The 108,297-nt window shown below is 70.7% G+C and carries 103 protein-coding genes and 1 other RNA gene; 41 read left to right on the forward strand and 63 right to left on the reverse strand.

Features of this window, described 5'->3' with window-relative positions:
* Window positions 1-32 precede the first annotated feature (32 nt).
* Entirely contained in the window at window positions 33-326 is a 294-nt protein-coding gene (locus VG296_RS22330) for a DUF4193 domain-containing protein (RefSeq protein WP_325568690.1), read from the reverse strand.
* A gap of 201 nt (window positions 327-527) precedes the next feature.
* Between VG296_RS22330 and VG296_RS22335 the strand changes: the two genes are divergently transcribed.
* Window positions 528-1,046: a gamma carbonic anhydrase family protein gene (locus tag VG296_RS22335; RefSeq protein ID WP_325568692.1), complete on the forward strand. Its 519-nt coding sequence runs from the start codon at window positions 528-530 to the stop codon at window positions 1,044-1,046.
* Here VG296_RS22335 and VG296_RS22340 read toward each other — a convergent pair.
* Both VG296_RS22340 and VG296_RS22345 read right to left on the reverse strand, forming a co-directional pair.
* Window positions 1,043-2,332, reverse strand: coding sequence for a HAMP domain-containing sensor histidine kinase (locus VG296_RS22340; RefSeq protein ID WP_325568694.1), 1,290 nt, complete (start codon window positions 2,330-2,332; stop codon window positions 1,043-1,045). The two genes, VG296_RS22335 and VG296_RS22340, sit on opposite strands and share 4 nt — an antisense overlap.
* A 5-nt stretch (window positions 2,333-2,337) precedes the next feature.
* The gene (locus VG296_RS22345; RefSeq protein WP_325568696.1) at window positions 2,338-2,994 is read right to left on the reverse strand and encodes a response regulator transcription factor; all 657 of its coding nucleotides are present in this window, start codon (window positions 2,992-2,994) and stop codon (window positions 2,338-2,340) included.
* 326 nt (window positions 2,995-3,320) lie between these two features.
* Here VG296_RS22345 and VG296_RS22350 point away from each other — a divergent pair, with 326 nt between their 5' ends.
* On the forward strand, window positions 3,321-3,500 hold the full coding sequence (locus VG296_RS22350; protein WP_325568698.1) for a hypothetical protein: 180 nt from the start codon (window positions 3,321-3,323) through the stop codon (window positions 3,498-3,500).
* 52 nt (window positions 3,501-3,552) lie between these two features.
* Here VG296_RS22350 and VG296_RS22355 read toward each other — a convergent pair whose 3' ends face one another.
* Complete coding sequence (locus tag VG296_RS22355; RefSeq protein ID WP_325568700.1) at window positions 3,553-4,356, reverse strand: inositol monophosphatase family protein; 804 nt, start codon at window positions 4,354-4,356, stop codon at window positions 3,553-3,555.
* 11 nt (window positions 4,357-4,367) lie between these two features.
* Window positions 4,368-5,447: a ferrochelatase gene (locus VG296_RS22360; protein ID WP_325568702.1), complete on the reverse strand. Its 1,080-nt coding sequence runs from the start codon at window positions 5,445-5,447 to the stop codon at window positions 4,368-4,370.
* A gap of 131 nt (window positions 5,448-5,578) precedes the next feature.
* Here VG296_RS22360 and VG296_RS22365 point away from each other — a divergent pair, with 131 nt between their 5' ends.
* Complete coding sequence (locus VG296_RS22365) at window positions 5,579-6,901, forward strand: D-arabinono-1,4-lactone oxidase (RefSeq protein ID WP_325568703.1); 1,323 nt, start codon at window positions 5,579-5,581, stop codon at window positions 6,899-6,901.
* A 51-nt stretch (window positions 6,902-6,952) separates the two neighbouring features.
* Here VG296_RS22365 and dapF read toward each other — a convergent pair whose 3' ends face one another.
* Genes dapF through miaB form a run of 3 tightly spaced genes read right to left on the reverse strand, consistent with a single transcriptional unit; the run spans window position 6,953 to window position 10,234 of the window.
* Complete coding sequence (gene dapF, locus VG296_RS22370) at window positions 6,953-7,801, reverse strand: diaminopimelate epimerase (protein WP_349259662.1); 849 nt, start codon at window positions 7,799-7,801, stop codon at window positions 6,953-6,955.
* Window position 7,802: 1 nt separating this feature from the next.
* A complete protein-coding gene (gene miaA, locus VG296_RS22375) occupies window positions 7,803-8,729 on the reverse strand; it encodes a tRNA (adenosine(37)-N6)-dimethylallyltransferase MiaA (RefSeq protein WP_414641124.1) in 927 nt (308 codons plus the stop codon).
* Window positions 8,720-10,234, reverse strand: a complete 1,515-nt coding sequence (gene miaB / locus VG296_RS22380) for a tRNA (N6-isopentenyl adenosine(37)-C2)-methylthiotransferase MiaB (RefSeq protein ID WP_325568710.1) — start codon at window positions 10,232-10,234, stop codon at window positions 8,720-8,722. The genes miaA and miaB overlap by 10 nt, the downstream gene beginning before the upstream one ends.
* Window positions 10,235-10,391: 157 nt before the next feature.
* Here miaB and VG296_RS22385 point away from each other — a divergent pair, with 157 nt between their 5' ends.
* Window positions 10,392-11,291, forward strand: coding sequence for a transporter substrate-binding domain-containing protein (locus tag VG296_RS22385; RefSeq protein ID WP_325568713.1), 900 nt, complete (start codon window positions 10,392-10,394; stop codon window positions 11,289-11,291).
* A gap of 537 nt (window positions 11,292-11,828) precedes the next feature.
* On the opposite strand, the gene VG296_RS22390 is transcribed toward VG296_RS22385, so the two are convergent.
* A complete protein-coding gene (locus VG296_RS22390; RefSeq protein WP_325568715.1) occupies window positions 11,829-12,419 on the reverse strand; it encodes a regulatory protein RecX in 591 nt (196 codons plus the stop codon).
* Window positions 12,416-13,570, reverse strand: coding sequence for a recombinase RecA (gene recA / locus VG296_RS22395; protein ID WP_325568717.1), 1,155 nt, complete (start codon window positions 13,568-13,570; stop codon window positions 12,416-12,418). Before recA ends, VG296_RS22390 begins: the two co-directional genes overlap by 4 nt.
* 423 nt (window positions 13,571-13,993) lie before the next feature.
* Between recA and VG296_RS22400 the strand changes: the two genes are divergently transcribed.
* Window positions 13,994-14,545 carry a hypothetical protein gene (locus VG296_RS22400; protein WP_325568719.1) on the forward strand — a complete coding sequence of 184 codons (552 nt, stop codon included), beginning with the start codon at window positions 13,994-13,996 and terminating at the stop codon, window positions 14,543-14,545.
* Window positions 14,546-14,906: 361 nt separating this feature from the next.
* Here VG296_RS22400 and VG296_RS22405 read toward each other — a convergent pair whose 3' ends face one another.
* Both VG296_RS22405 and VG296_RS22410 read right to left on the reverse strand, forming a co-directional pair.
* Window positions 14,907-16,343, reverse strand: coding sequence for a GuaB1 family IMP dehydrogenase-related protein (locus VG296_RS22405; RefSeq protein ID WP_325568721.1), 1,437 nt, complete (start codon window positions 16,341-16,343; stop codon window positions 14,907-14,909).
* A 421-nt stretch (window positions 16,344-16,764) separates the two neighbouring features.
* Window positions 16,765-17,466: an acyltransferase gene (locus tag VG296_RS22410; RefSeq protein WP_325568723.1), complete on the reverse strand. Its 702-nt coding sequence runs from the start codon at window positions 17,464-17,466 to the stop codon at window positions 16,765-16,767.
* Window positions 17,467-17,722: 256 nt separating this feature from the next.
* Here VG296_RS22410 and VG296_RS22415 point away from each other — a divergent pair, with 256 nt between their 5' ends.
* The 3 genes from VG296_RS22415 (at window position 17,723) to VG296_RS22425 (ending at window position 20,072) form a co-directional block, all read left to right on the forward strand.
* Entirely contained in the window at window positions 17,723-18,463 is a 741-nt protein-coding gene (locus VG296_RS22415) for an MgtC/SapB family protein (protein ID WP_325568725.1), read from the forward strand.
* Window positions 18,464-18,941: 478 nt separating this feature from the next.
* On the forward strand, window positions 18,942-19,685 hold the full coding sequence (locus VG296_RS22420) for an HAD-IIA family hydrolase (RefSeq protein ID WP_414641125.1): 744 nt from the start codon (window positions 18,942-18,944) through the stop codon (window positions 19,683-19,685).
* A 183-nt stretch (window positions 19,686-19,868) separates the two neighbouring features.
* Window positions 19,869-20,072 carry a hypothetical protein gene (locus VG296_RS22425; protein WP_325568729.1) on the forward strand — a complete coding sequence of 68 codons (204 nt, stop codon included), beginning with the start codon at window positions 19,869-19,871 and terminating at the stop codon, window positions 20,070-20,072.
* A 606-nt stretch (window positions 20,073-20,678) separates the two neighbouring features.
* Here the strand turns inward: VG296_RS22425 and VG296_RS22430 are convergent.
* Window positions 20,679-21,434 carry an SIS domain-containing protein gene (locus tag VG296_RS22430; RefSeq protein WP_325568731.1) on the reverse strand — a complete coding sequence of 252 codons (756 nt, stop codon included), beginning with the start codon at window positions 21,432-21,434 and terminating at the stop codon, window positions 20,679-20,681.
* Window positions 21,435-21,579: 145 nt separating this feature from the next.
* Here VG296_RS22430 and VG296_RS22435 point away from each other — a divergent pair, with 145 nt between their 5' ends.
* The 3 genes from VG296_RS22435 to VG296_RS22445 all read left to right on the forward strand — a co-directional run bounded on the left by VG296_RS22435 (window position 21,580) and on the right by VG296_RS22445 (window position 24,152).
* Window positions 21,580-22,443: a site-2 protease family protein gene (locus VG296_RS22435; protein ID WP_325568733.1), complete on the forward strand. Its 864-nt coding sequence runs from the start codon at window positions 21,580-21,582 to the stop codon at window positions 22,441-22,443.
* Between the two features lie 146 nt (window positions 22,444-22,589).
* Complete coding sequence (panB, locus tag VG296_RS22440) at window positions 22,590-23,471, forward strand: 3-methyl-2-oxobutanoate hydroxymethyltransferase (protein WP_325568735.1); 882 nt, start codon at window positions 22,590-22,592, stop codon at window positions 23,469-23,471.
* Window positions 23,472-23,555: 84 nt separating this feature from the next.
* Window positions 23,556-24,152: a hypothetical protein gene (locus VG296_RS22445; protein WP_325568737.1), complete on the forward strand. Its 597-nt coding sequence runs from the start codon at window positions 23,556-23,558 to the stop codon at window positions 24,150-24,152.
* Between the two features lie 3 nt (window positions 24,153-24,155).
* Here the strand turns inward: VG296_RS22445 and VG296_RS22450 are convergent, their stop codons facing one another.
* Window positions 24,156-24,332, reverse strand: a complete 177-nt coding sequence (locus VG296_RS22450) for a hypothetical protein (RefSeq protein WP_325568739.1) — start codon at window positions 24,330-24,332, stop codon at window positions 24,156-24,158.
* Between the two features lie 71 nt (window positions 24,333-24,403).
* Between VG296_RS22450 and map the strand changes: the two genes are divergently transcribed.
* A complete protein-coding gene (map, locus tag VG296_RS22455) occupies window positions 24,404-25,252 on the forward strand; it encodes a type I methionyl aminopeptidase (RefSeq protein ID WP_325568741.1) in 849 nt (282 codons plus the stop codon).
* Between the two features lie 123 nt (window positions 25,253-25,375).
* Here map and VG296_RS22460 read toward each other — a convergent pair whose 3' ends face one another.
* Both VG296_RS22460 and fahA read right to left on the reverse strand, forming a co-directional pair.
* Window positions 25,376-26,029, reverse strand: a complete 654-nt coding sequence (locus VG296_RS22460; RefSeq protein ID WP_325568743.1) for a bifunctional DNA primase/polymerase — start codon at window positions 26,027-26,029, stop codon at window positions 25,376-25,378.
* Window positions 26,030-26,182: 153 nt separating this feature from the next.
* A complete protein-coding gene (gene fahA, locus VG296_RS22465; RefSeq protein ID WP_325568745.1) occupies window positions 26,183-27,400 on the reverse strand; it encodes a fumarylacetoacetase in 1,218 nt (405 codons plus the stop codon).
* A 333-nt stretch (window positions 27,401-27,733) separates the two neighbouring features.
* Between fahA and VG296_RS22470 the strand changes: the two genes are divergently transcribed.
* Entirely contained in the window at window positions 27,734-29,302 is a 1,569-nt protein-coding gene (locus VG296_RS22470) for a DEAD/DEAH box helicase (RefSeq protein ID WP_325568747.1), read from the forward strand.
* Between the two features lie 146 nt (window positions 29,303-29,448).
* The gene (locus tag VG296_RS22475) at window positions 29,449-29,910 is read left to right on the forward strand and encodes a hypothetical protein (protein ID WP_325568749.1); all 462 of its coding nucleotides are present in this window, start codon (window positions 29,449-29,451) and stop codon (window positions 29,908-29,910) included.
* A gap of 78 nt (window positions 29,911-29,988) precedes the next feature.
* On the opposite strand, the gene VG296_RS22480 is transcribed toward VG296_RS22475, so the two are convergent.
* The 5 genes from VG296_RS22480 to VG296_RS22500 all read right to left on the reverse strand — a co-directional run bounded on the left by VG296_RS22480 (window position 29,989) and on the right by VG296_RS22500 (window position 35,363).
* Window positions 29,989-30,897: an acetamidase/formamidase family protein gene (locus VG296_RS22480; RefSeq protein ID WP_325568751.1), complete on the reverse strand. Its 909-nt coding sequence runs from the start codon at window positions 30,895-30,897 to the stop codon at window positions 29,989-29,991.
* 86 nt (window positions 30,898-30,983) lie between these two features.
* Window positions 30,984-32,594: an amino acid permease gene (locus VG296_RS22485; protein ID WP_325568753.1), complete on the reverse strand. Its 1,611-nt coding sequence runs from the start codon at window positions 32,592-32,594 to the stop codon at window positions 30,984-30,986.
* A gap of 7 nt (window positions 32,595-32,601) precedes the next feature.
* A complete protein-coding gene (locus VG296_RS22490; protein ID WP_325568755.1) occupies window positions 32,602-33,756 on the reverse strand; it encodes a hypothetical protein in 1,155 nt (384 codons plus the stop codon).
* A 145-nt stretch (window positions 33,757-33,901) separates the two neighbouring features.
* Window positions 33,902-34,456, reverse strand: a complete 555-nt coding sequence (locus VG296_RS22495; RefSeq protein WP_325568757.1) for a TetR/AcrR family transcriptional regulator — start codon at window positions 34,454-34,456, stop codon at window positions 33,902-33,904.
* A gap of 46 nt (window positions 34,457-34,502) precedes the next feature.
* The gene (locus tag VG296_RS22500) at window positions 34,503-35,363 is read right to left on the reverse strand and encodes an alpha/beta hydrolase (RefSeq protein ID WP_325568759.1); all 861 of its coding nucleotides are present in this window, start codon (window positions 35,361-35,363) and stop codon (window positions 34,503-34,505) included.
* 241 nt (window positions 35,364-35,604) lie between these two features.
* On the opposite strand from VG296_RS22500, the gene VG296_RS22505 reads away from it, so the two are divergent.
* Both VG296_RS22505 and VG296_RS22510 read left to right on the forward strand, forming a co-directional pair.
* Window positions 35,605-36,846, forward strand: a complete 1,242-nt coding sequence (locus tag VG296_RS22505; RefSeq protein WP_325568761.1) for an MGDG synthase family glycosyltransferase — start codon at window positions 35,605-35,607, stop codon at window positions 36,844-36,846.
* A gap of 60 nt (window positions 36,847-36,906) precedes the next feature.
* Entirely contained in the window at window positions 36,907-37,644 is a 738-nt protein-coding gene (locus VG296_RS22510; RefSeq protein WP_325568763.1) for a polysaccharide deacetylase family protein, read from the forward strand.
* Between the two features lie 67 nt (window positions 37,645-37,711).
* Here VG296_RS22510 and VG296_RS22515 read toward each other — a convergent pair whose 3' ends face one another.
* On the reverse strand, window positions 37,712-38,086 hold the full coding sequence (locus VG296_RS22515; protein ID WP_325568765.1) for a thioredoxin family protein: 375 nt from the start codon (window positions 38,084-38,086) through the stop codon (window positions 37,712-37,714).
* A 232-nt stretch (window positions 38,087-38,318) separates the two neighbouring features.
* Here VG296_RS22515 and VG296_RS22520 point away from each other — a divergent pair, with 232 nt between their 5' ends.
* Window positions 38,319-39,122: a YhjD/YihY/BrkB family envelope integrity protein gene (locus VG296_RS22520; RefSeq protein ID WP_325568767.1), complete on the forward strand. Its 804-nt coding sequence runs from the start codon at window positions 38,319-38,321 to the stop codon at window positions 39,120-39,122.
* Between the two features lie 237 nt (window positions 39,123-39,359).
* The gene (locus VG296_RS22525; RefSeq protein ID WP_325568769.1) at window positions 39,360-41,423 is read left to right on the forward strand and encodes an ArnT family glycosyltransferase; all 2,064 of its coding nucleotides are present in this window, start codon (window positions 39,360-39,362) and stop codon (window positions 41,421-41,423) included.
* Between the two features lie 52 nt (window positions 41,424-41,475).
* Here VG296_RS22525 and VG296_RS22530 read toward each other — a convergent pair whose 3' ends face one another.
* The 7 genes from VG296_RS22530 to VG296_RS22560 all read right to left on the reverse strand — a co-directional run bounded on the left by VG296_RS22530 (window position 41,476) and on the right by VG296_RS22560 (window position 50,660).
* Window positions 41,476-42,450: a pirin family protein gene (locus VG296_RS22530; protein WP_325568771.1), complete on the reverse strand. Its 975-nt coding sequence runs from the start codon at window positions 42,448-42,450 to the stop codon at window positions 41,476-41,478.
* Window positions 42,451-42,749: 299 nt separating this feature from the next.
* Window positions 42,750-46,121 carry a BTAD domain-containing putative transcriptional regulator gene (locus tag VG296_RS22535; RefSeq protein WP_325568773.1) on the reverse strand — a complete coding sequence of 1,124 codons (3,372 nt, stop codon included), beginning with the start codon at window positions 46,119-46,121 and terminating at the stop codon, window positions 42,750-42,752.
* Window positions 46,122-46,128: 7 nt separating this feature from the next.
* Window positions 46,129-46,986, reverse strand: coding sequence for a sulfurtransferase (locus VG296_RS22540; protein WP_325568775.1), 858 nt, complete (start codon window positions 46,984-46,986; stop codon window positions 46,129-46,131).
* Between the two features lie 78 nt (window positions 46,987-47,064).
* Window positions 47,065-47,703, reverse strand: a complete 639-nt coding sequence (locus tag VG296_RS22545) for a response regulator transcription factor (protein WP_325568777.1) — start codon at window positions 47,701-47,703, stop codon at window positions 47,065-47,067.
* Window positions 47,700-48,962 carry a sensor histidine kinase gene (locus VG296_RS22550; protein ID WP_325568779.1) on the reverse strand — a complete coding sequence of 421 codons (1,263 nt, stop codon included), beginning with the start codon at window positions 48,960-48,962 and terminating at the stop codon, window positions 47,700-47,702. The genes VG296_RS22545 and VG296_RS22550 overlap by 4 nt, the downstream gene beginning before the upstream one ends.
* 7 nt (window positions 48,963-48,969) lie before the next feature.
* Window positions 48,970-49,743, reverse strand: coding sequence for an ABC transporter permease (locus VG296_RS22555; protein WP_325568885.1), 774 nt, complete (start codon window positions 49,741-49,743; stop codon window positions 48,970-48,972).
* Window positions 49,744-49,754: 11 nt separating this feature from the next.
* Window positions 49,755-50,660, reverse strand: coding sequence for an ABC transporter ATP-binding protein (locus VG296_RS22560; protein WP_325568780.1), 906 nt, complete (start codon window positions 50,658-50,660; stop codon window positions 49,755-49,757).
* A gap of 193 nt (window positions 50,661-50,853) precedes the next feature.
* Between VG296_RS22560 and VG296_RS22565 the strand changes: the two genes are divergently transcribed.
* Window positions 50,854-51,189: an Ig-like domain-containing protein gene (locus VG296_RS22565; protein WP_325568782.1), complete on the forward strand. Its 336-nt coding sequence runs from the start codon at window positions 50,854-50,856 to the stop codon at window positions 51,187-51,189.
* Window positions 51,190-51,207: 18 nt separating this feature from the next.
* On the opposite strand, the gene VG296_RS22570 is transcribed toward VG296_RS22565, so the two are convergent.
* The 7 genes from VG296_RS22570 to VG296_RS22600 form a co-directional block, all read right to left on the reverse strand.
* Window positions 51,208-51,993 carry a tyrosine-protein phosphatase gene (locus VG296_RS22570; protein ID WP_325568783.1) on the reverse strand — a complete coding sequence of 262 codons (786 nt, stop codon included), beginning with the start codon at window positions 51,991-51,993 and terminating at the stop codon, window positions 51,208-51,210.
* 24 nt (window positions 51,994-52,017) lie between these two features.
* Window positions 52,018-53,760 (reverse strand): arginine--tRNA ligase, encoded by a 1,743-nt coding sequence (argS, locus tag VG296_RS22575; protein WP_325568785.1) that lies wholly within the window; start codon window positions 53,758-53,760, stop codon window positions 52,018-52,020.
* 134 nt (window positions 53,761-53,894) lie between these two features.
* Window positions 53,895-54,899 (reverse strand): zinc-binding dehydrogenase, encoded by a 1,005-nt coding sequence (locus VG296_RS22580; RefSeq protein ID WP_325568787.1) that lies wholly within the window; start codon window positions 54,897-54,899, stop codon window positions 53,895-53,897.
* Window positions 54,900-55,049: 150 nt separating this feature from the next.
* Window positions 55,050-55,565, reverse strand: coding sequence for a DinB family protein (locus tag VG296_RS22585; RefSeq protein WP_325568789.1), 516 nt, complete (start codon window positions 55,563-55,565; stop codon window positions 55,050-55,052).
* 19 nt (window positions 55,566-55,584) lie between these two features.
* The gene (locus VG296_RS22590; RefSeq protein WP_325568790.1) at window positions 55,585-56,016 is read right to left on the reverse strand and encodes a GNAT family N-acetyltransferase; all 432 of its coding nucleotides are present in this window, start codon (window positions 56,014-56,016) and stop codon (window positions 55,585-55,587) included.
* A 68-nt stretch (window positions 56,017-56,084) separates the two neighbouring features.
* A complete protein-coding gene (locus tag VG296_RS22595) occupies window positions 56,085-57,092 on the reverse strand; it encodes a LacI family DNA-binding transcriptional regulator (protein WP_349259663.1) in 1,008 nt (335 codons plus the stop codon).
* A gap of 129 nt (window positions 57,093-57,221) precedes the next feature.
* Complete coding sequence (locus VG296_RS22600) at window positions 57,222-60,503, reverse strand: lectin (protein WP_325568794.1); 3,282 nt, start codon at window positions 60,501-60,503, stop codon at window positions 57,222-57,224.
* Between the two features lie 169 nt (window positions 60,504-60,672).
* On the opposite strand from VG296_RS22600, the gene VG296_RS22605 reads away from it, so the two are divergent.
* On the forward strand, window positions 60,673-61,386 hold the full coding sequence (locus VG296_RS22605) for a histidine phosphatase family protein (RefSeq protein ID WP_325568796.1): 714 nt from the start codon (window positions 60,673-60,675) through the stop codon (window positions 61,384-61,386).
* A gap of 78 nt (window positions 61,387-61,464) precedes the next feature.
* Window positions 61,465-62,085, forward strand: coding sequence for a DUF998 domain-containing protein (locus VG296_RS22610; protein WP_325568798.1), 621 nt, complete (start codon window positions 61,465-61,467; stop codon window positions 62,083-62,085).
* An 8-nt stretch (window positions 62,086-62,093) separates the two neighbouring features.
* On the opposite strand, the gene VG296_RS22615 is transcribed toward VG296_RS22610, so the two are convergent.
* Complete coding sequence (locus tag VG296_RS22615) at window positions 62,094-62,507, reverse strand: DUF3052 family protein (RefSeq protein WP_325568800.1); 414 nt, start codon at window positions 62,505-62,507, stop codon at window positions 62,094-62,096.
* Window positions 62,508-62,657: 150 nt separating this feature from the next.
* Here VG296_RS22615 and VG296_RS22620 point away from each other — a divergent pair, with 150 nt between their 5' ends.
* The 3 genes from VG296_RS22620 (at window position 62,658) to VG296_RS22630 (ending at window position 64,962) form a co-directional block, all read left to right on the forward strand.
* The gene (locus tag VG296_RS22620; protein ID WP_325568802.1) at window positions 62,658-62,870 is read left to right on the forward strand and encodes a hypothetical protein; all 213 of its coding nucleotides are present in this window, start codon (window positions 62,658-62,660) and stop codon (window positions 62,868-62,870) included.
* A 496-nt stretch (window positions 62,871-63,366) separates the two neighbouring features.
* Complete coding sequence (locus VG296_RS22625; RefSeq protein ID WP_325568804.1) at window positions 63,367-64,509, forward strand: glycosyltransferase; 1,143 nt, start codon at window positions 63,367-63,369, stop codon at window positions 64,507-64,509.
* 237 nt (window positions 64,510-64,746) lie between these two features.
* On the forward strand, window positions 64,747-64,962 hold the full coding sequence (locus tag VG296_RS22630) for a cold shock domain-containing protein (protein WP_325568806.1): 216 nt from the start codon (window positions 64,747-64,749) through the stop codon (window positions 64,960-64,962).
* A gap of 46 nt (window positions 64,963-65,008) precedes the next feature.
* Here the strand turns inward: VG296_RS22630 and rnpB are convergent.
* The 3 genes from rnpB to VG296_RS22645 all read right to left on the reverse strand — a co-directional run bounded on the left by rnpB (window position 65,009) and on the right by VG296_RS22645 (window position 67,367).
* An RNA gene (gene rnpB, locus VG296_RS22635) (RNase P RNA component class A) lies at window positions 65,009-65,414 on the reverse strand.
* 41 nt (window positions 65,415-65,455) lie between these two features.
* Window positions 65,456-66,661 (reverse strand): M20 family metallopeptidase, encoded by a 1,206-nt coding sequence (locus VG296_RS22640; protein ID WP_325568808.1) that lies wholly within the window; start codon window positions 66,659-66,661, stop codon window positions 65,456-65,458.
* A gap of 28 nt (window positions 66,662-66,689) precedes the next feature.
* The gene (locus tag VG296_RS22645) at window positions 66,690-67,367 is read right to left on the reverse strand and encodes an HdeD family acid-resistance protein (RefSeq protein WP_325568810.1); all 678 of its coding nucleotides are present in this window, start codon (window positions 67,365-67,367) and stop codon (window positions 66,690-66,692) included.
* Between the two features lie 67 nt (window positions 67,368-67,434).
* On the opposite strand from VG296_RS22645, the gene VG296_RS22650 reads away from it, so the two are divergent.
* A complete protein-coding gene (locus tag VG296_RS22650) occupies window positions 67,435-68,238 on the forward strand; it encodes a mechanosensitive ion channel family protein (RefSeq protein WP_325568812.1) in 804 nt (267 codons plus the stop codon).
* On the opposite strand, the gene cobC is transcribed toward VG296_RS22650, so the two are convergent.
* Window positions 68,206-69,240 carry an Rv2231c family pyridoxal phosphate-dependent protein CobC gene (cobC, locus tag VG296_RS22655; protein ID WP_325568814.1) on the reverse strand — a complete coding sequence of 345 codons (1,035 nt, stop codon included), beginning with the start codon at window positions 69,238-69,240 and terminating at the stop codon, window positions 68,206-68,208. The two genes, VG296_RS22650 and cobC, sit on opposite strands and share 33 nt — an antisense overlap.
* Before the next feature lie 88 nt (window positions 69,241-69,328).
* On the opposite strand from cobC, the gene VG296_RS22660 reads away from it, so the two are divergent.
* From VG296_RS22660 to VG296_RS22675, 4 genes are all read left to right on the forward strand, one after another.
* Window positions 69,329-70,285 carry a cobalamin biosynthesis protein gene (locus VG296_RS22660; RefSeq protein WP_349259664.1) on the forward strand — a complete coding sequence of 319 codons (957 nt, stop codon included), beginning with the start codon at window positions 69,329-69,331 and terminating at the stop codon, window positions 70,283-70,285.
* Complete coding sequence (locus VG296_RS22665; RefSeq protein ID WP_325568818.1) at window positions 70,278-71,852, forward strand: cobyric acid synthase; 1,575 nt, start codon at window positions 70,278-70,280, stop codon at window positions 71,850-71,852. The genes VG296_RS22660 and VG296_RS22665 overlap by 8 nt, the downstream gene beginning before the upstream one ends.
* A 119-nt stretch (window positions 71,853-71,971) precedes the next feature.
* Window positions 71,972-73,237 (forward strand): hypothetical protein, encoded by a 1,266-nt coding sequence (locus VG296_RS22670; protein WP_325568819.1) that lies wholly within the window; start codon window positions 71,972-71,974, stop codon window positions 73,235-73,237.
* 163 nt (window positions 73,238-73,400) lie between these two features.
* The gene (locus VG296_RS22675) at window positions 73,401-74,774 is read left to right on the forward strand and encodes a glycosyltransferase 87 family protein (protein WP_325568887.1); all 1,374 of its coding nucleotides are present in this window, start codon (window positions 73,401-73,403) and stop codon (window positions 74,772-74,774) included.
* Between the two features lie 101 nt (window positions 74,775-74,875).
* Here the strand turns inward: VG296_RS22675 and VG296_RS22680 are convergent, their stop codons facing one another.
* The gene (locus VG296_RS22680) at window positions 74,876-76,324 is read right to left on the reverse strand and encodes a glycosyltransferase family 87 protein (protein WP_325568821.1); all 1,449 of its coding nucleotides are present in this window, start codon (window positions 76,322-76,324) and stop codon (window positions 74,876-74,878) included.
* Between the two features lie 148 nt (window positions 76,325-76,472).
* On the opposite strand from VG296_RS22680, the gene VG296_RS22685 reads away from it, so the two are divergent.
* A complete protein-coding gene (locus tag VG296_RS22685) occupies window positions 76,473-77,255 on the forward strand; it encodes a peroxide stress protein YaaA (RefSeq protein WP_325568823.1) in 783 nt (260 codons plus the stop codon).
* 8 nt (window positions 77,256-77,263) lie between these two features.
* Here VG296_RS22685 and VG296_RS22690 read toward each other — a convergent pair whose 3' ends face one another.
* The 3 genes from VG296_RS22690 to VG296_RS22700 form a co-directional block, all read right to left on the reverse strand.
* Window positions 77,264-78,445 (reverse strand): bifunctional RNase H/acid phosphatase, encoded by a 1,182-nt coding sequence (locus VG296_RS22690; protein ID WP_325568825.1) that lies wholly within the window; start codon window positions 78,443-78,445, stop codon window positions 77,264-77,266.
* Between the two features lie 51 nt (window positions 78,446-78,496).
* Complete coding sequence (locus tag VG296_RS22695; RefSeq protein WP_325568826.1) at window positions 78,497-79,237, reverse strand: zinc ribbon domain-containing protein; 741 nt, start codon at window positions 79,235-79,237, stop codon at window positions 78,497-78,499.
* Window positions 79,238-79,321: 84 nt separating this feature from the next.
* Window positions 79,322-80,143 (reverse strand): Nif3-like dinuclear metal center hexameric protein, encoded by an 822-nt coding sequence (locus tag VG296_RS22700; protein WP_325568828.1) that lies wholly within the window; start codon window positions 80,141-80,143, stop codon window positions 79,322-79,324.
* A 215-nt stretch (window positions 80,144-80,358) separates the two neighbouring features.
* Between VG296_RS22700 and VG296_RS22705 the strand changes: the two genes are divergently transcribed.
* Window positions 80,359-81,999, forward strand: a complete 1,641-nt coding sequence (locus VG296_RS22705) for a S53 family peptidase (RefSeq protein WP_325568830.1) — start codon at window positions 80,359-80,361, stop codon at window positions 81,997-81,999.
* Window positions 82,000-82,071: 72 nt separating this feature from the next.
* Here VG296_RS22705 and VG296_RS22710 read toward each other — a convergent pair whose 3' ends face one another.
* The gene (locus VG296_RS22710) at window positions 82,072-82,728 is read right to left on the reverse strand and encodes a hypothetical protein (RefSeq protein ID WP_325568832.1); all 657 of its coding nucleotides are present in this window, start codon (window positions 82,726-82,728) and stop codon (window positions 82,072-82,074) included.
* Between the two features lie 93 nt (window positions 82,729-82,821).
* A complete protein-coding gene (locus VG296_RS22715) occupies window positions 82,822-84,288 on the reverse strand; it encodes an MFS transporter (protein WP_325568834.1) in 1,467 nt (488 codons plus the stop codon).
* A 129-nt stretch (window positions 84,289-84,417) separates the two neighbouring features.
* On the opposite strand from VG296_RS22715, the gene VG296_RS22720 reads away from it, so the two are divergent.
* The 5 genes from VG296_RS22720 to VG296_RS22740 all read left to right on the forward strand — a co-directional run bounded on the left by VG296_RS22720 (window position 84,418) and on the right by VG296_RS22740 (window position 88,650).
* Window positions 84,418-84,846, forward strand: coding sequence for a MarR family winged helix-turn-helix transcriptional regulator (locus VG296_RS22720; protein WP_325568836.1), 429 nt, complete (start codon window positions 84,418-84,420; stop codon window positions 84,844-84,846).
* Window positions 84,847-84,978: 132 nt separating this feature from the next.
* Entirely contained in the window at window positions 84,979-85,218 is a 240-nt protein-coding gene (locus VG296_RS22725; protein WP_325568838.1) for a hypothetical protein, read from the forward strand.
* Between the two features lie 326 nt (window positions 85,219-85,544).
* On the forward strand, window positions 85,545-86,819 hold the full coding sequence (locus tag VG296_RS22730; RefSeq protein ID WP_325568840.1) for a glycosyltransferase family 4 protein: 1,275 nt from the start codon (window positions 85,545-85,547) through the stop codon (window positions 86,817-86,819).
* A complete protein-coding gene (locus VG296_RS22735) occupies window positions 86,813-87,526 on the forward strand; it encodes a class I SAM-dependent methyltransferase (protein ID WP_325568842.1) in 714 nt (237 codons plus the stop codon). Before VG296_RS22730 ends, VG296_RS22735 begins: the two co-directional genes overlap by 7 nt.
* Entirely contained in the window at window positions 87,523-88,650 is a 1,128-nt protein-coding gene (locus VG296_RS22740) for a prenyltransferase (protein WP_325568844.1), read from the forward strand. Before VG296_RS22735 ends, VG296_RS22740 begins: the two co-directional genes overlap by 4 nt.
* Window positions 88,651-88,782: 132 nt before the next feature.
* Here the strand turns inward: VG296_RS22740 and VG296_RS22745 are convergent, their stop codons facing one another.
* Entirely contained in the window at window positions 88,783-89,655 is an 873-nt protein-coding gene (locus VG296_RS22745) for a helix-turn-helix transcriptional regulator (protein ID WP_325568846.1), read from the reverse strand.
* A gap of 330 nt (window positions 89,656-89,985) precedes the next feature.
* On the opposite strand from VG296_RS22745, the gene VG296_RS22750 reads away from it, so the two are divergent.
* From VG296_RS22750 to VG296_RS22760, 3 genes are all read left to right on the forward strand, one after another.
* The gene (locus tag VG296_RS22750; protein ID WP_325568848.1) at window positions 89,986-90,426 is read left to right on the forward strand and encodes an ATP-binding protein; all 441 of its coding nucleotides are present in this window, start codon (window positions 89,986-89,988) and stop codon (window positions 90,424-90,426) included.
* 295 nt (window positions 90,427-90,721) lie between these two features.
* The gene (locus VG296_RS22755) at window positions 90,722-90,958 is read left to right on the forward strand and encodes a DUF397 domain-containing protein (protein WP_325568850.1); all 237 of its coding nucleotides are present in this window, start codon (window positions 90,722-90,724) and stop codon (window positions 90,956-90,958) included.
* A gap of 225 nt (window positions 90,959-91,183) precedes the next feature.
* Window positions 91,184-92,101, forward strand: a complete 918-nt coding sequence (locus VG296_RS22760; RefSeq protein ID WP_325568852.1) for an SAM-dependent methyltransferase — start codon at window positions 91,184-91,186, stop codon at window positions 92,099-92,101.
* Between the two features lie 43 nt (window positions 92,102-92,144).
* Here the strand turns inward: VG296_RS22760 and VG296_RS22765 are convergent, their stop codons facing one another.
* Complete coding sequence (locus VG296_RS22765; protein ID WP_414641126.1) at window positions 92,145-92,792, reverse strand: class I SAM-dependent methyltransferase; 648 nt, start codon at window positions 92,790-92,792, stop codon at window positions 92,145-92,147.
* An 82-nt stretch (window positions 92,793-92,874) separates the two neighbouring features.
* On the opposite strand from VG296_RS22765, the gene VG296_RS22770 reads away from it, so the two are divergent.
* Window positions 92,875-93,489 carry a histidine phosphatase family protein gene (locus tag VG296_RS22770; protein ID WP_325568856.1) on the forward strand — a complete coding sequence of 205 codons (615 nt, stop codon included), beginning with the start codon at window positions 92,875-92,877 and terminating at the stop codon, window positions 93,487-93,489.
* 483 nt (window positions 93,490-93,972) lie between these two features.
* On the opposite strand, the gene VG296_RS22775 is transcribed toward VG296_RS22770, so the two are convergent.
* The 11 genes from VG296_RS22775 to VG296_RS22825 all read right to left on the reverse strand — a co-directional run bounded on the left by VG296_RS22775 (window position 93,973) and on the right by VG296_RS22825 (window position 105,225).
* A complete protein-coding gene (locus tag VG296_RS22775) occupies window positions 93,973-94,320 on the reverse strand; it encodes a hypothetical protein (protein WP_325568858.1) in 348 nt (115 codons plus the stop codon).
* Between the two features lie 117 nt (window positions 94,321-94,437).
* The gene (locus VG296_RS22780) at window positions 94,438-94,902 is read right to left on the reverse strand and encodes an AAA family ATPase (protein WP_325568860.1); all 465 of its coding nucleotides are present in this window, start codon (window positions 94,900-94,902) and stop codon (window positions 94,438-94,440) included.
* Window positions 94,903-94,947: 45 nt separating this feature from the next.
* On the reverse strand, window positions 94,948-95,928 hold the full coding sequence (gene lepB / locus VG296_RS22785) for a signal peptidase I (protein WP_325568862.1): 981 nt from the start codon (window positions 95,926-95,928) through the stop codon (window positions 94,948-94,950).
* Window positions 95,929-96,032: 104 nt separating this feature from the next.
* Complete coding sequence (locus tag VG296_RS22790; protein ID WP_325568864.1) at window positions 96,033-97,529, reverse strand: hypothetical protein; 1,497 nt, start codon at window positions 97,527-97,529, stop codon at window positions 96,033-96,035.
* Between the two features lie 318 nt (window positions 97,530-97,847).
* Window positions 97,848-99,290, reverse strand: a complete 1,443-nt coding sequence (locus VG296_RS22795) for a carboxyl transferase domain-containing protein (RefSeq protein ID WP_325568866.1) — start codon at window positions 99,288-99,290, stop codon at window positions 97,848-97,850.
* A gap of 32 nt (window positions 99,291-99,322) precedes the next feature.
* Window positions 99,323-100,573 (reverse strand): beta-ketoacyl-ACP synthase II, encoded by a 1,251-nt coding sequence (fabF, locus tag VG296_RS22800; RefSeq protein ID WP_325568868.1) that lies wholly within the window; start codon window positions 100,571-100,573, stop codon window positions 99,323-99,325.
* 136 nt (window positions 100,574-100,709) lie between these two features.
* On the reverse strand, window positions 100,710-100,955 hold the full coding sequence (locus VG296_RS22805) for an acyl carrier protein (RefSeq protein WP_212520727.1): 246 nt from the start codon (window positions 100,953-100,955) through the stop codon (window positions 100,710-100,712).
* A 110-nt stretch (window positions 100,956-101,065) separates the two neighbouring features.
* On the reverse strand, window positions 101,066-102,070 hold the full coding sequence (locus tag VG296_RS22810) for a beta-ketoacyl-ACP synthase III (RefSeq protein WP_325568872.1): 1,005 nt from the start codon (window positions 102,068-102,070) through the stop codon (window positions 101,066-101,068).
* Window positions 102,070-103,263 carry an acyltransferase domain-containing protein gene (locus tag VG296_RS22815; protein WP_325568874.1) on the reverse strand — a complete coding sequence of 398 codons (1,194 nt, stop codon included), beginning with the start codon at window positions 103,261-103,263 and terminating at the stop codon, window positions 102,070-102,072. Before VG296_RS22815 ends, VG296_RS22810 begins: the two co-directional genes overlap by 1 nt.
* Before the next feature lie 78 nt (window positions 103,264-103,341).
* Complete coding sequence (locus VG296_RS22820; protein WP_325568875.1) at window positions 103,342-104,559, reverse strand: helix-turn-helix domain-containing protein; 1,218 nt, start codon at window positions 104,557-104,559, stop codon at window positions 103,342-103,344.
* A 105-nt stretch (window positions 104,560-104,664) separates the two neighbouring features.
* Window positions 104,665-105,225, reverse strand: a complete 561-nt coding sequence (locus tag VG296_RS22825) for a hypothetical protein (RefSeq protein WP_325568877.1) — start codon at window positions 105,223-105,225, stop codon at window positions 104,665-104,667.
* Between the two features lie 54 nt (window positions 105,226-105,279).
* On the opposite strand from VG296_RS22825, the gene VG296_RS22830 reads away from it, so the two are divergent.
* Entirely contained in the window at window positions 105,280-105,765 is a 486-nt protein-coding gene (locus VG296_RS22830; protein ID WP_325568879.1) for a GNAT family N-acetyltransferase, read from the forward strand.
* Here the strand turns inward: VG296_RS22830 and VG296_RS22835 are convergent.
* From VG296_RS22835 to VG296_RS22845, 3 genes are all read right to left on the reverse strand, one after another.
* Window positions 105,762-106,184: a hypothetical protein gene (locus tag VG296_RS22835; RefSeq protein WP_325568881.1), complete on the reverse strand. Its 423-nt coding sequence runs from the start codon at window positions 106,182-106,184 to the stop codon at window positions 105,762-105,764. The genes VG296_RS22830 and VG296_RS22835 overlap by 4 nt on opposite strands.
* 25 nt (window positions 106,185-106,209) lie before the next feature.
* Window positions 106,210-106,950, reverse strand: coding sequence for a hypothetical protein (locus VG296_RS22840; RefSeq protein WP_325568883.1), 741 nt, complete (start codon window positions 106,948-106,950; stop codon window positions 106,210-106,212).
* 125 nt (window positions 106,951-107,075) lie between these two features.
* Window positions 107,076-108,297, reverse strand: a 1,222-nt coding sequence (locus VG296_RS22845; protein ID WP_414641123.1) for a transketolase-like TK C-terminal-containing protein, incomplete at its 5' end; no start/stop codon positions are given.

The following is a 108,297-nucleotide window of genomic DNA, read 5'->3' on the forward strand; positions in this document are numbered from 1 at the left end:
CCCCCCCCCCGCGACCGGCTGAGCCCTCCGGCTCACGCACAGTCCCGGCACACCGGTTGTCCGTCGCGCTCGAAGGCGAGCTGCGACTGGTGATGCACCAGGAAGCAACGCGAGCAGGTGAATTCGTCGGCCTGCCGAGGCAGGACCCGCACGCTCAGCTCCTCATTGGACAGGTCGGCGCCTGGCAGTTCGAGCGACTCGTTGTCGCCCTCCTCCAGGTCGACCACGGCAGCGGTCTTGTCGACACGCCGGGCCTTCAGCTCCTCCAGGGAGTCCTCGTTCAGTTCATCGTCAGTCTTGCGCGGCGTGTCGTAGTCGGTAGCCATCTTCCCTCTCCCCCTTCAGGCGGTTCACAGGTCGTTCAGGGCACGTAACGCATCGAGCGCCGAAGTTGTGCCCGATACGAAGCGCAGATTTTGCCTTACTTCAAGCGCCGTTACGCAACCGACACCCACTCGAATCAACCGAACGGGTGGTCTGGCAGGATGGTTCCCGACTGACCACGCCGAGTTTGGAAAGGTCTCGCGATGCCCGTCTACGCCCTCGGCGACCATGTTCCCGAGATCCACCCCGAGGCCTACGTCCACCCGGAGGCCACCGTGATCGGCCAGGTCAGCGTGGGCGCGGGCAGCACCGTCTGGCCCGGCGCCGTGCTCCGCGGCGACTACGGGCGGATCACCGTCGGCGAGCGGACCTCGATCCAGGACGGCACTGTGGTGCACGCCACAGAGGAGCTGGAGACCAAGATCGGCAGCGATTGTGTTGTTGGTCACATTGCCCATTTGGAGGGCTGCGAGGTCGAAAACGGCTGCCTCATCGGTTCCGGAAGCGTCGTGCTGCACCGGGTCGTGGTCCGCTCCGGGGCCCTCGTGGGGGCCGGAGCGGTCGTCTCCCCGGGCACGGAGGTCCCGGCGGGTGCGATGGCCCTCGGAGTGCCCGCCAAGATCCGTGCGGACGCCGTGCAGCCCGGCAGCTTCGAGGACGCCGTGCGGCGCTACGTGGCCAACGGGCGGCGTTACGCGCGCGAGCTGCGCCGGATCGACTAGCTCCCGGCAGTGTCCGTCGGCACCCAGACCCGGACGATCAACCCGCCTCCGGGCCGCGCCTGCACCCCGATCCGTCCGCCGTGCGCCCGGACGATCGAGCGCACGATGGACAGGCCGAGGCCCGCGCCGCGGTCCCCCGGCTTCGGCGGCGCGCCTTCGGTCCGCAGCCGCCGGAACGGCTCGAACAGCGATTCGACGATCTCCGGCGGCACCGGCGGTCCGCTGTTGGCGACGACGAGCAGCCCGTACTCGCCCTGGTCGTAGGTGACCACGTCGACCCAGCCGCCCGTACCGTCGTGGACGTTGTGCCGCATCGCGTTGTGCACGAGGTTCGTCGCGACCTGCTCGAGCAGCGGGCCGTCGCCGCGCACGACCACCGGATTGAGCTGGGTACGCAGCTGGAGCCCGCGTTGCGCGGCCTCGGCGCCGCCGAGCGCCACGACGCCGCCCACGACGTCGTTCCAACGAACCGGGCCCGGCGCGAGCACCGCCTGGTCGGCCTTCGACAGCGCCAGCAGGCCCTCGATCATCTGCTCGGAGCGCTGGTTGTTCGCCAGCAGGCCCTGCGCGAGCACGACGGTGTCCGGCGGCGTGTCCGGGTCCGCGAGGGTGACCTCCAGGAGGGTTCTGCCGACGGCGAGCGGCGTGCGCAGCTCGTGCGAGGCGTTGCCGGTGAACCGCCGCTGGCTCTCGAAGGCGGCGTCGAGCCGGTCGAGCATCTCGTCGAAGGTCGCGGCCAGCTCGTACAGCTCGTCACGCGGACCCTGCGGGGCCAATCGGGCCCGGGCGTCGAGGAGTCCGTCCCCGCGCCGCGCGATCCGCCGCGCCGTCGCCGTGACGTTGCTCAGCGGCCGCAGCACCCGCCCGGCCAGCCAGTAGCCGAACCCGAAGACCAGCAGCGCGATGGCGACGATCCCGAGCCCCGCCGCGATGAGGATCTGCTGCAGGGTGTCCGAGCGCACGACGACCGCGCACTGGATCTGCTGGGCCGCCGTGAGGTGCTGCCCGGCGAGCTTCTGCGCCTCCGAGAGCCGGCACCGGCTCGGTAGATCAGCACGCGGATGATAGAGCCGCCAGCGCACCAGAAAGTAAGTCACGGCGGTGAGCAGGGTGCCGAAGACGAAGAAGAGCGCGACGAAGACCAGTGACAGCTTCGCGCGGACGGTCAGGCCGCGGCGGACGCGCGTGGGCCCCGGCATCGCGGTCGCCTGCGTGTACTGACCCGTGGCGGTGAGCGGGACGATCGTGCGGCCCAGGGGGTCCGAGTCGGGGCCTTCGTGCTCCATGCCGGTCAGCCGATCCGGTATCCGGAGCCCGGAATCGTCTTGACCACCTGAGGTTCACCGAGCCGCCGCCGCAAGGTCATCACCGTGACCCGGACGACATTCGTGAACGGATCCGCGTTCTCGTCCCAGGCCTTTTCCAGCAGCTGCTCCGCGCTCACGACGGTTCCGTTGGCACGCATCAGCACCTCGAGCACGGCGAACTCCTTGGGGGCCAGCGAGACCGGCTCTCCGTTCCGGGTGACCTCGCGGCGCGACGGATCCAGCCGCACGCCCGCCACCTCCAGCACTGGCGGCACCGGCGGCATCGCGCGGCGCCCGAGCGCCCGCACCCGCGCGACGAGTTCGCTGAAGGCGAACGGCTTGCCGAGGTAGTCGTCCGCGCCGAGGCTGAGCCCGGCCACCCGGTCGGAGACCTCGGAGGCCGCCGTCAGCATCAGGATCCGGCTCGACCCGCCCGCCTCGATGACGCGGCGACACAATTCGTCGCCGTGCATTCCGGGCAGATCCCGGTCCAGCAGGACCACGTCGTAGTCGTTGACCCCGATGCGCTCCCAGGCCTGCCCGCCGTCGTAGACGACGTCCACGGCCATCGATTCCCGGCGCAGGCCGCGCGCGATCGCGTCCGCGAGCAGCTGCTCGTCCTCGACCACCAGAACCCGCACCGCTCCGCCTCTCCGCCAACACCCGAAGCAGGGCCGCCACCGGCCCCTTCGGCCATCATCCACCCGACGACCTAAGGAGTGCGTGAACAGTTCGGCTCGGCCGTTTGAAGCTGTGAGGCCGGGGAAACCTGACTCGTACGGCCCAACACAGCCGCCCCGAACCAGCGAACCGCCGGGGTGTGGGCACGCAGCGCATCCGTCCTCGTCCCGGCGCGAGGCCCGCGACCCCCACCGCGGCGCGTCGGGCGACAAGGCTCGGCCCGGCCTCCCCATGCCGTTCCGAGCGGAGCCCGTCGAACAGAGCACCGTAAGCACTAAGGAGCACCATGGGAGAGTTCGCCGCCCGTCTGCGCCAGAGGATCGAGGACACCGAAGCCGCACTGCGCAGCGCCGTATCCGCGCGCGACGTCTACGCGGTCCAGGTCGAGCAGGGTGAGCTCGATTCGCTGCTTCGCATCGCGGCCGACCACGGCGTCGACACCACGATCCACGCGATCGCCGCCTGAGCCGCGCGGCGCGTCCACCCCTCCACCCCCACGAGAGTCCAGCGAGCAGCAATCAGTAATCCCGGTCGTCCGCTCCCAGGGCGGCCAGGGCGCCGTGCAGGGCCGGGAACAGTGCGGAACCGGCAGCCAGCACCATCGCCTCCGAGGCGGGAGCCCCGTGGAAACCCTCCACCCGGGCACCCGCCTCTTCCGCGATCAATCCGCCCGCCGACCGGTCCCAGGCGTGCGTGCCCCGCTCGAAGTAGGCGTCCACGCGGCCGGTCGCCACCGAGCACAGGTCCAGCGCCGCGCTGCCGCCGCGCCGGATGTCCCGCACCTGTCCGATGAGCCCGGCCACGATCCGGCCCTGCACCTCGCGCCGTTCCGCGCGGTAGCCGAAGCCGGTGGCGACCAGCGACTGGGCCAGGCCGTCCGGCTCGTTCGCCCGCAGCCGCCGCCCGCCGAGCCAGGAACCCTCGCCGCGCACGGCCGTGTACTCCTCGCCCAGCTGCGGTGCCAGCACGACGCCCGCCAGGGCCACGCCGTCCGCCTCGGCGCCGATCGACACCGCCCAGGCGGGCAGGCCGTAGAGGTAGTTCACGGTCCCGTCGATCGGGTCGACCACCCAGCGCACGCCGCTGGTGCCGGACTCGGAGCCGCCCTCCTCGCCGAGGAACCCGTCCTCCGGCCGGTGCCGCCGGATCGCCGCACGGATGATCCGCTCCGCGGCGGTGTCCATCTCGGTGACCACGTCGGTCGGGCTGGATTTCGTCTGCGCCACACCGAGATCCGCGGGGCGCCCCTCCACGAGCAGCTTGCCCGCCTCGGCGGCCGCGGCGCGGGCGACCTCCAGCAGTTCACGTGCGTCCACAGTCACGTTCGTCCCCTTCAGTCCCTGCCGCACAGGGCGGGCTTGCCCTGCACGCGCGGATTCGGGCAGCAGCCGGCGGCGCAGATGTCCGGCATCGGCCCGCGCGCACTCAGTCCGGCACGCTCGACCTGCTCGCCGCGCTCCACCGCGGCGCGCTCCGTCAGCAGATCGCGGACGAGCGAGACGAAGGCGGGCGCGGTGCCGGGGGTCGCGGCGCGGGCCATCGCCAGGCCGAGCTTCGCGGCGACCTCGGCGGCCTGCGTGTCCAGGTCGTAGATGACTTCCATGTGGTCGGAGACGAACCCGATCGGCACCAGCACAACGGCCTCGGCGCCGGCCGCCGCGCGCTCGCGCAGATGGTCGCACACGTCCGGCTCCAGCCAGGGCTGCGTCGGCGGGCCGCTGCGGCTGCAGTAGACGAGTTTCCACGGCTGCTCGGCGCGTCCGAAGTGCCCGGCCACCCGGTCGGCGACGAGCTGCGCGACGGCCTCGTGCTGCGGCATGTAGTCGCTGGTTTCGCTGTAGGACAAGGGAACCGAGTGCGTCACGAACACCAACTCGGCTCGCTCGCGCACGCCTTCGCCGAGATCTTCGAACGCTGCGACGGTCGCGTCGGCGAAGGGCCCGACGAAGCCCGGGTGGTCGAAATAAGCCCGGATCTTGTCCAGGCTCAGCACCCCCGCGACGCCCGCCTGCTCCACCGCCTCCGCGAGGTTTTCCCGATACTGGCGGCAGCCGGAGTACGACGAATAGGCCGAAGTGACGAAAACGAGCGCTCGTTTCACGCCGTCCCCGGCCATCTGCTTCAACGTGTCGGCGAGATACGGCCGCCAGTTCCGGTTCCCCCAGTAGACCGGGATCTCCAGGCCGTGCGCCGCGAATTCGCGTTCGATCCCGGCGATCAGGGCCCGGCACTGCGCGTTGATCGGGCTGACCCCGCCGAACAGGAAGTAGTGCTCACCGACCGCGGCGAGCCGCTCCTTCGGGATTCCGCGACCGCGCGTGACGTTCTCCAGGAACGGGACCACCTCCTCCGGCCCCTCCGGACCGCCGAAGGAGAGCAGCAGCAGAGCGTCGTAAGGCAGCGTTTCCGGCATGAACAAATCCTCGCACGATGATCCGGCACCTCTTGACGCCAGGTCTACGGTCAAGTTGGCTGTCCGCTTGTCGAGCGACCGCTGAGTGCGCACTTCGACCACCGTCGCCCCCAGCTAGATTGGCCCCCAGGATGAGCACTTCGACCACCGCACCGGCGACCCGGACCTGGAGCAACTGGGCCGGGAACCAGCACTCCCGGATGCAGCGTGTGGCGACCCCGTCGAGCCCGCAGGAGGTCGCCGAGACGGTGCGGGACGCCGCGGCACGCGGCCTGACGGTCAAGCCGGTGGGCAGCGGCCACTCCTTCACGGCGGCCGCGGTCACCGACGGCGTGCAGATCCGCCTCGGCAACCTGGCCCGGCTGCGCGGCGCGGACCACGCGACCGGCCTGGTGACCGCCGAGGCCGGGATGCCGCTGTGGCGGCTGAACGAGCTGCTTGCCGAGCAGGGCCTCGCGCTGACGAACATGGGCGACATCCAGGCGCAGACCGTCTCCGGCGCGATCGGCACCGGCACGCACGGCACCGGCCGGGCCAGCGCGTCGATCGCGGCGCAGGTCGCGGGCCTGGAGGTGGTGCTCGCCGACGGCAGCATCGTGGCCTGCTCCGCGCAGTCGCACCCGGACCTGTTCGAGGCGGCCCGGATCTCCGTCGGCACCATCGGCGTGATCACCGCCGTCACCTTCCGCACCGAGCCCGGGTTCCTGCTGGAGGCGCACGAGGAGCCGCTGCGGCTGGACGAGGTGCTCGAGCGCTTCGACGAGCTGCGCACGCAGAACGACCACTTCGAGTTCTTCTGGTTCCCGCACACCCCGATGACCGCGACGAAGCGCAACAACCGGACCGAGGGCCCGGCGCGGCCGCTCTCCCGCCGGCGCGAGTGGCTTGAGGACGAACTCCTGTCGAACAAGCTGTTCACCGGCGTCTGCCGGGTCGGCCGCGCCGCGCCGCGCGCGATCCCGGCGATCAACAAGATCTCCTCGCGGGCCCTGTCGGCGCGCACCTACGTCGACCGCTCGGACCGGGTGTTCACCACGACCCGCACCTTCAAGTTCCTGGAGATGGAGTACGCGCTGCCGGTCGAGGCCGCGGTCCCGGCGCTACGCGAGGTCGAGCGGATGATCGTGCGGGAGAACCTGCGGATCAGCATCCCGATCGAGGTGCGCTGCGCCCCTTCCGACGACCTGTGGCTGTCCACCGCGCACGGTCGGGACACCGCGTACGTGGCGTTCCACATGTTCCAGGGGATGGACCAGACGCGCTACTTCGACCAGGCCGAGGAGATCATGCTGGCGCACGGCGGCCGCCCGCACTGGGGCAAGCTGCACACCCGCGAGCACGACTATCTGGCCGAGGCCTATCCGCGCTTCGCGGACTTCCTGGCCGTGCGGGAGAAGACCGACCCGGACCGCGTCTTCGCCAACAACTACACGCGCCGGATCTTCGGGGCCTGAGTCACTTGAGTCGGCCGGATTCGCCGACGCCGCAGGGCGGCTGACCGCGCGTCAGCTCCGCAGGCCGTCCGGAAGGATCTGCCCCGTCGCGACGAGCACCGCGGGCCCGGTCATCTCGATCCGCCCGTCTTCGTGCTCGACGATGTGCAGCACACCGCCCGGCACGCGTACCTGATACGGCGTCCCCGGCTCGGCGCCGTCCCTGCGCGCCGCGGCCACCATCGCAGCACACGCACCCGTACCGCAGGACCGTGTCTCGCCGGATCCGCGCTCGAATACCCGCATCTCGACCCGATGACGTCCGACCGGCGCGACGAACTCGACGTTCACGCCGTGCGGATACGCGCTTTCCGGCCGCAGTTCGGGCCGTTGCGTGAGCCGCCCGGCCTCGGCGACGTCGTCCACGAACACGACCGCGTGCGGATTGCCCATGTCCACGTTCACCGCGGGCAGCCAGCGATCCCCGACCAGCACCTCGGCGGACTCGGCGGGCCAGGTCGAGCGGCCCATGTCGACGGTGATGTCGCCGCCGTCCTCCGGCACGACCATGTGCTTGACCCCGCCGCGCGTCGCGATGCCGAACCGGCCCGGCTTGGCCAGGTCGTGCGCGACGAGGTAGCGGGCGAAGACCCGCGTGCCGTTGCCGCACATCTCGGCGATCGAGCCATCGGCATTGCGGTAGTCCATGAACCAGGGCGCCTCGGCCGCATCCTGCTCGTAGCCCGGCATCGCCGCCGTCGGCACCACGCGCAGCAGTCCGTCCGCCCCGATACCGGCGCGGCGATCGCAGACGGCCGCGACCCAGGTGGGCGCCGGATCGAAGGTGGCATCGACGTCCTCGATGATGACGAAGTCGTTCTCGGTGCCGTGGCCCTTGGTGAACGGGATCATGTGGTCAATGCTACGCGGCGGCGGCGACAGCCTTGGTCGCCGCCGAGATCAGGTCGCCGCGGTTCCGTTCGAGCCACACGGTGTCCTGCGCGCGCCGGAACCACTTCTCCTGACGGCGGGCGAACTGCCGCGTCTTGAGAGCGGTCAGGTCGCGGGCCTCCTGCTCGGTGCAGTGGCCGTCGAGGAAGTCGAGAACCTGCTGGTACCCGAGTGCGCGGCTGGCCGTCTCGCCCTCGCGCAGACCCCGCGGGATCAACCCGACGACCTCGTCGACCAGGCCCTTGTCCCACATGGCGTCGACGCGCCTGGTGATCCGCTCGTCCAGCTCCGCCTTCTCGATGCCGAGCCCGATGCGGACGGTACCCGGATAGTGGTCACCCGCCTCGGGCAGCGAGGACTGGAATGGAGCCCCCGTCAGTAGCACGACCTCGAGCGCGCGGACGATGCGTCGCCCGTTGGACGGCAGGATCGCCACGGCGGATCGCGGGTCGAGCGCGGCCAGTTCGGCGTGCAGCGCGGCGGACCCCTCGTCCGCCAACCGCGCTTCGAGTCGCGCGCGGATCGCGGGATCGGTGCCCGGGAAGTCGAAGCCGCCGAGCACGGCGTCCACGTACAGCCCCGAACCGCCGACCAGCACGGGAACGCGGTCCGCGGCCAGCAGCGCGTCCACCGCCGCCCGCGCCAGCCTCTGGTATTCGGCGACGGCCGCCCGCTCCGTCACGTCCCAGATGTCGAGCAGGTGATGCGGCACACCCTCGCGCTCGGCCTCGGTGAGCTTCGCCGTGCCGATGTCCAGGCCGCGGTAGAGCTGCATGGAATCGGCGTTGACCACCTCGCCGCCGAACTCGCGGGCGAGCGCGATGCCGAGATCCGACTTGCCCGCGGCCGTCGGCCCGACCACGGCGATGACCCGGTTGCCCGCCATCGTCAGCCGCAGGACGGAGCGGCGGGCAGCGGCGCCGGAATCCCGATCGACGGCATGCCCAGCGTGACGGTCGGCTTGGCCTGCTCGGCGGGCGCGTCCTGCCTGGCCTGCCACGCGTCCCCCGACCGGAGCCGGCGCAGCGTGCGGATGGCCGAGCCGCCGCTCGCACCGTCCGCGATCAGGTGGTGCGGCGCGGCCTGCGTCAGCACGACCGTCACCGCGTCGCCGGGCCGCGGCAGGTCGGCGGCCGCGGTGTCGGCGACGCTGAAGTGCACCAGCCTGTTGTCCCGCGCACGCCCGGAGAGCCGGTGCGTCGCGCCGTCCTTGCGGCCCTCGCCCTCCGCTACCAGCAGCTCGACCTCGGTGCCGATCAGCGCGCGGTTCTCGGCCCAGGAGATCTCCTCCTGGAGCGGGGTGAGGCGGTCGTAGCGCTCCCGCACGACTTCCTTCGGCACCTGGTCCGCCATCTCGGCGGCCGGGGTGCCTGGCCGCTTGGAGTACTGGAAGGTGAACGCCGAGGCGAAGCGGGCCTCGTGCACGACCTCGAGGGTCTGCTCGAAGTCGGCGTCGGTCTCGCCCGGGAAGCCGACGATGATGTCCGTGGTGATCGCCGCGTGCGGAATGGCCTCGCGCACCCGCTCGATGATGCCCAGGTAGCGCTCGCGCCGGTAGGAACGGCGCATCGCCCGCAGCACCGCGTCCGATCCGCTTTGCAGCGGCATGTGCAGCGAGGGCATGACGTTGGGTGTCTCGGCCATCGCCTCGATCACGTCGTCGGTGAAGTCGCGCGGGTGCGGGGAGGTGAAGCGGACCCGCTCGAGCCCGTCGATCCCGCCGCAGGCGCGCAGCAGCTTGGAGAAGGCCGCGCGGTCGCCGAACTCGGCGCCGTAGGAGTTCACGTTCTGCCCGAGCAGGGTGATCTCGACCACGCCCTCGGCCACCAGCGCCTCGATCTCGCGCAGGATCTCCCCGGGGCGCCGGTCCCGCTCCGTACCCCGCAGCGCGGGCACGATGCAGAACGTGCACTTGTTGTTGCAGCCGACGGAGATCGACACCCACGCCGCGTACGCGGACTCGCGGCGGGTCGGGAGCGTGGACGGGAAGGCCTCCAGAGACTCCTTGATCTCCAGCTGCGCCTCCTCCTGCACCCGGGCGCGCTCGAGCAGGACGGGCAGCGAGCCGATGTTGTGCGTGCCGAAGACGACGTCCACCCAGGGCGCGCGCCGCTGCACCTCGCCGCGGTCCTTCTGGGCCAGGCAGCCGCCGACGGCGATCTGCATGCCGGGCTTGCGGGCCTTGACCGAGGCCAGGTGCCCGAGGTTGCCGTAGAGCCGGTTGTCCGCGTTCTCGCGCACCGCGCAGGTGTTGAAGACGACGACGTCCGCCTCCTCGCCCGCGGGCGAGCGCACGTAGCCCGCCTGCTCCAGCAGTCCGGCCAGGCGCTCGGAGTCGTGCACGTTCATCTGGCACCCGTAGGTGCGGATGTCGTAACTCTTCACGTCGTCTCGCTGCGCCATGGTTCCAGGATATGTCCCCTGGCAGACAGCCTCTGCCGTTATCCGACCGTTATCATCCGGGGTGACGAGCGGGACTGATTCACGCTACCTTTCAACGTCGAGACCGCGAGGCTTCGGGTACGACGGGGAGGGTGGGTACGACACGGTGGGGACGAACATGCATCGACGGGGGTTCCTCGGCTTGGCGGTGGCGGCCATCGGCGCCGCGGCGCTGACGGAGGGCTGCGTCACCATCTCCCCGCTCGCGACGACCGGGGACTTCCCGGTGAACTCCGCGCTGAATCTGGCGCAGTCGCAGACCTGGATACGGATGAAGCAGCGGAACAACGACGCCGGCCAGATCGTCATCGGCGTCAAGGCCGACCAGCCCGGCCTCGGCTTCTTCGATCCGAGCAAGAACTCGTACAGCGGCTTCGACATCCTGATCGCGCAACTGGTGGCCGCGGGCCTGGGCTTCTCCAGCTCGCAGATCCAGTTCACCCCGGTCGCGTCGCAGAACCGTGAGACGGAGCTGGAGAACGGCACCGTCGACCTGGTCATCGCCTCGTACTCGTACAACTCGGCGCGCGCGAAGCTGGTCGACTTCGCGGGCCCGTACTTCACCACGCCCGAGGCGCTGCTCGTCGCGCGCGGCAACACCTCGATCACCGCCCTGGACTCGATCACCAGCAACACCAGGGTGTGCGAGGTGAGCAACTCGACCCAGATCGGCGACGTGACGCTGCAGAGCCCGGTCACGAAGAACACCTACGGCGAATGCGTGTCGGCACTGAAGAGCGACCAGGCGGACGTGATCTACACCGACTACGCCCTGCTGCTCGGCTACGCGTACCAGAACTCGAGCAGCCTGAAGCTGATCGACACGCACGCCGACACGCAGTACTACGGCATCGGCCTCCCGCTTGGCGACTCGGTGCTCCAGACGACGATCGACAACCTGCTCAGCCAGGCCATCGCGAACGGGACCTGGCGCGCCATCTTCAACTCGACCCTGGCGCCCGAGGGCCTGAAGGCCAATCCCCCGAAGGTCGGCGACTGGCCGTCGTCCTCCTCCTGACCGCCCATCAGGACCACCCCGCCGCAAAGCCTGCCGGACCCTGACCGAGCCTGACGGAGCGCTCACGGACCCTGACGAAGCATTCGACGTCGTTCCGACCATCGCCGCCAATCCGACGGAACCTCCGGCTCCGGCGCGCGTCCTTCGTCGTTCTGGCCGTCGTCCTCGCCCCGAGCGCTCGTCAACGCCAATCCGACGGAGCCTCCAGCGCGCGTCGTTCTCACCTTCGCCCGCCTGAGCGCCCGTCGACAGCGCTTCGACGGAGCCCTCAATTTCTGTCGCTCTGGCCGTCGTCCTCGCCCCGAGCGCCCGTCAACGCCAATCCGACGGAGCCCTCAGCGTCTGTCGCTCTAACCGTCGTCCGCCCGAGCGCCCGTCAGCGCCAACCTGCTGGACCCGTCGGAGCGCCCACGCACCTGTCCCTGTCCCACCGCTGTCTCAGCCCTCGAAGCACACGCACGCCCACCGCTACTACCGACGGTCCCCCGCAGCGCTCCGTCCGTCCACAAGCCCGCTGTCAACTTCCGCTGCCCGTCGTCATTCCGCGGGAAACGCGAGGTCCTCCGGGTCGGACCCGTCCTCCTCGGCCTCGGCCCGCGCATTCGCCAAGGCCTCGCGGACCGCTCGCCCCACCACTTCGCCGCCGTAGCCCTTGCGGGCCAGGAATCCCGCCAGCCGCCGCGTCTGAACCTCGCGCGGGAGCCCGCTCATCCTGGCCAACCGCTCCCTGGCCAGCCGCGAGGCCGTCAGCTGCTCCTGCTCGGTGTCCAGCACGGACACCGCCTCCTGCACAAGCTCATCCGGCACGGATCGGCGCCGCAACTCGAAGGCGATGGCCCGGCTGCCCAGGCCCTTGTGCTCGTGCCGCGACCGGGTGAACGCCTCCGCGTACGCCGCGTCGTCGATCAGCCCTAGCTCGGTGAAGCGGTCCAAGACCGCCTCCGCGACCTCCTCGGCCACTTCCTTGCGCTTGAGCAGCTCCGCCAGCTGCCCCCTGGTCCGCGCCGAGCGCGTCAAGGAGTCCAGCACCAGTCCCCGCGCGTACGCCTCGGGGTCCTGCTGCGAGGCGGCCGACGGTCCCGACGACTCGCGCCGGGCGCCGAAAGACCGCCTCGCCTGGCCGGTCACTGATCGGCGGCGGTGTCCGCGACGGCAGCTGCCGCCTTGGCCCGCGACGCACGCGGGGTCTTGGCCGCGGCGGTCGCGGCGGCAGCCGCGGGCTCGGCGCCGGCCTGCCGCGGCACCACTTCGCCCGGCTTGTCCTCGGCGGGCGCGTCGAGGCGCGGCCCGACGCCCAGCTTCTCCTTGATCTTCTTCTCGATCTCGTTGGCGATGTCCGGGTTGTCCTTCAGGTACGTACGGGCGTTCTCCTTGCCCTGCCCGAGCTGGCCGCTCTCGTACGTGTACCAGGCACCCGACTTGCGCACGAAGCCGTGCTCCACGCCCATGTCGATCAGGCCGCCCTCGCGGCTGATCCCCTCGCCGTAGACGATGTCGAACTCGGCCTGCCGGAACGGCGGCGCCACCTTGTTCTTGACCACCTTGACGCGGGTGCGGTTGGCCACCGCCTCCTGGCCGTCCTTGAGCGTCTCGATCCGGCGCACGTCGAGGCGCACCGAAGCGTAGAACTTCAGCGCCCGGCCACCGGTGGTGGTCTCCGGCGAGCCGAACATGACGCCGACCTTCTCGCGCAGCTGGTTGATGAAGACCGCGGTGGTCCGCGAGTGGCTGAGCGCGCCGGTGATCTTGCGCAGCGCCTGGCTCATCAGCCGCGCCTGCAGGCCCACGTGCGAGTCGCCCATCTCGCCCTCGATCTCGGCGCGCGGCACCAGCGCGGCCACCGAGTCGATGACGATGATGTCGAGGGCGCCGGAGCGGATCAGCGTGTCCGCGATCTCCAGCGCCTGCTCGCCGTTGTCCGGCTGGGAGATGTAGAGATTGTCCGTGTCCACGCCGAGGGCCTTGGCGTAGTCCGGGTCGAGCGCGTGCTCGGCGTCGATGAACCCGGCGAGGCCGCCGGCCTTCTGGGCGTTGGCCACCGCGTGCAGCGCGACCGTCGTCTTTCCGCTGGACTCCGGACCGTAGATCTCGACGACCCGGCCGCGCGGCAGGCCGCCGACGCCGAGCGCGACGTCCAGCGCGATCGCACCGGTGGGGATGACCTCGATCGGCGTACGGGTCTTATCTCCCATGCGCATCAGGGAGCCCTTGCCGAACTGACGCTCAATCTGCGCGAGGGCCGCGTCGATCGCCTTCTCGCGGTCTGTTCCTGCCGCCATGATTTCTCTCTGCCTCCGTGTATCCAAAACCGCCTGGTCCGGCTCGTCTCACACGACGCTACCGGGCGCCACCGACAAGACCGCCCGTCCCCGGCCGCGCGCCCTTCGGGCGTTCGTCGAGGCAACTGTGCCACAGCGCGGCGCGCGGTGCGGCGAATCCGGAGATGTCCGGGCAGATCGTGCCCATCTCACCGGTCCAAGCGTCTCTACTAGAACTATAGTTCGAAACCCCTCCACTGCGCGCTACCGCCTTCGGGTGAACCCGCCTGGCGTGTCCCCCGTCCGGAGCCGTCCCTTTTCCGTACGCGATATACGCCGATTGCCAGATGTGACGGGCCGTCACCCGCTGCGATCGTGATCATGTCGCCCCGTTCCTCGCGGAATCCCCGCGACGGCGGCGACCAGGATCCAGGAGGTTCAAGCATGTCCCGCATGTTCCATCGCGTACTCGCCACGTCCGTCATCGGCGCCGCGGCCCTGGCCGCGCCCGTGACGGCCATGGCCGCCGATACCGGCGGCGGGGGCGGCGGCGCCGAACCCGCGCCGACGGCGGTCGTGGTGCACCTGCCCAAGCACGTCGCGGCGGGCGAGCCGATCACCGTGACCGCCCGGGTCACCACGCAGCAGGTCGCCGCCAAGGACCCGGGCGGCAAGGGCGCGGACCAGCCCGGCCAGGGCGAGGACCAGCCGGGCAAGGCCGGCAAGGGGAAGGGGCACGGCACCGGCCGCCACCACAAGGGCGCCGGGCACGGCACGAAGGGCAAGAAGCACCACAAGGGCAAGAGCCGGCACCACGCGGTGACCGGCAAGATCGAGTTCTTCCTGGACGGCAAGCCCGAGCCGCCGGTCGGGATCAGCCATGGCCGGCCAGCGAGCGGATCGAGATCCCGCTCGGCCGGCACACCATCGTCGCCCAGTACTCGGGTGACGACGAGCACCTCGCCGCCAAGTCCAACCCCGTCAGCTTCGAACTGACGGCGGGTCAGGACGGCCAGGACCAGCAGAGCACCGGCAACGCGGGTGGGAACGGCAACGGGAACGGCCACGGCGCCTCGGTCGGCACGAGCGCGCAGGCCGGCGACTGGGACCGGGACCCGGACTACCCGACGCTCGGCCAGGACACCCAGGACCCGTCCTTCGACCAGGACCAGGGCGACCGGGATGACTGGGGCGACCAGGACGGGCAGGACCAGGACGAGCAGGGGTCGAGCCAGGACACCCCGAACCAGAGCGGAGACGAGGACCAGATCTGAGCGCTAGGCCGTAGCAGGCCGACCGACATCCGCTGACATGCGTGTCGGTCCCCGGCCATGGACGGGGACCGACACAGGCGGCACTACCAGCTGCTGTGCAGCGGCTTGCCCTCGGTGTAGCCCGCGGCGCTCTGGATTCCGACGACCGCGCGCTCGTGGAACTCCTCGATGGAGCGGGCGCCCGCGTAGGTGCAGGAGGAGCGCACGCCGGCGATGATCGAGTCGATCAGGTCCTCCACTCCCGGGCGGCCGGGGTCGAGGTACATCCGCGAGGAGGAGATGCCCTCCTCGAAGATCGCCTTGCGGGCCTGCTCGAAAGCCGAGTCCTCGGCGGTGCGCAGCTTGACCGCGCGGGCCGAGGCCATCCCGAAGTTCTCCTTGTACTGCCGCCCGTCGCCGTCCCGCTGGATGTCGCCGGGGGACTCGTACGTGCCCGCGAACCAGGAGCCGACCATGACGTTCGAGGCCCCGGCGGCCAGCGCCAGCGCGACGTCGCGCGGGTGGCGCACGCCGCCGTCCGCCCAGACATGCTTGCCCAGCGCCCGGGCCGCGGCGGCGCACTCGAGCACCGCGGAGAACTGCGGGCGGCCGACGCCGGTCATCATCCGGGTGGTGCACATCGCGCCCGGGCCGACGCCGACCTTGATGATGTCCGCACCGGCCTCGACGAGGTCGCGTACGCCGACGGCCGAGACCACGTTGCCCGCGACGACCGGCACCTGCGGGTCGAGGCCGCGTACCGCCCGCAGCGCGGTGAGCATCTTCTCCTGGTGGCCGTGCGCGGTGTCCACCACGAGGACGTCGATGCCCGCGTCGAGCAGCGCCTTGGCCCGTCCGACCACGTCGCCGTTGACGCCGATCGCCGCGCCGATGCGCAGCCGGCCGCGGTCGTCCACGGCGGGCGTGTACAGGGTCGCCCGCAGCGAGGACTCCCGGGTGAGCAGGCCTGCGAGGGTGCCGTCCTCGCGCACGACGGGAGCGAGCCGGTGATGTCCCTTGCTCAGGCGCTCGAACGCCTCCTCGGGCGCGATTCCGTACGGTACTGTCAGCAGATCGCGGGCCATGACCTGCCCGACCTGCGTGAACCGGTCGACTCCCAGGCCGTCTGCCTCGGTGACCACGCCGACGGGCCGCTCGCCCTCGAGTACCACCGCAGCGCCATGCGCGCGCTTCGGCAGCAGGTTCAGCAGGTCGCCGACCGTGTCTGTCGGCCGGACGGTGATGGGCGTCTCGTAGACGACGTGCCGGGACTTGACCCATGACACGACCTCGGCCACCACCTCGATGGGGATGTCCTGCGGGATCACCACGAGCCCGCCGCGGCGCGCGACCGTCTCGGCCATCCGGCGCCCCGCGACCGCGGTCATGTTCGCGATGACCAGCGGAACCGTCGTTCCTGTGCCGTCGGTCGTGGCGAGGTCCACGCTGAGCCGGGAGCCGACGTCGGACCTGGCCGGAACCATGAAGACGTCGTCGTAGGTGAGGTCGTACTGCGGGATGAGGTCGTTAAGAAAGCGCACGTGACGGCAGTCTACCCGGAAATCCGGAGAACGCCGGAGGACCAGCGGCGGCTCAGGCCGGGGCGGCGGGCTCCGCTGACGGCCTGGGATGGACCCGGCGGACTGGCCGAAGGAAGGCGCCGCCGACGGCTCGAAAGGCGGGGGCTCGCCGGTCGATCGGCGAGGGGCGGGTCGGCGGACTGGCCAAAGGCGGAGCAACGCGGAAGGCCCGAGGCGATGCCCGATGGACGGGTCGGCGAGCGGCGGCTCGGCGGGCTGGCCGAACGACGGCTAGGCGTAGGTCCCGAAGGGATGCCCGGCGGGCGAGTCGGCGAGCGGCAAGCTCGGCGGAGGGGCCGAGCGCGGTTAGGCGGAGGGGCCGGAAGGGATGCTCGGCGGACGGGTCGGCGAGCGGCAGCTCAGCGGACTGGATGGCGGAGGGTTAGACGGAGGGGCCGAAGGGGTGGCCGGCGGTCGGGTCGGCGAGGGTCGGTTCGGCGGACCGGCCTACGGCGCGGGCGCTGCGCCATTGGCCGTCCTCGTCGAGGCGGCGCACGACGCGGGCGGGGACGCCGGCTACGACGCAGTGGTCGGGCACGTCGCCGCGCACGACGGAGCCGGCGGCGACGACTACGTTGCGGCCGATCGTGGCGCCGGGCAGGATCACGGCGCCGGTGCCGATCCAGGAGCCGGCGCCGATGGTCACCGGCTCGTTGACGGGCCACTGCTTGCCGATCGGGGTGTCCGGGTCGGTGTAGCCGTGGTTCTGATCGGTCACATAGATATACGGGCCGGTATATACATCATCACCGATATCGATGGACTGGTGGCCGACGACGTGGCTGCCGCGGCCGAGTACGACCCCGTTGCCGATGCGGACGATCGGGCTCGGGCCGAGATCCCGCTCCGGGATGAATCCGGCGGAGATGGTCACCTGGGGACCGATCAGGGTGAAGTGCCCCACCGAGATCCACCGCTCGCCGAGCACGGTGCCCTGTGGGAAGGCGATGGCGCTGCCTTCGCCGAAGAAGGCGAAGCGGCGGGCGGCCCGGGAGCCGCTGGTGATCTTGCCGGCCTCGACCACGCTCCGCCAAGCCCAGTGCACCAAGGGTTGGGCACTGGATCTGAGCCGGACTCTGCGCATGAGGTACACGGTATGCGATCACCGGCGGCGCACCGCCCGGAACGCGGCCCGCACGCTCCACCGAATGCACGCCACTCGAACCGGGCGACTGCGTAGGATGCGCACTGATTACCGAGCGTCCGCGGCCAACGCGGACCGCCGTTCCACGACCGGCGGACGCGGACTTGCCGCGGTGAAGCTGGGCTCTACAATGCTGAGCCACAAGACTCCAAGCGGTGATCCGCGTCGGCAACCGGCCCCAGGGGGAGGAGCGCACGTGCACAACGTGGAGTGGAATCTCGTCGTCAACATAGCCGTCGGCTGGGCATTGACATTCGTGCTCGGCTTCGAGCGAGAGGTGCGCGGCGCCGCCGCGGGTGACCGCACCTTCTCGATGATCGGACTGAGCACAGCGCTCATCGGCACGATCGCACCGCACTATCCGGCCGTGCTCGGTGGCGCGGTGACGGGTATCGGCTTCATCGGCGGCGGGCTGTGCTTCCGGCAGGCGGTCAAGCAGGCCGACCACGAGCGGGAGATCCTGCACGGCGTGACGACGGCCGCCTCCGTCTTCGGCGCCGCCGCGATCGGCGCGATCGCGGGCTGCGGCGACCTGATCCTGGCCGCGGCGGCGACCCTCGGCATCCTGCTCTCGCTGGAGATCCGGCACGTCCCGGTGCTGCGCTACATGGACGCACGACGTTGGGCGCACCTGTTCAACGACGACAACCACCGGCACTTCAAGTTGCATGACATCGAGCACGCCCTCGCCCACCCGCACCAGGAGTACGGCGCGCTCAAGGCCGTCGTGCACACCCACGGCCAAGTTCAGGCCACGATCCCGGAGCAGTCCAACGGCTCGGAGGATAGCGAGACGGCGGCGGCGCAGGGCAACGCACATGACGGTGTTTCACTCGTCGGGCAGATCGAGGACGACAGCCTCGTGAAGGAGGGCGAGACCGCGAGCATCCTGGCCAACGCGGCGGTGGACGCGGGCGCGGCTCGCGGCGGGCGCTGAGGCGGGAACCATCGGCTGCAAGGACATTGACACGTTGGCCGAACGGTGAGTCCGGGTACTGATCAGGTCAGGCCGCGCGCGGGACGGCCATGCGCTGATCCACTCGGCTGTGTTAGCCTCGTGGGGCCGGTACGTACGATGTCCCCGGGCCTCACCTATAGCCGGCGCGGAATACCGTCAGGCTGGAGCCGCGTCGAGCCACTCGCCGAGAGGCGACACGCGTACCGGCGCTCAATCTTCCCGCGCCGCCGCACCCGCGATCATGGACCGTGATCGTCGGATGCGGCGGCGCGTCGTTTCACCGGACTCGTCCGCGCATGGCGGCGGGCCGCGCGGGATAATGGGGCGCGGCGGCGCCACCTGGCCTTTCCGGCCGGACGCTGGCCGTTTGTCCGTTCGGCATCGAGCCCGGCGGGGAGCGCCGGGAGAGGAGTGCAGGGTGAAGGACCGCGAGCCGGTGTCGAGCTGGCTGACCGACATGGACGGCGTGCTGATCCACGAGGGCGTGATGATCCCCGGGGCGGACGAGTTCATCCGAAAGCTCCGCGACAAGGGCGCGCCGTTCCTGGTGCTGACCAACAACTCGATCTACACGCCGCGGGACCTGCGCGCGCGGCTGCTGTCGACGGGCATCGACCTGCCGGAGGAGAACATCTGGACCTCGGCGCTGGCCACCGCCAAGTTCCTCGACTCGCAGCGGCCCGGCGGCTCCGCGTACGCGATCGGCGAGGCGGGGCTCACCACCGCACTGCACGAGGCCGGGTACACGCTCTCCGAGGCGGACCCGGACTACGTCGTGCTCGGTGAGACGCGGACGTACAGCTTCGAGGCGATCACCCGGGCTATCCGGCTGATCGACAACGGCGCGCGGTTCATCGCGACGAACCCGGACGCGACGGGACCCTCGCTGGAGGGCGCGCTGCCCGCCTGCGGTTCGGTCGCGGCGCTGATCACCCGGGCGACCGGGGTCGACCCGTACTTCGTCGGCAAGCCGAACCCGGTGATGATGCGCGAAGGGCTGAACCAGCTCAAGGCGCACTCGGAGACCTCGGCGATGATCGGCGACCGCATGGACACCGACGTGAAGTGCGGCATCGAGGCGGGCCTCGAGACGATCCTGGTGACCACCGGCATCACCCAGGCCGCGGACGTGGAGCGCTTCCCGTACCGGCCGTCGCGGATCGTGAAGTCGATCGCGGACCTGCTTCCCGAATTGGACTGAGCGTTGGACCGAACGTTGGACAGCAGGTTGGACTGAACGGGGGAAGTGCGGGGGGCAGGGGCTGGCGAAGGCTCACCCGAACGGCCGAGTATCGGGTGGGCTCGACGGTTCGTTAGGGACGATGTGACCGCAACGCTCCTCCCCGCCGCCCAAGTTCGCCCCGTACCCCCGGGATCGGACCGGGTGCTCGTGCGCAACACGCCGTTGTACGACGCCCTGGTCAACGAGTACCGCCTGGCCCTGCGCACGCTGCCCGGAGACCGGACCGGGGAGGACGGCTACCAGCCCCGCTCCATCTCGATTCCCGCGCCGTACAACCCGAACTCGCGGCACCGGGGCGCGAATGGCGACTCGATGGCGCGCGCGGCGCAGCAGTTCCGGTACTGAGGTACTGAGTTCCGGTACTTGAGTTCCGGTACTGAGGCGGAGAGACGGCTGCGACGGCGGACCCGCACCCAACAGCGGGCGGCAGACCCGGGAGCGCGCAGTAGACCCCACAGCGGGGCGGCAGACCCCACAGCGGGGCGGCGGACCCGGTCGCGAGCGGCAGACCCGGTCGCGGGGGGCAGCCCAGGTGGCGGGCAGCAGACCCGGCGGTGGGCGGCGGACCCGGTCGCGAGCGGCGGACCCGGTCGCGAGCGGTGGACTCGGCAGTGGGCGGCAGCCCGGTTGCGGTCGGCAGCACAGGTCGCGGGCAGCAGACCCGGCAGTGAGCGGCAGACCCGGTCGCGCGTGGTGGACTCGGCAGTGGGTGGCAGACCCTGCAGTGGGCGGCGAACGCGTGACCGGGCGATGCCGATTACCTGACCACCCAAGCCGCCAAGCCGCCGAGTCCGTAGACGCCAAGCACCTGACCAGCTGGCCACCCGACCCACCGAGCCCATGGACGCCGACCACCCGAGCACCCGAACCGCCCAGCCACCTACCGCCCGACCACCCAGCCGCCCAGCCACCGAGCCGGGAGCCGCCCGAGCGCTGTGAGCCCGGTTCGGTTCAGTACGCGCTGCGGCGGATGCGGCCCGCGTAGCGGGCTTCCCAGGCGTCGTTGTGGGCGTCGCCGCCCTCGACGTTGGCCGAGCGGTAGATGGGGGGCTGCACGCCGCCGTCGATGAGGCGGGACGTCACTTCGGCGACGAGGGCTTGCGCGATCGCGGCGTTGGCGATGGAGGAGATGGCGCAGACGCTGCCGCCGTCGGGGAGCGGCAGGAAGGCGTCGCCGTGCGGGGCGCCGTTGTCGATGACGACGTCGGCGAGCTCGAACAGGCGCTTGCCGGAGGGGTGCCGCGAGGTGATCGCCTTCGAATGCTCCAGCGATGTCAGGGCGATGACGGTGTGGCCCGCGGCCTTCGCGATCTGGGCCATCTCTACCGTCGAGCCGTTGCCGCCGGACTGGGAGGCGATCAGGATCACGTCGCCGGGGCGGACGGGGGCGAGTTCCCACACCTTCCGGGCGAGTTCCGGGTCGCGCTCGGACTTCGGGTCGGCCAGCGCCGCGGCGGGCAGGTCGCCGAGCAGCACGGCGTCGCGCAGGGCGAGCTTGTTCGTCGGGATCAGGCCGCCGGCGCGGCCGCTGAGCTCCATGGCCAGGGCCTCGGAGTGGCCGGTGCCGAACACGTGCAGCACTCCCCCGGCGGCCAGGCTGTCCGCGATCAGATCGGCGGCGCGGGCGACGGGTTCGGCCTGGCCGGTCTCGATCCGGTCGAGGGTCGCGCGAATCTCGGCGAATACCGCGGCGCCGGTCACGGGCATCAGGGCTCCCAGGAAGCGAAGGGTCGGCGGGACCGGTGGAACGCTACTGCACCTTCGTGCGTTGCGGGAGTAGAGGCGGTGATCGACGGCGGATCGATACGATGACGGAAGTCGGCCGCGCGGCCGCCGAGACGACGAGGTGGACATGGACTTCAGGCAGCGGGTCGGCGGTCGAGGCGCCTTCGACACGCGCAGGTCGGGGCACGGGCACGGCCGGATCAGCACGGTGTTCCTCGCCGTCCTGGCGGCGACCGCGACCGGCGGGGTGGTGACCTGGCTCAGCTCGAGCTCCAGTACCAGCGCCGGCCCGAAGTTCGCCGTGTTCGTCTTCGTGTTCGGCCTGTACTTCACCGTGCTGTGCCTGCACGAGTTCGGCCACGCGTACGTGGCGCACCGGGAGGGGGACACCTCCATCGCGGCACGCGGCTACCTCGATCTCAACCCCATGCGATATGTCAACCCGGTGCTCTCGCTGCTGCTGCCCGCGATCTACCTGATCATCGGCGCGCTGCCGCTGCCCGGCGGCGCGGTGCAGGTCAACCGGGCGGCGATCCGGACGAAGCGGGGGGCGGCCATGGTCTCGGCGGCGGGGCCGCTGAGCAACATCCTGGCCGCCGCGATCTCGATGGCGCTGGTGTCGATCTTCGCGCAGACAGACAGCTCCGGCTCGGTGAGCCAGATCGACGTGAGCCAGCCGCACGCGTACTTCTGGATGGGCCTGGCGTTCTTCGCCTATCTGCAGGTCGCGGTCGCCATCCTGAACCTGATCCCGGTGCCCGGCCTGGACGGCTACGGGATCATCGAGCCCTACCTGCGCTTCGAGACGCGGCGGGCGCTCGAGCCGGTCCGGCAGTACGGAATCCTGATCGTCCTGCTGCTGCTCTTCTTCTTCCCGCCGGTGCGCGACGGCTTCTCGACGCTGATCAACGACATCCTCAAGGCCGGCAAGCAGCCCACCCTGGGCGCGGGACAGGGGCAGTACCTGTTCCAGTTCTGGCACTCCTCCTGACCGCTCCCGTTCGGCCTCCGGTCACGGTCCGTGTCCCGCTGCATGCGGGTGACCGTCTGGCGCCGGAGGGGCGGAAGTGAGACGATCCGAGACAGTCCGGGGACGCCCTGCGCGGCGCCACGAGATCTCTCAAGGAGTGCTTCACGATGTCCATATCCGGGACCGTTCCCCCTGCCGGCGCATCCGGCGAACCGAAGCTCACGCTCTACAACGGCTCGACCGGCACCGGCCGCCGGGTGACCGTGCGGGACCTGGCGCTGGCCAAGCAGCGCGGCGAGCGCTGGCCGATGCTCACGGCGTACGACGCGATGACCGCCGGGGTCTTCGACGAGGCCGGGATCCCGGTGCTGCTGGTCGGCGACTCGGCCGCCGACAACCACCTGGGGTACAGCAACACGGTACCGGTGACGGTGGAGGAGCTGATCACGCTCTCCGCCGCCGTGGTGCGCGGCACCAGCCGCTCGCTGATCGTCGCCGACCTGCCCTTCGGCTCGTACCAGTCCTCGCCGCGGCAGGCGCTGGAGACCGGCACCCGCTTCCTGAAGGAGGCCGGGGTCGGCGCCGTGAAGCTCGAGGGCGGCCGCCGGGTCGTGCACCAGGTCGAGGCGCTCGTGCAGGCCGGGATCCCGGTCATGGCGCACATCGGGCTCACACCGCAGTCGGTCAACGTGCTCGGCGGCTACCGGGTTCAGGGGCGCGGCGACGAGGAGGCCGAGCGGCTGCTCGCCGACGCGAAGGCGCTGGAGGCCGCCGGGGCCTTCGCCGTGGTGCTGGAGCTGGTCCCGGCCGAGCTGGCGCAGCGGGTGACCGAACTGCTGCACATCCCGACCGTGGGCATCGGCGCCGGAGCGGGCTGCGACGCGCAGGTGCAGGTGTGGACGGACATGGCGGGCATGACGCCGGGCAACGCGCCGAAGCACGCGAAGAAGTACGCGGACATGCGCGGCGTGCTCACGGAGGCGGCGCGGGCGTACGCGAAGGACGTGGTCAGCGGCGCGTTCCCGACCGCGGAGAACAGCTTCCACTAGCCGACACGTGACACCTGGGCCGCGACCGTGAGCAATACGGTCGCGGCCCTGGCCGTCTTCCGGCGGCTTTGACACGATGGGCGGATGGACCGGTCCGAGGCACGGATGCTGCGCGAACTGCTGGAGCTCGGTCGGGGACGGGCCTGGCTGGACGAGGCCGACGAGTTCGCGGCGGCGCTCCGCGCGGCTCCGCGGCGCGAGGGCGGGCTGCTGCTGGTCGGCGCGGAGCAGGCGGAGCCCTGGCACATGGCGGCGCACCTGTCCGACGAGGCGCGGCTGGCCGGGCTCGGGCGCCTCAGCCCGACGCTGATCCAGCGGGCGCCGCGACCGGACGCCCCGGCGCACCTGTCCGCGAGCCTGGATCGGATCAGTGCGGCCGGGCGCAGCGAGGCGGTGCTCATCGTCGCCGCGGACGACCCTGACTCCCTCGTCCTGGAGCGGGTGGACGACGCCCGGCGGCACGGCGCGCGCATCCTGACACTCGGTCAGGACACCCCGCTGGCCAGCGGCTTGGCGCACGAGACCCTCGCGGTCCCGGCGGACCTCCCGGAGGCGCCCTCGTTCGACGGCGCGCAGCACCTGGTGTCCAGCGCGGCCGTCGAGGTCAGGCCGAGCGGGCTGCTCGTGCGGCTGCGCAGGTGGGTCGAGGCGAGCAACGGGCCGCGCGTGGAGCGCTGGTGAGCCTCAGTCGTCGTTCTGCGACTGCCAGGCCTCGTTGCGCTCCTTCACCTTCTCCAACGCGTGTTCGGCCTCCTCGCGCGTCGCGTACGGGCCGAGCCGGTCCTTGGCCTTGCAGCCGACCGGCCCCTCGACCGTGTGGTGCTTGAGGCAGTAGAAGAACTGGGGACCCTCGTCGATCATGGCTCGCTCCACTTCCGCCGACGACATTTCCAGTAGGTCCTGCCCTGGTACAGGCGTCTAGACTCGTCGCCATGGCTCCTTTGGTTGCAGGTACCCTCTCCCCCACTCGGCACGTCCCTGCGAGCATCCCCCGTCCGGAGTACGTCGGGAAGCCGATGCCGAGCCGCTACACCGGGCCGGACGAGCAGACGCCGGAGACCATCGAGAAGATGCGCATCGCCGGGCGGATCGCGGCGCAGGCGCTGGTCGAGGTCGGGCGCGCGGTCAAGCCCGGGGTGACGACGGACGAGTTGGACCGGGTCGGACACGAGTTCCTGTGCGACCACGGCGCCTACCCCTCGACACTCGGCTACCGCGGCTACCCGAAGTCGCTGTGCACCTCGATCAACGAGGTCATCTGCCACGGGATCCCGGACTCGACGGTCCTGGACGACGGGGACATCATCAACGTGGACATCACCGGGTTCATCAACGGCGTGCACGGCGACACGAACGCCACCTTCGAGGTCGGCGAGGTGGACGAGACGGCGCACCTGCTGGTCGAGCGGACCCGCGAGTCGCTGAACCGGGCGATCAAGGCGGTCAAGCCGGGGCGGCAGATCAACGTGATCGGGCGGGTCATCGAGGCGTACGCGGCGCGCTTCGGCTACGGCGTGGTGCGGCTGTTCACCGGGCACGGGATCGCCACGGCGTTTCACAGCGGCCTGATCATCCCGCACTACGACGACCCGCGGTCGGCGCAGGAGATGAAGCCGGGGATGACCTTCACGATCGAGCCGATGCTGACGCTGGGCACGATCGAGCACCGGATGTGGGCGGACGGCTGGACCGCGGTGACCGCGGACGGCAGGCTCACGGCGCAGTTCGAGCACACGCTCGTGGTGACCGAGACCGGCGCGGAGATCCTCACTGTGGCTTAGCTCTCGCAGGCCCGCTGCGCGATTGGCTGCGGTGCGGCGAGTTCGGGCTCCGAGACGGTAGTACGGTCGGCTCTCGCGGGTGGGGCTGGGCTCCGGCCTGAAAACCCAACACCTTCGTCGCTGCTACGCCTCGCAGGCGTCGGCGAGGGCTTCGAGGATGCGCAGCGGGTCGGGCAGTTCGGCCTCGGGGTCGTGCACCCAGCGGGCGGTGCCGCCGTTGACGGCGCGGGACGGCGGGATCAGCACGTACGAGCCCCTGGTGTGCCAGCGCAGTCCGGAGGTCTCGGTCTCCTCGGGCTGGGCGTCCAGATCCGACGACCACCATTCGTCGAGGTCTGCTTCGCCGGGGCGGGCGGTGGTGAAGAACAGATATCGGTCGCCGGCGGCGTTGCGGGCCACCGGGCCCACCGGAAGCTTGGCGGCGAGCAGTCCCTCCAGCGCGCGGGCGCCGGCCGCGGCGGGTACCTCCAGGACGTCGTGCGTGCCGCCGGTGGGGGTGGCGTAGTTGGCGTCCGGGATCCGGGTGCGCCAGCGCGCCAACTGGTCCGGATCGGCGCTGGCCTCCTTGCGCCAGCCGCGGGAGAGCGGATGGCCCGCGGGCATCGGACAGCCGATCCTGGTACAGGAACAACCGGGGCCGTTGCCGCTCGGGGCCGCCGCGGGCACCACGGCTAGGCCGCGGGCGGCGAAGGCCGCGACCGGGTCGGGCGGCTCGCGGCGTCGGCGCATGCCGGGGAGTCGTCCGCGCGCATTCGACGCGGTGCCGAGGTACGTCATGGCAGGCCCGCCTTCCTGACCTTCAGCCGCGCTCCGGCCGGCGGGCACTGCGGGCGCCTTCGCGACGACGCCCGCGGCCTCATGCTGCCGAGCCGGGACGCGGCGGTCCCAGGCGGCCAGGATACCCATCGAGGATGAGAGAGCCCTGTGGATCTACTTCGACTGGATCGTGCCGGTTACCGCGCCGAAACCGATCCGTGTCCCGCCGTGACCCGGCGCGCTGCCGCTGAGCACGACGGTGTCGCCGTCGGTGAGGAAGCCGCGCGTCGATCCGTCGTCCAGTCGCAGCGGTTCGGCGCCGTTCCAGGTGAGTTCGATGAACGAGCCGCGCTGCGCGCGCTCGGGGCCTGAGACCGTGCCGGAGGCGAACAGGTCGCCGGTGCGCAGGCTCGCGCCGTTGCTGGTCATGTGCGCGAGCTGCTGCGCGGGCGTCCAGTAGAGCCCTGCGAAGGGCGGCCGGGACACGGTGGTGCCGTTGAGATCCACGCGCAGGCTCAGGTCGTAGCCCCAGTGGTCGCCGAGCAGGTACGGCAGCGGGAGCGGGTCCTGCCGCGGCGGGGCGACGCGGGCCTCGTTCAGGGCCCGCAGCGGCACGATCCAGGGCGAGACCGAGGTGGCGAAGGACTTGCCGAGGAACGGGCCGAGCGGCTGGTACTCCCAGGACTGGATGTCGCGGGCCGACCAGTCGTTCACCAGCACCGCGCCGAAGACGTGGTCGGCGAACTCGTCCACTGACACGCTCTGGCCGAGCCGGGTCGGCACGCCGATGACGAAGCCGACCTCGGCCTCGATGTCGAGCCGCGTCGTCGGGCCGAACACCGGCTCCGCGCCGGGCGCGGGCAGCCGCTGGCCGTGCGGGCGGGTGATCGGGGTGCCGGAGACCACGATCGTGCCGGCGCGGCCGTGGTAGCCGATCGGCAGGTGCGTCCAGTTCGGCAGCAGCGCCGCGCTGTCCGGACGGAACATCCGGCCGAGGTTCTCCGCGTGGTCGCGCGAGGAGTAGAAGTCCACGTAGTCGGCGACGGTGAACGGCAACGGGTTCGACACCGCGTCGAGTTCGAGCAGCAGCGGGCGCACGGATGCGGCGTTGCCCGCGTCGCCGAGCAGTTCGGTGGCGCGGTCCCGGACCGCCTGCCAGGCCGTCGGTCCGGCGGCGAGGAAGCGGTCGAGGCTCGGCGCGCCGAGGATTCCGGTGTCGGGGACGACCCCGTCGAAGAGCCCTGCTTCGGTCGCGGCGCCGAGCGGGAGGGCGTGCTCGCCGATCGCGATCGCGACCTGCGGGGCGCGCCCGTCGTGCACGATGACGCCGTAGGGCAGGTTGTCCAGGCCGAAGCCGGTGTGCTCGGGCGTGTCGAGCCAGCTGTCTGTCATAGCGGATTGCCTCCGAATAAGGATGATCGGTGTCACCCTAGCGGACCCCGGAATACCGCTGCTGACCTGCACGGTTAACGGTGTCGAGCGTAGGCCGTCTATCATGGTCAGCGTAACCATGTGATGCCCGCGCGCTCCCTGGTGTGTCCGGCCGCCTTTCGTGTGCAGCCGGTTCGTGTGTTCTCTTGAGGGAACTTTTCGGCGAACTGCCGAACACAGGCGCGGCATTGCCCCTGATGGGCCCGTACTTGTGGTCGGCGCGGTCGCGTTCGCGCGTTCGCCGTGCCTCCATGTCACTTGTCACGTGCCGAATGACCTGGAGGTCGTAAAGTAATGACTGCCGTGCTGGAAGACGGCGTGCACAACGCCGATGAGCAGGCTCAGGAGCCTGCCGGCGTTCCCTTCTCCGCGCTCGAGCTGCCGAAGCCGCTGCTCGAAGTGCTCAACGAGGCCGGAGTGACCACGGCCTTCCCGATTCAGGCCGCCACGATTCCGGACGCCCTCGCGGGCCGGGACGTGCTCGGCCGCGGCCGGACCGGTTCCGGCAAGACACTGGCCTTCGGCCTGCCCACCCTCGCCCGCCTCGAGGGCCTGCGCGCCCGGCCGCACAAGCCGCTGGCGCTGGTGCTGGTGCCGACGCGTGAGCTGGCGATGCAGGTGGAGGAGTCGCTGAAGCCGTACGCCCGGGCGATGCGGCTGCGCATCCGCTCGGTCTTCGGCGGCGCCCCGATGCGCAAGCAGATCGACGGCCTGCGCTACGGCGTGGAGCTGCTGGTGGCCACACCCGGCCGCCTCTCGGACCTGATCGAGCGCGGCGAGTGCGAGCTCGGCGACGTGGACATCGCGATCCTGGACGAGGCCGACCAGATGTGCGACATGGGCTTCCTGCCGCATGTCTGCGAGCTGATGGAGCAGGTCGCCGAGGGCGGCCAGCGGCTGCTGTTCTCCGCGACGCTGGACGGCGCGGTGGACGAGATCGTCAGCAAGTTCATGAGCGACCCGGCGCTGCACGAGGTGGACCCGCAGACCGGCGTCGTGTCCGCGATGAGCCACCACCTGCTGCTGGTCACCCCGCAGCACAAGGCTCGGGTCGCCGCGCAGATCGCGGCCCGGCACTCCGGCGCGAAGCTGCCCGAGGCGCGCTCGATCTTCTTCGTGCGCACCCAGATGGCCGCGGACCGGGTCACCGAGCAGCTGCGCGAGCGCGGCCTCCCGGCGGCGGCGCTGCACGGCGGCATGACGCAGATGGCGCGCACCAAGACGCTCGAGGACTTCAAGAACGGGCGCACCCCGGTGCTCATCGCGACGGACGTCGCCGCGCGCGGCATCCACGTGGACGGCGTGGACCTGGTCGTGCACGTGGACCCGCCGCGTGACTCGAAGGACTACCTGCACCGCGCCGGGCGTACCGCGCGGGCCGGGCAGTCCGGGATCGTGGCCTCGCTGATCCTGCCGAAGCAGACCCGGGCCGCCGAGCGGATGATGCGGGACGCGGGCGTGCAGGCGGAGAACCTGGACGTGGCGCCGCTCGGTACCGGCGGCCGCTGGGAGAAGGCCGCCGACGCGCTGGTCGGGCTGACGGACGCTCAGGAGGTCCCGGAGCCGGGCGAAGTGCCGGTGTTCACGCTGCCCTCGCGCGAGCGGGACGACCGGCGCGGCCCGCGCCAGGGCCAGGGTCGCGGCGGGTACGGCGGCGAGCGGCGCGGCGGCTACGGCGATCGTGACCGTGGCGGCTACGGCGACCGTCCGAAGCGCGACGACCGCGGCAACTACGGCAAGCGCGACGACCGCCGCGGCGGCACCGGCGCGAGCGGCGGCAGCACCACCGGCGGCGGTTACGGCGAGCGGCGCGACCGCAACACCGGTTACGGCCGGGACCGGTTCGCCCAGCGTTCCCACTGAGTCGAGAGGGGCCCTTCGGGGCCCCTTTGCTTTTGGATATCCGCAGGCCGGGAGCCGTTTTCCGGCCTGCGGAAACGTTTGTTCGAGGCCTGTGGCGGGCATCTAAGAACAGTAGGAGACGGCGACTTTCCGGGGAGGATCCAGTCGTGTCGAGGACTGTTCAGGATGACCGGCCGAGGACCGCGGGCTGGGTGCGGGTGCGGCTGACGGCGCCGCAGGACCCGCGCGGACCGCGCGGCGTGACGTTGACCGAGGGCGAGTTGGTGCTGCGGGCGGACCGGGTCGCGGTGGACGAGGGAGCGCTGGTGTTCCTGTGCTCCGACGAGGTGGTCTTCCAACTGGATCGCCGCTATTTCCGCTCGATGGCCTGGTTCGTGGACCGGCCGACCTTCGCCGAATGGCTCAGGTCGCGCCGTAAGCAGTTCCCGAACTCGCATACCCGGTGGTCGACAGAAGAACGAGAGCAGCTCGCCAAGGAGCTCAGCGGCGGGCACAACTGGCAGAAGATCGCGGACGTGCACGGACGCACGGTGCACGCCGTGCAGCGCGAGGCGGTCAAGGACGGCCTGGTGACGGCGGACGCGTTCCCGAGGCCGGGCATCGTCTGACGCGGAATCAAAACGGTGGCGCCCCCGAATGGAGGCGCCACCGTTCGCGTCCGCGGTCAACTCACCATCAGCTCACCGTCAGCTCAGCACGTCGACCGGCAGGTGCATCGAGACGACGTAGTTCGGCAGGTCCACGATCTCACTGACGATCAGGTCGGCGGTCAGCGAGGCCAGGATGTAGGCGTGCACGGCACTGAGGCCGGTCCGCCGCACCGTCTCGTCCACCAGGGAGCGCGCCGCGTCCTTGGCCGCCGTCAGCAGGTCCGGGCCGATGCCCGTGGTCACCAACGCGGCTCCGGTGCGCCGCGCGGCCGCCGGGGTCTCCAGGATCGGCGCGGGGATCGCGCGGTCCTTCACGAGTTCGATCTCGAGCACCGTCCGCGCCGAGGTCTCCACACCGGTGCCGCAGATCTCGCCGTCGCCCATCGCCGCGTGGCCGTCGCCGAGCGAGAGCAGCGCGCCCTGCACGCCGACCGGGAGCAGCACGCTGCCGCCCGCGCCGAGCTGCCGGATGTCCATGTTGCCGCCGTGCCGGGACGGCGGGAGCAGCGGGTGCTCGCCGGGCTCGGGCAGCGCGAGGCCGAGGGTGCCGATCATCGGCAGCGTGGGCAGCACCGGGCCGAAGTCGAGCTCGATCGCCTTCTCGCCGATCTTGCTGTGCACCAGCACCGGGTCGGGGAAGTCGTCGGCGAGCAGGCCGAAGCCGGGGATGTTCGCGGACCAGCCCCACGCGGCGGTGCCGAGCTCGCGGACCCGCACCAGCAGCGCGTCGCCCGGCTGGGCGCCGCGTACCAGGATCGGGCCGGTGACCGGGTTGACCCGGGCGAGGTCCAGCGTGGCCAGGTTGGCGGCGGTCGAGGAGGCGTCGAACTGGCCGGCGCCGGAGTCGAGCAGGTCGAGCTCGACGGTGCCCGAGCCTTCGATTTCGAGGGCCGGGGCCAGGTCTCTGTCCCAGGCGTAGTGGACGGTGTCGGTTCCCAGATGCATGGCGGGCTCCTTCTGGTCGTGCGAACGCGGCGGCCGGAGGGGTGGCCCGGCCGCCGCGTGGGCGTTCTCGCTACTAGTCTGTACCGTCAGCCGGCTACCGGAGCGGCCGCCGTCTCACTTTCGTCCAGGCGCTGCTCTATCGCCGCGAGCTCCTCCGGGGTGCCGAGGGAGCGCGGGCCGACGAACCACTTGTGCGCGGACAGCTTCCACCACAGCGCGGCGCCGCCGATCACGACCACGAACACCGGCAGGGTGTACGGGAAGGTCGCTGTGGCGAAGACCGGATTGGTGGACGGCAGCACGAACAGGATGTCCGCCGCGACGACCCAGCCGACCGCGATCCAGCCCACCAGGGAGGACCACCGTCCCAGGTGCCAGGGGCCGCGCTGGAAGTTGTCGCCCTGCCGAAGGCGCAGGAAGACCGGGATCGCGTACGCCGTGTAGAGGCCGATCACGTTGATGGTGATGGCCGCGTTGAACGCGACCGTGCTCCACAGGTTGAGCACGCCGAGGACGCAGGCGCCGAGGACGGCTACCCACACCGCGTAGCGCGGCACCCGGCTGCCGGTGTGCACCTCGCTGAGCTTGCGCGAGACCGGGTGCGGGCGGCCGTCGTCGACCCGGGCGAAGTCGCGGGAGAACGCGTAGATCATCCGCGAGTTCGAGGTCAGGTTGCCGTTGACGCAGATCAGCAGCGCGATCGCGATCGCGGCGACCAGGACCTTGCCGAAGCCGACGCCGACCGCGTCCACGAGGATGTCGCCGACCGCGTTGCCGGTCTTGGCGCCGACGGACTCGGTCGCGTAGTTCTGGATGGCGAAGTTGAGCGAGCCGATCAGCAGAATGCCGAGGACGGCGGCGATCGCGATGGCGCGGACCATGGCGCGCGGCGCGGCCAGTCCGGGCTGCTTCGTCTCCTCCGTCAGGTGCGCGCTCGCGTCGTACCCGGTGTACGTCTCGGCGCCGACGAGCAGCCCGAGCAGCGCGGCGTAGATCGGCCAGTGGAAGGTGGTGCCGTTGACGAAGTGGGTCAGCGCGACGGAGGCGGTCTGGTGGTGCGCGGGCGCGAAGATCAGCGCGCCGATCATCACCAGCGCGAAGACCGTGTGCCACCAGACGCTCAGGCCGCCGATGAAGCCGACCAGCTTGCGGCCGAAGGTGACGACGAGGCCGAGCACGACCGTGGCGATGATGTACGCGAGGACCACGTTCTTGGTCGTGTACGACCACCAGCCCTCGAGCACGCCGAAGGACACGATGAAGAACGAGGCGCCGAAGGAGGCGCCCGCGGTCCCGGCGATCTGGCCGAGCACGTTGAACCAGCCGGTGAACCAGGCCCAGGCGGCGGCGTTCCGCTTGGCCAGCTTGGCCGACCAGTAGTAGAGGCCGCCGGAGGTCGGGTAGCTGGAGCAGACCTCTGCCATCGCCGCGCCGAGCGCCAGGATCAGCCCGGAGACGAGGACGAAGCCCCAGAACAGGTCGGCCGGGCCGCCGTCGGCCATGCCGATGCTGTAGGTCAGGGCCACGCCGCCGATGATGCAGATGATCGAGAAGGACACGCCCATGTTCCGGAAACCGGTAAGGCCGCGATGCAGCAACTGCGGGTAGCCGAGCTGGTGCAGCTGATCAGTGTCGGCGGCGTCACTGACCACCGCCGCTTTCATGCTGTCTATTCGGATGACATCGTCTTCGGACATGTGGGGTTCACTCCGGGGAGGTGAGAGTGGTGAGTGGGAAGGTGTGTGGTGCGTCTGGGTCGTCCGCGGCGACGGGCGGGACGGGTGGTGCGGGCGGCGCGGTGGTCTCCGGGAACGGATCGGGCTCGGTGACGTTCCTCGGGGCCTTGGCGGCGGCGGTCTCGGCGGCGGCGCGGGCCGCGGCGAAGGCGTCGTTTCCGTTGCGGGCGCCGGAAAGCTGCGCGGCATGGGCCCAGGGCGCGGACGTCGCATAGGGCCCGATGGCGGTGAACACGGGGTGCGCCAGGCTGGGACGGCCGGTCTCGACGAGCTGGTAAGCCAGCATATTGAGGTCGTACGGCATGGCGGGATGGCCGCGCTCCGAGCCGCGGAACCACTCGCGGTATGCGTCCTGGAGGTCCTGCTCGTTGCGCTGGGTGAGCCAGTCGCGTTCGGCGTCGCCGAGCAGGTCCATCGTGTTGGCCAGGCGCAGTTCGGTGTGCGCGTAGAGCGGCAGCACCCGCAGCGGCGAGTGGTCCCCGGCGTGCGCGGCGGCGGCCGTGGCGAAGTCGAGCAGGCCGGTCAGGTCGCGCGGGGAGCCGGTGCGCAGGCGGGCCGCCTGCGCGTCGCGCATCCGGTGGTGGGCGTACCAGCTCTCCGGGTGGCGGCGCACGGCTTCCTGGAACCAGCCCCAGCTGCGCTTGCCGGCCTCGAAGGACAGTTCGTGCCACTGCACCATGGACACGCCGTTGTCGCCGAGCACGCCCGCGAGCGTAAGCAGGCTGATCCATGGGGCCGGATCGTCCGGTGCGGCCTCGGCGGCGGACCGGCAGCGGGCCACGGCGCTGACGGCGGCCTGGTCGTCGGCGGCGGGATCGCGGCGCGCGATCAGGCTGCGCAGCTGAACGGCCTCCGCGTAGGCCATCATCACCCGGGCGTCGGCCCGGTCGGGTTCGGCCTGGATCCAGGTCCGCGGCCATTCGAGGCCCACCGCGGAATTGGCGAGGACCGTGATCCGGTGTGTGCGCAGCGGCCACTCGTTCCCGGTGCGGGAAAGCAGATCGCGCACCGATTCCCAGCCGCCCATCGCGGCGTCGTCATGGGCCCTGCGCAGTTCCGCGTCATCGAAGGCGGGGTCCGAATCAAGCTTGGGGCGGCGGGATCGCGGGTTGAATACAGGCACAACCGCTCCGCCTCCCGCGGCGGATCTCCGGCCGCCGATAATTGATCCACATACACCTTGATGATGATCGAGTGAAGTGATATCACGGTTGCGGACTGCGACGCAATAGGCTGTGTTGATGTGCACTATCCTGCCTGATGGGCCTTCAGTTGACCCTCAGACCTTTCGTCAAAACGTCGATCAGGTAACGGAAACTCTCGTCCGGATCTCGAGCTAACTGATAGCCGCCTCCGTGTTCGAGCGCGATGAAACCGGTGACCGCCGCGCGCAGTGTGCGCACGGCGTCGACCTGCTCGTGTTCGGCCAGACCGAAGCCGCGCACGACGGCGTACGCGACCTCGACGAGACGGGCCGCCGAGGCCTGGACGGCCGGGTCGGCGGTCGGGTGCTCCAGCAGGGTCCAGCGGTGCGGGTGGCGCAGCGCGTAGCCGCGGTAGGCGACGAGGAAGGACTCCAGCGCGTCCCGGCCCGCGCGGCCCATCACGGCCCCGCCGATCTCGGCCGCGGCCTCGTCGAGCACCGTGACGGTCATGAGGTCTCTTAAATGCTCGACGCTCTGCACGTGCTTATAGAGCGAGGGGGTGGCGACTCCGGCCCGTAGCGCGATGGCCTTGAGGGTCAGGCCGTCCGGCCCCGACTCGTCGAGCTCCTCGAGCGCGAGTCGGGTGACGGCGGCGGGGGTCAATCCGGCGCGGGGCATGAGCGGCTCCTGTTAATACGTATTACCGACCTACCAGCTTGCCCGCTTACTGGACGGGCGCCGCGGGGCCGGCCGGGTCGAAGCCGATGACGAGTTCGGCGATTCGCTCCGGCGTCTCCTCGTGCGGCTGGTGGCCGTAGCCCTCCAGCAGTTCCAGGCGACCGTTCAGGCTCTCGGCGACGAACCGTCCCTCGGCGGTCGCGTCCGGGAAGTCCTCGTCCGCGGTGCCCATGATGACGAGCGTGGGCACGGCGGAGGCCTTCGCCCGCGGCAGCTTCGACTCGGCGGCATCGTGACTGCCTGCGCACATCTTCGCGAACACGGCGGTCCGCCCCGGCTCGCGCAGGTTGGCGTCGACGGCGGCGCGCATCTCGGCGTAGTCGGCGGGGCGCTTGGGGAACATGTGCGGGAACCAGACCATCCACAGGCGGCGGGTGAACATCGGCTTGGTCATCAGCGCGTACGTGATCTTCCCGACGAGGTTCGGCGCGGGCAGGCTGCGCACGAACGGCCCGGCCAGGACGGCGCCGCGCAGCAGTTCCGGGTGGTCGGCGGCGAGGTGCACGGTCGAGGCGGACGTGTAGGAGTTGCTGTAGAGAAGTACGGGCCCGGCGTCGAGGTGGCGGATCAGCGCGGCCAGGTCCGCGGCGGTCGCGGCGGAGCTGTACTCGGCCCAGCCGGTGTCGGACTCGCCGAGGCCGCGGTAGTCGGTCGTCACGACCCGGTATCCGGCGCGGAGCAGGACGGGGGCCAGGTGGCGGAACGTGGCGCGGGTGGTGCCCATGCCCGGGGCGAGCAGCACGAGCGGGCCGGTGCCCTGGTCGTCGTAGGCGATGCGGCCGACGGATCCGTCGGGGCGGGGCGTCTCGAGGTACTGCGTCGTTCCGGGGTTCGCGATCGTGGTCATCAGGGCCTCCGGCCTTGGTGGTTATGTCCAGTAGCTCCAAAGCTAATTGCGTTAGCTTTGGCTGTCAAGCCGCCCACCCCTAGGGGTCCGTATCCCCCGCAAGGAGTAGTTGTCCTCCCTAAGTTCCTTCTGAGGAACCTAGGCATATCGGTTTTCAAGCCGCTACCTTGGGCCTCTGTTGCCGTCGGCCCGACCCGTCGCCGGCGAGGGGCCCGAGCGGACGAGGACACGGAGGAACCAGGTGGCCGGACGAATACGCCGACCCGCCCGACCGACCCAGGTACGGGACCAGGGCAGGGCGGTGGTCTTCTCGGCCCGGGTGGGTGCCGGCCACGACGCGGCGGCGAACGAGATCGCGCGCCGATTAGCCGGCGCCGGGCTCCAGGTGGACCGGCACGACTTCCTGGACCAGTTGCCCGGAGCGGCCGGCCGGATGATGTGCGACTCGTACCACAACATGCTGCTCGCGGCGCCGTGGAGCTACCAGATGCTGTACGGGGCGCTGGACCGGTCGCGCGCGCTGTCGCTGCAGGTCTCCTTCTTCTCCGCGCTCTCCACCCGGCGGATGCTGGACGCGATCGGCACCGACGCCCGCGTGGTGGTGTCCACGTATCCGCTGGCCGGCCAGGTGCTCGGCCGGCTGCGGGCGAACGGCCGGCTGCGCGTGCCGGTGGTGACCTACCTGACGGACTACTCGGTGCACCGGCTATGGGTGGCCGCCGGCGTGGACGGCCACACCGCGGTGCACGACGTGGCCGCGGCGCAGGCACGCGCTCTCGGGGCCGCGCAGGTGGTGACCGTGGACCCGGCCGTGGACCCGCGCTTCTTCCCGGGCTCGGAAACGGCGAAGGCCCAGGCGCGCGCGAAGTTCGGACTGCCCGCGGAGGGCAAGCTGGCGCTACTGGTCGGCGGCTCCTGGGGCATCGGCGATTTCGACGAGACGGTCCGCGACATCACCGCGACCGGCTTGGCCCGCTGCGTGGTCGTCTGCGGCCAGAACGAGGATCTGCGCAGGCGGCTGATCGAGCAGGGCGTGCAGCACGTGTACGGCTGGGTGGACGATATGCCCGCTTTGATGCACGCTTGCGATGTGCTGATCCAGAACGCGGGTGGGATGACCGTGTACGAGGCGCGGGCCTGCGGACTGCCGGTCGTGACGTATCGGACGCTGCCGGGCCACGGGGAGACGAACGCGCAGTACTTGGACGAAGCGGGCACGGCGCCGTGGGTGCGCGACGCCGCGGACCTGCGTACCACGCTGGAGAAGGCGCTGCAGGACCGGCCGTGGGACCTGATGCCGGACTTCGCGGCCGACCCGGTGACGGTGATCCTTGGCATGGCGCCGCAGCACGGCCCGGATCCGCTCGGCCGGATCCCGAAGCAGCGGGACAGGAAGAACCGTCGCTGGGAGCGGCGGCTGCGCGGCGCACGCCTCGGGGACGGGCAGGGCGAGTTCGACTTCGAGGCGCGGGGGGCGGCGTGACCGTCGAGCGCCCGCGAGGTCTTAGCTTGGACGAGGTCGTTGCGTGAACGAGGTGGTCGGGTGAGCGGCGTCGCGTGGGCCAAGCAGTTGACCGGGGTGGCGGCCGTGGGCGCGCTGGCCCAGGCGGTGCCGATGGTGACCAGCCTCGGCCCGGTGCGCGCCGCCGTCTGGCCGCGGCTGACCGGGCTCGGTGACCCCGGCCACGTCGCGCTGACCTTCGACGACGGGCCCGACCCCGCCTCCACGCCGCAGTTCCTTGACGCACTTGACGAGGCGGGCGTGCACGCCACGTTCTTCCTGCTCGGCCGGATGGTGCAGCAGGCGCCGTGGCTGGCCCGGCGGATCGCGGACGCGGGGCACGAGGTGGCGCTGCACGGCTGGGCGCACCGTGCGCACATCGCGGTCTCCCCCGCGCAGACCCTCCGCGACCTGCGGCAGGGCCGGGATGAAGTGGCCAGCGCGGTCGGCCGGGCGCCGACCTGGTACCGGCCGCCGTACGGCGTGGCCACGGCCGCGACGTTCTCCGCCTGCCGGAGGCTCGGCCTGCGGCCGGTGCTGTGGAGTGCCTGGGGCAGGGACTGGACGGCGAGCGCGACCCCGGAGTCGGTGTTCCACACCGTCGTGCGCGACCTGCGCGGCGGCGGAACGGTGCTGCTGCACGACTCGGACTGCACCTCGAAGCCGCTGTCCTGGCGCTCCACCCTCGGCGCGCTGCCGCTGCTGCTCGAGCACTGCGCCGAACAGGGCTGGAAGGTCGGGCCGCTGCGCGAGCACGGCCTCGCCGTCGGCGTGCGCTGACCGCCTCGCGGCGGGTCCGGCCGCGCGCCGTGCTCTGTCGGCGCGCGGGCCCGAGCCTGACCCGGGCTCAGTTCTGCTGCTGCCCCTGCTCGATGCCGGCCTCGCGCCGCACCTTGTCCATGTCCAGGTCGCGGGCCTGCTGGAGCAGGTCCTCGAGCGCCGACTCGGGCAGCGCTCCCGGCTGCGCGTAGAGCACGACCCGGTCGCGGATGACCATCAGCGTGGGGATCGCCGAGACGTTGAAGGTGCCGGCGAGGTCCGGGTTGGCCTCGGTGTCCACCTTGCCGAAGAGCACATCCGGGTTCTTCTCCGAGACCCGTTCGAAGATCGGGGCGAACTGGCGGCAGGGCCCGCACCAGGAGGCCCAGAAGTCGACGAGGGTGATCCCCTCGCGGTCGGTGTGCTCCTCGAAGTTCTGTGCGGTCAGTTCGAGCGTGGCCATCTTGGTCCTCCGACTCCGATCGGTTCTTTCCACCCTAGACGCCCGCACCCCGTGCCCACCAGCGCGCACGCCTGTGCGCTTCGCGCGCGGCATGCGCGGAAACACCGGAAAGACGCTACAGTCGGTGGCACGGAGACGGCCCGTGGTGATCAGAGGAGTTTCAGTGTCCGTGCTCACCCCCGGGGCCCCGAAACGGCGGACCGCGACGATCCCAGGGCAACGGGGGATGCGCATGACGGACGAACCGCCGCGCGAGCCGGAGCCCGCGCACGTGGGCGGCCTGCGCGGCTTCGCCCATCGGGCGTGGCGGGAGAGCCAGGAGCTCGAACTGATGCACCGCGCGCTCGGCTTCGCGGCGCTCGGCCTGGTGACGGTGATCCCGCTGCTCCTGGTGGTCTCCGCGGCCGATCCGGTGGGCGGCCGCCAGTTCCCGTCCTGGCTGGCCGCGGCGCTCGGCCTGTCCTCGACGGCGGCCAAGGAGCTCCGCCCGGTCTTCGGCACGCCGTCGAACGCGCTGTCCGCGACGACCGCGCTGGGATTGGCGGGCCTGGCCGCGTTCGGGCTGTCCTTCGTCTCGGCGGTGCAGGTCGGCTTCGAGCGGATCTGGGGGTTGCCGCCCGCCCGGCTGATGAGCGTGTGGCGGCGAGTGGTGTGGCTGGCCGCGCTGATCGGCTTCCTGTTCGTGGCCGCGGACACCAGCCTGCTGCCGCGCGACTCGCTGCTGCGCACCGTGGTGCAAGCGGTGGTGGCGACCGCGGGCTCGACCGCGTTCTTCTGGTGGTCCGCCAGATTCCTGCTGTCCGGCCGGGTGAGCTGGATGCCGCTGCTGCCGGGCGCGATGCTCACCGCCGTCGGCTTGGTCGGCCTCCGGCTGTTCTCCGCCGTGGTGTTCTCCCCGCTCGTGGTCTCCAGCGCGGAGGCCTACGGCGCGATCGGCACCGTCGTCGTGCTCACCTCCTGGCTGATCGGGACCGGGTTCGTGCTCTTCGGCGGCGGCCTGCTAGGCCGATTGCTCATGGAACACTCCGCCGACTGAGTGAACTGACGCCAAGTCATACGATCCGCCGATTGCTCCACGAGGCGGAAATTCTCCCGCTTGCTTGCATAGTCATGCGCCGCCGTCGACGATGGATCTCAGATCCCGGCGATGGAATATGCACTCGGCCGCGAGGCGCATAACTGACACTTCCTCACTGTGATCCGTTACTCTTTGCGTTGATCAGACTGCATACAGTGAAATGAAGCGAAGTGAAGTGGGGTGAACGGAGTGGGGATGTCGCTATCCGCGCCGCCGTCGAACGTGTCGCTGTCGACCGTGCCGCAGTCCAAAGTGCCGTGGACCAGGCGAGAACGCTGGCTGCTGGCAGGCATCGTGGTGCTCGCCGCGAGCATGTACGGCTGGGAGGCCGCGCACGCGCAGTATCACGGCTTCTATGCGGTCGCCGTGCGCTCGATGACGACGGGTTGGCGGGCGTTCCTGTTCGGCGCGCTGGATCCGAACGCGTCGATCACCATCGACAAGGTCCCCGGCTTCCTGTGGCCGCAGGCGATCAGCGCGCAGATCTTCGGCTTCCACGCGTGGTCGCTGGCGCTGCCCCAGGTGATCGAGGGCGTCGTGACGGTGCTGGCGCTGAATTCGGCCGTGCGTCGCTGGATCGGGCCGACAGCCGGCCTGTTCGCGGCCGGGATCTTCGCGCTGACGCCGGTGGCGGCGTCCCTGTTCGGCAAGGTGCTGGAGGACGCGGCGCTCACCTGCGCCCTGGTTCTCGCGGCGGCGACCTGGCAGCGCGCGGTGCAGACCGGCAGGCTGCACTGGCTGCTGCTGTGCGGCGTATGCGTCGGCATCGGCTTCCAGGCCAAGATGATGCAGGCGTGGGCCGTGCTCCCGGCGTTCGCGATCGCGTACCTGATCGCCGCTCCCCCGCGCTGGGTGACCAGGCTGTGGCACACGCTGGCGGCCGGAGCGGTGTGCCTCGCCGTGTCGCTGTCCTGGGTGATCATCGCAACCCTGACTCCGGCCGCGGACCGGCCGTACATCGACGGCTCGACGAACAACAGCGCGATCGCGATGGTGTTCGGCTACAACGGTCTCGCCCGCTTCGGTTCGGTGGGCATGTCGGCCGCCGGGACGGGTAGCGTCTCGACGATCCAGGGCGGGCACTTCGGCGGGGACGGCGAGAGCGGCTGGCTCAAACTCTTCGAGCACAATCTCGCCTCGCAGATCGGCTGGCTCTACCCGGTGGCCGCGGCCGGGATCGTTCTCGCCCTGCTGCCGCGCCGAGGCCGTCAGCGTACTGACACGGTGCGCGGCGGCGCCCTGATGTGGACCATCTGGCTGCTGATGACCGGCCTGGCACTGTCCGCGGGCAGCGTGCCGCACTCGACCTACGTCGTCGCGCTCGCCCCGCCGTTGGCCGCGCTCTCCACGTACGCGCTCGTGCGCACGGTCGCCATGTACCGCAGCGCGCGAACACGAGTGGATCGGCTCGCGCTGCCCGTGCTGACCGCCGTCACGCTGGCTTGGGGAGTGCACCTGAGCGCCGACTTCCCCACGTTCGTGCCCGGCATCGCGCTGCCGCTGGCCGCGCTAGCGATCACCGTGGTCGTGCTGGCGGTCGTGACGCGGCGGATCGGCGGCACGCGCCGCGGGTTCACCGCGTGGTCGGCGGTCACGTGCTGCGCACTGATGCTGGCGATCCCGGCGATGTGGTCGCTTTCCGTCTTCGACTCGAAGTACGCGGGCAGTTCGGGCAACGCCAACGCGGGCGGTTACACCGGCGGCATGTTCGGCCGCTTCGCCAAGACCTTCGACACCCTGTCAGCGCAGACCCGGCACGGCGGCGCGTCGGCGAAAACCGGCGGCAAACTCGGCGGCGGATTCGGCGGATTCAACCCCTTCGATCCGCCGGAACAGCTCACCGCCGCGCAGGCACGGCTGCTGACGTACCTCACGGACCACCGCAACGGAGCACGTTACCTGGTGGCGACGGAATCGTGGGCCGCGGCGTCGCCGTACATCCTGACCGACGGCGCGCAGGTCCTCCCGATGGGCGGCTTCTCCGGCAACGCGGACTTCCCGCAGCCGCAGCAGTTCAACAGCATGCTGAGCTCGGGCAAGCTGCACTACGTGCTGCTCACCGGCCGCGGCATGCACTTCCCGGGCACCCAGCTCGGCAAGCAACCCCAGTTGCGCCTCGCGGCGGCCGAGGCTCAGACACAGCCGACGGATCTCACGAGGATCGCCGCCGACGTCGCCAAGCACTGCCAGCTCGTCCCGGCCTCGGCATACGGGGCCGTCCCCGAGGAGACGGCCCCGCTGTATCACTGCGGCGCCTGAGCGGGGCCGCCGAGACCCCCGCACCTCGGCGCCTGCCGAGAATCGCGCTCCGTCAGGAGCCGAGGTGCGGGATCGGGTCCGCCGGGATGACGCCGAGCTTTCCCTTCTGGTAGTCCTCGAAGGCCTGCACGACCTCTTCCTTCGTGTTCATCACGAAGGGGCCGTAGGCGAAGACCGGCTCGCGGATCGGCTGGCCGCCGAGCAGCAGGACGTCGAAGTTCGGGGTCCGGCTGTCCGGGCGGTCGGTGGCGGCGATGGTGATCGAGTCGCCCTCGCCGAAGACGGTGAGCTGGTGGGAGTCGAACGGGCGGGCGTCCGCGCCGACCGTGCCACGGCCGGAGAGCGAGTAGGCCAGCGCGTTGAAGCCCGGGTTCCACGGCAGCGTCATCTGCGCGCCGGGGCTCAGCGTGGCGTGCACCATGGTGATCGGGGTGAAGGTGGAGCCGGGGCCGTTGTGCTCGCCGACCTCGCCGGCGACGACGCGGATCAGCGCACCGCCGTCCGGAGTGCTGAGCAGCTTGGTCTGCGGGCCCTCGATGCTCTGGTAGTGCGGCGGGTTCCACTTGTTGGCCGAGGGCAGGTTCACCCACAGCTGGATGCCGTGGAACAGCCCGCCCGACATCACCAGCGCCTCCGGCGGAGTCTCGATGTGCAGCAGACCGCTGCCCGCGGTCATCCACTGCGTGTCGCCGTCGGTGATCACGCCGCCGCCGCCGTGCGAGTCCTGGTGCACGAAGGTGCCGTCGATGATGTAGGTCACGGTCTCGAAGCCGCGGTGCGGGTGCCACGGGGTGCCCTTGGGCTCGCCCGGGGCGTACTCGACCTCACCCATCTGGTCCATGTGGATGAAGGGGTCGAGGGTCTGCTTGGACACGCCCGCGAAGGCCCGGTAGACGGGGAAGCCCTCGCCCTCGAAGCCCTGCGGCGCGGTGGTGATGGAGCGGACCCGGCGCGGCGTGGCGGCCTGCGGGTCGGGCACTGGGACGCGCGGCAGTTCCAACAGCCTGTCGGTGGTCACGGCGGGCATCTCGTCCTCCTTCGATCTCGGCTGAGCGTCGCTGCACGCGCCCGCTCGGATAGTTGAACATTAAACGATCCGCGCGCATTCCGCCACCCGCGGCCGCGCACGAGCACCGTCCACAGTGATGCGCACTTCGGTTCCACCGTCCACCTCGAACGCCCGCTCCGCCACCGAGGACCCGAAGCGCGAAAGCTCGAAGCCCGGATGCCCGCCGCGGCCCAGAAGATCGGCAGGAACGAGATGAGCCCGATCAGCAGCCGAAGGTGGTTGAGCGGATGCGCACCGCGGGTGGCTACGGCGGGTCGCTAGGGCTCGAGGGCGAGGATGTCGGACTTCGGGAGGTGGCGGCCGCGGGCGAAGGCGGCGGCGAAGGGTTGCTCGCCCAGGGCGGCGAGAGCGGCGGCGCGGGTGTGCGGGTCGGCGTAGGAGGCCTTGTTCTCCATGCCGGTGACGGAGAACGCGGCGCCGAGGAGCTCCGCGGCGCGGATTTGATCGCCCTGTGCGCCGGCTAGGGCGGCGAGGCCGCGCAGCACCTCGTCGAGGCCGGACATGAAGCTCAGGAAGGGGCCGTCCCACACCACGTCGACGGCCTGCCGGTAGCAGTCGCGGGCGATCTCGAAGTCGCCGTCGAGGGTGGCGAGGTAGCCGCGGCGCGCGAGGGTGATGGTGCGGGCCATGCCGGCGTCGGGGCGTCCGGGGCGGGTGTCGATCAGTTCGGTCGCGCTGGCGAGCTGTCTGCGTGCCTCGGCCCGGTCGTCCAGCTTGAAGGCGAGGACGGCCAGTTCGGCGTGGCCGGCCGCGGCGTCGGCGAGTTCGCCGCAGCGTTCGGCGGTGCGGACGGCCTGTTCCATGAGCCGACGGCCCTGCTCGGTCTCCCCGGCGCAACTGCGCGCTAGGCCCACCCTGATCAGCAGCATCGAGCCGGATTCGGTGCTCATCCCGTCGGTCGCGTAGCCGTATGCCTCCTCCGCGCGGCTCACCGCGGTGCGGTAGTCCCCCTTGGCCAGCGCGAACTCGGTGAGGATGACGAGCGTGAGCACCAGGCCCTGGCGCTCGCCGAGCTCGCGGAACTTCGCGTAGCCGGAGAGCAGCAGTTCCTCGGTGGCGTCGGGGTTCGCCGCGTTGAGCTCGAGCAGCGCGGTGAACGAGTCGCGGCCGGCCCGGACCCACGGGTCGGGGTGGTCGGCCAGGGTGTCGAGTGCGCGGCGCGTCGCGGTCACGTCCGTGCCGCGCGTGATGAACACCCCGGCGACGGGTCGGGCGAGGGCGAGCACCGGGTGGCGGAACGCGGACGTGTCCTCGGGCAGGCTGTCCATCAGGACTCTGGCGGCGGCTTCCAGGTCGCCGGAGTGCTCGCGCATCGTCCGCAGCAGCCGGTACATGGTGGAGCAGAGCAGATGCGCCTCGCCGAGTTCCGCGGGGATCTCGACGCCGGAGTCCGTGATCAGCTCACTGAGCTCCTCGGCCCACGCCGTCGCCTCCTTCTCGAGGTTGCGCATCAGCCAGAACCAGAGCAGGCCCTGGAACAGCCGCAGCGCCGTCACGACGTCGACGCTGTCGACGGCGTGCCGGAGCGCGGCGTTGAAATTGTCGCGTTCCAGGGTGAGCCGGATGATCCAGCGGATCTGGTCCGCGGTACGCAGTTCCGGCTCGGCACGCTCGGCGAGCGCGGCGAAGTGCGCGGCGTGCGCGGCGCGGATCCGCGAGCGTTCGCCGGATTCCTCGAGCCGTTCGGCCGAGTACGCGCGGACCGTCTCGAGCAGCCGGTACCGCACCTCGCCCGCGTCGTCCTCCTGCGCCACGACGAGCGACTTGTCGACGAGGGACGCGATCACGTCGATCACATCGTCGGCCGCGATCGATGCCGAAGTCGTTTCCGCGGACGCTCCGATGGCGCAGACGTGGGCCGCGGCCTCGGGTGTGGCGCCGCCCGCGAAGACGGACAGGCGGGCGAGGACCGTACGCTCGGCCGGGGTGAGCAGCTCCCAGCTCCAGTCGACGATCGCGCGCAACGTCTGATGACGCGGCAGCGCGGTACGGCTGCCGCTGGACAGCAGGCGGAAGCGGTCGTCGAGGCGGTCGGCGACCTGCTGCGCGCTCAGCGAACGCAGCCGCGCGGCGGCGAGTTCGATGGCGAGCGGGATGCCGTCGAGGGCCCGGCAGATGTGGACGACGGGGGCGACGTTGGTGGCAGTCAGCTGGAATCCGGGGCGCACCGAACCGGCGCGCTCGACGAAGAGCCGCACGGCGGGGTATTCGAGGGCGGATTCGGCGGCGGGGACGTCTACGGACGGGTCAGCCGCCAAGTCGACTGCCGAACCGGCTGCTGAATCGGCCGCGGCGTCCGGTGGCAGGGCAAGCGAGGTGACGGGACACAGCGTCTCGCCGGTCAGTGCGAGCGGTTCGCGGCTCGTCGCCAGCACGCGGACACCCGACGCGGACGAGAGGACCTTATCGACGAGTTCTGCCACGGCGTCGAGCACGTGCTCGCAGTTGTCGAGGATGAGGACCATCTTGCGGTCCGCGATAAGAGCGTGCAGGCGCTCGCGCGGGGTCAGCGCGTCGACACCGTCGAGCGCGATCTCGGCGAAGGACAGCGTGTTCTCGCCGCCGAGGGCGGCGAGCACGGCTTGCGGCACGTTGGTTCCGTCCGCGACGGCAGCCAGCGGCGCGAACCAGACGCCGTCGGGCGCGAGTTCGCCGAGGCGGGCGCCGCATTCCTGGGCGAGCCTGGTCTTGCCCGCGCCGCCGGGGCCGGTCAGGGTGACGAGGCGGGCGTTGCGCAGCAGGTCGCTGACGAGTTCGAGCTCGGGTTCACGGCCGATGAAGCTGGTCAGCTGGGCCGGCAGGTTGCCGAGCCGAGGGAAGGATTCAACCGCCGGCGCGGGACGTGCTGCGGCGGGTGCGGTGGGCGGCTCCTGGCGAAGCATCGCGAGGTGCAGCTTGGCGAGCTCTGGTGACGGGTCGACGCCGAGCCGGTCGGCCAGTGTCGACCGCAGCTGCTCGTATGCCGCGAGCGCTTCCGCCTGCCTGCCGAGTGCGTACAGCACCTTCATATACCGCGCGTGCAGACGCTCGCGCAGCGGGAAGGCGACACGTAGCTGCTCGAGTTCGGGCAGCAGGTCGCTTGCGGGACCGGGCTGCGCGAGGACGGCGTCCACGAGGTCTTCCACCGCCGCGACACGCTGCTCCTCCAGGGCCGCCGCTTCCGGCTCGGCGAACGGCATGCCCTCCACGTCGGACAGTGCGCTGCCACGCCAAAGGGCCAGAGCCGCCCGAAACTCGTTGGCAGCGCTCGACGCGTCTCCGGCATCGAGACGCGCACGGCCGGAGCGGACGTGCCGCTCGAACTGGACGACGTCCACGTCCTCCGGCCGCGCGTTCAGCCGGTAGCCGCCGCCACCCTGCTCGATGGTCGATCGCCCGACGACTGCGCGCAGCCGCGAAACCAGGGCCTGCAGCGCGTTGTGGGCCGCCGCGGGGGGCTCGTCCTGCCAGAGGTCGTCGATCAGCCGCTCGGCCGACACGACGCGGCCGGGATCGAGCGCGAGACGGATCAGCAGGGCTCGAAGACGGCGGCCGGGAACCTCGATCGTTCCGTCCGCCGAGTCGGCCGGCCCGGGTTGCGCGGCAGCGCGAACGTGGACTTCGAGGGGGCCGAGGATGCCGACGCGCATCGCCGTCCTAAGCCTCGGGGCCCGTGGCGGCGGGACGCTCCGGGTCGTTCGACCACTGCGACCAGGAACCCGGGTACAGCGCGGCGTGTATCCCCGCCACGGCCAGCGCCACGACCTCGTGCGCCGCGGTCACGCCCGAGCCGCAGTACGCCGCGACCGCGTCCGGCTTGCCCGCGACCACGCCCAGCGCCTCGAAGCGGCAGCGCAGCTCGTGCGGGTCCTTGAACCTGCCGTTCTCCTGCAGGTTCTCCGCCGTCGGCGCGCTGAACGCTCCCGGGATGTGGCCCGCGCGCGGGTCGATCGGCTCCTGCTCGCCGCGATAGCGCTCGCCGGCGCGCGCGTCCAGCAGTACGCCGCGCTTCGAGAACTCCGCGGCCTGGTCCATGTCGAGCGTCGGCATGTGGCCCGAGCCCAGCTGCACGTCACCCGGCTCCCGAACCGGGACCGGGGTGTCCAGCCCGTCGAGCTCGTAACCGGCGTCGACCCACCCCTTGAGACCGCCGTCCAGCAGGCGCACGTTCTCGTGCCCGGCCCAGCGCAGCAGCCACCAGGCGCGCGCCGCGGACATGCCACCGTTGTCATCGAGCACCACGACGTTCTGGCCGTCGCGCAGGCCCCAACCGCGCGCCGCGGTCTGAAAGTGTTCGGGCGTCGGCAGCGGGTGGCGTCCCTCGAGCGGGGACGACGGCGCGGCGAGGTCCGTGTTCATATCCACGTACACGGAGCCCGGGATGCGCCGCTCCACGTAGTGCTGGTGGCCGAGCGGATCGCCGAGCATCCAGCGCACGTCCAGCACCAGCGGACGGTCGGCTTCCCGGGCGAGCCGGTCGTGCAGCTCCCTCGCGCTGATCAGCACGTCTACCATGGTTCGCTCCAGGTTACGTTTCGGTTCGTGGGGGCAGCACCGCGCTTCGAGCTTAGCCGAGCGCGAGCGCCCGGGAGATCAACCGAGCAGGCCGCGCTTGTAGGCTTCCGCGACGGCCGCGGCCCGGTCGCGCACCCCGAGCTTGGCGTATGCGTGCAGCAGATGAGTCTTGACCGTCGCCTCGCTGATGAACAGTTGTTTGGCGGCCTCGCGGTTGGTCGTGCCGGAGGCCACCAGCGTGAGTACCTTGAGTTCGCGGTCGGTCAGCTGCTCGGCGGGCGCCACCGGGGTGCGTACGCGGCCGAGCAGCTTCTGCGCGACCGACGGCGCGAGGACGGCCTGGCCGAGATTCGCCGCGTGGACCGCGCGCAGCAACTCGTCCCGCGGGGCGTCCTTGAGCAGATATCCCGTGGCGCCGGCCTCGACGGCGGGCAGCACGTCGGAGTCGCTGTCGAACGTCGTGAGCACCAGAACCCTGATGTCGGGCGCCTTCTCGCGGAGCCGCCGGATCGCCTCGACGCCGCCCATCCGCGGCATCCGGAGGTCCATCAGCACCACGTCCACGCCGAGCGCGACGGCCCGGTCCACGGCTTCGATGCCGTCGCCGGCCTCGCCCGCGACCTCGAAGGCGGCGTCGTCCTCGAAGACGGCGCGCAGGCCGTCCCGCACGATCGGATGGTCATCGACGATCAGCAGTCTGATTCGCTGCTCGGTCACGGTTCGCTCGGCCTCTCATTGCCGCGCAGCGCCGGAACGCTCGCGCTCACGGTCGTCCCGTCGCCCGGCGTGCTCTCGATCTCCAGGCCGCCGCCGACCTGCCGCAGCCGCTGGCGCATCGCGGCGAGACCGTATCCGTCGCCGTTGACCTGCCGCGCGTCGAAGCCCTTGCCGTCGTCGAGCACATCGAGCGAGACCTGGTCGTGCATGTAGGTCAGCGTCATCCCGGCGCGGCTGGCCTGGGCGTGCTTGGCGATGTTGGCGAGGGCCTCCTGCGCGGCCCGGAAGAGCACGACCTCGAGCGCGGGCTGCAAGGGCGTCGCCTCCCCGTCCACCTCGACGCGGACGGGGATGCCAGAGGTCTGCTTCCATTCGTCGGCGAGCGTGCGGACCGCGTCAGGCAGCCGCGCGTCCTCCAGCTTCTGCGGGCGCAGCGCCTGCACCGAGCGACGCGCCTCGGCCAGGCTGTCCCGCGCGAGCTCCTTGGCCAGACCGAAGTGCCGGCGTCGGCGCGGCTCGTCGCCGTCGGCCAGCTCGACCGCCTCGAGCTGCGCGAGGATCCCGGTCAGGCCCTGCGCCAGGGTGTCGTGGATCTCCCCCGCCATCCGCTGCCGCTCGTCGAAGACCCCTGCTTCGCGGGCCTGGGCGACGAGCTGGGCGTGCAGCCCCGCGTTCTCCTCCATGATCTGCTCGAGCTGCCGGTTGGCCTCGGAGAGCTGGTCGATGGTGCGCGTGCGCTGTTCGGCGCGCCGGTCCTCGTCCATCGCGCCCTTGGTCATCGCGCCGACGATGAAGACGTTGACCGTGAACAGGCCGATGTACGGAATCCAGCCCCTGCCCTGCAGCTGGTTGGCGCCGCCGATCTCGGACAGCGCCATCAGCGCGGCGTTGACCACCATGCCGGCCACCCGCGAGCCGTTGCCAGGCAGGTACCGCACGAACAGGTAGCCGGTGAAGCCGAAGACCGCGAAGAAGGGGTTGATGACGATCAGCGCGCCGATCAGCGCCAGATGACCGACGTAGAAGACGACCGACCTGGCCACATGCTCGTGCTGCTCGCAGTGCGGCACCCGCACGGTCGTCAGCCACACGGCCGCCACCGCGGACAGCCCCACCGTCCAGGCCGCGTACCGTTCGGTGAGCGGCTGCTCGGTGGCCAGCGCGAGGGCCAGCGAAACGGCGAGCGCCACGTAGGGCACGACCGCGAACGCCAGGTCGAGCTGGCGCTCGCGCCTCTCTATCGGGGTCTTCGGCGGCACTGCGGTCTCACTCCCAGCGGAACAGCTTGGCGGAGGCCACGCCCCCGAGCACAGTGTATCCGGCCAGTACCGCAAGGTGTTGCCACAACGCTCCGGTGCCGGACCAGGCGTCCATCACGGCGCCGAAGGGCACGTACTCGCCGATGGTCTGCATGACGTGCGGCATCTGCGCGATCGGGACGTAGAGGCCGGCGAAGAAGAAGTTGAGGATCATGAACGGGATGCCCATGCCGTTGGCCATGCTGTTCGACGTGGCGATCGCGGCCGGGATCATGCCGATCGCGATGACCGCGGTGAAGCCGAGCACGAACGAGCTGACCACGGCGCCGATGTTCGAGGGGGTCTTCGCGCCGAACACGAGCGTGCCGAGCAGCAGGATCAGCAGCACACCGAGCGCGGCGAAGACCGAGAGCACGGCGACCAGCGCGGCGAGCATCCCGCCGGGCGGCACCGGGCTGACCGAGAAGCGTCGCAGGGTATTGCGTTCACGGAAGGACGCCATCGCGCTCGGCAGGCCGGTGCAGGCGACCATCAGCGGGACCATCGCGGCGACGGTCGGCAGGTAGACGTCCAGCACGCTGCGTCCGCCGAGGTCGGCCTCCGGCGTCTTGGTGCCGGGGATGACGCCGAAGATGATCAGCAGCACCACCGGCAGGACGATCATCACGAACACGCCGGGCTCGCGGCGCATCAGCTTCAGGTGCATGCCGACCAGGGCCCGGAAACCCTGCGCGGTGAGCCTGCGGCGCGCGTGCGCGGGAGCCGCGGCGTTCACGGTCATGGCGGTCACTTCTAATTCTCCTTTGCAGCGGTGAGGGTGATGAAGGCGTCGTCGAGGCTGGCCTGCTCGACACGCAGGCCCTCGGCGACGATCTGGCGGCGAGCCAGCAACGCGGTCACGGCCTGGGTGAGCTGCGCGTTGCCGGACAGCTCGAACTGCGCGCCGTGCCGGGTGACGGAGTCGACCTCGGGCAGCGCGAGCAGCTCGGCGTCCTCGATCGGTACGGACGGACGAAAGCGCATCCGCTGGCCGGCGCCGGTGCGTTCGGCCAGGCCCGCGGGGGTGTCCACGGCCACGACGCGGCCGCGGTCGATGAGGGCGAGCCGGTCGCACAACCGCTCGGCCTCCTCCATGAAGTGCGTGACGAGCAGCACGGTGACGCCCGCGGCGCGCACCTGCTCGACCAGGCCCCAGGTCTCGCGCCGGGCGTGCGGGTCGAGGCCGGTGGTGAGCTCGTCGAGGATGACGACGCGCGGGTTGCCGATCAGGGCGAGCGCGATGGCCAGGCGCTGCTTCTGGCCGCCGGAGAGCTTCTTGTAGCGGGCGTCGGCCTTTCCGGCCAGGCCGAGGCGGCGCAGCAGCCCGTCCACGTCGGCCGGGTCGCGGTAGAAGGACGCGTAGAGCCGCATGACCTCGTGGACCTTGAGCTTGTCCGGCAGCCCGGCCTCCTGCAGTTGCACGCCGACGGTCTGGTGCAGCTCGTCCCGGTCGGCGACGGGGTTGAGCCCGAGCACGCGTACGCTGCCGCCGTCCGGCGCGCGCAGGCCCGAGATGCACTCGACGGTGGTGGTCTTCCCGGCGCCGTTCGGACCGAGGATCCCGAAGATCTCCCCCGGCTCGACGGCGAAGCTGACGTCGTCCACGGCCGTGACCCGGCCGTACTCCTTGTGCAGGTTGGTGACCTCGATAACTGGCATGCCACCACGATGCCGCCGGAGCGGGGTCCGCCGAATCGACCGGCAGGGCGGATCCGGGGGCGGCGCGGTGGATTCCGGCATCCACCGATCGGTGGATGCCTTTGTCAGCACAAGGGGTAGCCGGAACGCGTATCTCGTGGAAACCTGGTGCGACGTGAGCACGACGCGACGCAGCGACGCGGGAGGAGTAGTCGTGCCGGAGACCACCCCGGAGCCCAAGTACTCGATCTCCGTGATGGAGGACAACGCGCCGGCCAACGGGTTCAGCGAGAACAGCATGCTGGTGCGGGTGAGCGAGGCCGATGACACCCCGTGTGCCGGCCTGCCGATCGCCTTCAGCGCGGACAACGGCGCGGTGCTGCTCGCAACGGACGCGGTGACCAACCACTACGGCGTGGCCCGGGTGTGCGTGGTGAGCTCGCGCGTCGGCCGCTGCACGGTGACCGTCGTGGACGGCGAGGGCAAACGACGCAGCGCGGCCGTGACCTTCACCGAACGTCGCAGCGGGCTGATTCTGGCCCTGCGCTGATTCCCAGGAGCTGAAAGCCTAGGCGAGAAGCGCGGCGCGGAGGCGGTCTACGTCGGCGGCGAGGGCCTCGTGTAGGTAGGCGTCGATGGAGCCGTGCTTTGCCTCGGCCTCGTCGAAGGCGGCCTGGAGGTATTCGCGGCGGACGTCGAGCAGGGGTGCGATCGGCTGGCGCTCGCCTACCATCTGGCGCAGCAGGGCGAGGAGCTTGGCCCGCGCCGCGGCGCCGCGGCCCTCCGCGGCGCGCTGGTTCGTGAGCAGGTAGTCCTCGTACACGGTCTCTCGGTCGACGCCGAGCGCCGTCAGGACGATCGCGGTCAGCCAGCCGGTGCGGTCCTTTCCAGCCGTGCAGTGGAACAGGATCGGCGTACTCTGCGAGGCCTGCTCGGTGATCAGGGCGAGGGCTGAGCCGTACGCGGCGCGGCAGGAGTCGTCGGTGACGAACTGGCGGTACATCTCGATCATGACCTTGTAGACGTCGTCCTCGGCGAGCGGCTCGCCGTCCGGACCGGCGTTCACCATCCGCGAGAACACGGCCTGGGTGAGATCGGCGGTGGGCACGTGGACGCGGCGGCCGGTCCACGGGCCCTCGCCGAACATCTCGATCTCGCTGTCGCCGCGCAGGTCGACTACCGTGCCGACGCCCATCCGCGCGAGCGCGGCCACGTCCTCCGGGGTCGCGTTGGTCAGCGCCTCGGAGCGCAGCAGCAGGCCCGCGCGCACGGCGTGACCGTCGGCCGCGGGGTAGCCGCCGAGGTCACGCGCGTTGGGCAGTCCGGTCAGGCCCAGGTCTCGTCCCGCGATCACGCGAGCGATCATAGCCCTCTCGGGTCACAGCCGCTGCGGCGCCGAGATGCCGAGAAGGTCGAGGCCCTGGGCGAGTGTGCGCTGCGTCAGCCGGACGAGCGCGACACGGTTTCCGCGCTGCGCGGCGCCGTCCGCCTTGAGGACGGGGCAGTTCTGCCAGAAGTCGCTGAAGGCCTTGGCCAGCTCGTACAGGTACGTGCAGAGGCGATGCGGCTCCAGCGTCGTCCCGACCTCGGCGAGTACCGCGCCGAACTCGTCGAGCGTGAGGATCAGAGACCGTTCGGCCCGGTGGATTGGGACTGCGGGGTCGACGTCTGCGGCGGTGTCGAGAAGTGCGTCGGCCTTGCGCAGCACCGAACATGTCCGCGCATGCGCGTACTGGAGGTAGACGCTCGTGTTCCCGGTCAGCGAGACCATCCGGTCGGGGTCGAAGACATAGTCCTTGATCCGTGCGTTCGACAGGTCGGCATACTTGACCGCGCCGATCCCGGCGGCCTGAACCACGTTCTCGAACTCCTCCGGCGGCAGTTCGGCGCTCTTCTCGGCGACGACGGCACGGGCCCCGGCGATCGCGGCGTCCAGCAGCTCCTTGAGCCGCGGCGTGTCCCCGGACCGGGACCTGAACGGCCTGCCGTCGGTGCCGAGGATCGTGCCGAACGGGATGTGTACGGCCTCGACGTCGTCCGGCAGCCAGCCCGCCTGCCGAGCGGTTTCGAAGACCATCCGCAGGTGGAGCGCCTGCCGCGCGTCGATGACGTACAGCATGCGCTTCGCCTTGACCTCCTCGACCCGGTAGCGGACCGCGGCGAGGTCGGTGGCGGCGTACCCGTATCCGCCGTCTGATTTGCGCACGATCAGCGGCAGCGGCCGACCTTCCGAATCCGCGAAGCCGTCGAGGAACACGCACTGCGCGCCCTCCGACTCGGTCAGCAGGCCCTTGGCATCGAGCGCGGACACGACATCGCCGAGCCAGGGGTTGTAGAAGGACTCGGCCACCGCGTCCTCTGGGGTCAGCAGGATGCCGAGCCGCTGGTAGAGCGCCTGGAATGCGTCCATCGAGACTTCGACGAGCTTGTGCCACGCCGCCAGCGTCGCCTCGTCGCCGCTTTGCAGTGCGACGACCCGTGCCCGAGCCCGCACCGCGAATTCGGGGTCTGCGACGAACTGCTGCTGCGCGGCCTTGTACACGTCGTCGAGCGCGTCGAGGTCGATGGAGTCGAGCGACAAGTCGGTGTGCTCGTCGATGTACTGGATGGGCTTGCCGAACGCCGTCCCCCAGTCGCCGAGGTGGTTCACCTTGACCACGTCCGCGCCGAGGTACGTCAGGACACGTACGAGCGCGTCGCCGATGACGGTGCTCCGGATGTGCCCGACGTGCAGTTGCTTCGCGATGTTCGGGCCCGAATAGTCCACAAGCGTCCGTGTGCCGTGCGCCGGTGCGCCGACTCCCATCCGCTGCTCATCGGCGAGCCGCGCCGCGACGATGTGCCACAGCGCCGCGTCGGTCAGCGTGATGTTGAGGAATCCGGGGCCGGAGAGCTCCGCGGCCAGGTCACCGGTGAGCGAATCCAGCAGCGCCTGCGCCAGCTCCCGGGGCGCGATGCCCGCCTTCTTCGCGAGGCCGAGCGCGGCGTTGGACTGGTAGTCGGCCCGGTCCGAGCGGCGGACCAGAGGATCCCCGGCAGCGAGCTCGCGCGGCAGCACGCGCACCATGGCCTGCGCCACCGCCGCGTCCACCAGATCCTTCGCTCCGAGCACCTCAGGCATCGCGACCACGACCTCCACCGCGTCGAGCGGCCCGCCCGACGCGGGGCCGCGTCGCTCGATGCTATCCGGGACGCGGCCCGAAGATCACCGCATTTTCGGGCGGTCTACTCGGCGGTGTCGATCCGCAGGCGTTCTTACGGCTCGAGCACGGTCTTTCCGGTCGTGCGGCGGGCCGCGATCGCCGCGTGGGCCTGGGCCGCCTGGTCGAGCGGGAAGCGCGTGCCGACCAGCGTGCGCAGCCTGCCCTCGGCGACGGCGGCGAGCACGTCGCGCGACTGGCGCAGCAGCACTTCGGGGCCGCGCGGGCCGGTCGGCGGGCCGAAGTACGACAGGACACTGACGCCGCGCTCGGCCGCGTGTTCCGGATCGACCTTCGTCATCGTGCCGCTGGAGAAGCCGAAGATCACGAACCGGCCGCCGCGTGTGACGAGCTCGAACGTCGTCGCGCCGAACTCGCCACCGACCCCGTCGAAGACGACCGTCACGCCGTCGGGCGCGGCGGCGCGAACCTGCTCGGGCCAGTCGTCGGCCGACGTATCCACCGCGATGTCCGCTCCGAAGTCCTTGGCGAGCTGCGCCTTTTCCGTTCCGCGCACGAGCGCGATGACCCGCTCGGCACCGGCCGCCCGGGCGAGCTGCATGCTGAGCACGCCGACCGCTCCCGTCGCGCCCTCGACGAGTACGGTGTCTCCCTTGCCGACCTCGGCCTGCTCAACCAGTCCCAGCGCGGTACGGCCGGTGCCGAGCAGCGAGACCGCGTCGGCGTAGTCGAGCGTGTCCGGGAGCTGATGCGAACCCTCGGCCTGGACCACGGCGAGCTCCGCGTAGCCGCCGCCCGGTCCGTCCGCGGTGGGAACCGTCACGCCGGACACGCGGCGGCCGATCCAGTCGGCGGACACGCCGCCGCCCACCGCGAGGACCTCGCCGGCCACCTCGCGGCCCGGGGTCCACGGCAGCGACTTCGGCGCTACCGGCGAGACGCCCTGCAGCGTGCCCGTTCTCGTCTGCGTCTCGATGAACTGGATCCCGGCCGCCGCCACCCGCACGAGCAGTTCGCCCGCGCCCGGCGCCGGGTCCGGCACCTCCTCGATCCGCAGCACTTCCGGGCCGCCGAACTCACGCACCACGATCGCCCTCATCGGAGCCTCCTGCCGAGTCGGAATCCTTATGACTCAGGACCCTAGGCAGCGCGGAACCGGCGCACCTCGGGCGCACGGCCGAACCGCCCTAGGTCTTTCGGCCTAAGACTCGGCTCGGCGGGCTCAGCCCGAGAGCCCCGGCTCCGCGGCTCAGCTCTGCGTCGTGCCGTCGATCAGCTCGCGCAGGATGTCGGCGTGGCCGTTGTGCTGCGCGTACTCCTCGAGCATGTGGATCATGATCCAGCGCACGTCGAGCTCGCCGATGCGGCGATGGGTGCGCACGTCGTCCAGGTCGACGCGCGCGAAGATCTCGCGGCTGCGCTCGCAGGCGGCGACGAAGCGGGCGGCGTCGGCCTCCACGGATTCGCCGTCATCGAGCAGGAAGTCGCCGTCCACGCGCTCGGGCCAGCCGAAGGGCGCGGGTTCGTCGCTGCCTTCGATGATGAGCATGAACCACACGTACTCGACCTTGGTCAGGTGCCGGACGAGGCCGTGCAGGGTGTTGAGCGAGGGCACGACACGGCGGTCGGCCTGCTCGTCCGTGAGTCCGTCGAGCTTCGAGAGCAACTCGGCGCGGTGGTAGTCGAGCCAGCCGGCCAGGGCCTCGCGCTCGGTGGCGATCAGCGGCGGCTCGACGCGGTTCATCGGCGACTTGTAAGTGTCCATCCCCGTGGTCTTTCCATTCCTAGGAAGTGAAGGTCATGTACATCAGTCGCTCCGGATCCGGGAACTTCACGAACCCGGCGCGGGCGTAGACCTCGTGCGCGTCCTTCGTGGACAGCAGCACGCGCTTGAGCTGGAACGGCGCGAGGTGATCGCGGATCGTCGCGGTCAGCCAGGTGCCGATGCCGAGCCCGCGGTGCACGCGGTCCACATACACGTCGCAGAGCCACGCGAAGGTGGCCAGGTCGGTGACGACGCGCGCGAAGGCGACCTGCTTGCCGGACTCGTCGTACACCCCGAAGTTGACCGACCCGGCGATCGAGCGTCGCACCGTCTCCAGGCTGCGGCCGAGCGCCCAGAAGGCGTCGGTGGAGAGCCAGTCGTGGATGAGCTCGATTTCGAGGCGGTCGTTGTCGTCGGATATCTCGTAGCCGTCCGCTCTGCGCGCAATCACGGATACGCACACTAGGCCATGAACGGCGCTCGTGCCGAACGCAATCGCGGCCGCCGGCAGATGATCGGTCAGCCGCGCGGCGGCAGTTCGCCGGAGCCGCGCGGGATCAGGACCGTGGGCAGCACGACGCGGCGCGGCGCGTCGGAGAGCCCGGCCATCCGGTCGAACAGCAGCGTCGCCGCCATCCGGCCGAGACCGGCGGGATCCTGGGCGACGACGGTGAGCCCGGGCGAGATCAGGTCGGCGAGTTCGAGGTCGTCGAAGCCGACCAGCGCGGGCCGGTCCACCCGCCCGGACAGTTCGCGCAGCACGGCGGTGGTCAGCCGGTTGTTTCCGCAGAACAGCGCGGTGGCGGCGTCCGGCCGGGACAGCAGCCGGTCCAGGGCCGCGCGCACGGCGACCGGCTCGGCCTTGCCCATCACCACGAGGCCCTCGTCCAGCGGGAGCCCGGCCGCCGCCAGCGCGCTGCGGTAGCCGGTCAGCCGCTCGCGTGCGGTGAAGATCGCCGGATCGTCGCCGAGGTAGGCGATCCGGCGGTGCCCGCCGTCGATCAGGTGGCGCACGCCGTCGCGCACGCCGCCCACGTTGTCCGCGAGCACCACGTCCGCCGCGAGGTTGATCGGCGGACGGTCCACGAAGACGACCGGGATCCCGGCCTTGATCTCGTGCGCCAGGTACGAGTGGTCGGTCGCCGCCGGGACCATCACCAGGCCGTCCACGCGCCGCTCGAACAGGGCCGTGGCCAGCTCCTGCTCGCGGTCCGGGTCGTCGTCGCAGGAGCCGGTCAGCAGCAGGCAGTCGTTGTCCCGCACCACCTGCTCCACCGCGCGGGTGAGCACCGAGTAGAAGGGGTCGGCAACGTCCTCCAGGATCAACCCGATGCCCGCCGCGCGGCCGGTGCGCAACTGCCGCGCCGAGTCGTTGCGGCGGAAGCCCAGGTCGGCGATCGCCTGGGAAACCCGCTCGGCGGTGGCCGGCAGCACGCCGGGCTCGCCGTTGACCACCCGGGAGACCGTTTTGAGGCTCACGCCCGCCCGGGCCGCGACGTCGTTCATCGTGGCGCGACCCGAGCGCATGGTCTGGGTGGTCGAACGGCTCACTCCTGGCCCTCCAAAAAGGGGTTCACGCGGGGCGCTGCCCGCTGTTGCGAGTCACCATAAGTCATGCGCGTTCGAGAGGCATGAGAGAACGCGCGGACGGATTGTTCAGGGCAACGTCCAACTCTGCGCGCCCGTGCTGTTGCAGGTGTAGATCTGCAACTGCGTTCCGGACGTGGTCGTCGAATTGGGATCGTCCAGGCACTTTCCCGACTGCGGATTCACCAGGGAGTTGTTCGCTCCCACCTGCCATTGTTGCGCACCGGTGTTGTTGCAGGTCCACCACTGGACCACGGTGCCGTTGCTCGTGCCGCTGTTGCTCACGTCCATGCACCCGCCCTCGGCCTGGATCGTGCCGTTGGACGCGACCGTCCACTGCTGCGCCGCGGACCCGCCGCAGGTGTAGATCTGCACGTGCGTGCCGTTGGTCGTGCCGCCGCCGTTGTCGTCGAGGCACAGACCGCTGAGTACCCCGGACGAGGCGCCCGAATACACGGCGCCGACCGCCGGGGACTGGGCCGAGGTGAACCCGATCGCGAATACGTGCAGGCCACCCGCGGCGACGTTCGACGGCATGGTGACGCTCGCTACCGTCTTCCCGGCTGAAAGGTTCATCGGCTTGGTCGCGAACAGGTACGTCGAGACGCTGTTGGAGGACGCTCCGGCCTGGTTGCGGTAGCTCATCGTCGCGACGGTCGTGTCATCGGCCAGCGCGGAGGCGCCGCCGCCGTTCAGGGTCCAGTCGCTGAGCGAGATCGGCACGCTCTGGGTGCTGCCGTCGGTGTAGGTGACGACGGCTGTGCCCGAAGACGGTCCGTTGGTCGCCGATCCGAGGAACGAGATCGCGCCGGATCCGGCGGCGGCGACGGTCTGGCCGTTCGCCTGGTAGTTGTCCGGCTGACCCGAGGCCACGTTCGGCCAGGTGAAGGAGACGCCGTTGGCCGTCACCGTCGAACCCGGCGCGATTCCGTCGCCGCTGAGCGCGGAGGCCGAGTAGCTGTAGCCGACTCCGTCGAAGTCAGCGCTCGATGATGCAGAGTCGGCGGAGATGCCGGTGTCCGTGTACGAGGGATTTCCCGCGTACGAGGGCGGTGCGGCATTCGTGGCGCTGGCCCAACTCGTGCTCGCCGACGTGCCCAGCGTGAACGTGAGCGTGCCGCCGCCGCTGATGGCGCCGCTCGGCGCGTACGCGTCGTTCCATGCGGAGCCGTTCCAGGTCGCGGACTGCACGTACGGTGCGTTGTCCGCGGCGCTGTTGCCGTTGATCGTCAGCGTGTTTCCGCTCGGCAGAGTGACGACCTCCTGTGTGAACATCGGCGAGCCGAGTGCGAGATCCGCGGTGCCGGGCGTCTCCGGGTACATGCCGAGCGCGGACCAGACGTACCACGCGCTCATCTCGCCGAGGTCGTCGTTACCCGCGAGCCCGCCGGGCGCGTCGGTCCAGATCTGATCCTGGATCTGGCGCACGACGCTCTGCGTCTTGTACGGCTCGCCGGTGTAGTCGTACTCCCACGGGATCTCCAGCGACGGCTCGTTGCCGAAGTCGGCGTATCCGTTGGCGCCGTTGAGCGAGGAGAGCACGGTGCCGAGGTACGTGTTGAGCGCCGAGTTTCCGCCCATCGCCGTGGCCAGGCCGTGGACGTTGAACGGGACCATCGGCGTGTATATCCAGGAGTCCGCCTCGACGAAGTTCGATTGCGAGGACGCACTGAATCCGGAGGTCCAGGTGCCCGAATAATCGCGGGGCTGAATGAATCCGCTGTTGTGGTCGTATTCGTTCTGCCAGTCCTGCGCACGGTTCGCCATCGCGGTCTGGTCGGAGGTGTCGCCGAGCGATCCGGCGAGCGCCGATATGGCGAAGTCCGCCGTGTCGTATTCGAGGGTGGTCGCCGCGGGGCCGTAGAAGTTGCAGCAGCCGTAGCTTCCGTTCGACGGCAGATAGCCGAGTTGTTCGAGATACGTCAGGCCGGGACGGTCGTTGTTGGCGTTAGTCGCCTCGGCGAGCATGTCCTTGAGCGCGGTCGACGTGTCGAAGCTGTGAGCGCCGAATGCGTAGTAGTCCGCGATGATCGAGTCCGCCGGGTCGCCGACCATGACATAGGTCTCGCCGTTGTCCTCGGACCACTTCGGGAACAGGCCGGTCTGCGCATAGTCGTCGACCATCGACTGCGCGGTGTCGGAGGCGGCCTGCGGATCTATCAGGCCTTCGAGTTGCGCCTGGGAGCGGTAGATGTCCCAGCCGGAGTAATTGCCGTATTCAGCGGAGTGGCCCGAATCGACGCTATGCACGGAGCCGTTGAAGCCGGGGTACTGGCCGTTGACGTCGCTGACGATGTTCGGGTGCAGCGACGCGTGGTAGAGCGAGGTGTAGAAGACGGTCTGCTGCGCGGAGGTGCCGCCGGCTATCCCGATCCGGCCGAGCACGTTGTTCCACGCGGTGTTCGCGGCGGTCTTGGTCGACGCGAAGTCCCAGTTCGGGTTCTCCGTCGTACGGTTCTGCGACGCGTTGGCGACCGAGACGAAGGAGACGCCGACCTTCGCGAGCACGGTCTGGTTCGAGGTCGTGTTGAAGGTGACGTAACCGTCGTTCGCGGAGGCGTTCGGGGTCACGGCGTTGGATGTGGCCTTCGGCTTCGGAAGGGTGCCGTGCAACTGATGCACGTTCTTCGCCTCGGCGGGCGCCTTGACCGCGGCCGTGACCGCTTGGGTGCCGTTGGTCGCGAACGGCGTGTTGAAGACCACGTCGAAGTAGACCGTGTAGCCGGCGCTCGCGCCGCAGAAGCCGCCGCTGGTGACCTGGCCGCTGACCTCGGTGCTGCTCACGATGTTGAACTGCGTGTTGGAGTCGGTGTTCGCACTGCCGTTGAGCTTGAAGATCAGGTTGGCCTGAGTCGTGGAAGGGAACGTGAACGAGGCCATGCCCGAGCGCGGCGTCACGGTCAGCTGCGTGGTGACGCCGTTCGACGTCTGCACGGAGTAGTAGCCGGGGGACGCGCTTTCGCCGCTGTGCGAGAAGGAATCGGTCGCGCCGGTGTTCACCGAGCCGACCGTCGGCAGGATCGGCACGTCGCCTTCGCCCGAGCAGCCGGGCCCGGACAGGTGGGTGAGGCTGAAGCCGGTGATGGAGGAGTCGTTGTACTCGTAGCCGCCGCCGTCCGGGCGGCTCGGGGTGTCCGGACTCCACTGGACCATGCCGAAGGGATCGTCGGCGCCGGGGAAGTCGTCGGCCGAGTTCGTGGTGCCGATGAAGGGGTTGACGAGCGACGCCGGGTTCGAGACGAGCGCGGCGCGGGTGGCGGCCGAGGCCGGGATCGCCGAAGCGGCGGCGAGGGCGAGCGTGGCCGTCGCGAACAGGGCGAGGGCACGCCGTTGTGCCGGTTGCTGTGCCATGGTGCGCGGTTCCTTCCTGGCCGGGCGCAGGGGTGGGCGTACCCGGCCGAGCGGGTGAATCAGGGAAGGTGCACTGGCGCTCAGTGAGGGCGACTGAGTGATGACAACGTTGTCACCGGCTCAGGGCACTGTCAAGCCGCTGGAGGAGAATCCCTGGATGATTTTTGACATGACATCAGAGGAGGAGTGGCATGATCAGACCGTGTCAACGACGCGCATGCTCCTGGTTCGCCATGGCGACTCGTACAGCAAGTCCGACGGCGTATACGCCGGGCCGCGCGCCTGCCGCGGCCTGACCGAACTCGGCCGGGAGCAGGTGGTGCGGCTGCGGGACCGGCTCACGGCGAGCGGTTTCAAGCCGGACGCCGTCTACAGCTCGACGATCCACCGCGCCGCGCAGACCGCCGGAATGCTCGCCGAGGCCTTCGCGCCGCTCGCCCCGGTGCACGACTGCGGACTGTGCGGTTACCACCTGGACGACTCGCTGGACGGCCTGAGCTGGGAGCGGATCCGCGCCGAGTTCCAGCACCGCGACGAGTCGGGGCGTCCGGACGGCGGCGTGTTCGTGCCCTTCGAGGAGGGCAACGAGTCGTGGGCCGAACTCGTCGCCCGGGTGGGCCGCGCGCTCACCGGACTGGCCGCGCGGCACGCCGGCGGCACCGTGCTCGCCGCGATGCACAAGGAATCCGTCGAGGCGTCGCTGATCGCGTTCGGCGCGCTGCCGCTGCACCGCAACTTCGATGTCGAGATCGGCCGCGCCTCGATCACCGAGTGGGTCACCGATGACGATCCGGCGACGCCCTGGGACCCGGAGCGCGGGCACCCGCTCCCGGTGCGCTGGCGGCTGGCCAGGCTCAACGACTGCGCGCATCTGGAGGACTAAGCGCGCCGCCAGCGGGAATCACCGCTCTGACCGGCCCGAACACACCAACTTGAGGCCGAATCGCGAAGGGCGCCCAGGATGGAACTGGCCGTTTCCTACCTCTTTCTGCGCCGCGCCATCGGACTCATCGGATCGCTGCTGCCGATCGTGCTGCCGCTTGGCTACTCGATCAGCACCGGGAAGTGGCAACTCCTCGAGTCCGTCAGCAGCTACTACTACACGGACATGCGCAACGTCTTCGTCGGCTCGCTGTGCTCCATCGGCGTCTTCCTGATCTGCTATCGCTACGAGCACTGGGACGACGTGATCACCACACTCGCCGGAGCCTTCGCGACAGCCGTCGCCTTCTTCCCGACGCTGCCGCCGAACGCGTCGAGCCTGGCTCGGGTCGTCGGCGTGCTGCACGACGTCTTCGCGGTCTGCTTCTTCGTCGCGATGGCCCTGATGAGCCTGCTGCTGTTCACGCGCTCGAATGTGCCGCCGACGCAACGAACGCCGGCGAAGAACACCCGGAATCTCGTCTACCGGATCTGCGGCTGGCTCATCCTGCTGTTCACGGTGCTGGCCGTGCTCACCGCGTTCTCCCCCAGGTCCTTCACCGACGCCGTCCATCCGCTGTTCTGGTGCGAGGCGATCGCCACGTTCGCGTTCGGATTCGCCTGGTGGGTCAAGGGCCAGACACTCTGGCGCGACATGTAGCGGGGGTCTCAGCGCTTACGCAGCTCGCGCCGTATCACGAGGCGAATCCCAGACCACGACGCGTCGATCGCGCAGATCTTGTTGTCCACCAGGCCGGTGGGCAGCGCGAGTTCTCGCGCGACGTCGTCGGTCACCTCGGTTTGGATGCCGGAGGCCCGCTTGGGCCAGCCGATCCAGAGCCCGCCGTCCTGTTCCAGCACGCCGCGCACGTCCCGGATGATCCGCTCGAGGCCGGCCCGTTCGGTGCCGAACCAGAGCACGACGTCGAATGCCTCCGCGGCGTCCAACACGTCGAAGAACTCCACGTCCCCCGGCAGCGGCCCGAGCGCGGCGGCGAACCCCTCCGGCGCGTTCAGCACCGCGACTCGCTGGCCTGACTTGATGCCCAGCTTCTTCACCAGCGGCGTGGGAGTCTCGACCATGCCGGTCAGCATACAAACACGTCACCGCGACATGGAGGTCTCATATCTTGAGACGTCGCCGGTGCCGCGGGGCTCCGCCGCGGATCCGACGCGCACCGGAGCTGATCAGCGAGGATTGCGGCTGGGGTGGGCCGGGCCTAATGTGAGGGCATGCAGACCACCACGAGCTGGATCGTCGCGTCGGATTCCGACACTTATTGGGGCAGATCGTGGGGGGTCGACGGGTTGACGTACGTGCGGGCCAACGCGTACCGGTATCCGAGTCCGGACAAGGCCGCGGCGTGCATCGCCGAACTCAAGGCGGCCGGAAACCCGGCCTCACTGCACGTCGAGGAACTGCCCGCGGGCCGCAAGTACAGGTGAGACCGGGTATCCTTGAGGGCACGCCGCACCGCGCGGTGCTGAAGATTCTCGCCGACGCGAGAAGATCGGCGGTCCCTCATGGGAACCTCCAAGCCGACCGACCAGACTACTTCTCTCGCCGCTCCGCCGGCCGCTGAAAGCCGGGAGCAACTCATCCTGCGTCGACGATCGGCGCAGCGGGCGTGGCGCACGGCACGGGAACGCGCCGAGCGCGCGGCGGTGCACCCGCGTACGACGCAGACTGAGCACGCCGAACCAATCACGGATCGCCACGGCCTCGAAGGAGCACGCGTGGCGGAGCGCCTGGCCCGAGCCTCCTACCGGCGCGTGGCCGAGGAGACCGGAAGGCTCCTGGACAGGCTTGCCCGCGGAACCGGTTAAGCATTGACGCCGCAGTGGGCCACGGACTCGAGTTCCGTGGCCCACTGCGGCGGTACTACACCGGACGCGGCCGCGGGCCGGTGGCGGCGACTCCGTTTGCGGTGAGGCAGGCCCCATGGTCACGTACGGATTCCTCAGCACGTTCCCGCCCACCCGCTGCGGGCTGGCCACCCACAGCCTCGCGCTCGCCCAGCATCTGCACGACCCGGAGCTCGGCGAACGCTGCGGCATCATCCATGTCGTGGACCGGGTCCGCCCCCGGCCGCGGGAGGACCCGACGGTCTTCCTGATCAACGGGCGCCCGTGGACCGCGGTCAAGGCGATCGACGCCCTCAACGCGTACGACGTGGCGATCGTGCAGCACGACTTCGACGTCTACGGCGGGCCGGACGGCGACGAGGTGCTCAACGTGATCGAGGCCGTGACCTCACCCGTGATCGCGATCCTGCACACCGTTCCCGCAGACGCGGCGCCGCATCGCCGTGAGGTCCTGGAGCGCATCATCGACGCCGTCGCGGCCGTGGTCGTGCTTTCGGCGACCGACGCCGCGATCCTGTACGACCAGTACCGTGTCGACGCTGACCGTGTGAGTGTGATCCCGCGCGGCGCCGCCGGCGTGACGCCCGCGCGCCCGGCCGGCCACCGCGGCGATCCCACGCCGCCGACCATTCTGACCTGGGGTCTGATCGGCCCGGGCAAGGGAATCGAGCACGCCGTGGCCGCGCTCGCCCACCTGCGTGACGTGGATCCCCTCCCGCACTACCTGGTCTGCGGGCAGCAGGACCCCCGCATCGGCGCCCGTCAGGCAGACGCCTACGCCGACCTGCTGCGGCACACCGCCAAACAGAGCGGCGTCACCGACCTCGTCACCTTCGACTCCGCGTATCGCACCGCGGGCGCTCTCGCCACGCTCGTACGACGCGCTGACGTAGTGCTGCTGCCCTACGACGCACGAGACCGGGCGACCTCCGCCGTGCTCACCGAGGCCGTCGCCGCCCGCCGCCCGGTGGTCGCCACCGCATTCCCGCACGCACGCGACCTGCTGGGCGACGGCGCCGGCCTGGTCGTCCCGCACCGCGACCCGGTAGCACTCGCCCGGGCGCTGCGCAGGGTACTGACGGAGCCCGACCTCGCGCACAGCATGCAGACCAGGAGCGCAGAGCTCGCCCCGCAACTCGCCTGGCCCGGCATCGCCGCGGCATTCCGCGGCGTGGCACGCAACGTCCTCGCCGCCGAGTCGGCGACCGCGCAGGCGTGAATCCACGCGGGCCTTACCCGGCAGAGTACTGTGGGTGGCACCGGTACTAACGCACGGCGGATTTCCAACCGCCAGTACACCGGTCGATCGGCAACCGGGCCCGAGCCGCCCGGATCGGCGGACTCCCCGACGACCTCGCAGCCGCAGCCCTCGCGGGCCCCGGACAGGTCGATTCTTCTGATCTCCGCTCTATTCCGTCATTTCCGGGCGGCCGTCGCCGTCCCGAAGGGAAAACTCATGGCCGAAGGCACCGTCAAATGGTTCAGCGTCGCTAGGAAATACGGATTCATCGTCCCCGACGAAGGCGGCAAGGACGTGTTCGTACACATGTCCGCCCTGGTCGCGGCCGAGATCACCTTCCTCGACGACGGCACGCGCGTCACCTTCGAGCTCGACGAGGGCGCCGACCGCCTCTCCGCGGTGAACCTGGCGGTCCTCACGCCGAGCGCGTGAACCCCGCGCGGATGGGGCCGGATCCTGGTGGATCCGGCCCCATCTGACGGCGAGCCGGTCTGTAAGCCGGGTTCTGTCCACGTCCCGGGGGACGTGTGGCGACCATCCATCTACGATGCGCGTCGCCGCGCACCTCCAGCGGTCTACCCGCAGACTCGGGCGGGCCGCCCTCGGACGTCTGCGCGGGCCGGACTCTCGTCCGGCCCTTCTCGACCTTGCTCCGGGTGGGGTTTACCGAGCCGCCCACGTCACCGTGGGCGCTGGTGCGCTCTTACCGCACCGTTTCACCCTTACCGCCGCGGGCTGTCGGGCCCGGGCGGCGGTCTGTTCTCTGTGGCACTGTCCCGCGGGTCACCCCGGGTTGGCGTTACCAACCACCCTGCCCTGTGGAGCCCGGACTTTCCTCGAACCCGCCGGTCACCCGGCGTGCTCGCGGTCGCCCGACCGACTCGCCGCGTCGCAAAGTGTAACGCCTGCGATCACCGAACGCGCATCAGGCCACGTGGCCGAGCGCGAGTCGGGCGAGCAGCGCGGCGCCGTCCGGCAGCACGCCGTCGTCGAAGGCGGCCTCGGGCGAGTGGTTCGACGGGGCCGTGTCCACGTCCCGGCCGTCGATCGCCGCGCCGAGGAAGACCATCGCGCCGGGCACCCGCTGCAGCACCCGGGAGAAGTCCTCGGCCCCGGCGAGCGGGTTGGGCAGCCGCTCGAAGCGCTCCTCGCCGAACAGTTCGCCGACCGTCCGCTGCACGGTGTCGACGGCCGCCGCGTCGTTGACCGTCACCGGGTACAGGCCCGCGAAGCTCGCGTCGACCTCCAGGCCGTGCGCGTGCGCGATGCCCTCGATCAGGCCGAGCAGCACCGGACGCACCTTCTCCTGAGTGGCCTGCGAGAAGGTGCGGACCGTCGCGTCGAAGTGCACGGTCTCCGGGATGATGTTCTCCTTCGTGCCGCCGTGGAAGGAGCCGACGGTCACCACGACCGGGTCGAAGATGTCGAACTTGCGCGTGACGGCGGTCTGAATCGCCGTCACCATCTCGCAGGCGGCGGGGATCGGGTCGTTCGCGCGGTACGGCATGGAACCGTGGCCGCCCCGGCCGCGCACGGTCACCCGCAGATCGGCGCAGGAGGCCATCAGCGGCCCAGCCTTGGCCGTGAACACGCCGCGCGGGACCTGGTTGCTGAACACGTGCAGCGCGTACGCGGCGTCCGGCTTGGCTCCGGAGGCGTCGAGCAGGCCCTCGGCGAGCATGTGGCCCGCGCCGTCTTCGCCCTCCTCGCCGGGCTGGAACATGAACACGACGTTCCCGGCCAGGCTCTCCCGGCGCGCCGTAAGCAGCCGGGCCGCGCCGACGAGCATGCTGGTGTGCAGGTCGTGGCCGCACGCGTGCATCACGCCCTCGAACCGGGAGACCTGCACATCGTGCACCGCGGTCTCGCGCAGCGGCAGCGCGTCCATGTCTCCGCGCAGCAGCACGGTCGGGCCCGGCCTGGCGCCGCGCAGCACTCCGGTGACGGAATTCAGCGCCTTGCCGAGTGTCAGCTCGAGGCCGAGCCCGTCGAGCGCGCCGAGCACCTTCTCCTGCGTGCGCGGAAGTTCGAGGCCGAGCTCCGGCTCGCGGTGGATCGCGCGGCGCAGTTCGGCCAGTTCGGGGGCGAGTTCCTGTGCGTCTGCGGTGACTGCCGCGGCATCGTTCGACATGCCCCGGAGCATAAGGGGCACCCGCGGGCTATGGCCAGTACAGGGCGACCGCTTCCCTGGCCTTTTCCAGCAGCTTGCGCGCGGCCAGTCCGGTGGCGAGCGCCGTGGCGCCGAAGAAGATCAGCCACAGGCCGAGGATCCAGGCGAGCACCACGAGGCTGGCGCCCGGGAAGAGCATGATCAGCACGCCGACGATCATGGCGAAGAACCCGCCGGTCATCCCGGGCGAGCGGCCCGGCGTGCTGCGCGCCCGCTGCCGTGCCCCGAAGGCGCTGAGTGCGCCGCTGACCAGCCAGAACAGGCCGACGACCAGGGCCAGGCTGGCGGCCGCGTTGAACGGCTGGGCCAGGCAGACCACGCCGAAGGCGACGGAGAGCACCGCGAGCACCAGCGCCACCACCCGGGCCACCGGGTCCACGCCCTTGAGCTGGACCGCGGCCACGAAGCGGTACCCGCCGGTGAGCAGCAGGTAGACGCCGAACAGGGCGGTCAGGGCCTTGACCGTGTGGCCCGGCCAGATCAGCACGAGCACGCCCAGCACCACGCCGGCCGCGCCGAACAGCACCGGCAGCAGCCACATCTTGCGCCAGCGGCCCGCGGGAATCAACGGATGACCACCCGGCCGACCGCCGCCTCCGCCTTCGCCGGCACCCTCGCCACCGCCATGGCCCGGCTCGACGACCTCTCCCTCCAGGGGATCGCTCATGCTGCTCGCTCGCCTTCAGCAATATTCCGACGCTTAGTCACGACAAAGCCCTCGGTACGATGCTCTCATGTCCGCCACTCCCGAACCGTCCGAAGAAGAGGAGCGCGAGGACTACTCGCTCGAAGCCTGGCAGCAGCACCTGACCGCGATCAACCACGCGATCAGCGCCGACTTCCGCCGTGCGCTGGCCGCGGCCGTGGTCGCCTGCCTCGGTCTCGCACTGACCTGGGCTTCCGGCGGAGTGCTCGGCTCCAACAGCGCCCCCGTGGCGTACTTCCAGCGCTACCACACGGTGGCCACGATCTGCGCGATCGCGGGCGCGGTGGTCTTCTTCGCCTCCGGCGTGACCGCGGTGCGCTCGGCCACCAAGGAGATCCTGAAGGTCGTGCCCTCCAAGGTCGGCGACGACCGGAAGGTGGGCCTGCGCTGGATCTGCCTGGTCGCCGGCTACCTGCTGGTGATCTTCGGCACGCTCGGCGCGCTCAACGTGCCGATCGAGCGGTTGGCCCTCGGCGCCTCGATCACCGGTGTGATCCTGGGCATCGCGGCGCAGCAGTCGCTCAACAACGTCTTCGCCGGGCTGATCCTGCTGGTCGTGCGGCCGGTGACGGTCGGGCAGGAGATCTCGATCCGCTCGGGACCGATCGGCGGCCCGTACACCGGCGAGGTCGTCGACATGACGCTCACGTACGTGCGCTTGGCGACGGCCCGCGGCGAACTGCTGCTGCCGAACTCGACGATCCTGACGGCGGTGATCGGCCCGCCGGGAGCCTTCGACGACCAACCGCCGACGCCGCCGTACTCCGAGCCACCCGCCCCCTCCTCGGCCGAGCCGGTGCTAGCCGCCGAGCTCACGCAGCGCCGCGACTAGCGCGTCGGTCACGCTCCGGTCCCGCACGGCGATGCGTAGCCAGTCGGGGCCGAGGCCGGGGAACGTGTCGGCGCGTCGCACCGCGAAGCCGCGCTCACGCAGCCTGAGCCGCAGCTTGTCGGCACCCTCGATGTGTAAGAGCACGAAGGGCGCACGGGCGTGCTCGCGCGCGGGCAGTGTGGCACCCGGCGATTCCAGCAGCCGCCGCTCCAGATAGAGCCGATCCGCCTCCGCCGCAACTGCCAGCTTCTCCGCCTCGACCTGCGCGCACGGCTCGCTGCACGCGATGGCCGCCGCGAGCGCGGGGCTGGAGACCGACCAGAGCGGCTGTGCTTCGCGCAGCCGGGCGAGCGCGGCCGCGTCGCCCACCGCGTAACCGATGCGCAGACCGGCCAGGCCCCAGGTCTTCGTCAGGCTTCGAAGAACGACGAGGCCGGGCAGCCGGGCCGCGGCGAGGGTTTCGGGCCGGCCGGGGACGGCGTCCATGAAGGCCTCGTCGACGACGAGGGTTCGGCCCGGCCTGGCCAGCGCGGACAGGGCCGCGGCCGGGTGCAGCACGCCGGTCGGATTGGTCGGATTGCCGACGACGACGAGATCGGCGTCCTCCGGCACGAGCGCGGGATCCAGCCGGAATCCGTCCTCGGCCGCGAGAAGCAACCGCTCGACCTTGTGGCCCGCGGCGAGAAGCGCCGCCTCCGGCTCGGTGAACTGCGGATGCACGACCACCGCCCGCCTCGGCCGCAGGGCCCGCGCCAGTAGTACGAACGCCTCCGCCGCTCCCGACGTGAGCAGCACCTCGTCCAGCGGGCGCTCGTGCAGCCGCGCGACCGCCGTTGTGGCATCCGTCGCATCCGGATACGCCGCGAGCTCCGGCAACGTGGCGGCGATCCGGTCCAGCAGCCACCGCGGCGGCCGCGGAATCCGGACATTGACCGCCAGATCGACCAGCCCGGGGCCGACCTCGCGATCGCCGTGATGCCTCAGGTCGGGCGCGTCGGTCATTCGCACATCATGGCGCCCCAGGCCGGGGGCATCCAAGTCAGCCTCCAGTCGCTACGATCCCCGGGTGAGCAAGCAGACCGCCACCACCATGGCCTCCGCCACAGCCCTAGCGGCCGGTCTCCTCGCCGGCTACGCGGCCGACTCGATACTCGCCGACCCGCAGCGCGGGCATCCCGTCGCACTGTTCGGCCGGGCCGCGCGCAAGCTCGAACAGGTCTGCTACGCGGACTCGCGCGCCCGAGGCGTGCTCTACACGGCGGTGTGCGTGGGCGGATCCGCCGCGCTCGGCGTCGCGGTGGACCGGGCGATCGGGCGACGGCGCGGACTCGCCCTGGCCGCGACCGCCACCGCCGCGTGGACGGTGATCGGAGCGAGCTCGCTGCGCCGGGAGGCGGACGCCATCGGGGAGCTGCTCGAGAACGGGGACCTGCCGGGGGCGCGGGAGCGGCTGCCGCGGCTGTGCGGCCGGGACGCGCGCGGGCTGGGCGAAGCGGCGTTGGCGCGAGCGGTCATCGAGTCGGTGGCCGAGAACACGTCGGACGCCGTGGTCGCGCCGCTGTTCTGGGGCGCGGTCGCCGGCACGCCGGGACTGCTGGCGTACCGCGCGGCGAACACGCTGGACGCGATGGTCGGCCACCGCAACGAGCGCTACCGCAACTTCGGCTGGGCCTCGGCGCGACTCGACGACGTGCTGAACCTCGCGCCCGCACGGCTGACCGGGCTGCTCACGGTCGCCGCCGCGCCGACCGTGGGCGGGCTGCGGCAGCAGACCTGGCAGGTGCTGCGGCACGACGCGCGCAGCCACCCGAGCCCGAACGCCGGGCACTGCGAGGCCTCGGCTGCCGGCGCGCTCGGGCTGCGGCTCGGCGGGCAGAACGTGTACGGCTCGCGGGTGGAGGAGCGTCCGCAGCTCGGCAACGGCCGGGCTCCGCGCGGCTTCGACATCGCCCGGGCGAACAGGCTCTCGAAGGCGGTCGGCACCAGCGCGGCCGTGCTGCTGGCGGCGGGCGCGGTGCTCGGACGCAGGGGTCTGCGGCATGGCTGAGCGCGTTCGAGGCAGCCTGCTGGTGGCGGGCACGACCTCCGACGCCGGCAAGTCCGTGGTGACGGCCGGAATCTGCCGCTGGCTCGCGCGGCAGGGCGTCTCCGTCGCGCCCTTCAAGGCGCAGAACATGTCCAACAACTCGGCCGTTTGCGTGAATCCGGTCACCGGTGAGGGTGCCGAGATCGGCCGTGCGCAGGCGATGCAGGCGGCCGCCGCGGGCGTCACGCCGGACCCGCGGATGAACCCGGTGCTGCTCAAGCCGGGCTCCGACCGCAGCAGCCAGGTCGTGCTGCTGGGCCGTCCGTACGCCGAAGCGGACGCGCTCTCCTACCAGGAGTTGAAGCGCGAGCTGCGCGCGCACGTGCTGGACGCGTACGACTCGCTGCGTGCCGAGTACGACGTCGTGATCTGCGAAGGCGCGGGTTCGCCGACCGAGATCAACCTGCGCGAGGGCGACCTCGCGAACCTCGGCCTGGCCCGCGCCCGCGAGCTCGCGACCGTCGTCGTCGGGGACATCGACCGCGGCGGCGTGTTCGCGGCCTTCCACGGGACCGTCGCGCTGCTCGAACCCGAGGACCAAGCCCTGATCTCAGCGTTCGTCATCAACCGCTTCCGCGGCGATCCGGCACTCCTCGATCCGGCGCTGAAGATGATCCACGAGCTCAGCGGACGACCGACGCTCGGCGTCCTGCCGTACCTGCGAGACCTGTGGATCGACGCCGAGGACTCGCTCACGCTGGAAGCCGCGGGTCCGATCGCCGCGCAACCGCCGCTGCCGGGTGCCGCGCCGCTGAGCGTGACCGTCGTGCATCTGCCGCGCGTGTCGAACTTCACCGATGTGGACGCGCTGCGCCTCGAACCAGGGGTCGAAGTCTCGTTCACCACGTCCCCGCGCGGCATCGCTGAGGCCGACCTCGTGCTGATCCCCGGCACCAAGTCCACCGTCGCCGACCTGGAGTGGCTCAGGGCTCGAGGCATCGCGGACGCGATCCTCGCCCGGCACGCCAAGGGCGGCGCGATCCTCGGCGTCTGCGGCGGCTACCAGATGCTCGGCCACGCCATCGAGGACGAGGTCGAGAGCGGCGCCGGCCACGTCGAGGGCCTCGGCCTGCTGCCGGTGCGCACCACGTTCGCGCAACGCAAAACACTGGCTCGCCCGACCGGCCACGCCCTCGGCGCGCCGATCACCACGGCGTACGAGATCCACCACGGCCTCGTCGAGGCGTTCGGCGGCGAGCCCTTCATGACAGAGTCCGCCGACCCCGCCTCGGCCGCCCTGGACGGCTGCCGCTCCGGGCGCGTCCTCGGCACCCTGTGGCACGGCGCGCTCGAATCAGACGCCTTCCGTACCGCGTTGCTGGAGTGGGTCGCCGGCCCGCGCCCGCGTTCCGGTGCGGAGTTCGCCGCCGCCCGAACGGCCCAGTACGACCGCCTCGCCGACGCGGTCGACGAATACGTGGACACCGCCGCCCTGCTGCGGCTCATCGAGCACGGCCCGACCCCCGGGCTCGCCCTGCTGCCGCCCGGATCGGCGCGTCGGTCCAACAATCGCTTCAGGTGGATCTGATGGGATCTCATAAGTACATGAAGATTCGTACAGGCCGAAACCACTAGACCGGTTTCGGCGTTGTACCGACCGGGCGGCGCGGGCACGCGGGGCGACAAACGAAGAAAGACGAGGGGTACGTGGGCGACTTCGGCAGCCGGCCGAGCCTGATCGCAGGGTTCGTACTGGCCATCCTCGGCACCCTTGGCGCGGCCTCGTGGTCGCTGGCCGTCGGCGGGCGCGGCTATCAGCCCGGCCACACGGTCACCGCCGCCGATCCGCGGGGCGAGCCGGCGGCGGTGACGGAGCTCGTGCAGACGGCGTCGAGCCGCTTCGTCTACCCGGGCAGGCTGAACCTGGACTGGCCGTCCTCGGGCAGCGCGGCGATCGAGGTCGAGGGGATGGGGCTGCTCGGGCACAGCGGCAGCATGACCGCGCGGCGGGCCATCGCGAGCATCGCGAAGACGATGACCGCGTACGTGATCCTCCGGGACCATCCGCTGACCGCGACCTCCTCGGGCCCGACGATCACGCTCAGCAAGGCCATGGCGGAGACGTACTCCGCGGCGATCGCCGCGGACGAGTCGGCCGTCGAGACGGACCCCGGGGAGCGGATCACCGAGCGGCAGGCCCTGGAGGCGCTGCTGCTCGCCTCGGCCGGGAACATGGCCGACATCCTCGCCATGTGGGACAGGGGCTCGGTCGGCGCGTTCCTGACCGAGATGAACCAGGAGGCGCGCACCCTCGGCCTGACCGGGACGAACTACACCGACCCGGCCGGGCTCGCGTACAGCACCGTCTCCACGATGGCCGACCTGCTCAAGCTGGCGGAGGCGGTGCAGCCCGCCCCGGCGATGACCACGATCGTCGCCGAGGACAGCGCGGTGATCCCGGTGGCCGGCACGATCTACAACGTGAACCGGGACCTCGGCTCGTACGGCATCGACGGGATCAAGACCGGCACCACGGCGGCCGCCGGATCCTGCCTGCTGTTCTCCGCGCACATCACGGTCGGCTCGCACCGGCTGACCATCCTCGGCGTCGTGCTCGGCATGCCCGGCTCGAGCGGCGTGCCGTACACCGCGCTGAACGCCGCGAAGGCGCTGGTGGCGAGCGCGGAGTCGCAGATAGGGCAGGCGACGGTCGCACCGACCGGGCGCTCCGTGGCCGCACTGGAGCAGGACGGAACGAAGGTCGCCGAGCTGGGCGTGGCCGACGGGCTGGCGGTCGTCGGCTGGCCCGGGCTCGACTATCGGGTGCGGATCGGCGGCGGCCCCTCCGCGGCCACCCTCGGCGTCACCCAGACGGGCGGATCCTCGCCGAGTGTGAGCATCCCGCTGCTCAGGCTCGCCACCCGCTCGACGGCGGCCCGCAAGGCCACGGCCAAGCGGCTGATGAGAGGCTGAACCGGGGCGTAGACGGCCCGCGGTGGGGCACGTGTGGTACCGACGGGCGCCCGGGTGGTGCCGGTAAGGAGCGCAACTCCGGGGTCGGCTACCATCAACGGTGTTTCACGATCAGAACACGCCCTGTGCCGGGGCGCACCGAAGGGGGTGGATGCGGGTGAGCATGTTGGCCGTCCGGCGCCGACCGACCCAGCGTCAGATCGTGCTCGTCGCGCTCGTCGCGCTGGTATTCGTGGTGAGTCTGCTCACCTACCAGAAAGGTTCGCTGAACTTCGGCGTATACCGACTCGACCTGGACGTCTACCGCGTGGGCGCGCAGGCATGGATGCACGGCAAGGCGCTCTACGGCCCGCTGCCGCCGATCACGAACGGGATGCTCGAACCGTTCACCTACCCGCCGATCTCGGCCGTGGTGATGGCGCCGCTCGCGATGCTGTCGACCACCGCGGCCGGCGTGGTGATGACGGCGGTCAGCCTCAGCCTGTTCATCTGCGTGCTCGCGCTGTTCCTGCGCGCGGCGAAGCTGGCCACGGGCCGCGGCTCGTGGAAGCTCGCCGCGGCGATGCTGCCGCTGGCCGTACTGGTCGAGCCGGTTCGCACGACGCTGGCGTACGGGCAGATCAACATCGTGCTGATGGCGCTGGTGGCCTTCGACTGCCTGCTGCCGAGCACCTGGTTCACCATCCGCGGCCGCAGGGTCGGCTGGCCCCGCGGCGCCCTCACCGGCGTCGCCGCGGCGCTGAAGCTCACGCCGCTGGTCTTCCTGCTCTACTTCGTGGCACGCCGGGACTGGCGCGGCTGCCTGAGCGCCCTGGGCGGCTTCTTCGTCACCACGGCGCTCGGCTTCGTCTTCTGCGCGCACGATTCGCGGCAGTACTGGACGTCCACGGTCTTCGACACGAGCCGTATAGGCCTGCACGACTTCTCCAGCAACCAGTCGATCTCGGGCGTCCTGTTCCGCGCCCACCTGACCGGCACCACCGAGAACCTGGTCTGGCTCGCCTGCTGCGCGGTCATCGGGCTGGCCGCGATCGTGGCCCTGTTCAAGACCGCCAAGCAGGGCAAGCCGGTCACGCTCGTCGCGCTGGCCGCGTGCACGGAACTGCTGGTCTCGCCGGTCTCCTGGTCGCACCACTGGGTCTGGGCCTCGCCCGTGCTCATGTGCGCCCTCGTCAAGGGCTGGCGGCTGCGGCCGACCCAGGGCTGGCGCTACTTCGCCGGTGCCGTGGCCGTCACCGCCGTGTTCCTCTCCGAGCCGCAGATGTGGTTCCCGCACCAGGACAACCTCGAGCTCGGCTGGGGCTGGTGGGAGCAGATCATCGGCAGCGCGTACGTCTGGGTGGGCCTGGTGACGCTGCTCATCTTCGCCCTCCGCCGGGGCCGCCCGGCGGCGCGGGCCGACGGCCGCGATCCGGGCTCCGCCGTCGAGCCCCGCCCCCGTGCGGACCAGCCCGCCGCGGACGCCCGCGATCAGGCCGCGATGGAGCGGCTCACCAAGGAGGCCTCGGCGGGAGTCGGATTCCCCCGCCGCTGCTGACCGAGCCGGACCCCGTACACACGCGCAAAGGCGCCCGGCCCTCGATCGAGGGCCGGGCGCCTTTGCGCGTTGCGGTCGCCGCCTTGCGGTCGGTCCTGGTGCTACTTGCTCGCGGGCTCGGACTCGACCTCGTCCGCCTCGACGTCCACCGAGTCGGCGTGCCGCGTGGGCTCCGGCACCACCACAGAGGCGGCTGCGGAGGCCGCAGCGGGCTCGGTGGCGGACTTGTCGGCCGAGGAGCCGCCGCGGGAGATCAGGGCGCGCAGGCGGGGCGGCAGGAAGGGTCCGTCGACGGTGGAGACCCACAGGTCGTGGAAGCCGAAGTAGGTCGCGAGCACGAGCAGCAGGTCGCGCAGGCAGACGACGAGCGTGACGACCAGGTGGGCGTGCAGCAGGTCCTGGAAGGCGAAGGGGAACTCGTACTGGGTCAGCGGGAGGCAGATCAGCACGAGGAGCGAACTGCGGCGCTGGGTCGTGTCCTTGTAGAGCAGGCAGAAGCCGGCGACGGCGAGCAGCCAGATCAGGTACTGCGGGCTGATCACCCGGCTGGTGACGATCATGACCAGGGTGGCGACGAACGTGGCGTCGGCCATCACGGCCGGGCGCCAGTTCTTGCGCCACCACCAGTAGACCATCAGCCCGAAGCCGCAGACCATCGACGCCAGGGCCACGTAGTACATCAGCGAGACGATGTAGTAGATAAGGCCGTGGCCGTCCGCGACGACCTGGTACGAGCCGTAGACGACCTTGGTCGTGACCACGTGGTCGAGGTGCAGCCGCTTGCCGAGCACGAAGGGGATGCCCCAGATCGACTCGATCTCGATGCCGCGGTTGCCCTGGTTCCCGATGAAGCTGAGCGTGCCGCTGAAGAAGATCGACATCACGGCGATCGAGCCGACGACGGAGGCGATGATGGTCGCGATCGCCTGCCAGCCGCGCTTGGCGCGCGGCATGCCGAACACGGCCAGGCCGGGCCAGATCTTGATCGCGGCGCCGAAGCCGATCAGGATGCCGGCCACCCAGCGGCGCTGGTTCAGCTGCCGGCCCTTGCTGCCGTCCGCCAGGACGACGGGCAGGCCCTTGCCGAGCAGCGCGAGCGCGACCACGACGCAGAGCGCCGGGAATACGTCGTAGCGGCCGTACACTATCGGGCCGAGCAGCGGCACGCCGAGGATCCAGTACCAGGGGCCCGACCAGGTGTCGCGGCGGGTCGCGGTCCACACCAGCATCGCGGTGATCACGCAGTCGGCGAGGAAGGTCATCGCCGTGAACCCGGTCAGATAGTGGATCCCGATGGTGTGCGAGAGCCACTCCGGGAAGACCAGGATCGGCGCCAGCAGCGGCGGGTACTGCCACTCGGTGTCGTGCGGGATGTGACCGTAGTACAGCGAGTCCTGCGCCCACTTGAGGTAGATGCTGACGTCGCCGACGCTCTCCTTGCCGTACTTCCCCATGAAGTGCTCGGTCGCGACGAGGTACAGCACGGCCCGGGTCACGAACCAAACGGCCAGCGCCGTGATCACGCGCCGCTTGGTCAACGACATTTTCATCTGGGCCTTCTTCTCCCCGGGGGCGTGGTGGCCGGGACCCTGACGGACCGTCGGGCGCGCAGAGTTCGGTGGCGGACCAGCGGCATCATACGGTTTCCGGCTAAGGTGGGGCCGCCAGTCCAGCGATCTATGACGGAACCGTTCCACGATGTTTATCTTCATTCCACCATCGGAGTCCAAGGCTTTCCCGAGTGACGTCGACCCGGCCGATCTCGGTTCCCTCGCACTTCCGGAGCTCGCGCCGACCCGCGCGGCGCTCCGTGACGCGCTGGTCCGGCTGTGCCGCGGGCCGGCCGGGAAGGCGCTGGAGGCGCTGGGCCTGAGCGAGGGCCAGTCCGCCGAATTGGGACACGATCGGGATATCCGGCGGGCTCCGGCGGGGCCGGCGGCGGACGTGTACACCGGCGTGCTGTACGACGCACTCGATCTGCCTACCTTGCGCCACCGTGGTCTGATCTTGGATCACGTGCTGATCTTCTCCGGGCTGTGGGGCGTCCTGCGGCCGGACGATCGGATCCCGCACTACCGCTGCTCGGCCGGCGTGAAGCTGCCACGGGTCGGCTCGGTGTCGACGGCCTGGCGCAGGGCGCTGCGTGAGCCGCTGGCCGGACACGTCGGCGACGAACTGGTCGTGGACCTCCGCTCCGGCGCGTACGGGGGGCTGTGGGCTCCGGGGTCGAACGCGGTGACCGTCCGGGTGCTGCACGAGCGCGAGGTCGGCGGAGTGGTGAAGCGCACGGTCGTCTCGCACTTCAACAAGGCGACCAAGGGCAGGCTCGCCCGCGCGCTGCTGGAGACGGGTCAGCAGCCGCGCAAGCCGGAGGAGTTCATCGACGTGGTCCGGGAACTGGGCTACGTCGTCGAGAGCGGGCCGGAGAGCGCGAAGCCGGACGCGCCGACCGCGATCGACATCGTGGTGAGCGAGCTCTAGGGTCCGGCTCAGCCGAGGTGCGAGACGTCGTTGACGCAGCGGACGTTGGCGAGGCCGTCGTTGTAGAAGTCGATGACGGTCAGCGAGGCCGGGCTGAGCTCCATCCGGTTCACCGCGGTCAGCGGGGCCCCGAGGGCCTGGCAGACGAGCGCCTTGATCGGGGTGACGTGCGTGGCCACGAGCACGGTCTGCCGCGGATAGCGGGCGAGCATCCGGTCCCTGGCCTCACCGACCCGCCGGGCCAGCGCGGTCACCGTCTCGCCGCCGGGCGGGGCCACGTCCGGGGAACCGAGGAAGGCGGCGAGCTCGGCAGGGTACTGATCGTTCGCCTCGGCGAAGGACAGGCCCTCGAGGCGCCCGAAGTCGAGTTCGAGGAAGCCCGGCTCCGGCAGCACGTCGAGGCCGACCGCCTTGGCCACCGCCTCGGCCGTGGCCGTCGCGCGGCGCAGCGGGGAGGCGACGATCACGTCGATCGGGCCGTAGCGCTCGTCGTTCCGCAGCCGTTCGGCCGCGCGACGCGCCTGCTCGCGGCCCGCGTCGATGAGCTCGGGATCGCCGATGCCCGCGAAGCGCTTCTGCACGGTCAGCGGCGTCACGCCGTGCCGGAGCAGCAGCAGCCGGGTGGGACGGCCGAGATCGGGCGACCAGGCCACCTTGGCGGACGCGGTATCGGTCGACGCGGCACCGGTCGAGGCACCGGTCGGGGCGCCGGTCGCGGCACTCGTCGAGGCACCGGTCGGGGCGGCGGCGGGCGGCGGCGGGGTCCGGGGCTGCCAGACCTGGCCCTTCGCGGCCGCGTCGAGGGCCTGGTTGGCGAGCCGGTCGGCGTGCTTGTTCTGGCTGCGCGGGATCCACGCGTAGCCGACCTGCTCGGGCGGCAGCACGCCGCGGGCGCGGTCGGCGAGCGGCTTGAGGTCAGGGTGCTTGACCTGCCAGCGGCCGGACATCTGCTCGACCACCAGCTTCGAATCCATCCGCACCTCGACCCGCGCGGCGGGGTCGATCGCGGCGGCCGCCTCGAGACCGGCGATCAGGCCGCGGTACTCGGCGACGTTGTTGCTCGCGGTGCCGAGCGCCCCGGCGACCTCGGCGAGCACTTCGCCGGCCGCGTCGCGGACGAGGGCGCCGTACGAGGCGGCGCCGGGGTTGCCGCGGGAGGCGCCGTCCGCCTCGACGATCAGGGTTCGCATGACCGATCCAGAGTGAGCAGAACTCGGAACTTGGAACTCGGGCCTTATGACTCAGAGCCCGGAGTCCGCGGTACGCACCAGGATCCGGCGGCACGAGTCGTGCCGCAGGAGCGTGTCGGGGGACGCCGACTTGGCCGCGTTGACCTCGGCGATGTCCAGCTCGATCTGGCAGGCCTGGCAGCGCCGCCTGACTATCGCCGCCACGGCCACGCCGTCGTACTGGGCGCGCAGCTTGTCGTAGAGGCCGAGCAGCGGGGCCGGGATCTGCTTGACGACGACCTCGCGCTGGCTGCGCGCGAACTCGAGATCCTTGTCCACGCCGGCCTGCTCCTGCGCGAGCGCGTGCGCGGCACGCTCCCGGTCGCCGTCGACCTCGCTGCGGTCGGCGGCCATCTTCGCGGTGCGCGCGGCCGAGGACTCGACCTTCTCCATCACCTCGAGCACCACGTCCTCGAGGTCGGCCTGCCGCCTGGCCAGTGATTCGAGCTCGTGCTGGATGTTCTCCAGGTCCTTCGCGCTGCCGGAGCCGGACTCGAGCATCTTGCGGTCCCGCTCGGCCCGCGCCCGCACCTGGTCCACGTCCGCCTCGGCCTTGGCCTGCTCGCGGGCGAGGTCGGAGTCGGCGGCCGCGGACATGGCGTGCACGTCGCGCAGCTGGCCGAGCTTGGTCTCCAGCGCCTGCAGCGCGCCGAGCTGCGGCAGCGTGCGGCGGCGGTGCGCGAGCTGGTCCAGCTTGGAGTCCAGCGTCTGAAGATCGAGCAGGCGCAACTGGTCGGCGGGCTCGGCATTCACGTGGCGGTGCTCCTCGGCTCGGTTCACGCTCTTCAAATGTCACGGTGCAGGTGCTGCCGTTCTGCCTGCCGTACTGCCAGGGGCTCAGCGGCTGTGCGCGGTCCACGGGTCGGTGACGAGCGTGGAGACTCGCGTCTCTACCGTACCGCCTGCCAACAGCCCCGCGGCCACGGAAAGCCAAGGCCACTCGCTCGCGAAGTGCGCGACGTCCACGAGCGCCGGCCCGCCGCCGAAGCGCGCGTCCTCCATCGCCTCGGACGCCGGGTGGTGGCGCAGGTCCGCGGTGACGTACGCGTCCACGCCGGCCGCGCGCACGGCGGCGAGCAGCTCGCGGTCGTCGCCCGCTCCCCCGCACACCGCCACGCGGCGGATCGGCCGGTCCGGATCGCCCGCGGCGCGCACCCCGGAGGCGGTCGCCGGGAGGGCTCGGGCGACGCGCGCGGTGAACGCGGAGAGCGGTTCGGCCTCGGGCAGCTCGCCGTAGCGGCCGAGACCGAGTCGTCCGGTCGCGTCTGCCGGCAGCGGCAGGATCGGGTCGCCGACGCTCAGTCCGAGCGCCTCGGCGAGCGCGTCCGACACGCCCGGGCGGGCGACGTCCGCGTTGGTGTGAGCGGTCAGCAACGCGCAACCGCCGCGAATAAGACGGTGGACATTTCGCCCCTTGAAGTTCGTGGCCGGAACTCCGTTGACCGCCTTGAGCAGCAGCGGATGGTGCGTGACGAGCAGCTGCGCGCCCCACTCCAGCGCCTCGTTGAGCACCGCGTCCACCGGATCGACGGCGAACAACACCTTGTCCACCTGCGCTCCGGGGTCCCCGCAGACCAGTCCGACGGCGTCCCAGGACTGCGCGTGCGCGGGCGGATAGGCGGCGTCCAGGACGGCGAGGAGCTCGGCGAGTTCGGGCATGGCGACGGAGTCTAACGGCCCGGAGATTCTGCGGTCCGCAGGCGCATCTTGATGAGAAAAATCTTATTTTTCGGTGCGCAGACGGCTATTTCCGCACCGGCCGCACCGCGCTAACGTCATGGCGAACCACCGTTCATCGGGCTCTGACTCCCACTTGGGGCCCAGTAGCCCGCGGTGGCGCTCCCTTCTGTTCCGCCTACCCACAGGAATGGATCGTGAAAGTAAACCTTCGAATACTCGGCATGCTCGTCGCCCCGCTCCCGATCTTCGCGCTCGCCGTACCCGCGGCGAACGCGACGGTCACCCCGGCCGCCAACGGCCGCGTGGTGCTCGCGGACGCGGCGGCCGCGGACATCGCCGGCACCCACGCCACCCGCACCGGTGCCGTCGCCTCGAACGAGAAGATCGGCCTCGAGGTCAGCCTCAACCTGCGGAACAAGTCCCAGCTGGACGCGTTCGTCAGGTCCGTCTCCGACGCCAAGTCGGCGCAGTACAAGCACTACCTCACCGTCCGGCAGTTCGTGGCCGAATACGCCCCGACGCAGGCTCAGATCGACCAGGTCACCTCGTACCTCAAGTCCGAGGGCCTGTCGGTCGGCGCACTGACCGGCAACCACCTGACGGTCGCGGTCGCCGGCACCGCGGCGCAGGTCGAGAAGGCGTTCAACGTCTCGATCAGCACCTACAAGACCGCTACCCAGACCTTCCACGCGAACTCCGCCGCGCCGTCGCTGCCGGCCGGCATCGCGGCGGTGGTCGGCAACGTGTCGGGGATGAACACCGAGGCGCTGCACGTGTCGCTGGCGCACAAGGCGGCCGCGGGCTCCAACGCGGTCACCGCGCACGCCGGCACCACGTTGACGCCGACCACGGCGCGTGAGGCCTACAACCTGAGCACGGACATCTCGACGGACAGCTACAACGGCTCCGGCAAGACGATCGCGCTCGCCGAGTTCTCCGCGTACACCGCGTCGGACGTGGCGAAGTACAACAGCAACTACAGCCTCGGCGTCACCGCGGCCAGCGTGGTCAAGGTGGACGGCGGCACGACCGACACCTCCGGCGAGGACGAGGACGAGCTCGACATCGAGGTGGACTACGCGCTCGCGCCGAAGGCCACCATCAAGGTGTACGAGGCGCCGAACTCCGACGCCGGCGAGGTCGCCCTCTACTCGGCGCTGGCCAGCGCGGACACCACCGCGGTCTCCAGCAGCTGGGGCGAGCCGGAGGCCCAGGAGAACAACCTCTCCTCCGACGACGCCGACTTCGAGGAGATGGCGGCCCAGGGCCAGTCGATGTTCGCGGCCTCCGGTGACTCCGGTGCCGACGACAACGGCTCCAGCCTGTCGGTCGACTACCCGGCCTCCGACACCTACGTCTCCGGCGTCGGCGGCACCACGGTGACCGTCTCCTCCGGAGCGTGGTCCAGCGAGACCGCGTGGTCGGGCAGCGGCGGCGGCATCTCGGTCGAGTTCAAGACGCCGTCCTACCAGACGGCCGTGAACTCCGGCGCCTACCGCGACGTCCCGGACGTGGCCGCGGCCGGTTCCGACTCGAGCCCGTGGCACGTCTACGTCGAGGGCGGCTGGTACAGCGTGTGGGGCACCAGTGCCGCCGCGCCGAACTGGGCCGCGTTCATCGCCGACTACGACACAGCGGCCACCGACCTCGGCGGCGCCAAGTTCGGCTACGTGAACTCGTTCCTCTACCCGATCGGCGAGGGCTCGCTGTACTCCACGGTGATGCACGACGTCACCAGCGGCAGCAACGGCGGGTACAGCGCGGGCACCGGCTATGACAAGGTCACCGGCTGGGGCTCGTACAACGGCGGCAAGTTCATCGCCGACAAGCTGTAAGCGGTAAGCACTCGAGACAAGGGCGGGCACGGTTCCCAGGGAGCCGCGCCCGCCCCCTCGTCTCCAGCGCTTCTAGAGGTGCGCGCCGCCGAGGTACCCGCCGCCGCTGAGCCGGGCGACGCCCTCCTCGGAGATCTTCTTGAGCCGGAAGGCGAAGAAGATGAGCACGACGCCGACGACAGCCCGCAGGCCGTAGTAGAGCATCAGCTCGTGATCGTGGTTGATCGCGTCCTGCACGGAGTTCACGTTGTTGCTGTTCGTCGTCGCCTGCAGGAAGACCGACAACAGGATCGAGACCAACCAGGTGCCGCGGAAGTACCTGTAGCCGGCCCGGTTGAACACCGCGCGGCGGGCACCGACGGAGCCGAGCGTGCGGTTGAGCGAGCGCTGCCAGACACCGATCGCGACCAGCGTGCCCAGGAAGACGACCAACGCGAGCACCGACACCGTCGAGATCGCGTTGTCATCGCTCTGCGCCTGGTTGAGCTGATCCTGCGTCACGTTGGTGAGGTCGACCGAGTTGAGGAACGAGACCTCGTTGTTGACGACGAAGACCTCGATCAGGCTGACCAGCACATAGAGCACGCCGAGCGCCATCACGACGATCGGCAGTGTCCTGTTCAGCGGCGCCGCCGGCTGGAACACCGGTTGCGGGGCCACCCCCGGAATCCCCGCGCCCACCGTGTTCGCCCCGCCCTGGGGCAGCGCCCAGGGGTCTATCTCAGACATCTCGTCCCTCCCGATGAAACCCGAAACTACTGAGAACCAAAGGGCTCCATGGTGGGGCAGGGCGAGGCGAACGTCAACGCCTTACGCGTCGCGCTACGCGTTCCGCTTGGCGCGCAGCAGGAACGGGACCACCGCGGCACCGAGGCCGAGCACGCCGCAGACGATGAACGCGGTCTGGTACGCGCCGGCGGTCGGCAGCGACATCCCGGCCAGCGGGGTGTGCGCGAGCAGCGCGGCGCTGATCGTCTTCGAGCTCAGAATCACTCCGGCGACCGCGGTGCCCACCGCGCCGCCGACCGTCCGCAGCACGGCGTTGACGCTGTTGGCGATGCCGGCCTGCTCGGGCGGTACCGCGCCGTTGATGTAGGCCGGCATCGCGGCGTACGCGAGACCGATACCGAGGCCCATCACCCCGGAGGCCGCGTACACGTCGCCCTGGCTGCCGTGCTGGAAGCCGAGGAACAGCAGCGCCGCGCCGGCCAGCAGCCCGCCGAGCGCCATCGGCAGCTTCGGTCCGGTGGTCCGGATCATCCGGGCGCCGATCGGGGCGCCGAGGAAGGAGCCGATCGCCGAGGGCAGCAGCAGGATGCCGGAGTGCAGGATCGTCGCACCGAAGCCGTAGCCGACCAGGCTCGGGGTCTGGGTGAAGTCGGCGAGCATGGTGAACGAGGCGTACATGACGAAGCCGACGCAGAACCCGGAGATGTTCGGCACGGCCACCGCGGGCTTGGCCAGCACCCGCACGTCGACCAGCGGGTGCTTGGTGCGCAGCTCGACGAAGACCCACAGCAGCAGGCCGAGCACGGCACCGGTGAACAGGGCTATGACGGCGGCCGAGCCCCAGCCCCAGGTCTCGCCCTCGGACAGCGCGAGAAGCAGGGCGCTGAGCCAGACGCCGAGCAGGGTGGTGCCGAGCGGGTCCATGCCGCCGTCGCGGTCCTCGACCGGGTCGTGCTTGATCGCGGCGAGCACGGCGACGAGCGCGACGACACCGAGGATCAGGCCCATCAGGAAGACCGTCTGGTAGGTCCAGTGCTGCATCAGCCAGCCGGTGGCGACCATGGCCAGGCCGGAGCCGACGCCGAGCGAGGCGGAGACGAGGGAGACCGCGCCGGTGACCTTCTCCCGCGGCAGTTCGTCCCGGATGACGGCGATGGCCAGCGGCAGGATTCCGCCGCCGAGGCCCTGCAGCACGCGGGCGATCAGCAGCACCGTCCAGCTGTGCACGGAGAAGGCGAGCGCCGAGCCGAGCACGAGGCCGCCGACCGAGAGCACGAGCACCCACTTGCGCCCGTAGAGGTCGCCCATCCGGCCGAGCAGCGGCGTGAGCACGGCGGCGGCCAGCAGGTTCGCGGTCATCACCCAGGCGACCGTGGCCGTGGTCAGGTGATACGCCGACGCCAGGGTCGGCAGGATCGGCACCACCGAGGTCTGCACGACGGTGAAGGCCAGCATCGCCAGCACCAGCGCGGTGAGGATGAGGCCAGGCTTCGCGCCCCGCACGGGCACGGCCGGGGAGGCGGCCGGCGCCACGCGGCGCTCGGGCACGGTCGCGGTCATCTTCGTTCCTTCGCGTTCGGGTAGGTTGCTTCAGCAACAGAAAGGTTCAGCAGCTGAAGTAACCCTAGGGGGCAGAAGCGCGGGCCGTCAAATATTTCAGTTCCTTAACCTTTGAGCTACTCTGGAGTCATGACCCGCCGCGACCCGCTCGACCTCGAGGTGATCACCGCCCTCGGGGAGCTGACCACGCGCTTCTTCGCGGACTACGACGCCGCCGCCGGTGTGCACGGCCTCTCCGGCGCCCAGGCGCGGCTGCTCGCCCTGGTGGTGACCGAGCCGCGGCCGATGAGCAGGCTGGCCGTCGGGCTGCGCTGCGAGCCCTCGAACGTGACCGGCCTGGTGGACCGGCTGGAGAAGCGCGGCCTGGTGGAGCGGCGCGTCGCCGCGCAGGACCGCCGGGTCAAGCTGATCGCGCCGACCGACGCGGGAACCGAACTGTCCGCGCGGGTCTGGGCCGATCTGAACTTCGCCGCCGAGCCGCTGCGCGGACTCGAGCACCCGGAGCGGCTCCAGTTGCGCGACCTGCTCAGGAAGATGAGCCCGAACAGGGCCGACTGAGCGATCTCGGCTACCGGACGGCCTAATGTGGGCCTGCCGAACGGACTAATCATAGTTTTCCGGACATGGACGGCTGGAACGTGACGGTCGATCAGTGTCTCGGCCTCGGCCGAAAAAGTTCGGAGGATTTCCATGACCCGCACCCTCGTGCGCCGACTGGCCACCGCCGGCGGCGCGCTCGGCATCGCCCTGGCCGTCGCGGCCGGCCCGGCCGCGGCGTCGGCCGCGCCCGCACCGGCGTCGAAGGTGACCGCCGTCGTGCACGCCGACGACGATCACGACAAGGCCCCCTGCCCGCACCGCGGTCTGCTCGGCGACGTGATCGTCGACGTGGTCCACATCGTCGGCGACCTGCTCGGCGGCCTGCTCTAGCGCCTCCCCGAGTCGCCCCCTCGCGGAGGGCCGCGCGCGATCGCCGCGGCACTGCGCACGAAACGTCCAGGCCGCACGCCTGGGCCCGCACGCGTCCCCCGTTCCCTGGCGAAATCCGTCCGGGGCGGGGGTTCGCGCGTCCGGGGGTGCGGCGCCCTCGCCCCTCCCGCACCGCGATCCGTCACCCCGATGGGTGATCTCGCTCCGGCCGGCGAGCGCCGGGACTGATTAGTTACCGGCTGGTAGTATCTGCGAACGATAGGATCGGCGAGCGTCAGGGCCGCCACGTGGCGCGCCGGAGGGCGACGGGTAGCGAGGAGCCGGGCGTGACACGAGGTGCCGCGTTCGACGCCGAAGCGCTGCGGATCGCGCTGCTCTGCTATCGGGGCAATCCCTACTCCGGCGGCCAGGGCGTCTACACCAGGAATCTCGCCCGCGAACTCGTCGCGCTGGGCCACACCGTCGAGGTCTTCGCCGGGCAGCCCTATCCCGCGCTGAACGAGGGCGTGCGCTTCACGCCGGTCCCCAGCCTCGACCTCTACCGCGAGCCTGACCCGTTCCGCACCCCGAGGCTGCGCGAGTACCGCGACCTGATCGACCTGCTCGAGGTCGGCACGATGTGGACCGCGGGCTTCCCCGAGCCGAACACCTTCTCGCTGCGCGCCGCCCGGCTGCTGGCCCGGCGGCGGGCCGAGTTCGACCTCGTACACGACAACCAGTGCCTCGGCTACGGACTGCTGCGGCTGCCGCGGCTCGGGCTGCCGACGATCGCCACCATCCACCACCCGATCCAGGTGGACCGCGCGCTCGACCTCGCGGCGGCGACCGGCCTCAAGCGGATCACCACCCGCCGCTGGTACGGGTTCACCCGGATGCAGGGCCGGGTCGCCCGCCGGCTGCCCGAGGTCATCACCGTCTCCTCCAGTTCCGCGGCGCAGATCAGCGAGCACTACGGGGTGCTCCCGGAGCGGATCAGCACGATTCCGATAGGCACGGACGTGCGCCGGTTCAGCCCGGATCCGGCGGTGCCCAAGGTGCCCGGACGGATCGTCACCACCGCCAGCGCCGACTCCCCGCTCAAGGGCCTCGGTGTGCTGGTCGAGGCCTTCGCCAAGGTGTGCGCGGAGCACGACCACGCCGAGCTGACCGTGATCGGCAGGCCGAAGCCGGGCGGCGCGGTGGAGCGGGCGATCGAGCGGTACGGGCTCACCGGACGGGTGCGCTTCGTGTCCGGGCTGAGCGAGGAAGAGCTCGTCGACACGCTGCGCTCCGCGGAGATCGGCTGCGTGCCCTCGCTGTACGAGGGCTTCTCGCTGCCGTCCGTGGAGGCGATGGCGGTCGGCCTGCCGCTGGTCTCGACGACCGGCGGCGCGATCCCCGAGGTCGCGGGCGTGCACGGGGAGACGACGCTCGCGGTGCCGCCGGGGGACGCGGAGGCGCTGGCCGCGGCGCTGTCGAAGCTGTTGGGCGACCCGGATCTGCGGGCGGTGCTGGGCGCGGCGGCCCGGGAGCGCGCCGTCACCCGGTTCACCTGGCGGGCCGCGGCGATCGCCACCGCCGAGCGCTACCGCGCAACGCTGGAGATGGAGAAGGCATGCTGACCGTCGACTTCGACCGCTTCCCGATCGTCCCCGGGGAACGGGTGCTCGATCTCGGCGCGGGCGCGGGCCGGCACTCCTTCGCGCTGCTGCGCAAGGGGGCGCACGTCGTCGCGCTCGACTATTCGATGTCGGAGATGGAGTCGGTCGGCGGAATGTTCGCGGCGATGCGCGAGGCCGGGGAGGTGCCGGCGGGCGCGACGTCGCTCGCCGTGCGCGGGGACGCGTACAGGCTGCCGTTTGCGGACGCGAGCTTCGACAAGGTGGTCGCGGCCGAGGTGCTCGAGCACCTGCCGGACGACGCACGCGCGTTCGCGGAGCTCGAGCGGGTGCTCAAGCCGGGCGGCAAGCTCGCGGTGACCGTGCCGCGCTGGTTGCCCGAGCGGGTCTGCTGGGCGCTGTCCGACGCGTACCACGAGGTCGAGGGCGGGCACGTGCGCATCTACAAGCGCTCGCAGATCATGGCTCGGCTGCGCGAGGTGAAACTCGCCCCCTACGCCTCGCACCACGCGCACGCCTTGCACGCGCCGTACTGGTGGCTCAAGTGCGCGGTCGGGGTGGACAACGACGCTTCGAAGCTCGTGCAGAGCTACCACAAGCTGCTGGTCTGGGACATCATGAAGGGCCCGAAGACCACGCGCGTCAGCGAGACGGTGCTCAACCCGATACTCGGCAAAAGCCTGGTCGTCTACGCGAACAAGCGCCCGTGAACGCGCAGATCCTGGCGCGCGCCGGGATCCTGGACCTTCCCCAGGTCGAGCGCACGGCGGCCGCGATCGCCGGGATCCAGCGCCCGGACGGCTCGATCCCGTGGTTCCACGGAGACAAGACCGACCCGTGGGACCACGTCGAATCCGCGATGGCGCTGGACACCGTCGGCCGCACCGGCGCCGCGGAATACGCCTACCGCTGGCTGGCGGACCGCCAGAACTCCGACGGTTCCTGGTACGCGAACTACACCGACACCCCCGACGGCGCGGCCGAACCCTCGGACAAGACCAAGGATGCGAACTTCACCGCGTACCTGGCCGTCGGCGCCTACCACCACTGGCTGATCACCCGGGACGACGCGTTCCTGACCGCACTGTGGCCCACCGTGAGCCAAGCGGTCGAGTTCGTACTCACCCTCCAACGCACCGACGGCGCGATCCGCTGGAACCCTGACACCAACGAGGCGCTGCTGACCGGCTGCAGCTCGATCTACCAGGCACTGCGCTGCGCGATCGCGATCGCCCGGCACATCGGCGAACTACGGCTCGCCGCGCAGTGGACCGACGCCGCACTCCGGCTCGGCCACACAGTCGCCTCCGCAGGCGGCTTCGCCGGCCAACCGGCATCAGAGGTCTTCGCCGCCAAACACCGCTACTCGATGGACTGGTACTACCCCGTCCTCGGCACCGCGCTGCGCGGCCCGGCCGCCGAAGCACGCCTGAACTCCGGCTGGGACCAGTTCGTCGTCCCCGGCCTCGGCACCCGCTGCGTCGACGACCGGCCCTGGGTCACCGGAGGCGAAACCTTCGAACTCTGCATCGCCCTGTGGGCCATCGGACACACCCACCGAGCCCGCCGACTCCTAACCGACGCCGCCCACCTCCGCGACCGGGACGGCCTCTACTGGACCGGCTACGTCTACCCCGACTACGCCATCTGGCCCGAGGAAAAGACCTCCTGGACCGCAGGCTCCCTCGTGCTCGCACTCGCCGTACTAGGCGGCGAACCAGCAACCCGCACGGTCTTCGACGGCCAGGCTCTCCCCGCGGGCCTACCGGGCGTCGCGCGACGCACCGACGCCCCGGATCGGCGGACCGACGCCCTAGGACTCCTGACAAGCTGAGGCCACCCCGGTCACTCGGCGGGCCGGGTGTCAGCACTCAAGGCCATTCGCCGGCACAACGCTGCCAGGGGGAGTTCGACGAGTGCTGCCATGGCGATCGAGACCGGCAGTTCGCTGCTCGGGCTGGCGGGGTTAACGGGACCGGCGTGTTGAGAGCATCGCGAACTGCTTGAGCGCGTTCAGCGTGTCCTCGGGAGTGAGCGCGTCCACTGAGATGCGGTCCATCACCCGCGCGTACTGCTCGACGTCCTCGGGCCGGTCGAGGTACTGAGCGCCCGTCAGGTGCTCGAGGTAGACGACGTCGGGCAGCTCCTGCTCGGCGAAGCGCAGCATGGCGAAGGCGCCGCCCTCGGCCGCGTGCGCGCCGACCGAGAAGGGCAACAGCTGGATCGTGACGTTCGGCTGGTCGGCCTTCTCGATCAGGTACTCGATCTGCGGCTGCATGGACTCCACGCCGCCCATCGGCCGGCGCAGCGCCGCCTCGTCCAGCACGGCCCAGAACACCGGCGCGCCCGGACGGTTCAGTACGTCCTGGCGGCGCACGCGCACCTCCACCCGGCGGTCCACCTCGTCCTGGCTCAGGCTGCGGTTCGCGCGCACCACGGAGCGCACGTACTCAGGGCACTGCAAGAGCCCGGGGATGTACTGCACCTCGTACGTACGCACGATCGAGGCCGCGGTCTCCAGACCGACGAAGGCCTCGAACCAGTTGGGCAGGGACTCGCTGTAGGTGTGCCACCAGCCGAGCGAGTTCGCCTCGTTGACGAGGTTGAGGATCTGCTCGCGTTCCTTGTCGTCGGTCACGCCGTAGAGGGTGAGCAGGTCGGCGACGTCGCGTTCCTTGAACGAGACCTTGCCCGTCTCCATCCGGCTGATCTTCGACTCGGTGCCGCGGATGTGGTACCCCGCCTCCTTCATGGAGACGCCTTGAGCCTCGCGCAACTTGCGCAGCACCGTTCCGAGCAGGATCCGGCGCACGGTGGAACTGTCGCCCGCGCCGTCCATGCGTCTTACTTCTCCCGCCCTCGAGTGCCTGTGCCCGCAAGTTTGCCACCTGGTCAGGGCTATTTGAAGAGGCTTTGCCGAAGATGCCGTACACAGGCTCGCATCGGCGCTACGATGCATGTGCATCGGCACAAGCTTCATCGGCATTTGCATCGACGCTTGCAATCTGGAGGGAACAGGCGAATGCTGATACAGACGCCGATCGTCCGGGCCCTGCCCGGGATCCCGCGCAATTGCACCGCCTGCAACACCGGACCCGACGACCCGTCACCCGCAACGGGGGCGAGCGGCGGGCCCCAGGAATGGCCCTCGACCTCTACGGATGCATCCATGGCGCTCGCGACGTCCGCAGACACCTGCGGAGCGGTTCTCCCGGCCGACATTGTACGCACCGCGGCCTTCCGGCTCGACCCGGTCCCCGAGTCGGCCGGACGCGCACGGCGGTCCGCTCGCACGATGCTGACCGACTGGCGCCTCACGCACCTGGTCGAGGACGTCGACCTGGTGGTATCCGAGCTGGTCACCAACGCCCTGCTGCACACCGGCGCGGTCGACTGCGGCGACAACAAGATCCGGCTCGAGCTGGACCTGAACGGCCGCCGGCTGACCTGCCGGGTGGTGGACTGCAGCCCGCTGCCGCCGATGCCCGAGGAGGCCGCCGACACCGCCGAGTCGGGCCGCGGCCTGGTCCTGGTCGAGGCGCTGGCCGCGGAGTGGGACTGGGAGGACCTGCCGGACGGCAAGGCCGTCTGGGCGGCATTCGACCTCTGAGTCGCACCGTTGCACCCGGAATCCGGGCCCTGAGTCTCTGCTCGCCGCCCGCCGGCCGCACGGCGATATCCGCGCGGCCGTCATCGTGATTCGCACTTTGATATAGGCATTCTCAGGCGCACTCACTCTTTCGTGCGCCCCCATACGCGCCCCCATGTGCACCGGAAACTGCAGGCGTATTTGCAGATTCTTTAGCCGATGCACGTGCATCGGCATCGGCATCGGCGCTATGGTCCAAGAGCAGGGAAACAGCAGCACTCGAAGATCAGCGAAGAGAACAGTGAGGAGCCCATCCATGCCCTACACACCAGCGAACGGGACCGCGGCGACCGAGCTCGTCGGCGCTTCCTGGCGTAAGAGCAGCTACAGCAACTCCCAGGGAAACTGCGTCGAGTTCGCCGCGCTGCCGGACGGCAGCGTCGCCATGCGCAACTCGCGCGACCCGCAGGGTCCGGCCCTGGTCTACACCCGGGCGGAGATCTCCGCCCTGCTCGCCGGCGCCAAGGACGGCGAGTTCGACGACCTGGCCTGACGCTATCCAGACGGCTGCACAAGCCGCCCCAGACAGGCTTGCCCCGCTCCTGGACCGCCGGAGCGGGGCAAGCCGCTTTGCCCCGCAGTATTCGAGCACGTATACGTGTGGCGCGCCGTGCAATTTGCATCGCGAAGACTGTTCCCCGGCGGGCTCTGACGAATTATCATGTCAGGACACAGGTGCAGGCGGTGGCCCCGGCACCGCGCTGCCCGGGAGGCGTAGATGACGGGATCCCCCGAATCCGAGTTCGAGAGCGTCCAGCCCCCGCCCGCGGCGGACTGGTCGATGTCCATCGCCGCGGACTGGGACCCGCCGGAGATCGATCCGACGGTGCCGCACCCGTTCCGCATGTACAACTACCTGATCGGCGGCAAGGACAACTACCAGGCCGACCGGGACGCGGTCGCGGTGCTGCTCAAGGCCAGGCCGGACGCGGTGATCAGCGCCCGCGCCGTGGAGGCCTTCAGCCGCCGCGTGGTGCGCTATCTCGCGGGTGCGGGCATCACCCAGTTCCTGCAGCTGGGCACGGCGATCACGGTGGCCAACAGCCACGACCAGATCGCCCAGGACGTCGACCCGACCTGCCGCTTCGTGTACGTGGCCGACGACCCGATCACCCTGGCGCACGCCCGCGCCCTGCTGGTCGGCCGGCCCGGCAGCGATGTGACCGTGGTGGCGGGCGACTTCCGTGAGCCGCGCTGGGTGCTGACCGACCCGAAGGTCGTCGGGCACCTCGAGCTCGACCGCCCGGTCGGCGTGCTGCTGTTCGGAATGCTCGACTACATCAGGGATCCCGCGGACGTGAAGGTCGCGCTGGGCACGCTGATGGACTGGCTGCCGCCGGGCAGCATGGTCGCCTTCCAGCACGTGCAGGAGGTGGGCGTGCCGGAGATCGACGAGGGCGTGCACCTGCTGTCCGCGCAGGAGAAGCTGGGCCTGACGCCGCGCTCCGAGGAGCAGGTCGCGGAGCTCCTCGGCGACTTCGGGCACATGCTCATCGAGCCCGGCCTGGTTCAGTTGCCGTTGTGGCGCCGCGAGGACGCCCCGCCCGAGGAACCGACCTGGGACGACGGCCCGGGCCCGGAGATGGCCGAGCGCGCGGCGACTCTCGGCGGCGTGCTGTACAAGAAGAACGCGTAAGGCGGTCGTCGTGCGGGTGCCCTGACGCCACGTCGGTTATTCGTCAGCGGCGCCGCAGCAGCCGCAGCGAGCCCTCGCCCTCGATCTCCTCGAAGTCCCCGGATTCCAGCGCCCGCAGGTAGATCCGGTACGGCGCCTGCCCGCCGTCCGCGGGATCCGGGAAGACGTCGTGGATCGCCAGCACTCCGCCGGCCGCCAGTTTCGGCGCCCAGCCCTCGTAGTCGGTCCGCGCCGCCTCGTCCGTGTGCCCGCCGTCGATGAACACGAATCCGGCGGTGCCGTGCCACAGCCGCGCGACGTCGCCCGAACGCCCGACGACCAGGACGACGGAATCCTCCACCCCGGCCAGCGCGATCGAGCGCCGCGCCAACGGCAGCGTGTCGATCAGCCCGACGGCCAGGTCGACGAGCTCCGGATCGTGGTACTCCCAGCCCGGCTGGTGCTCCTCCGAGCCCCGGTGGTGGTCCACCGTCAGCAGCATCCGTCCGCCCGCGCGCGCCGCCCCCGCGAGCAGGATCGCGGACTTCCCCTGGTACGTGCCGATCTCCACCAGGTCGCCGACCGCCGCACCCGCCGCGGCCGCCGCGTAGAGCGCCCGCGCCTCCTCGTGCGGCATGAAGCCGGGCGTCTCGACGAAGGCCTTCCACAGGATCGGATCGATGTCCGGCGCGCGCCAGGACTGCTGCTGCATTTGCATCGGCGAGGGCATGACCCCACCTTTTCACAGCAATCGTCGTACTGCGTAGTCAGGGCAGAACCGATACGGTGCTGGCATGGGAGAGATCATCCTGCTGCGCCACGGCGAGACCGAGTGGTCCAGGGACGGTCGGCACACCGGCCGCACCGACCTGCCGCTGACCGACCAGGGCCGCGACCAGGCCGTCGCCGCGGGCAGGCTGCTCGCCCAGGAGGGCGTCCGAATCGCCGCCGCCTGGTCCAGCCCCGCCCAGCGCGCCCAGGAGACCGCCAAGCTGGCGGGCGTGAGCCTGGACGGCGTCGACGCGGACCTGTGGGAGTGGGACTACGGCGGCTACGAGGGGATGACCACCGCGCAGATCCAGCAGGCCCGGCCCGGCTGGTACCTCTGGCACGACGGCGTCATCCCCGGCGGCCCCGACGGCTTCCCCGGCGAGGCGGTAGAGCACGTCGGCGAACGCTGCGACCGCGTCATCGCCCGCGTCCTGCCCCTGGTCCAGGGCGCGCAGGCGCTGGACGGCGACGTCGCCCTCGTGGCCCACGGCCACCTGCTGCGCATCCTCGCCGCCCGCTGGATCGGCCTGCCCGCCCGCGAAGGCAGCAGACTGAAGCTGGACACCGCGTCCGTCTCCCGCCTCGGCTTCGAACACGACGTCCCCGTACTGAGCCGCTGGAACGAAGTCCCGCGCTAAGGGCTGAGGCCTGCGACGTCGTCCCGCCTCCCGTGATCAAAATCGCCGCTCCGCGACCGTGACAACAAAGCGGCGCCCGGCTCATACAATTCTCAATCCGCATCGGCGGCCTGCGGTTGGTGCTCGGCCCTGCCTACGGCCCGATGCTTCGCTTCGCTTCGCATCGGGCCTCGTTCGGGCCGAGGGGTCGCTGCGCTGGCTATCCCCACCCGCCCACCCCTAGCCCTACGGTCGCTGCGCTCCCTCGGGCAACGCGCTGCGCGCTAAGGCCTACGGCGTCGCACGCTCGCAGAGCTCGCTCCACGACACCTACGGCGACCCCCGCCGCTGACGTTCCGAGATCCCGTGCGGTGACGCGAACGGGAACATCAAACGCCGGGTACCGGGCCCGCGCGGCCAGACCTCGTTGCGCGATCTGTCGATGTGTCCGTGCTGCTTGTGTCTCAGCTCGGCCAGTGCGGTTTGGTTGGTCGGGAGTCCAAGCTACCTGGAGTTCAGCGTCGCGCGGTGTTCGTCGGGCGTCGAGAACTGCGCGATGTACCGCAGGGCACGTTCCCAGGGGTCAAAGGCGTAGCAAGGCCGGTCGCGGTGGTTGTGCTCGCGACAGAAGGTGGAGAGGTCGGTGTCGATCGATCGCTGCTCGTATTCGGCGTCCGGCTCGGCGGCGCGTGTGACGGCCCGTAGTTCGTCCGCCAGTGTCCAGCCGTGGAAGTCGAAGGCCCAGTCTCCGTCAGTGACATACGCGTGCATCGGATGCGCGCGGCCGTGTGCCCAGAGCCCGACTGTTCGGAATCCCGCCGCCGGATATGCCTCCAGGAACGCGAACGCCAAGATATGGCATGCCCCGGCTGCGAAGAACCGAAGGTCGTCACGGCGCCACGACAGCACCTGATCGGCGCGTTCCGCAGGCGTGCGTCTGAACTGCGCACTCGATCGATACATGCGCCGTCAGCTCACGTGCGCCAACACGATGTCGGCGACCGTCGATACCGGCACGGTCGTGACGACTTCAAGTGTGGCGGACTTCCGCAGCAGCGGCTCGACCGTCCCTACATACTGCAGGGTCTCGGCGAGTTCGGCCGGATCTTTGCCGTACGGATTCTTTGTGCGGGTGGTGAGGCGCTCGACCAGAACCGCGGTCGGGGCGGTGAGCAGCACGATGTGGTCGAACCATGAGTAGAACTCCCCTTGGTTCCGTGTGGTGCCCTGCACGAACAGCACTTGCTTGCCATGGCTCGGCGTTGAGCGCAGGAGCGCTTCGATCCGGTCGTGGCGCCACAGCCTCTCGCCGTTGAGCACCTCGTAGTAATCGCCGTAGTCGGTATCGACGGTCGGGTAGCCGCGCAGGGCGAGTTCGTCCAACAACGTGGTCTTTCCGACCCCCGACATGCCTGTGACCAGCACACGTTTCACGTCTGAGAAGGATACGCACCCGCCGCGTCTGAACGGTCCAGCGATCTAGTGACGGCCCATGATCCTCGCGCGCAGCTTGCTTCGGCGCCGTAGCGCGGTGACCGGCAGGGCCAGGGCCAGGCCCGCGAGCGGGGTGCCGCCGGGCGCGGACAGGGCTGCCAGGCCGGCCTGGCGGAAGGTGCCGGGGACGGAGAGGGTGCGCCACTGCGACATCGGCCAGACGATCAGGTCCGCCTTGCCGACCACGTCGCTCACGGGCACGAACTGGGTGCCGGTCGGCACGTGTGCGCGGGAGTCCAGCGAGACGTCGCGATGGTCGCCCATCACCCAGAGGTCTCCCTTCGGGACGACCACGTCGAAGTGCGCATGGACCCCGGGAGGCGCGGAATCCCCGGTGTTGCCCGGGAACAGGTAGCTCGACTCGTCCAGCGGCACGCCGTTGACGGTGATCTGGCCGTTGGCGTTGCAGCAGATCACGTGGTCGCCGCCCACGCCGATGACCCGCTTGATCAGATCGCCGTCGTCCTGGGGCAGCAGGCCGACGAAGCTGAGCGCGCTGGAGAACCAGTTGCCGGACGGCGTCGACTCCTCGCCGTCGAGCCAGCCGCCCGGGTCCTTGAACACCACGATGTCGCCGCGCGCGGGCTGCTCGCCCAGCCATACCTCGGCCCGGTTGACCGTGACCCGGTCGCCGATCGCCAGCGTGTTCTGCATCGACCCGCTCGGGATGAAGAACGCCTGCACGAGAAACGTCTTGATGAGGAACGCCAGGACGAGCGCGAACACGACGAGGAACGGAAGCTCGACGATGAACGGCCGCGGCTTCTTCGGGAACAGCCACCGCCAGAACACCGCGAACGGATACGCCGCCCAACCCGCCGCCGAGTTCGGCCGGCGGACTCCGGCCAGACCGGTCGGCGCGCGCCCGGCGGGGGCGGGGACGGCGGTGGGCTCCGGTATCGAACTCGTCTCGCCGACCGGCTCCGCGTCCTCGCTGAGCATCGCGTCGCCGTTTGGTGCCTCCACTGCCGGTTTCTCCTCGGGCTCGCGCCGGCCGGCCCCGACTGGAACCGGACGCGAGCCAACCTACTGTGATTCCGAACTCTGCGTGCCGGACGAACCCGGAGCCGTCAGCTGGACCGCGTGTTGCGGAGGTGCGGACCGATATAGCCCACGACCACGGCCCCGGTCGGGCCCGAGGTGTCGTCGTAGTAGTGCAGGCGGGGGGCGGTCTGGCCGGAGTTGCCGATCTTGACGTGCGCCCAGAACTCGGCGTAGCCGCTGGGATCTATCGCCTTGGGCACCCGGAACCGGCGCTGGTCGGCGAGGCGGGGGTCCTGGCGCACGGTGTCGGACTCGAGCGACGCCACCTGGGTGGCCGGGTAGATCCTGCCGCCGTGCCGGGAGTCCTCGCAGTAGCGGCGGAATCCGCCACCCTCCCAGGCCCCCGATCTTCGCTGGGCGGCGTAGGAGTCGAGGGCGGCGAGCGCCTCGCGCGCCTTGACGGCGAAGGTCGCGGCGTCCTTGTGCCGGTCCAGCACGCCCATCGGGCCGGAATCGGCGGTGATCAGCAGGTTCGGGTAGTCGCCGAAGGAGTCGGCGAGCAGGTCGAAGGGGCTCGGTTCGGCCTCGGCCGCCCCCGGGCAGGGCAGGCGCACGCCGTCCTCGCCGTCGATGCGCAGCTCCGCGTCGATCTCGGCGTAGTACTTGCGCTGCCTGGCCGATTCCGCGCGCTGTTCCTCGCCGGCCTGGTAGAGCACGTCGGCCACCTCGTCGAGCGGCCTGGGCAACGGCGCGGCCGCGGCCTCCGCGCGGATCCGGTGGGTCAGGATCGCCTGGACCGCGTCCATCTCGTGCTCGAGGCGCTCGCCCTTCAGGACGCGGTGCCGCTCGGCGTCCTCGCGGCTGGCCGGGTCCACGTCCGGACGGAAGGTGCGCAGCGCCGCCATGGTCCAGTGGTATTCGAAATCCCCGTTGAGTTTTCTACCCGCCTCGTCGTCCAGCAGATACAGCGACGCGATCCCGGGCAGGTAGCGGGTCGCCTCGGTGAACCGGGCGCGCCAGGGCTCGAGATCGTCGCCCTCCCCCGGCACGGCGACGATCGCGGGCAACCGCCGCCCGGGGTCGCAGAGCACGGTGATCAGTTCATCGATGTCACGCACGCCCAGCTGCTGTGGCGACGTTGTCAGCCGGGCCGGTCCGTCGAAGGCCGTGACCGCGTCGAGCACCAGACCGGTGAGATCGGGCGTACGCACCCGTTCGTCGATCACCCCGACCCCGTCCTCGGCCCGCGCGCTCACCTCGATCAGGAAGTAGCCGCTCTCCTTGAGCTCCTTGTCCGGCCGTCTGGAGAGCGACACGAAGGTCAGCGACGTATACCAGTGCACGGCGGCCCTGGGCGCCTCTTTAAGGCGGTATCGCACTGCTTTGAATCGCCCTGGAGACACGCCGTCGGTCACGGTCAGAATCGCCCCGTTGCCGACCTTGTAGCGCCCCGGCTCGGACTCGAAGGGCTCCTCGAAGCCCTCGGCGCGCAGCCAAGCGCCCATGCGGTCGGCCGCGATCTGAGGCCCGTGCGCGGCCTCCTTCCAGTCCACGCCGAACACCGAACGGTACCCGACCCACATGTTGTATCCCTCCCTCGCTGCGGACGGCGGCGGAGCAGTGGTGGGTGCCCGCCGGGCCGGTTGGGAGTCCGGCCTTGATCCTTCCTCTTAGAGTCTTTACCCGATTGTGACCCCTAGACGCTACCCCCCGTCCATTGTTTCGCCGATTTAACTTGTGGTCGGGGCGGGAAAGCACAGTGGCCACGATGCCGCACCCGCGCGGGGCGGAAGCGAAATCGTGACCACCGGTGTCGTCTGACGTGCAATCACCGTTATAAAGCCGTGGCCGCCGCGGTTCCGGAACCGGACCGCGGCGGCCAGCGAAGAAATCCCTGAGAATTACAGCGGGATATTGCCGTGCTGCCCGCGCCGCTGCGGGGCGGAGGCGATCGCGGCGGCCAGCGCGCGACGGGTCGCCGAGGGCTCCACGACCTCGTCCACCACGCCGATCTCCTTGGCCTTGTCCAGGCCGCCGGCGATGATCTCGTGCTCCGCGGCGAGTTCCAGCTCCACCTGCGGACGCAGGTCCTCCGGCACCTCGGAGAGCTTGCGGCGGTGCAGGATGCGCACCGCGGCGACCGCGCCCATGACGGCGACCTGCGCGCCCGGCCAGGCGAACACGCGGGTGGCGCCGAGCGAGCGGGAGTTCATCGCGATGTAGGCGCCGCCGTAGGTCTTGCGGGTCACCAGGGTCACCCGGGGTACCACGGCCTCGGCGAAGGCGTGCAGCAGCTTCGCGCCGCGGCGCACGACGCCGTCCCACTCCTGGCCGACGCCCGGCAGGTAGCCGGGCACGTCCACCAGGACGACCAGCGGCACGCCGAAGGCGTCGCACATGCGCACGAAGCGGGCCGCCTTCTCCGCCGACGAGGAGTCCAGGCAGCCGCCGAGCCGCAGCGGGTTGTTCGCGATGACGCCGACGGTGCGCCCGCCGAACCGGCCGAGCGTGGTGACGATGTTCGGCGCCCACCTCGGGTGCAGTTCGAGGCCCGGCTCGTCCAGGATGCCGTCGACCAGCGGGTGCACGTCATAGGCCCGCTTGACGGACTCGGGCAGCAGTCCGGCCAGGTCCCGGTCCTCGACGGCGGACAGGTCGAGCTCGCCCTGCTCGCCGAGCAGCTGGGCCAGCCGCCGGGCCGAGGCGTACGCGTCATCCTCGGTCGGCGCGACCACGTGCACCACGCCGGAGCGGCGGCCGTGCGGCTCGGGCCCGCCGAGCCGGTCCATGTCCACCGCCTCGCCGGTGACCGAGCGCACCACGTCCGGGCCGGTGACGAACACGCGGCCGGCCGGGCCCATGATCACCAGGTCGGTGAGCGCCGGGCCGTAGGCCGCGCCGCCCGCCGCCGGGCCGAGCACCACGGAGATCTGCGGCACCTTGCCGGAGGCGCGGGTCATGATGGCGAAGACCTCGCCGACCGCGTGCAGCGAGAGCACGCCCTCGGCCAGCCGGGCGCCGCCGGAGTGGAACAGGCCGATGACCGGGCACCCGTCGGCCAGCGCGCGCTCGTAGGCGACCAGGATCGCCTTGCAGCCCGCGGAGCCCATGGCCCCGCCCTGGATCGTCGGGTCGGAGGCGTACGAGGTGGCCTTGGCGCCGTTGACCAGTCCGACCGCGGCGACGAAGCCGGAGTCGTCGAACGGCGTGAGCAGCTCGAGGGTGCCCTCGTCGAACAGCTTGGCCAGCCGCTTGAGCGGGCCGCGCGGGTCCTCCTCGCGAGACGGCTTCGTGCCGGCGGAGGCGGGTTTCGGTGACGACTGTGTGTCCGTTGTCGCAGTCATATGCGTGTCCTTAGTCAGCAGACGGACTTGGCTCAGACGCGGCGTACCGCGAGCACGACGTTGTGGCCGCCGAAGCCGAAGGAGTTGTTCAGCGCGACGATCGGACCCGCCGGAGTCTCGCCCGGCAGGGCGCGCGGCTCATCCCGGACGATGTCCAGGTCCGCGTCCCCGTCGAGGTCGGTGATGTTGATGGTCGGCGGGGCGATGAGCTCGTTGACCGCCTTGACCGTGAACACCGTCTCGATGCCGCCCGCGCCGCCGAGCAGGTGGCCGGTCATCGACTTGGTGGCGGAGATGGCGATGTGCTCGGCTTCGGCGCCGAGGGCCATCCGCAGCGCCTTGAGCTCGCCGGTGTCGCCCAGCGGCGTGGAGGTGGCGTGCGCGTTCAGGTGCACGATCTGCTCGGGCGCGATCCCGCCGTCGGCCACCGCGTTGCGGATCGCCGCGGCGATGCCCTCGCCGGACGGGTCGGGCTGGGCGATGTCGTGCGAGTCGGCGGAGTAGCCGACCCCGGCGATCTCCGCGTAGACCCGGGCGCCGCGGGCGGCGGCGTGCTCGGCGGACTCGAGCACGACGATGCCGGAGCCCTCGCCGAGCACGAAGCCGTCGCGGCCCGTGTCGTAGGGGCGCGAGGCGCGCTTGGGGTCCTCGTTGTTCTTGGACATCGCCATCATGTTGGCGAAGGCCGAGATCGGCAGCGGGTGGATCGCGGCCTCGGTGCCGCCGCACACGACGATGTCGGCGCGGCCGGAGCGGATCATGTTCAGCGCATAGCCGATGGCCTCGCAGCCGGTGGCGCAGGCGGAGACCGGGGTGTGCACGCCGGCCCGGGCACCGAACTCGAGGCCCACGTAGGCGGCGGGGCTGTTCGGCATGAGCATCGGCACCGCGCGCGGGCTCACGCCGCGGGCGCCCTTGTTGAGCATCAGATCGTAGTTGTCGAGCAGCGTGGTCACGCCGCCGATGCCGGAGCCGACGACGGCGCCGAGCCGGTCGGAGTCCACCTCGAACTGGTCGAGGCCGGCGTCCTTCCACGCCTCCCGCGCGGCGATCAGCGCGAACTGCGCGGAGCGGTCCAATCGGCGGCGCTCGACCGGCTTCATCACCTCGGCGGGCTCCACCTGGATCCGGCCGGCGATGCGCACCGGCATGTCGGCGGCCCACTCCTCGGTCAGCGGGACGATGCCCGACTGGCCGGCGAGCAGCGCCTCCCAGGTTGAGGGGACGTCCCCGCCGAGCGGGGTCGTCGCACCGAGTCCGGTGACGACCACGGTCTTGTTCACTGATCTAGCCCATCTACTCGAATGCCGACCGAGAGGTTGTCCCGGACCGAACTCCGGGCGGTGCCGCCGTCCCGGCCGCCGCGGTTTGACGCGGCTGCCGGGCGGCGGACGCTGCGGGAACGCCGTAGCGCGGGGCTCAGCCCGCGTGCGACGCGATGTAGCTGACGGCGTCGCCGACGGTCGAGAGGTTCTTGACCTCCTCGTCCGGAATCTTGACGCCGAACTTGTCCTCGGCCGCGACGACGACCTCGACCATGGTCAGCGAATCGACGTCGAGGTCCTCGGTGAAGGACTTGTCGAGCTGAACGTCCTCGACGTCGATTCCCGCGACCTCGTTGACGATCTCGGCGAGCCCCGAGAGGATCTCTTCCTGGGTGGCCATGGCCGGCTCCTTAACCTGTTCTGCTGCGGTGGTTGGCCGCTACCGTGCGGTGTCGGCCTGGGGGACTGGGAAAGCAGCCTACATTCAGCGGGTTCGCCCGCCGCGGAGGGCTAGGGCAGCTGGACGACCTGGGCCGCGTAGACCAGGCCGGCGCCGAAGCCGATCAGCAGCGCCAGGCCGCCGTGCGGGGCCTCGCCCTCCTCGAGCATCCGTTCCATGGCGAGCGGAATCGAGGCGGCCGAGGTGTTGCCGGTCTTCGCGATGTCCCTGGCCACCGGCACGCTCTCCGGCAGTTTCAGGGCCTTGATCATCGCGTCGGTGATGCGCATGTTCGCCTGGTGCGGGATGAACGCGTCGAGGTCCTCGGCGGTGATCCCGGCCTTCTCCAGCGCCTTCTTGGCCACCGGCACCATCTGGTACGAGGCCCAGCGGAAGACCTGCTGGCCGTTCATCCGCAGCGCCGGGAAGCCGAACTCGGGCTGCTCGCGCAGCGTGTCCCAGGAGAAGGTCTGGCCGATCGCCTCGTACTGCGCGCCGTCCGCGCCCCAGACCACCGGGCCGATGGCCGCGGTGTCCGAGGGGCCGACCACGGCCGCGCCCGCGCCGTCGCCGAAGATGAACGCGGTGGAGCGGTCGTTCATGTCGGTCAGGTCGGACAGCCGCTCGACGCCGATGACGAGCACGTGCTCGGCGGAGCCGCCGCGCACCGCGTCCTGCGCCAGGGCCAGGCCGTGGCAGAAGCCGGCGCAGGCCGCCGAGATGTCGAAGGCCGCGGCGTTCAGGGCGCCGAGCTCGTTGGCCACCATGGCGGCCAGCGAGGGCGTCTGCGCGAGGTGCGTGACGGTGGAGATGATCACCAGGTCGATCCGCTCCGGCTCGATGCCCGCGGCCGCCAGCGCCTTGCCCGCGGCGCTCACCGACATCATGGAGACGGTCTCCTCGGCCGTAGCCCAGCGCCGCTCCTTGATCCCGGTCCGGGTGGTGATCCACTCGTCGGTGGAGTCGATGACCTGGCAGATCTGTTCGTTGGTCACCACCCGGGACGGCCGGTAGCCGCCCACGCCGAGGATCCGGGCGTGCGCCGGGCCCGCCGGAGACTGGATCTGCTTGGTCATCAGTGCGCGGCCTCGGCTTTCGGGTGGATTCTGACGAGCGGCTGGCCCGGGGAGACCGGGTCTCCGTCCTCGACGAGCCACTCGATCACCGTGCCGCCGTGCTCGGCGGTGAGCTTCTGCTGCTCACGCCGGGACACTATCGTCACCACGTGCTCGCCCGGGGTCAGTACCGCGCCCTCGTCGTGGTGGCCGCGCTGCACCGTGCCGGAGAACGGGGCGACCAGCAGCCGCCAGGTCGGCGCGGAGTTGAGCGGGTTGTGCGCGGACTCGGCGTGGTTGGCGACGAACTCGCGGGCCGCGTCTAGCTGGTCCGGGGTCTTCAGGGCGAAGGTCTCCACGCCCTTGAGCGCGCGCTTGGCGATGCCGGTGAGCGTGCCGGACGGCGGCACCTCGAGGATCCCGGTCACGCCGAGCTCGCGCATCGTGTCCATGCACAGGTCCCAGCGAACCGGGTTGGCGATCTGCCGCACGATGCGGTCGACCATCTCGGTGCCGGAGTGCACGACGGCGCCGTCCCGGTTGGAGATGTAGCGCACCCGCGGGTCGCGGGTGGACACGCCCTTGGCGAGCCGGGCGAGCCGGTCCACGGCCGGGGCCATGTGCTCGGTGTGGAAGGCGCCGGCGACGGACAGGCCGCGCAGCCGGGCCCCGGCGGGCGGATCGGCCTGGAACGCGGCGAGCTGCTCGACGGTGCCGGCGGCGACGATCTGCCCGGGGCCGTTGTTGTTGGCCGGGGTCAGCCCGTGTTCGGCGATCTTGGCGAGCACCTCGTCCTGGTCGCCGCCGAGCACGGCGGTCATCGAGGTGCGGGTGACGGCGGCGGCCGCGGCCATGGCCCGGCCGCGCTCGCGCACCAGGGTCAGCGCGGACTCGGCGGTGATCGCGCCGGTGCCGGCCGCGGCGGTCAGCTCGCCGACCGAGTGGCCGGCGGCGGCGCCGACCTGCCGGAAGGCCTCGGCCGGGTGCGGGAACAGGGCGAGGGCCGCGGCGATGCCGGAGGCGACCAGCAGCGGCTGGGCGATGGCGGTGTCGCGGATGGTGTCGGCGTCGGCCTCGGTGCCGTAGTGCACCAGATCGAGATCGGCGACCGCGGACCACCAGGTCAGCCGGTCGGCGACGCCGGGGACGTCGAGCCAGGGCGTGAGGAAGCCGGGAGTCTGAGCTCCCTGGCCGGGAGCGACGAGTACGAGCACCCTTCCACCTTGCCCCGAGCCGGCCCCGTTCTGCTGCCTCGGCGGGCACGAAGATCCCGGGTCGGTACTGTGGAATCCCTACAAAGGCTTCGAGGCCTCGGCCAGCCGGCCGAGCACCAGGGCGATCTGCAGGGTGAACGCGCTGCGGGCCTGAGACGGCGTCAATCCTGTGATGTCAGTCACCCGTCTGAGCCGGTAGCGCACCGTGTTGGGGTGCACGAACAGGATCCGCGCGGCCGCCTCGAGGCTCGCCGCCTGCTCCAGATAGACCGAGAGCGTCTCCAGCAACGCCGAGCCCGCCTCCGCCAGCGGTCTGTAGATCTCCTCCAGCAGACAGACGCGGGCGAGTTCGTCGCCGGCGATCGCCCGCTCGGGCAGCAGATCGTCGGCGAGCACCGGGCGGGGCGCGTCCGGCCAGGCGACGGCGGAGCGCAGGCCGGACAGCGCGGCCTCGGCGGAGCGGGAGGCGGCGGTCAGCTCGCCGACCACCGGCCCTATCACCACGGGCCCCGGCGCGAACTGCCCGGCGAGCGCGCGCAGCACGACGACGGGATCGCCGGTCACCCCGCCGACGACGGCGATCAGCCGATCGCCCTGCACTCCGGCGAGCACGGACAGGCCGGGACCGTCGTAGCCCGGGGCCGGCCGGTGCCGCCCGGCGCGGTGCATGCCGTCGACCACCGCCTCCGGGTCGTCGTTCGGGGCGTGGCCGACCATGACGGTGATGTCGGTGCGGGCCGCCCAGCCGAGCGTCGAGGCGCGGGAGAGCAGCGCGTCGTCCTCCTCGCCGCGCAGCACCGCGTCCACGATCAGCGCCTCGAGCCGGGCGTCCCAGGCGCCGCGCAGCTCGGCGGTCTGCGCGTAGATCTGCGCGGTGGCGAAGGCGATCTCGCGGGAGTAGCGCAGCATCCCCTCGCGCAGGATCCGGCTCTCCTCGGCGGTCTCGGTGAGCCCGTCGATGCGGTCTTCGACCACTTCTATCGTCGTGCGCACCATCTGCACCGTCTGTTGCAGGGAGACGGCGCGGGTCAATTCGCGCGGCGCGGTGCCGAAGACGTCGGCGGAGACGGCAGCCTTCTGATCCGGGTGCCGGAACCACTCGGTGAACGCGGCGATGCCCGCCTGCGCGACCAGCCCGACCCAGGAGCGGTTCTCCGGCGGCATGTTGCGATACCAGGAGAACTTCTGCTCCATCCGCGCGATGGCCGCGGCCGCGAGGCTTCCGGTGGCCTTCTCGAGCCGACGTACGGTGTCAGCCCGGCTGTCCCTTTGCTGCGTCTCGCGCGAGGTGTCCACACGACTACTCTCGCAGATCCGCGGGCCCGGCCAGCGCGGCGGGGCGAGTGCGGATTTCGGCCGCGGTTCACCCGCACGTCAGGCGGTCGGACGCCGGCGCACGGCTCAGCGCGTGGTCAATCCGGACGTCTGCACGAGGTCCGAGTACAGCTTCGGCTGCCCGGAGTCGTCGAGCTTCGGCTCGGTGACGCCGCCGACCGTGACCTGCACGCCGGGGCCGCACACACCGCTCGGCCGCGGCTCGAGGCGCACCTGCGCGAGCACCGGACCGGAGACGGAGTCGCGGAACACCAGCACCAGGTACGGGCCGTCGATCTCCATCGGGCAGTACACCTTCGGATACGTCGGCAGCGTCGGCAGCGCGTTGATCTCGGCGGCGATCTGCGCGATCTTCGCCGGATCGGTCAGCGTCACGCTGCGCTGGCCCGAGGTCGACGTCGCGGACCCCGGCACGATCTGCAGCGCGACCGTGAGGACCTTGCTGTCCGGCACGTGCTCGGCCGCGGGCTTGGCCGGCCGGGTGGCCGAGGAGGTGGCGCTCGGCGTCGTGCTCGTCGTCTTCCCGGCGACCACCGGCACGTTGTTCGCGCTCGCGCAGGAGGCGAGCAAGCCGGTGGCGGTGCAGGCGGCGACGGCTAGTGAGGCGGTGCGAACTCTCGATCTCATAGCCCTTCGACGCGGCGAACCCCGTCGGCGTTCCCCGCTCGTAGACTCCGTGTCATGAGCACGCCGAAGATCACGCTGGACCCGATGACCGAGGAGGAGTTCGCGGCCTGGCTGCTGCCCTCGGTCAGGAGCCTCGCCGAGGAGAACGTGAGGTGCGGGCGCTGGGCCCCGGAAGAGGCGCTGCAGATGGCCAAGACCGAGGCCGGCATCCAGTTTCCGAACGCGGTGCACACCAAGGGCCAGATGCTCTACACGGCGCGCGACGCGGCGAGCCGGGCGGCCGTCGGCACGGTGTGGATCTCCATGCAGCGCATGGCGAACAAGCCCGAGGCGTACATCCGCGACCTCATCGTCAACGAGGATCAGCGCGGGAAGGGCTACGGCCGGGCCACGATGCTCGCCGCCATCGCCCGCGCTCGCGAACTCGGCGCCGAGAGCGTGGGCCTGCACGTGTTCGGCCACAACACCGTGGCGCGCGGGCTCTACGCGTCGCTCGGATTCGTCGAGACCAACGTCACGATGTCGCTGCCGCTGAGTTAGCGCGCGGGGACGGACAGGAAGTCCTCGATCAGCCGGACGTCGGTCAGGTCCTTCGCCCGGCCGAGGCCGCGCTTCCAGAGCAGCGTGTCCTGCAGCGGCATGAACGGGACGCCCTCGATGAACTCGGCGCCGTCGATCATGGCGTCGATGTCGGTGAGCCCGCCGATCCAGTGGTCGAAGATCTCGATCGCGCCGTGGTTGAGGACGATGCGCCGCCCGAATCCGGACCGCGAGTTGACGACCGGGCCTTTCGCCTTCGCGATTTCCCAGGCCTTTCCGCGCGCGACCAGATCCAGATCATGGATCGTCGTCCGCAATCCGTGCGCGAGCAACGGGGCACTTCCCGTCACGACATAGTCACCGGACGGAAGCGCCAGTTTCTCGAGGAGGCGGAAGAGCCTGTGTTCGGAAAGCGCCATGCATCCATGATGCGGCATTTTCCCGTTAGAGTGCGGCCATTCCCAGGGCGAGCCGGGTGAGCAGGGCCGTTACCGCCGCGACGACCAGGCTGGAGAGGCTGCCGATGAGGTAGTACTCGGCCAATCCCTCCTCGTCGCGTTGCAGCGCCGGGAAACGGGCGGCGGATTTCGCGGTGAGGGCGAAAGCCGCGGCGGTCGGCTGACCGGCGAGTAGGAATGAAAAATAGAGCATACGTTCGAGCCAGCCGAGCAGAGTTCCGCCGCCGAGAATGGCCTGGGCGCGCCCGATGGTGACGCCGGAGAAGCGGCGCAGAATCAATCCGGTCGCCAGTCCGCCGACGAAAACGGCCGCCACGGTGCCGTTCACCGTGACCGCGAGCCGGTCGTCGCGCAGCCCGTGCCACAGCGTGTGCCAGAATCCGACCCCGCCGAGCGCGAGCGCCCCGAAGAGGGCGGGCAGCGCGAGCAGCGGGATCGGGCTGCGTATCGCGGATATCAGACGGCCGCGCAGGGTCGGCGGCTCGACGTCCGGATCCGGGTTGCGCGGGACGGGGGTCACCAGGCTCCGCCTGGCCAGCGTCGCGCAGCACGCGGCGAGCGCCGCCGCGAGCCAGGCCTGCCAGCGCTCGTACATCGGCAGGATCGTGTAGCCGGCGTACGCCGCGGCCAGCACACAGGTCGCCGCGTCCGAGCGACGCACCCGCGCGAAGCAGAACGGCAGCAGAACGGCGATAGCGAGCCCCTCGGCGAGGCGTACGGTCGGCACCCGCCAAGGCTATCCGAAGCCTGCGACAGCTCTGCGGCAGCGCTGAGACGGCCCACGGGAGCGGGCCCGGCTACGCAGTTCGCCCGCCCCGGGAAGCGGGACGGGCGATCTGACGGTGCTTCGGATCAGCCCTCGCCGCCGGTCGGGCCGGAGCCCGCGGCCTTGACGTCGTGCAGCTGGTACCGGTTGATCGCCTCGGCGACCGCCTCGCGCTTGACCTCGCCGCGCTTGGCCAGCTGGGCGAGCGTCGCGACGACCACCGACTCGGCGTCGATGTGGAAGAAGCGGCGGGCGGCGCCGCGGGTGTCCGCGAAACCGAAGCCGTCCGCACCGAGCGAGCTGTAGTCGTTCGGCACCCACTGGGAGATCTGGTCCGGGACCGCGCGCATCCAGTCGGAGACCGCGACCACCGGGCCCTGGGTGCCGGCCAGCACCTCGGTCACGTAGGGAACCCGGGCGGGCTCCTCCGGGTGCAGGAAGTTGTGCTCGTCCACGGCCAGCGCCTCGCGCCGCAGCTGGGTCCAGGAGGTCGCCGACCACACGTCCGCGGCCACGCCCCACTCGTCGGCCAGCAGCTGCTGCGCTCGGAGGATCCACGGCAGGCCGACGCCCGAGGCCAGCAGCTGCGCGCGCGGCCGGTCCGCCGGGCCCTGCGGGGCGTCCCGGTACCTGTACAGGCCCTTGAGCAGGCCGTCCACGTCGATCCCGGCGGGCTCGGCCGGCTGCACGCCCGGCTCGTTGTACAGCGTGACGTAGTAGAAGACGTCCTCGCCGTGCGGGTGCTCCGGGGTCGAGCCGTACATCCGGCGCAGGCCGTCCTGCACGATGTGGCTGATCTCGAACCCGAACGCCGGGTCGTACGCGACGACCGCGGGGTTCGTCGAGGCGATCAGGTGCGAGTGCCCGTCCGCGTGCTGCAGGCCCTCACCGGTCAGCGTGGTGCGGCCGGCCGTGGCGCCGAGCACGAAGCCGCGGCCCATCTGGTCGGCGAACTGCCAGAACTGGTCGCCGGTGCGCTGGAAGCCGAACATCGAGTAGAAGATGTAGATCGGGATCGAGTGCACGCCGTGCGTCGCGTACGAGGTGCCCGCCGCGATCAGCGACGCGGTGGCGCCCGCCTCGCTGATGCCCTCGTGCAGGATCTGGCCCTGCTTGGACTCCTTGTAGGACAGCAGCAGCTCGCGGTCCACGGCCTCGTAGGTCTGGCCGTGCGGCGAGTAGATCTTCGCCGTCGGGAACAGCGAGTCCATGCCGAAGGTGCGCGCCTCGTCCGGGATGATCGGCACGAAGTGCGCGCCGATCTCCTTGTCCTTCATCAGGTCCTTGAGCAGCCGGACGAAGGCCATC

The organism is Actinospica sp. (genome assembly GCF_035552695.1).
GTDB lineage: Bacteria > Actinomycetota > Actinomycetes > Streptomycetales > Catenulisporaceae > Actinospica.

What these genes read in the sequence shown, in the direction of transcription:
- VG296_RS22330 (WP_325568690.1), bottom strand. Translation starts at nt 326, where the DNA reads ATGGCTACCGACTACGACACGCCGCGCAAGACTGACGATGAACTGAAC.
- VG296_RS22335 (WP_325568692.1), top strand. Translation starts at nt 528, where the DNA reads ATGCCCGTCTACGCCCTCGGCGACCATGTTCCCGAGATCCACCCCGAG.
- VG296_RS22340 (WP_325568694.1), bottom strand. Translation starts at nt 2,332, where the DNA reads ATGGAGCACGAAGGCCCCGACTCGGACCCCCTGGGCCGCACGATCGTC.
- VG296_RS22350 (WP_325568698.1), top strand. Translation starts at nt 3,321, where the DNA reads ATGGGAGAGTTCGCCGCCCGTCTGCGCCAGAGGATCGAGGACACCGAA.
- VG296_RS22360 (WP_325568702.1), bottom strand. Translation starts at nt 5,447, where the DNA reads ATGCCGGAAACGCTGCCTTACGACGCTCTGCTGCTGCTCTCCTTCGGC.
- VG296_RS22365 (WP_325568703.1), top strand. Translation starts at nt 5,579, where the DNA reads ATGAGCACTTCGACCACCGCACCGGCGACCCGGACCTGGAGCAACTGG.
- miaB (WP_325568710.1), bottom strand. Translation starts at nt 10,234, where the DNA reads ATGGCGCAGCGAGACGACGTGAAGAGTTACGACATCCGCACCTACGGG.
- VG296_RS22385 (WP_325568713.1), top strand. Translation starts at nt 10,392, where the DNA reads ATGCATCGACGGGGGTTCCTCGGCTTGGCGGTGGCGGCCATCGGCGCC.
- recA (WP_325568717.1), bottom strand. Translation starts at nt 13,570, where the DNA reads ATGGCGGCAGGAACAGACCGCGAGAAGGCGATCGACGCGGCCCTCGCG.
- VG296_RS22400 (WP_325568719.1), top strand. Translation starts at nt 13,994, where the DNA reads ATGTCCCGCATGTTCCATCGCGTACTCGCCACGTCCGTCATCGGCGCC.
- VG296_RS22410 (WP_325568723.1), bottom strand. Translation starts at nt 17,466, where the DNA reads ATGCGCAGAGTCCGGCTCAGATCCAGTGCCCAACCCTTGGTGCACTGG.
- VG296_RS22420 (WP_414641125.1), top strand. Translation starts at nt 18,942, where the DNA reads ATGGACGGCGTGCTGATCCACGAGGGCGTGATGATCCCCGGGGCGGAC.
- VG296_RS22430 (WP_325568731.1), bottom strand. Translation starts at nt 21,434, where the DNA reads ATGCCCGTGACCGGCGCCGCGGTATTCGCCGAGATTCGCGCGACCCTC.
- VG296_RS22435 (WP_325568733.1), top strand. Translation starts at nt 21,580, where the DNA reads ATGGACTTCAGGCAGCGGGTCGGCGGTCGAGGCGCCTTCGACACGCGC.
- panB (WP_325568735.1), top strand. Translation starts at nt 22,590, where the DNA reads ATGTCCATATCCGGGACCGTTCCCCCTGCCGGCGCATCCGGCGAACCG.
- VG296_RS22445 (WP_325568737.1), top strand. Translation starts at nt 23,556, where the DNA reads ATGGACCGGTCCGAGGCACGGATGCTGCGCGAACTGCTGGAGCTCGGT.
- VG296_RS22450 (WP_325568739.1), bottom strand. Translation starts at nt 24,332, where the DNA reads ATGATCGACGAGGGTCCCCAGTTCTTCTACTGCCTCAAGCACCACACG.
- map (WP_325568741.1), top strand. Translation starts at nt 24,404, where the DNA reads ATGGCTCCTTTGGTTGCAGGTACCCTCTCCCCCACTCGGCACGTCCCT.
- VG296_RS22460 (WP_325568743.1), bottom strand. Translation starts at nt 26,029, where the DNA reads ATGACGTACCTCGGCACCGCGTCGAATGCGCGCGGACGACTCCCCGGC.
- fahA (WP_325568745.1), bottom strand. Translation starts at nt 27,400, where the DNA reads ATGACAGACAGCTGGCTCGACACGCCCGAGCACACCGGCTTCGGCCTG.
- VG296_RS22470 (WP_325568747.1), top strand. Translation starts at nt 27,734, where the DNA reads ATGACTGCCGTGCTGGAAGACGGCGTGCACAACGCCGATGAGCAGGCT.
- VG296_RS22480 (WP_325568751.1), bottom strand. Translation starts at nt 30,897, where the DNA reads ATGCATCTGGGAACCGACACCGTCCACTACGCCTGGGACAGAGACCTG.
- VG296_RS22485 (WP_325568753.1), bottom strand. Translation starts at nt 32,594, where the DNA reads ATGTCCGAAGACGATGTCATCCGAATAGACAGCATGAAAGCGGCGGTG.
- VG296_RS22495 (WP_325568757.1), bottom strand. Translation starts at nt 34,456, where the DNA reads ATGCCCCGCGCCGGATTGACCCCCGCCGCCGTCACCCGACTCGCGCTC.
- VG296_RS22500 (WP_325568759.1), bottom strand. Translation starts at nt 35,363, where the DNA reads ATGACCACGATCGCGAACCCCGGAACGACGCAGTACCTCGAGACGCCC.
- VG296_RS22515 (WP_325568765.1), bottom strand. Translation starts at nt 38,086, where the DNA reads ATGGCCACGCTCGAACTGACCGCACAGAACTTCGAGGAGCACACCGAC.
- VG296_RS22520 (WP_325568767.1), top strand. Translation starts at nt 38,319, where the DNA reads ATGACGGACGAACCGCCGCGCGAGCCGGAGCCCGCGCACGTGGGCGGC.
- VG296_RS22525 (WP_325568769.1), top strand. Translation starts at nt 39,360, where the DNA reads ATGTCGCTATCCGCGCCGCCGTCGAACGTGTCGCTGTCGACCGTGCCG.
- VG296_RS22530 (WP_325568771.1), bottom strand. Translation starts at nt 42,450, where the DNA reads ATGCCCGCCGTGACCACCGACAGGCTGTTGGAACTGCCGCGCGTCCCA.
- VG296_RS22535 (WP_325568773.1), bottom strand. Translation starts at nt 46,121, where the DNA reads ATGCGCGTCGGCATCCTCGGCCCCCTCGAAGTCCACGTTCGCGCTGCC.
- VG296_RS22540 (WP_325568775.1), bottom strand. Translation starts at nt 46,986, where the DNA reads ATGGTAGACGTGCTGATCAGCGCGAGGGAGCTGCACGACCGGCTCGCC.
- VG296_RS22555 (WP_325568885.1), bottom strand. Translation starts at nt 49,743, where the DNA reads ATGACCGTGAACGCCGCGGCTCCCGCGCACGCGCGCCGCAGGCTCACC.
- VG296_RS22560 (WP_325568780.1), bottom strand. Translation starts at nt 50,660, where the DNA reads ATGCCAGTTATCGAGGTCACCAACCTGCACAAGGAGTACGGCCGGGTC.
- argS (WP_325568785.1), bottom strand. Translation starts at nt 53,760, where the DNA reads ATGCCTGAGGTGCTCGGAGCGAAGGATCTGGTGGACGCGGCGGTGGCG.
- VG296_RS22580 (WP_325568787.1), bottom strand. Translation starts at nt 54,899, where the DNA reads ATGAGGGCGATCGTGGTGCGTGAGTTCGGCGGCCCGGAAGTGCTGCGG.
- VG296_RS22585 (WP_325568789.1), bottom strand. Translation starts at nt 55,565, where the DNA reads ATGGACACTTACAAGTCGCCGATGAACCGCGTCGAGCCGCCGCTGATC.
- VG296_RS22595 (WP_349259663.1), bottom strand. Translation starts at nt 57,092, where the DNA reads ATGCGCTCGGGTCGCGCCACGATGAACGACGTCGCGGCCCGGGCGGGC.
- VG296_RS22600 (WP_325568794.1), bottom strand. Translation starts at nt 60,503, where the DNA reads ATGGCACAGCAACCGGCACAACGGCGTGCCCTCGCCCTGTTCGCGACG.
- VG296_RS22605 (WP_325568796.1), top strand. Translation starts at nt 60,673, where the DNA reads ATGACATCAGAGGAGGAGTGGCATGATCAGACCGTGTCAACGACGCGC.
- VG296_RS22610 (WP_325568798.1), top strand. Translation starts at nt 61,465, where the DNA reads ATGGAACTGGCCGTTTCCTACCTCTTTCTGCGCCGCGCCATCGGACTC.
- VG296_RS22615 (WP_325568800.1), bottom strand. Translation starts at nt 62,507, where the DNA reads ATGGTCGAGACTCCCACGCCGCTGGTGAAGAAGCTGGGCATCAAGTCA.
- VG296_RS22620 (WP_325568802.1), top strand. Translation starts at nt 62,658, where the DNA reads ATGCAGACCACCACGAGCTGGATCGTCGCGTCGGATTCCGACACTTAT.
- VG296_RS22625 (WP_325568804.1), top strand. Translation starts at nt 63,367, where the DNA reads ATGGTCACGTACGGATTCCTCAGCACGTTCCCGCCCACCCGCTGCGGG.
- VG296_RS22630 (WP_325568806.1), top strand. Translation starts at nt 64,747, where the DNA reads ATGGCCGAAGGCACCGTCAAATGGTTCAGCGTCGCTAGGAAATACGGA.
- VG296_RS22640 (WP_325568808.1), bottom strand. Translation starts at nt 66,661, where the DNA reads ATGTCGAACGATGCCGCGGCAGTCACCGCAGACGCACAGGAACTCGCC.
- VG296_RS22645 (WP_325568810.1), bottom strand. Translation starts at nt 67,367, where the DNA reads ATGAGCGATCCCCTGGAGGGAGAGGTCGTCGAGCCGGGCCATGGCGGT.
- VG296_RS22650 (WP_325568812.1), top strand. Translation starts at nt 67,435, where the DNA reads ATGTCCGCCACTCCCGAACCGTCCGAAGAAGAGGAGCGCGAGGACTAC.
- cobC (WP_325568814.1), bottom strand. Translation starts at nt 69,240, where the DNA reads ATGACCGACGCGCCCGACCTGAGGCATCACGGCGATCGCGAGGTCGGC.
- VG296_RS22660 (WP_349259664.1), top strand. Translation starts at nt 69,329, where the DNA reads ATGGCCTCCGCCACAGCCCTAGCGGCCGGTCTCCTCGCCGGCTACGCG.
- VG296_RS22665 (WP_325568818.1), top strand. Translation starts at nt 70,278, where the DNA reads ATGGCTGAGCGCGTTCGAGGCAGCCTGCTGGTGGCGGGCACGACCTCC.
- VG296_RS22675 (WP_325568887.1), top strand. Translation starts at nt 73,401, where the DNA reads ATGTTGGCCGTCCGGCGCCGACCGACCCAGCGTCAGATCGTGCTCGTC.
- VG296_RS22680 (WP_325568821.1), bottom strand. Translation starts at nt 76,324, where the DNA reads ATGAAAATGTCGTTGACCAAGCGGCGCGTGATCACGGCGCTGGCCGTT.
- VG296_RS22685 (WP_325568823.1), top strand. Translation starts at nt 76,473, where the DNA reads ATGTTTATCTTCATTCCACCATCGGAGTCCAAGGCTTTCCCGAGTGAC.
- VG296_RS22690 (WP_325568825.1), bottom strand. Translation starts at nt 78,445, where the DNA reads ATGCGAACCCTGATCGTCGAGGCGGACGGCGCCTCCCGCGGCAACCCC.
- VG296_RS22700 (WP_325568828.1), bottom strand. Translation starts at nt 80,143, where the DNA reads ATGCCCGAACTCGCCGAGCTCCTCGCCGTCCTGGACGCCGCCTATCCG.
- VG296_RS22710 (WP_325568832.1), bottom strand. Translation starts at nt 82,728, where the DNA reads ATGTCTGAGATAGACCCCTGGGCGCTGCCCCAGGGCGGGGCGAACACG.
- VG296_RS22715 (WP_325568834.1), bottom strand. Translation starts at nt 84,288, where the DNA reads ATGACCGCGACCGTGCCCGAGCGCCGCGTGGCGCCGGCCGCCTCCCCG.
- VG296_RS22720 (WP_325568836.1), top strand. Translation starts at nt 84,418, where the DNA reads ATGACCCGCCGCGACCCGCTCGACCTCGAGGTGATCACCGCCCTCGGG.
- VG296_RS22725 (WP_325568838.1), top strand. Translation starts at nt 84,979, where the DNA reads ATGACCCGCACCCTCGTGCGCCGACTGGCCACCGCCGGCGGCGCGCTC.
- VG296_RS22735 (WP_325568842.1), top strand. Translation starts at nt 86,813, where the DNA reads ATGCTGACCGTCGACTTCGACCGCTTCCCGATCGTCCCCGGGGAACGG.
- VG296_RS22745 (WP_325568846.1), bottom strand. Translation starts at nt 89,655, where the DNA reads ATGGACGGCGCGGGCGACAGTTCCACCGTGCGCCGGATCCTGCTCGGA.
- VG296_RS22750 (WP_325568848.1), top strand. Translation starts at nt 89,986, where the DNA reads ATGGCGCTCGCGACGTCCGCAGACACCTGCGGAGCGGTTCTCCCGGCC.
- VG296_RS22755 (WP_325568850.1), top strand. Translation starts at nt 90,722, where the DNA reads ATGCCCTACACACCAGCGAACGGGACCGCGGCGACCGAGCTCGTCGGC.
- VG296_RS22760 (WP_325568852.1), top strand. Translation starts at nt 91,184, where the DNA reads ATGACGGGATCCCCCGAATCCGAGTTCGAGAGCGTCCAGCCCCCGCCC.
- VG296_RS22765 (WP_414641126.1), bottom strand. Translation starts at nt 92,792, where the DNA reads ATGCAGCAGCAGTCCTGGCGCGCGCCGGACATCGATCCGATCCTGTGG.
- VG296_RS22770 (WP_325568856.1), top strand. Translation starts at nt 92,875, where the DNA reads ATGGGAGAGATCATCCTGCTGCGCCACGGCGAGACCGAGTGGTCCAGG.
- VG296_RS22790 (WP_325568864.1), bottom strand. Translation starts at nt 97,529, where the DNA reads ATGTGGGTCGGGTACCGTTCGGTGTTCGGCGTGGACTGGAAGGAGGCC.
- VG296_RS22795 (WP_325568866.1), bottom strand. Translation starts at nt 99,290, where the DNA reads ATGACTGCGACAACGGACACACAGTCGTCACCGAAACCCGCCTCCGCC.
- VG296_RS22805 (WP_212520727.1), bottom strand. Translation starts at nt 100,955, where the DNA reads ATGGCCACCCAGGAAGAGATCCTCTCGGGGCTCGCCGAGATCGTCAAC.
- VG296_RS22810 (WP_325568872.1), bottom strand. Translation starts at nt 102,070, where the DNA reads ATGACCAAGCAGATCCAGTCTCCGGCGGGCCCGGCGCACGCCCGGATC.
- VG296_RS22825 (WP_325568877.1), bottom strand. Translation starts at nt 105,225, where the DNA reads ATGAGATCGAGAGTTCGCACCGCCTCACTAGCCGTCGCCGCCTGCACC.
- VG296_RS22830 (WP_325568879.1), top strand. Translation starts at nt 105,280, where the DNA reads ATGAGCACGCCGAAGATCACGCTGGACCCGATGACCGAGGAGGAGTTC.
- VG296_RS22835 (WP_325568881.1), bottom strand. Translation starts at nt 106,184, where the DNA reads ATGGCGCTTTCCGAACACAGGCTCTTCCGCCTCCTCGAGAAACTGGCG.